The 114,982-nt window shown below is 59.8% G+C and carries 105 protein-coding genes and 1 pseudogene (1 of these 106 only partly in view); 56 read left to right on the forward strand and 50 right to left on the reverse strand.

Going from position 1 to position 114,982, the window contains the following annotated elements:
* Positions 1 to 38 precede the first annotated feature (38 nt).
* Entirely contained in the window at positions 39 to 653 is a 615-nt protein-coding gene (locus tag RHM62_RS09950; RefSeq protein WP_322121958.1) for an alternative oxidase, read from the reverse strand.
* Between the two features lie 212 nt (positions 654 to 865).
* On the opposite strand from RHM62_RS09950, the gene nadA reads away from it, so the two are divergent.
* Entirely contained in the window at positions 866 to 2,005 is a 1,140-nt protein-coding gene (gene nadA / locus RHM62_RS09955; protein ID WP_322121959.1) for a quinolinate synthase NadA, read from the forward strand.
* Entirely contained in the window at positions 2,002 to 2,871 is an 870-nt protein-coding gene (nadC, locus tag RHM62_RS09960; protein WP_322121960.1) for a carboxylating nicotinate-nucleotide diphosphorylase, read from the forward strand. The genes nadA and nadC overlap by 4 nt, the downstream gene beginning before the upstream one ends.
* A 95-nt stretch (positions 2,872 to 2,966) precedes the next feature.
* On the opposite strand, the gene RHM62_RS09965 is transcribed toward nadC, so the two are convergent.
* From RHM62_RS09965 to RHM62_RS09975, 3 genes are read right to left on the reverse strand one after another with little or no spacing between them, the layout of a single operon-like run.
* The gene (locus RHM62_RS09965) at positions 2,967 to 3,566 is read right to left on the reverse strand and encodes a DUF3299 domain-containing protein (RefSeq protein WP_322121961.1); all 600 of its coding nucleotides are present in this window, start codon (positions 3,564 to 3,566) and stop codon (positions 2,967 to 2,969) included.
* A 9-nt stretch (positions 3,567 to 3,575) separates the two neighbouring features.
* The gene (locus tag RHM62_RS09970; protein WP_322121962.1) at positions 3,576 to 4,838 is read right to left on the reverse strand and encodes an ABC transporter permease; all 1,263 of its coding nucleotides are present in this window, start codon (positions 4,836 to 4,838) and stop codon (positions 3,576 to 3,578) included.
* A complete protein-coding gene (locus RHM62_RS09975; protein ID WP_322121963.1) occupies positions 4,823 to 5,560 on the reverse strand; it encodes an ATP-binding cassette domain-containing protein in 738 nt (245 codons plus the stop codon). Before RHM62_RS09975 ends, RHM62_RS09970 begins: the two co-directional genes overlap by 16 nt.
* Before the next feature lie 377 nt (positions 5,561 to 5,937).
* Between RHM62_RS09975 and RHM62_RS09980 the strand changes: the two genes are divergently transcribed.
* The 3 genes from RHM62_RS09980 (at position 5,938) to RHM62_RS09990 (ending at position 9,836) form a co-directional block, all read left to right on the forward strand.
* Complete coding sequence (locus RHM62_RS09980) at positions 5,938 to 7,674, forward strand: methyl-accepting chemotaxis protein (RefSeq protein ID WP_322121964.1); 1,737 nt, start codon at positions 5,938 to 5,940, stop codon at positions 7,672 to 7,674.
* A 121-nt stretch (positions 7,675 to 7,795) separates the two neighbouring features.
* On the forward strand, positions 7,796 to 9,133 hold the full coding sequence (locus RHM62_RS09985) for a hypothetical protein (protein WP_322121965.1): 1,338 nt from the start codon (positions 7,796 to 7,798) through the stop codon (positions 9,131 to 9,133).
* A 202-nt stretch (positions 9,134 to 9,335) separates the two neighbouring features.
* Complete coding sequence (locus RHM62_RS09990) at positions 9,336 to 9,836, forward strand: hypothetical protein (protein WP_322121966.1); 501 nt, start codon at positions 9,336 to 9,338, stop codon at positions 9,834 to 9,836.
* Positions 9,837 to 9,874: 38 nt separating this feature from the next.
* Here the strand turns inward: RHM62_RS09990 and nadB are convergent, their stop codons facing one another.
* From nadB to RHM62_RS10005, 3 genes are all read right to left on the reverse strand, one after another.
* Positions 9,875 to 11,476: an L-aspartate oxidase gene (gene nadB / locus RHM62_RS09995; protein WP_322121967.1), complete on the reverse strand. Its 1,602-nt coding sequence runs from the start codon at positions 11,474 to 11,476 to the stop codon at positions 9,875 to 9,877.
* Positions 11,477 to 11,548: 72 nt separating this feature from the next.
* Positions 11,549 to 12,763, reverse strand: coding sequence for a formate-dependent phosphoribosylglycinamide formyltransferase (gene purT, locus RHM62_RS10000; protein WP_322121968.1), 1,215 nt, complete (start codon positions 12,761 to 12,763; stop codon positions 11,549 to 11,551).
* A gap of 305 nt (positions 12,764 to 13,068) precedes the next feature.
* Positions 13,069 to 14,742, reverse strand: coding sequence for an MFS transporter (locus tag RHM62_RS10005; RefSeq protein ID WP_322121969.1), 1,674 nt, complete (start codon positions 14,740 to 14,742; stop codon positions 13,069 to 13,071).
* Between the two features lie 254 nt (positions 14,743 to 14,996).
* On the opposite strand from RHM62_RS10005, the gene RHM62_RS10010 reads away from it, so the two are divergent.
* The 10 genes from RHM62_RS10010 (at position 14,997) to RHM62_RS10055 (ending at position 24,794) form a co-directional block, all read left to right on the forward strand.
* Entirely contained in the window at positions 14,997 to 16,175 is a 1,179-nt protein-coding gene (locus RHM62_RS10010; protein ID WP_322121970.1) for an acetyl-CoA C-acyltransferase, read from the forward strand.
* A gap of 79 nt (positions 16,176 to 16,254) precedes the next feature.
* A complete protein-coding gene (locus RHM62_RS10015; protein ID WP_322121971.1) occupies positions 16,255 to 18,069 on the forward strand; it encodes an acyl-CoA dehydrogenase in 1,815 nt (604 codons plus the stop codon).
* A gap of 11 nt (positions 18,070 to 18,080) precedes the next feature.
* Positions 18,081 to 18,407: a Dabb family protein gene (locus RHM62_RS10020; RefSeq protein WP_009667491.1), complete on the forward strand. Its 327-nt coding sequence runs from the start codon at positions 18,081 to 18,083 to the stop codon at positions 18,405 to 18,407.
* A 43-nt stretch (positions 18,408 to 18,450) separates the two neighbouring features.
* Complete coding sequence (locus RHM62_RS10025; protein ID WP_322121972.1) at positions 18,451 to 19,230, forward strand: SDR family oxidoreductase; 780 nt, start codon at positions 18,451 to 18,453, stop codon at positions 19,228 to 19,230.
* Entirely contained in the window at positions 19,230 to 19,673 is a 444-nt protein-coding gene (locus RHM62_RS10030) for a PaaI family thioesterase (protein WP_322121973.1), read from the forward strand. The genes RHM62_RS10025 and RHM62_RS10030 overlap by 1 nt, the downstream gene beginning before the upstream one ends.
* A 14-nt stretch (positions 19,674 to 19,687) precedes the next feature.
* Positions 19,688 to 20,683, forward strand: coding sequence for an NADP-dependent oxidoreductase (locus RHM62_RS10035; RefSeq protein WP_322121974.1), 996 nt, complete (start codon positions 19,688 to 19,690; stop codon positions 20,681 to 20,683).
* A 28-nt stretch (positions 20,684 to 20,711) separates the two neighbouring features.
* Positions 20,712 to 21,629, forward strand: coding sequence for a glutathione S-transferase family protein (locus tag RHM62_RS10040; protein ID WP_322121975.1), 918 nt, complete (start codon positions 20,712 to 20,714; stop codon positions 21,627 to 21,629).
* A gap of 31 nt (positions 21,630 to 21,660) precedes the next feature.
* Entirely contained in the window at positions 21,661 to 22,569 is a 909-nt protein-coding gene (locus tag RHM62_RS10045; RefSeq protein ID WP_322121976.1) for an SDR family oxidoreductase, read from the forward strand.
* 2 nt (positions 22,570 to 22,571) lie between these two features.
* On the forward strand, positions 22,572 to 23,480 hold the full coding sequence (locus RHM62_RS10050) for an alpha/beta hydrolase (protein ID WP_322121977.1): 909 nt from the start codon (positions 22,572 to 22,574) through the stop codon (positions 23,478 to 23,480).
* Positions 23,481 to 23,558: 78 nt separating this feature from the next.
* Positions 23,559 to 24,794, forward strand: a complete 1,236-nt coding sequence (locus RHM62_RS10055; RefSeq protein WP_322121978.1) for an HD-GYP domain-containing protein — start codon at positions 23,559 to 23,561, stop codon at positions 24,792 to 24,794.
* A gap of 4 nt (positions 24,795 to 24,798) precedes the next feature.
* Here RHM62_RS10055 and RHM62_RS10060 read toward each other — a convergent pair whose 3' ends face one another.
* The 9 genes from RHM62_RS10060 to RHM62_RS10100 all read right to left on the reverse strand — a co-directional run bounded on the left by RHM62_RS10060 (position 24,799) and on the right by RHM62_RS10100 (position 35,414).
* Positions 24,799 to 25,212 (reverse strand): hypothetical protein, encoded by a 414-nt coding sequence (locus tag RHM62_RS10060; RefSeq protein WP_322121979.1) that lies wholly within the window; start codon positions 25,210 to 25,212, stop codon positions 24,799 to 24,801.
* An 87-nt stretch (positions 25,213 to 25,299) separates the two neighbouring features.
* Positions 25,300 to 26,136 carry a hypothetical protein gene (locus tag RHM62_RS10065; RefSeq protein ID WP_322121980.1) on the reverse strand — a complete coding sequence of 279 codons (837 nt, stop codon included), beginning with the start codon at positions 26,134 to 26,136 and terminating at the stop codon, positions 25,300 to 25,302.
* A 148-nt stretch (positions 26,137 to 26,284) separates the two neighbouring features.
* A complete protein-coding gene (locus tag RHM62_RS10070) occupies positions 26,285 to 30,007 on the reverse strand; it encodes an AAA family ATPase (RefSeq protein WP_322121981.1) in 3,723 nt (1,240 codons plus the stop codon).
* The gene (locus RHM62_RS10075) at positions 30,004 to 31,248 is read right to left on the reverse strand and encodes an exonuclease SbcCD subunit D C-terminal domain-containing protein (protein ID WP_322121982.1); all 1,245 of its coding nucleotides are present in this window, start codon (positions 31,246 to 31,248) and stop codon (positions 30,004 to 30,006) included. Before RHM62_RS10075 ends, RHM62_RS10070 begins: the two co-directional genes overlap by 4 nt.
* 111 nt (positions 31,249 to 31,359) lie before the next feature.
* The gene (locus RHM62_RS10080) at positions 31,360 to 31,800 is read right to left on the reverse strand and encodes a hypothetical protein (protein ID WP_322121983.1); all 441 of its coding nucleotides are present in this window, start codon (positions 31,798 to 31,800) and stop codon (positions 31,360 to 31,362) included.
* Between the two features lie 756 nt (positions 31,801 to 32,556).
* Entirely contained in the window at positions 32,557 to 33,225 is a 669-nt protein-coding gene (locus RHM62_RS10085; RefSeq protein ID WP_322121984.1) for a hypothetical protein, read from the reverse strand.
* Between the two features lie 159 nt (positions 33,226 to 33,384).
* On the reverse strand, positions 33,385 to 34,110 hold the full coding sequence (locus RHM62_RS10090) for an NRDE family protein (protein WP_322121985.1): 726 nt from the start codon (positions 34,108 to 34,110) through the stop codon (positions 33,385 to 33,387).
* Complete coding sequence (locus tag RHM62_RS10095; protein WP_322121986.1) at positions 34,101 to 34,388, reverse strand: DUF4936 family protein; 288 nt, start codon at positions 34,386 to 34,388, stop codon at positions 34,101 to 34,103. The genes RHM62_RS10090 and RHM62_RS10095 overlap by 10 nt, the downstream gene beginning before the upstream one ends.
* A 21-nt stretch (positions 34,389 to 34,409) precedes the next feature.
* A complete protein-coding gene (locus RHM62_RS10100; protein ID WP_322121987.1) occupies positions 34,410 to 35,414 on the reverse strand; it encodes a folate-binding protein in 1,005 nt (334 codons plus the stop codon).
* Positions 35,415 to 35,513: 99 nt separating this feature from the next.
* Here RHM62_RS10100 and mltG point away from each other — a divergent pair, with 99 nt between their 5' ends.
* From mltG to RHM62_RS10135, 7 genes are read left to right on the forward strand one after another with little or no spacing between them, the layout of a single operon-like run.
* Positions 35,514 to 36,503: an endolytic transglycosylase MltG gene (gene mltG / locus RHM62_RS10105; RefSeq protein ID WP_416172250.1), complete on the forward strand. Its 990-nt coding sequence runs from the start codon at positions 35,514 to 35,516 to the stop codon at positions 36,501 to 36,503.
* A gap of 10 nt (positions 36,504 to 36,513) precedes the next feature.
* A complete protein-coding gene (tmk, locus tag RHM62_RS10110; protein ID WP_322121989.1) occupies positions 36,514 to 37,131 on the forward strand; it encodes a dTMP kinase in 618 nt (205 codons plus the stop codon).
* A gap of 54 nt (positions 37,132 to 37,185) precedes the next feature.
* Positions 37,186 to 38,226 carry a DNA polymerase III subunit delta' gene (locus RHM62_RS10115; RefSeq protein WP_322121990.1) on the forward strand — a complete coding sequence of 347 codons (1,041 nt, stop codon included), beginning with the start codon at positions 37,186 to 37,188 and terminating at the stop codon, positions 38,224 to 38,226.
* A gap of 12 nt (positions 38,227 to 38,238) precedes the next feature.
* Positions 38,239 to 38,616, forward strand: coding sequence for a PilZ domain-containing protein (locus RHM62_RS10120; RefSeq protein WP_322121991.1), 378 nt, complete (start codon positions 38,239 to 38,241; stop codon positions 38,614 to 38,616).
* 27 nt (positions 38,617 to 38,643) lie between these two features.
* The gene (locus RHM62_RS10125) at positions 38,644 to 39,144 is read left to right on the forward strand and encodes an N-acetyltransferase family protein (protein ID WP_322121992.1); all 501 of its coding nucleotides are present in this window, start codon (positions 38,644 to 38,646) and stop codon (positions 39,142 to 39,144) included.
* A 29-nt stretch (positions 39,145 to 39,173) separates the two neighbouring features.
* Positions 39,174 to 39,953, forward strand: a complete 780-nt coding sequence (locus RHM62_RS10130) for a TatD family hydrolase (protein ID WP_322121993.1) — start codon at positions 39,174 to 39,176, stop codon at positions 39,951 to 39,953.
* Complete coding sequence (locus tag RHM62_RS10135; RefSeq protein ID WP_322121994.1) at positions 39,950 to 40,606, forward strand: ankyrin repeat domain-containing protein; 657 nt, start codon at positions 39,950 to 39,952, stop codon at positions 40,604 to 40,606. Before RHM62_RS10130 ends, RHM62_RS10135 begins: the two co-directional genes overlap by 4 nt.
* Positions 40,607 to 40,625: 19 nt before the next feature.
* Here the strand turns inward: RHM62_RS10135 and RHM62_RS10140 are convergent, their stop codons facing one another.
* On the reverse strand, positions 40,626 to 42,233 hold the full coding sequence (locus tag RHM62_RS10140; RefSeq protein ID WP_322121995.1) for an NAD(P)/FAD-dependent oxidoreductase: 1,608 nt from the start codon (positions 42,231 to 42,233) through the stop codon (positions 40,626 to 40,628).
* 171 nt (positions 42,234 to 42,404) lie between these two features.
* Between RHM62_RS10140 and RHM62_RS10145 the strand changes: the two genes are divergently transcribed.
* Complete coding sequence (locus RHM62_RS10145) at positions 42,405 to 44,852, forward strand: ice-binding family protein (protein WP_322121996.1); 2,448 nt, start codon at positions 42,405 to 42,407, stop codon at positions 44,850 to 44,852.
* Positions 44,853 to 44,867: 15 nt separating this feature from the next.
* On the opposite strand, the gene RHM62_RS10150 is transcribed toward RHM62_RS10145, so the two are convergent.
* Together RHM62_RS10150 and RHM62_RS10155 are read right to left on the reverse strand one after the other, a co-directional pair.
* On the reverse strand, positions 44,868 to 46,103 hold the full coding sequence (locus RHM62_RS10150; protein WP_322121997.1) for a type II secretion system F family protein: 1,236 nt from the start codon (positions 46,101 to 46,103) through the stop codon (positions 44,868 to 44,870).
* Entirely contained in the window at positions 46,100 to 47,803 is a 1,704-nt protein-coding gene (locus tag RHM62_RS10155; protein ID WP_322121998.1) for a GspE/PulE family protein, read from the reverse strand. The genes RHM62_RS10150 and RHM62_RS10155 overlap by 4 nt, the downstream gene beginning before the upstream one ends.
* Before the next feature lie 415 nt (positions 47,804 to 48,218).
* Between RHM62_RS10155 and RHM62_RS10160 the strand changes: the two genes are divergently transcribed.
* From RHM62_RS10160 to RHM62_RS10225, 14 genes are all read left to right on the forward strand, one after another.
* Positions 48,219 to 48,665, forward strand: a complete 447-nt coding sequence (locus RHM62_RS10160) for a type II secretion system protein (RefSeq protein ID WP_322121999.1) — start codon at positions 48,219 to 48,221, stop codon at positions 48,663 to 48,665.
* A complete protein-coding gene (locus RHM62_RS10165) occupies positions 48,646 to 49,149 on the forward strand; it encodes a prepilin-type N-terminal cleavage/methylation domain-containing protein (RefSeq protein ID WP_322122000.1) in 504 nt (167 codons plus the stop codon). The genes RHM62_RS10160 and RHM62_RS10165 overlap by 20 nt, the downstream gene beginning before the upstream one ends.
* A complete protein-coding gene (locus tag RHM62_RS10170; RefSeq protein ID WP_322122001.1) occupies positions 49,139 to 49,720 on the forward strand; it encodes a prepilin-type N-terminal cleavage/methylation domain-containing protein in 582 nt (193 codons plus the stop codon). The genes RHM62_RS10165 and RHM62_RS10170 overlap by 11 nt, the downstream gene beginning before the upstream one ends.
* Entirely contained in the window at positions 49,720 to 50,541 is an 822-nt protein-coding gene (locus RHM62_RS10175) for a type II secretion system protein (protein WP_322122002.1), read from the forward strand. Before RHM62_RS10170 ends, RHM62_RS10175 begins: the two co-directional genes overlap by 1 nt.
* Positions 50,531 to 50,983, forward strand: a complete 453-nt coding sequence (locus RHM62_RS10180; RefSeq protein WP_322122003.1) for a pilus assembly PilX N-terminal domain-containing protein — start codon at positions 50,531 to 50,533, stop codon at positions 50,981 to 50,983. The genes RHM62_RS10175 and RHM62_RS10180 overlap by 11 nt, the downstream gene beginning before the upstream one ends.
* 91 nt (positions 50,984 to 51,074) lie before the next feature.
* The gene (gene pilM / locus RHM62_RS10185; RefSeq protein WP_322122004.1) at positions 51,075 to 52,034 is read left to right on the forward strand and encodes an agglutinin biogenesis protein MshI; all 960 of its coding nucleotides are present in this window, start codon (positions 51,075 to 51,077) and stop codon (positions 52,032 to 52,034) included.
* Positions 52,034 to 52,711 (forward strand): PilN domain-containing protein, encoded by a 678-nt coding sequence (locus RHM62_RS10190; RefSeq protein WP_322122005.1) that lies wholly within the window; start codon positions 52,034 to 52,036, stop codon positions 52,709 to 52,711. Before pilM ends, RHM62_RS10190 begins: the two co-directional genes overlap by 1 nt.
* Entirely contained in the window at positions 52,708 to 53,430 is a 723-nt protein-coding gene (locus RHM62_RS10195; protein WP_322122006.1) for a hypothetical protein, read from the forward strand. Before RHM62_RS10190 ends, RHM62_RS10195 begins: the two co-directional genes overlap by 4 nt.
* Positions 53,424 to 53,801 carry a hypothetical protein gene (locus RHM62_RS10200; RefSeq protein ID WP_322122007.1) on the forward strand — a complete coding sequence of 126 codons (378 nt, stop codon included), beginning with the start codon at positions 53,424 to 53,426 and terminating at the stop codon, positions 53,799 to 53,801. Before RHM62_RS10195 ends, RHM62_RS10200 begins: the two co-directional genes overlap by 7 nt.
* Entirely contained in the window at positions 53,801 to 55,528 is a 1,728-nt protein-coding gene (locus RHM62_RS10205) for a secretin N-terminal domain-containing protein (RefSeq protein WP_322122008.1), read from the forward strand. Before RHM62_RS10200 ends, RHM62_RS10205 begins: the two co-directional genes overlap by 1 nt.
* 95 nt (positions 55,529 to 55,623) lie before the next feature.
* A complete protein-coding gene (locus RHM62_RS10210) occupies positions 55,624 to 55,932 on the forward strand; it encodes a hypothetical protein (protein ID WP_322122009.1) in 309 nt (102 codons plus the stop codon).
* A 79-nt stretch (positions 55,933 to 56,011) separates the two neighbouring features.
* Positions 56,012 to 58,090, forward strand: coding sequence for a 3-hydroxyacyl-CoA dehydrogenase NAD-binding domain-containing protein (locus RHM62_RS10215; protein WP_322122010.1), 2,079 nt, complete (start codon positions 56,012 to 56,014; stop codon positions 58,088 to 58,090).
* Positions 58,091 to 58,245: 155 nt separating this feature from the next.
* Positions 58,246 to 58,446 carry a YjfB family protein gene (locus RHM62_RS10220; protein ID WP_322122011.1) on the forward strand — a complete coding sequence of 67 codons (201 nt, stop codon included), beginning with the start codon at positions 58,246 to 58,248 and terminating at the stop codon, positions 58,444 to 58,446.
* Positions 58,447 to 58,863: 417 nt separating this feature from the next.
* Entirely contained in the window at positions 58,864 to 61,242 is a 2,379-nt protein-coding gene (locus RHM62_RS10225) for a penicillin-binding protein 1A (RefSeq protein ID WP_416172326.1), read from the forward strand.
* Here the strand turns inward: RHM62_RS10225 and RHM62_RS10230 are convergent.
* The 4 genes from RHM62_RS10230 to RHM62_RS10245 form a co-directional block, all read right to left on the reverse strand.
* Positions 61,230 to 62,471: a TIGR03862 family flavoprotein gene (locus tag RHM62_RS10230; RefSeq protein ID WP_322122012.1), complete on the reverse strand. Its 1,242-nt coding sequence runs from the start codon at positions 62,469 to 62,471 to the stop codon at positions 61,230 to 61,232. The two genes, RHM62_RS10225 and RHM62_RS10230, sit on opposite strands and share 13 nt — an antisense overlap.
* A gap of 1 nt (position 62,472) precedes the next feature.
* Complete coding sequence (rarD, locus tag RHM62_RS10235) at positions 62,473 to 63,372, reverse strand: EamA family transporter RarD (protein WP_322122013.1); 900 nt, start codon at positions 63,370 to 63,372, stop codon at positions 62,473 to 62,475.
* A 104-nt stretch (positions 63,373 to 63,476) separates the two neighbouring features.
* Positions 63,477 to 65,147: a methyl-accepting chemotaxis protein gene (locus tag RHM62_RS10240; protein WP_322122014.1), complete on the reverse strand. Its 1,671-nt coding sequence runs from the start codon at positions 65,145 to 65,147 to the stop codon at positions 63,477 to 63,479.
* A 20-nt stretch (positions 65,148 to 65,167) separates the two neighbouring features.
* Complete coding sequence (locus RHM62_RS10245) at positions 65,168 to 65,977, reverse strand: transporter (RefSeq protein ID WP_322122015.1); 810 nt, start codon at positions 65,975 to 65,977, stop codon at positions 65,168 to 65,170.
* A 308-nt stretch (positions 65,978 to 66,285) separates the two neighbouring features.
* On the opposite strand from RHM62_RS10245, the gene RHM62_RS10250 reads away from it, so the two are divergent.
* A complete protein-coding gene (locus tag RHM62_RS10250) occupies positions 66,286 to 67,011 on the forward strand; it encodes an rRNA pseudouridine synthase (protein WP_322122016.1) in 726 nt (241 codons plus the stop codon).
* 43 nt (positions 67,012 to 67,054) lie between these two features.
* Here the strand turns inward: RHM62_RS10250 and RHM62_RS10255 are convergent, their stop codons facing one another.
* The 5 genes from RHM62_RS10255 to RHM62_RS10270 all read right to left on the reverse strand — a co-directional run bounded on the left by RHM62_RS10255 (position 67,055) and on the right by RHM62_RS10270 (position 70,835).
* Complete coding sequence (locus RHM62_RS10255; RefSeq protein ID WP_322122017.1) at positions 67,055 to 67,474, reverse strand: sterol desaturase family protein; 420 nt, start codon at positions 67,472 to 67,474, stop codon at positions 67,055 to 67,057.
* A 3-nt stretch (positions 67,475 to 67,477) separates the two neighbouring features.
* Positions 67,478 to 67,759, reverse strand: a complete 282-nt coding sequence (locus tag RHM62_RS10260) for a hypothetical protein (RefSeq protein ID WP_322122018.1) — start codon at positions 67,757 to 67,759, stop codon at positions 67,478 to 67,480.
* The gene (locus RHM62_RS19055) at positions 67,653 to 68,264 is read right to left on the reverse strand and encodes a diacylglycerol/lipid kinase family protein (protein WP_416172251.1); all 612 of its coding nucleotides are present in this window, start codon (positions 68,262 to 68,264) and stop codon (positions 67,653 to 67,655) included. Before RHM62_RS19055 ends, RHM62_RS10260 begins: the two co-directional genes overlap by 107 nt.
* 79 nt (positions 68,265 to 68,343) lie before the next feature.
* Positions 68,344 to 68,517: a hypothetical protein gene (locus tag RHM62_RS10265; RefSeq protein ID WP_322122019.1), complete on the reverse strand. Its 174-nt coding sequence runs from the start codon at positions 68,515 to 68,517 to the stop codon at positions 68,344 to 68,346.
* Positions 68,518 to 68,672: 155 nt separating this feature from the next.
* Entirely contained in the window at positions 68,673 to 70,835 is a 2,163-nt protein-coding gene (locus RHM62_RS10270) for a YgiQ family radical SAM protein (protein WP_322125381.1), read from the reverse strand.
* Positions 70,836 to 71,163: 328 nt separating this feature from the next.
* On the opposite strand from RHM62_RS10270, the gene RHM62_RS10275 reads away from it, so the two are divergent.
* On the forward strand, positions 71,164 to 72,213 hold the full coding sequence (locus tag RHM62_RS10275) for an ABC transporter substrate-binding protein (RefSeq protein WP_322122020.1): 1,050 nt from the start codon (positions 71,164 to 71,166) through the stop codon (positions 72,211 to 72,213).
* Between the two features lie 5 nt (positions 72,214 to 72,218).
* On the forward strand, positions 72,219 to 73,958 hold the full coding sequence (locus RHM62_RS10280) for a diguanylate cyclase domain-containing protein (protein WP_322122021.1): 1,740 nt from the start codon (positions 72,219 to 72,221) through the stop codon (positions 73,956 to 73,958).
* 47 nt (positions 73,959 to 74,005) lie between these two features.
* Here the strand turns inward: RHM62_RS10280 and RHM62_RS10285 are convergent, their stop codons facing one another.
* Entirely contained in the window at positions 74,006 to 74,908 is a 903-nt protein-coding gene (locus RHM62_RS10285) for a Tim44 domain-containing protein (protein ID WP_322122022.1), read from the reverse strand.
* Between the two features lie 362 nt (positions 74,909 to 75,270).
* Here RHM62_RS10285 and RHM62_RS10290 point away from each other — a divergent pair, with 362 nt between their 5' ends.
* Both RHM62_RS10290 and cynS read left to right on the forward strand, forming a co-directional pair.
* Positions 75,271 to 77,001 (forward strand): ArnT family glycosyltransferase, encoded by a 1,731-nt coding sequence (locus tag RHM62_RS10290; protein WP_322122023.1) that lies wholly within the window; start codon positions 75,271 to 75,273, stop codon positions 76,999 to 77,001.
* Between the two features lie 96 nt (positions 77,002 to 77,097).
* Positions 77,098 to 77,541, forward strand: coding sequence for a cyanase (cynS, locus tag RHM62_RS10295; protein WP_322125382.1), 444 nt, complete (start codon positions 77,098 to 77,100; stop codon positions 77,539 to 77,541).
* An 89-nt stretch (positions 77,542 to 77,630) separates the two neighbouring features.
* Here cynS and lexA read toward each other — a convergent pair whose 3' ends face one another.
* Positions 77,631 to 78,293 (reverse strand): transcriptional repressor LexA, encoded by a 663-nt coding sequence (lexA, locus tag RHM62_RS10300; RefSeq protein ID WP_322122024.1) that lies wholly within the window; start codon positions 78,291 to 78,293, stop codon positions 77,631 to 77,633.
* Between the two features lie 219 nt (positions 78,294 to 78,512).
* Between lexA and rpsF the strand changes: the two genes are divergently transcribed.
* The 7 genes from rpsF (at position 78,513) to RHM62_RS10335 (ending at position 83,268) form a co-directional block, all read left to right on the forward strand.
* Positions 78,513 to 78,881 carry a 30S ribosomal protein S6 gene (gene rpsF, locus RHM62_RS10305; RefSeq protein ID WP_009667710.1) on the forward strand — a complete coding sequence of 123 codons (369 nt, stop codon included), beginning with the start codon at positions 78,513 to 78,515 and terminating at the stop codon, positions 78,879 to 78,881.
* Between the two features lie 15 nt (positions 78,882 to 78,896).
* Entirely contained in the window at positions 78,897 to 79,217 is a 321-nt protein-coding gene (priB, locus tag RHM62_RS10310) for a primosomal replication protein N (protein WP_009667709.1), read from the forward strand.
* Positions 79,204 to 79,494 (forward strand): 30S ribosomal protein S18, encoded by a 291-nt coding sequence (rpsR, locus tag RHM62_RS10315; RefSeq protein WP_009667708.1) that lies wholly within the window; start codon positions 79,204 to 79,206, stop codon positions 79,492 to 79,494. The genes priB and rpsR overlap by 14 nt, the downstream gene beginning before the upstream one ends.
* A gap of 37 nt (positions 79,495 to 79,531) precedes the next feature.
* Positions 79,532 to 79,984, forward strand: a complete 453-nt coding sequence (rplI, locus tag RHM62_RS10320) for a 50S ribosomal protein L9 (RefSeq protein WP_322122025.1) — start codon at positions 79,532 to 79,534, stop codon at positions 79,982 to 79,984.
* Positions 79,985 to 80,116: 132 nt separating this feature from the next.
* Complete coding sequence (locus RHM62_RS10325) at positions 80,117 to 81,568, forward strand: replicative DNA helicase (protein WP_009667706.1); 1,452 nt, start codon at positions 80,117 to 80,119, stop codon at positions 81,566 to 81,568.
* Positions 81,569 to 81,589: 21 nt separating this feature from the next.
* On the forward strand, positions 81,590 to 82,216 hold the full coding sequence (locus RHM62_RS10330; protein WP_009667705.1) for a DUF47 domain-containing protein: 627 nt from the start codon (positions 81,590 to 81,592) through the stop codon (positions 82,214 to 82,216).
* 44 nt (positions 82,217 to 82,260) lie between these two features.
* The gene (locus tag RHM62_RS10335) at positions 82,261 to 83,268 is read left to right on the forward strand and encodes an inorganic phosphate transporter (protein WP_322122026.1); all 1,008 of its coding nucleotides are present in this window, start codon (positions 82,261 to 82,263) and stop codon (positions 83,266 to 83,268) included.
* Between the two features lie 72 nt (positions 83,269 to 83,340).
* Here RHM62_RS10335 and RHM62_RS10340 read toward each other — a convergent pair whose 3' ends face one another.
* From RHM62_RS10340 to RHM62_RS10385, 10 genes are all read right to left on the reverse strand, one after another.
* A complete protein-coding gene (locus RHM62_RS10340) occupies positions 83,341 to 85,014 on the reverse strand; it encodes a PhoH family protein (protein WP_322122027.1) in 1,674 nt (557 codons plus the stop codon).
* Positions 85,015 to 85,211: 197 nt separating this feature from the next.
* Positions 85,212 to 85,688, reverse strand: a complete 477-nt coding sequence (locus RHM62_RS10345; protein WP_322122028.1) for a peroxiredoxin — start codon at positions 85,686 to 85,688, stop codon at positions 85,212 to 85,214.
* A 55-nt stretch (positions 85,689 to 85,743) separates the two neighbouring features.
* Complete coding sequence (locus tag RHM62_RS10350; RefSeq protein WP_322122029.1) at positions 85,744 to 86,685, reverse strand: polysaccharide deacetylase family protein; 942 nt, start codon at positions 86,683 to 86,685, stop codon at positions 85,744 to 85,746.
* Positions 86,686 to 86,691: 6 nt separating this feature from the next.
* The gene (locus tag RHM62_RS10355) at positions 86,692 to 87,744 is read right to left on the reverse strand and encodes a bifunctional UDP-4-keto-pentose/UDP-xylose synthase (protein ID WP_322122030.1); all 1,053 of its coding nucleotides are present in this window, start codon (positions 87,742 to 87,744) and stop codon (positions 86,692 to 86,694) included.
* A gap of 22 nt (positions 87,745 to 87,766) precedes the next feature.
* Positions 87,767 to 88,675: a formyltransferase gene (locus RHM62_RS10360; protein WP_322122031.1), complete on the reverse strand. Its 909-nt coding sequence runs from the start codon at positions 88,673 to 88,675 to the stop codon at positions 87,767 to 87,769.
* Positions 88,675 to 89,625: a glycosyltransferase gene (locus tag RHM62_RS10365; protein ID WP_322122032.1), complete on the reverse strand. Its 951-nt coding sequence runs from the start codon at positions 89,623 to 89,625 to the stop codon at positions 88,675 to 88,677. Before RHM62_RS10365 ends, RHM62_RS10360 begins: the two co-directional genes overlap by 1 nt.
* A gap of 15 nt (positions 89,626 to 89,640) precedes the next feature.
* Positions 89,641 to 90,762 carry a DegT/DnrJ/EryC1/StrS aminotransferase family protein gene (locus RHM62_RS10370; protein ID WP_322122033.1) on the reverse strand — a complete coding sequence of 374 codons (1,122 nt, stop codon included), beginning with the start codon at positions 90,760 to 90,762 and terminating at the stop codon, positions 89,641 to 89,643.
* A 67-nt stretch (positions 90,763 to 90,829) separates the two neighbouring features.
* On the reverse strand, positions 90,830 to 91,201 hold the full coding sequence (locus tag RHM62_RS10375; RefSeq protein ID WP_040726860.1) for an EamA family transporter: 372 nt from the start codon (positions 91,199 to 91,201) through the stop codon (positions 90,830 to 90,832).
* Between the two features lie 12 nt (positions 91,202 to 91,213).
* On the reverse strand, positions 91,214 to 92,878 hold the full coding sequence (locus RHM62_RS10380) for a glycosyltransferase family 39 protein (protein ID WP_322122034.1): 1,665 nt from the start codon (positions 92,876 to 92,878) through the stop codon (positions 91,214 to 91,216).
* Entirely contained in the window at positions 92,878 to 93,261 is a 384-nt protein-coding gene (locus RHM62_RS10385) for an Mth938-like domain-containing protein (RefSeq protein WP_322122035.1), read from the reverse strand. Before RHM62_RS10385 ends, RHM62_RS10380 begins: the two co-directional genes overlap by 1 nt.
* 193 nt (positions 93,262 to 93,454) lie before the next feature.
* Between RHM62_RS10385 and RHM62_RS10390 the strand changes: the two genes are divergently transcribed.
* Together RHM62_RS10390 and RHM62_RS10395 are read left to right on the forward strand one after the other, a co-directional pair.
* Positions 93,455 to 94,684 carry a pyridoxal phosphate-dependent aminotransferase gene (locus tag RHM62_RS10390; RefSeq protein WP_322122036.1) on the forward strand — a complete coding sequence of 410 codons (1,230 nt, stop codon included), beginning with the start codon at positions 93,455 to 93,457 and terminating at the stop codon, positions 94,682 to 94,684.
* 45 nt (positions 94,685 to 94,729) lie between these two features.
* Positions 94,730 to 96,040 carry a homoserine dehydrogenase gene (locus tag RHM62_RS10395; protein ID WP_322122037.1) on the forward strand — a complete coding sequence of 437 codons (1,311 nt, stop codon included), beginning with the start codon at positions 94,730 to 94,732 and terminating at the stop codon, positions 96,038 to 96,040.
* Between the two features lie 224 nt (positions 96,041 to 96,264).
* Here RHM62_RS10395 and RHM62_RS10400 read toward each other — a convergent pair.
* Positions 96,265 to 96,570, reverse strand: a pseudogene (locus tag RHM62_RS10400) (acetone carboxylase subunit gamma); the annotation flags it as partial.
* Between RHM62_RS10400 and RHM62_RS10405 the strand changes: the two are divergent.
* Positions 96,535 to 96,861, forward strand: coding sequence for a hypothetical protein (locus RHM62_RS10405; RefSeq protein ID WP_322122038.1), 327 nt, complete (start codon positions 96,535 to 96,537; stop codon positions 96,859 to 96,861). The pseudogene RHM62_RS10400 and the gene RHM62_RS10405 sit on opposite strands and share 36 nt — an antisense overlap.
* 34 nt (positions 96,862 to 96,895) lie before the next feature.
* The gene (locus tag RHM62_RS10410) at positions 96,896 to 97,342 is read left to right on the forward strand and encodes a GFA family protein (RefSeq protein ID WP_322122039.1); all 447 of its coding nucleotides are present in this window, start codon (positions 96,896 to 96,898) and stop codon (positions 97,340 to 97,342) included.
* Between the two features lie 620 nt (positions 97,343 to 97,962).
* On the opposite strand, the gene RHM62_RS10415 is transcribed toward RHM62_RS10410, so the two are convergent.
* The 3 genes from RHM62_RS10415 to RHM62_RS10425 all read right to left on the reverse strand — a co-directional run bounded on the left by RHM62_RS10415 (position 97,963) and on the right by RHM62_RS10425 (position 103,029).
* Entirely contained in the window at positions 97,963 to 98,469 is a 507-nt protein-coding gene (locus tag RHM62_RS10415; protein ID WP_322122040.1) for an acetone carboxylase subunit gamma, read from the reverse strand.
* A gap of 76 nt (positions 98,470 to 98,545) precedes the next feature.
* A complete protein-coding gene (locus RHM62_RS10420; RefSeq protein WP_322122041.1) occupies positions 98,546 to 100,870 on the reverse strand; it encodes a hydantoinase B/oxoprolinase family protein in 2,325 nt (774 codons plus the stop codon).
* Positions 100,867 to 103,029, reverse strand: coding sequence for a hydantoinase/oxoprolinase family protein (locus tag RHM62_RS10425; RefSeq protein ID WP_322122042.1), 2,163 nt, complete (start codon positions 103,027 to 103,029; stop codon positions 100,867 to 100,869). Before RHM62_RS10425 ends, RHM62_RS10420 begins: the two co-directional genes overlap by 4 nt.
* Before the next feature lie 83 nt (positions 103,030 to 103,112).
* Here RHM62_RS10425 and RHM62_RS10430 point away from each other — a divergent pair, with 83 nt between their 5' ends.
* Together RHM62_RS10430 and RHM62_RS10435 are read left to right on the forward strand one after the other, a co-directional pair.
* The gene (locus tag RHM62_RS10430; protein ID WP_322122043.1) at positions 103,113 to 103,265 is read left to right on the forward strand and encodes a hypothetical protein; all 153 of its coding nucleotides are present in this window, start codon (positions 103,113 to 103,115) and stop codon (positions 103,263 to 103,265) included.
* Between the two features lie 134 nt (positions 103,266 to 103,399).
* Entirely contained in the window at positions 103,400 to 105,391 is a 1,992-nt protein-coding gene (locus tag RHM62_RS10435) for a sigma-54-dependent Fis family transcriptional regulator (protein WP_322122044.1), read from the forward strand.
* Here the strand turns inward: RHM62_RS10435 and ybaL are convergent.
* From ybaL to bioA, 4 genes are all read right to left on the reverse strand, one after another.
* On the reverse strand, positions 105,381 to 107,084 hold the full coding sequence (gene ybaL, locus RHM62_RS10440) for a YbaL family putative K(+) efflux transporter (RefSeq protein ID WP_322122045.1): 1,704 nt from the start codon (positions 107,082 to 107,084) through the stop codon (positions 105,381 to 105,383). The two genes, RHM62_RS10435 and ybaL, sit on opposite strands and share 11 nt — an antisense overlap.
* 147 nt (positions 107,085 to 107,231) lie before the next feature.
* Positions 107,232 to 107,951, reverse strand: coding sequence for a dethiobiotin synthase (bioD, locus tag RHM62_RS10445; protein ID WP_322122046.1), 720 nt, complete (start codon positions 107,949 to 107,951; stop codon positions 107,232 to 107,234).
* Positions 107,948 to 109,129, reverse strand: coding sequence for an 8-amino-7-oxononanoate synthase (gene bioF, locus RHM62_RS10450; RefSeq protein WP_322122047.1), 1,182 nt, complete (start codon positions 109,127 to 109,129; stop codon positions 107,948 to 107,950). The genes bioD and bioF overlap by 4 nt, the downstream gene beginning before the upstream one ends.
* Positions 109,126 to 110,481, reverse strand: coding sequence for an adenosylmethionine--8-amino-7-oxononanoate transaminase (bioA, locus tag RHM62_RS10455; protein WP_322122048.1), 1,356 nt, complete (start codon positions 110,479 to 110,481; stop codon positions 109,126 to 109,128). Before bioA ends, bioF begins: the two co-directional genes overlap by 4 nt.
* A gap of 261 nt (positions 110,482 to 110,742) precedes the next feature.
* Between bioA and RHM62_RS10460 the strand changes: the two genes are divergently transcribed.
* Positions 110,743 to 113,496, forward strand: a complete 2,754-nt coding sequence (locus RHM62_RS10460) for an EAL domain-containing protein (protein WP_322122049.1) — start codon at positions 110,743 to 110,745, stop codon at positions 113,494 to 113,496.
* A 320-nt stretch (positions 113,497 to 113,816) separates the two neighbouring features.
* Here the strand turns inward: RHM62_RS10460 and RHM62_RS10465 are convergent, their stop codons facing one another.
* Both RHM62_RS10465 and RHM62_RS10470 read right to left on the reverse strand, forming a co-directional pair.
* Positions 113,817 to 114,422, reverse strand: coding sequence for an FxDxF family PEP-CTERM protein (locus RHM62_RS10465; protein ID WP_322122050.1), 606 nt, complete (start codon positions 114,420 to 114,422; stop codon positions 113,817 to 113,819).
* Between the two features lie 317 nt (positions 114,423 to 114,739).
* Positions 114,740 to 114,982, reverse strand: the 3' portion of a protein-coding gene (locus RHM62_RS10470; RefSeq protein ID WP_009666822.1) for a hypothetical protein. It continues 6 nt past the right edge of the window; only the last 243 of its 249 coding nucleotides appear in the window; its start codon lies off the right edge, out of view; the stop codon is at positions 114,740 to 114,742.

The following is a 114,982-nucleotide window of genomic DNA, read 5'->3' on the forward strand; positions in this document are numbered from 1 at the left end:
GAAAAAAATAACGGAGCGCATGGCGCTCCGTTTTTACGTCAGCTCAGTGCGTCGGCATACGCATGATTGACATCGCGGTGACCGGCTTCGTCGGCACGCACGGCGATGACGACATCGCGCAAGCGGGCATCGGGATGCAGGTTCCAGTACTTGATGGCGATGTCGGGAGCGGCGATGTTCTCATGCTCGCCGTTGTCGATGCCGGCCAGGTATTCGGTATAGCTGTAATACGCTTCTTCTTCGAAGTAACCAACGATACGGTGTGCCGTTTTGGCCGAGAACAGGTAGATGAAAAAATACAGGTTGTAGAACACCAGTTGCGTCACAAAAATCACCAGTCGCTCGAAGCCGGACGGCTGGGCGATCTGGATGAAGGTCATCAAGTGCATCCGTTCGTTTTCGGCTTCGTCGAGCAGCGTGTGGACCCAGCCGTTATCGTCCTTGATGAGGCGCAAGGCCTTCAAATGTTGCAGCAAGCCGCCGACCATGCCGGGCACGGCGGCGACGGTTTCCAGTACGACGGCGCGATGGCCATATCGTTTGGCAAAAAAGACGTCTGCCAGAAAGCGCAGGAATTTAGTGAATCCAAGTGCAACGCGATCGGACAGATCGCGTGGTTCGTGATGGATGATGGTTTCTGAAGCGGCGCGCATAGGGCTTTCCTCGTGGGTGGGCTGATCAGGAGGGGGCGAATTGTGGTCGCCACCGGTCTGACCCGACTTGCAGGGTAGCATCGGTTGCGCGTGTCGGTTGCCGGTCCAGGTCACACAGCGCCGTCGATTTCCGCCAGCAGGCCAAAAGCCCATTAAAATGGCGGCCTGCGCCGAACGCGGCTCCCTCTCACTTTTTTTCTACCGTCGACACCATGCCCACGCCAGCCATCAAGACCATCGAATTTGAACGTCCGCAAATGCAAACCGGCACCAGTTGCAGTGCGCAAGCCTGGGCGCGCGTGCCGGTCACGCCAACACCGGCCGAAAAGACCGCCCTGAAAGAGCGCATCAAGCGCCTGCTCATCGAAAAACAGGCGGTCCTGGTGGCTCACTATTACGTCGACGCCGACTTGCAGGATCTGGCCGAAGAGACCGGCGGCTGTGTCTCTGATTCGCTCGAAATGGCCCGTTTCGGGCGCGATCATCCGGCCAAGACACTGGTCGTCGCCGGCGTGAAATTCATGGGTGAAACCGCCAAGATCCTCAGTCCCGAAAAAACCGTGCTGATGCCGGACCTCGACGCCACCTGCTCGCTCGACCTCGGTTGCCCGGCCGATGAATTTGCCGCTTTTTGCGATGCGCATCCGGACCGCACCGTGGTCGTTTATGCCAACACCAGCGCCGCCGTCAAGGCCCGTGCCGACTGGATGGTGACCTCGTCAATCGGTCTCGACATCGTCGCTCACTTGCATGCGCAGGGCAAAAAAATCCTGTGGGCACCGGACAAACATCTGGGCGATTACATCCAGAAAAAAACCGGCGCCGACATGTTGCTGTGGCAGGGTTCGTGCCTCGTGCATGACGAGTTCAAGGGCGTCGAACTGGAACTGCTGATCAACGAGCATCCGGACGCGATGGTGCTGGTGCATCCCGAGTCGCCGGCTGCCGTGGTGGCGCTTGCCGATGTGGTCGGCTCGACCTCGCAACTGATCGCCGCGACCCTCACGCCGGGTGTCGACGAATTTATCGTCGCCACCGATAACGGCATCCTGCACAAGATGCGCCTGGCTGCTCCCGGCAAGACCTTCATCGAAGCGCCGACTGCGGGCAACAGCGCGACCTGCAAGAGCTGTGCGCATTGTCCGTGGATGGCAATGAATGGCTTGCAGAATCTGGCTGACGTGCTTGAATCCGGCGCTAATGCGATCGATGTCGATCCAGCCACCAGCACCAAGGCGCGGGTCTGCATCGACCGCATGCTTGATTTTGCGGCGCAGAAAAAAACCAATGTGCGTCCGTCGTCCGACCTCGCGCAGGAACAAAAATTGTTTTCAGGGATAGGACCGGCATGAGCAATCTCGTCAATCCTTACGCGCCGTTCGAACCCGCGCTGGCCGCGGCTCTGGATGCCAATGTCGTGCTGGCGCTGGCCGAAGATGTCGGCAGCGGCGACGTTACCGGCTTGCTGGTGCCCGATGACGCCATCGTGTTGGCGCGTGTGATCGTGCGCGAAGCGGCGGTGCTATGCGGTGCACCGTGGTTCGAAGCGGTGATGACGCAACTCGATGCGCGCATCCGTATCGACTGGCATTACGGCGAAGGCGAATTGATGCGCGCCGACAGCGTTGTGTGCCAGATCGAAGCGCCGGCGCGTGCCTTGCTGACCGGCGAACGCAGCGCGCTGAATTTTTTGCAGATGATGTCCGGCGTGGCCAGCCAGACGCGGCGTTACGTCGAGCTGGTCGCCGGCACTGCCGCCGGCATTCTCGATACCCGCAAGACCTTGCCCGGCCTGCGGCTGGCGCAAAAATATGCGGTCCGCGTCGGCGGCGGCGCGAACCAGCGGCTGGCTTTGTATGACGGCATCCTGATCAAGGAAAACCATATTGCCGCGGCCGGCGGTGTGCGGCTGGCGATGGAAAAAGCCTTCGCGCTGAACGCCGGCGTGACGATACAGATCGAAGTCGAATCCATCGACCAGCTCAAGGAAGCGCTGGCTGCCGGTGCGCGCTCGGTGCTGCTGGATAATTTTTCGCTGGCGCAGATGCGTGAGGCGGTGACATTGACTTCGGGCGCGGCACTGCTGGAAGCCTCGGGCGGGATCAACTTCGATACCGTGCGTGCGATCAGCGAAACCGGCGTCGACCGGATTTCGATTGGCAGCCTGACCAAGGATGTGCGGGCGACAGATTATTCATTGCGGATCATCGAGCGGTAGCGGCAGGGGGCGCTATGCAGTGCATTCGGTGCAATGCTCTGCGGTTATTGCACCAGCCAGCTTTACAGAAAACCGCCGTCAGTGCCACCCCCGGCTCAAGGCCGCTTGAAAGCCGCCACCTGCTCAACCCGCATCCGGTAGCCCATGCTACCCGCCAGTCCCATCGCCTGCCCCGAAGCCGGCGAACTGACCGTCTGCAGCACGCCGCTGATCGACACCGCCGCCATCATGTAGACGTTGCTGGAAGGCTTGTCGGCAAACACGTGGATGATCTGGTTCGCCGGCGGTGGTGGCAGGTGGATGCAGGCACCGAAGTAGGGGGCCAGCAGGTATTCGCGCACATTGCCGTCGTCGCCATCAAGCGGTACCACGAAACCGGAGATACGCACGCGCTTGCCGTTCATGGCGGGCTCCACCGGTGCCTTGTCCCACTCCTTGCGCAGCTTGTCGAGCGCGGCGATGGCGCGCGGATCGGCATCGTTGAGCTGCGCCATGTTGTCGCGGAAAGCCGTCATCGCATCCCAATGCTGGGGCACCAGCGCCTCCCAGCCGATGTCGCGGTAATTACCCGCGGACTTGCCGCTCATCGCCGCATCCGGCAAGCGTTCGCCGACCCGGTAATCCTTGCTCTTCGGTGCCGCATGCGCCAGCGACCAGCCCGTGGCTACCAGCACCATCCATCCTCGTCTGTCCATCGGTTTGTCCTAGGTTCGCGGTGTCAATCCTTCGGCCAGAGCATGGCGATACGCGCGCAGGCCGGGCACCAGTCCGGCCAGCATGCCGACGCCGACCACCGCCATCAGCAAGCGCCATTCGCCGGGTACCGGCAGTGCCTGCTGCAGCGTCAGGCCAAATTGTTGCTGGACTAGCGGCGCGCCGATCACGCTGACCAATGCCAGCAGCGCAAGACCCGCCAGCGTGCCAACGACCGTCAGCCCGGTGCTTTCAATGAGCAGCATCAGGAACAGCTCGCGCGGCCGTGCGCCGACCGAGCGCAGGATCGCCAGTTCACGCCGTCGTTCATTGAGGCCGGCGAGGATCACGGCAACCATGCTGCACGATGCCGTTACCAGCACCAGTGCCGAGATCGCCAGCAAAACGGTTTCGACCACGCCGGTGAGTTGCCACAATTGCCCGAGTGCGACGCCCGGCAGTACCGCCTGCAGCGGTTCATCGCGAAACTCCCGGACGGCTTGCTGGAGACGGAATACGTCGGCGCGGTTGTGCAAGCCGATCAGGGCGGCACTGAGGTGTTTCGGTGCGAGGTCGAACTTGCGCACCTGGCCGGCCGGGATCGCCAGTCCCGGCAGGTGCGCGCCACCGTGCCAGTCAAGATGGATCGCCTCGATGGATTCGAGGCTCACATGCACGCTGCGGTCGACCGGCGTGCCGGTGCGCGCGAGGATGCCGACCACCGTGAACGGCTTGTCGGCATGTTCGGCCAGGTCGCTGTCGTCAAGGCCGTGGCTCAGCGTGATCTGGTCGCCCGGCCGGTAGCCCAGTTGATCGGCCACGTCGGCACCCGGCACGACCTCGAACAGATGATCGGGACGCCGTCCGCTGGCCAGTACCAGCGGCGATCCGCGGCCATACCGGAAGTGGTCGAAGTAAGCCGCCGTGGTGCCGATGACCGGAAAGCCGTGATGGGCATCGCCCAGCGACAGCGGGATGGCCCATGCCACTTCCGGACGGTCGGCCAGCTGGCGAAAGCTGTGCCAGCGGATGTTGCCGGTCGGCTCGCCAATCCGGAACACCGCATGCAGCATCAATTGCAACGGACTGCCGCGCGCGCCGATGAGCAGGTCGGTGCCCGAGACTGATTGCGCAAAGGTGCTGCGGACAGAATGGCGCATGCGTTCGACGCCAGCCAGCAGCGCCACCGATAGCGCGATGGCCAGCACTGTCAGGCCCAGCGTCAGGCGGCGGTTCCAGGCACTCCTGAAAGCAATCATCACCAGATAGCGCATCGCAGCGGTCCGTCATCGTGGTGCCCGGGTGCGGCACGGTTGATTTCCGGCAGCGCCAGCGTGTGGCTGAAATGGGTTGCCAGTCGCTGGTCATGGCTGACCACGACCAGCGTCGAGGAGGCCGCTGCGCACTCCTGCAGGAGTGCCAGAAAATCAAGCTGGCGCGCGGCGTCAAGCGATGAGGTCGGCTCGTCGGCGATGAGCAAGGCGGGCGTGCCCATCAGCGCGCGCGCCGCCGCAACGCGCTGTTGCTGCCCGACACTGAGCATCGCTGCAGGTCGTGCCAACAAGGCCTGACCCAGACCAAGACGGCTCAGCAGCCGATGCGCCTCGGCACCTACGCTGCCGCTGGTGACGATTGCCTGTGCGGCACGACGCCGCGAAAAACGGCACGGTAATACGGTGTTCTCAAGCACGCTCAGATAAGGCAGTACATTGAATTGCTGAAAAACAAACCCGATGTGATCGACCCGGAAACGGTCGCGCTCGCTGGCTGACAAGGATGCCAGCGGCTGGCCCAATACCGTGATGTCGCCCTGTTGCGGCACCAGCACGCCTGCCAGCAATGCCAGCAAGGTGCTCTTGCCGCAGCCGCTGGGACCGTGCAGAAACAGCCGCTCGCCCGCCATGATGTTGATGCCGGGGATATCGAGACAAGGCTGATCCGGCTTCCAGCGGAAGACCACGTCTTCGATGGCGATGGCAGGTGAATGGATTGTCATGCGGCTGTTTCGGAAAGAGGAGTAGTGGCCGGAAAGCCCAGCCAACGTGCATGGTAGCGCGCACGGTGACGGTGGATTCGGCATCGATCAAACTTTGTGCATTGCTTGCCCGGCGCGCAGTAGCGGCTTCAGTTCGGGAAAATTTGCGGAATTTGAGAGTCTAAAAAATATTGCTAGAAAATAATATTTATTCCACGGAACCAATCGAATATGTGAGAATGCTACCGGTACTACCGGTATTCATCAATTTCTATTGGTGGTAAGCGTGGCTCTAAATAACGGCGGCACCGGTTTTTCGCAACGTATCAAAATCCCGATTCACTGGCGCTCTCCGGCACCGGTTCCAACATCATTTTATTGGCTGAACAGGGGAAAGTATGGGCAATATGAAAGTGGCCAGCAAGATGGCCTGGGGTTTCGGGGTAGTCATCGCGTCGTTGATTCTGATTTCGACGATTAGCATTGTGCGACTGGCCAGCATCGGTGAGGCAATCAAGGTGTTGACACATGAACGTGTGCCAGTGCTGGGAGCGCTTCATGGCCTGGCCTCTGTCGCGGGAGATAATGCACAGATTATCCGCAACATCATCCTGCTCACTGATGAACAAAAAAAGACAGAGTACAAGGCCAAGTTTGACAAAAATATTCAGGATGCCTCGACGCATCAGGCGTTTTTGGAAAAAAATCTGGCCGTACAGCAAGAGCGGGAGTTGCTCGGTGTACTGGCCTCCAGTCAAATGGCTTACCGGGCCTACACCCGAGAAGTGATTCGTCTGGGTTTATCGAACAAGAACGACGACGCAACCGCACTGTTGTTCGGCGAAAACTACACGTTGCAGGCAGCGTATTTTGCGGCGATCAATAAGCTCATTGACTTTGAAGAAAAGCAGACCACAGTGGCAAGTGACGCGGCAGTGGATAGCTATCTTAGTGCGCGCAACCTGATTATTTTTCTTGGGCTGCTGGCGTCCGCGTTGGGTGTCATCGTCGCGGTATTTATTTCACGCGGTCTGGTCAGGCAACTGGGTGGCGAACCGGGTGAAGCAGCGAATGTGGCCCGTTCCGTTGCCCAGGGTGATCTGACCGGCGTGATCAACGTGTCGCGTGGCGATACGACCAGCCTGATGGCGCAATTGCTGGCGATGCAGACCAGCCTGATCGGCATGGTGGCCAGCGTGCGGCGGGGTGCCGATAGCGTGTCCGTCGCTTCGGCTGAAATTGCCGAAGGCAATATCGATCTGTCGAATCGCACCGAACAGCAAGCCGGCGCGCTCGAAGAAACCGCTTCCTCGATGGAGCAACTGGGGACCACCGTGAAGCAAAATGCCGACAACGCGCGTCAGGCTAATCAGCTGGCCCGGAACGCCAGTAATGTAGCCGTCGCTGGTGGCCAGGTGGTGTCGGAAGTAGTGGACACCATGAAAGGCATCAATGCCAGTTCGCGTCGTATCACCGACATCATCAGCGTGATCGACGGAATTGCTTTTCAGACCAATATCCTGGCCCTCAATGCCGCTGTCGAAGCCGCCCGCGCCGGCGAGCAGGGGCGCGGTTTCGCGGTAGTCGCCACTGAGGTCCGGAGCCTGGCGCGGCGCAGCGCCGATGCAGCCAAGGAAATCAAGGTCTTGATTAGCGATAGTGTCGATCGCGTCGGCAAAGGGACTTTGCTCGTCGATCGCGCCGGCAACACGATGCAGGAAATCGTCAGCAGCATCCGCCGCGTCACCGACATCATGGGAGAAATCAGCGCCGCCAGCGTCGAGCAGAACCAGGGCGTGGCGCAAGTGTGCGAGGCAATCCTCACGATGGACCAGTCAACGCAGCAAAACGCTGCCCTGGTCGAAGAGATGGCCGCAGGTGCGACCAGCTTGAGCGAGCAATCCGCCGAACTGGTGCAAGCGATGGCTGCGTTCAAGCTGGATGATCGCCAGTTGCCGCGTATCGCTGCGGTGGTGCCGCACGGTGCAGCGTCCCGTCTTGTGGCGGTGCCGAGAGTGAAAACGGCAAGCGCAAGCGCACCGAAGTCGCTGGGAAACCGTCCGGTGGCCGGCGCGGCATCGGCAAACCAGGCGCGACTGGCGAGCGGTGTCGATGAGCGCCGGGAAAGTTTCTGAGCGCCCCGTGACGGCACTTTGTTGATGCCGTCACGGGGCCGTGTCCGGCAGGAATGAATTAGTTACTTCTTCCGGTTACTCATTGAGATCTGTCGTTCTGTTTCATCCTCACGGAGATCTCATGAAACTCAAGCCAACGTTACCGCCGCTTCAGGTACGCCCTGACACTGCGCCATCGACCCCCGCCGGAACGACAAGCACTGATGCGGCAGTGCGCGTGCGGAGATTGTCGACCGGCACCTTGAACCGGCTGCAGGACAAGCTGCGACCGGTCACCGAGGATGCGATCGCCATCAGACAATTGCTGGACGCGCGGGCGGAATTGATCGGGCGCCAGGCGGGCTGTGGCAGTGCCGATGAATTGCTCAAGGCATTCGGCGACATCGCTTTCCTGAAAAAATTTTGCTTCAACACGGCACCGCTGGCCTTGGCTTTTTCTGAGAGCCGGCAAGCGTTTCTGTTGCGTACACTGACCCGGAAGAGCGCGCGTCATCCGGACGATCCGCAGTTTCCCGACTCGGGTACGCCAGGAAAAACCGAGCGCAACACGCTAAATAATCAGCTCCCCGAAAGGAATATCCAGCTGACGCCGGCAACGGCTATTTATCCCGATGTCGGGATCGCGACGATTTCCAGCCACCCGGATCGTCCGCGCTGGCACGGCATGCCATCGGTGATGTATGCCACGCCGTTAGAACAGGACGTTGGCACGATAGGAAAAGTCGACAACTACCGGAAAATGTTTGGCAATACCCTCAGCTTCGCGTCGAATGATGGTTTTACAAAAGAGTTCGTCCGAAAGGTCAAGTCACGCCGTTTTTCTCATGCAGAATTGATCGATGCTTTCAAGGCACAGCCGCCGATCAAAAAAAATCTGAAAACGCCATTGCCGTTCAACCAGTTACATGAATCTCTGTCGGCGTTGCGACAACAGATCCGGGGCTACAGAGCACATCGCCAGTCTGCTCTTTATCCGGATGGATCAGTTCCGCACAATGAGGTGATTGCGCGGCTTTGGTTATGGGATGCCACTGCCGTCGAGGTGGGCAAGGAAGTGGGCGAAGGCTTGTGCGCGGCCATCGAATTGCAGGTCGCCCGCTCGGCATTGGCGATCGGCTTGCAGAAGCAGGGCAGCGACCATCGACTGGTCAAAGACTTCCTGATGCAGCAATTGTCGGTAGGCGACAATAATGCGGCCTTAAAAAAGTCAGCGGCGAAGGAAAAATTCAATCGCCTGACCGGGGCCGACAAGCAGCTGGTCTGCGACACCTTGATCGCGAAACTGCTGGCACCGGTGACGCTATGCCATTACACCCCGGGGACGGCCGGCATGTCGCCGGTGTCGCTCGATACGCTGCCGGTGAGCGCAGTGGTGGCCGCGATGGACAAGGTGCTGGGTGCCAGGCTGGGGCCTAATGCGTTGGCCTTGCACACGCAGGCCGGGCAGACTGACCCGTAGTCAGGCTGCTAGCGCCAGTCCGGCGACCGCGCCTTCGATAACGTATCCGGATAATCCCGGCGCAGATGCAGGCCTCGACGCCTTATTCTTCAATCAGTTATTGCTGAGCGATCCGGCGAAAATCCTTGCGGTGCGATTCTTTTCCCGGAATTTGAGGGTGCCCGTCAATTAGCCATTTGCACATCTATGCCATGATGGCGCCATGAAAATACTCTTGCGCCTGTTCGGATTGGTTCACGGCTTGATGGCATGTCTGTTTGCCTGCGCGGCACTCATGCTGATTGTGATTGCCGCCCATATGGGATGGTTGGCCGTCATGGGCGCTTGGGACCGGGCTGCAGCGCAGGCAGTCATCGGGGCGATAGGAATATTGACAGTCGCCGTCGTCGCTCTGCAAATTGCCGAAACGATCATTGAAGAAGAGGTCATTCGTGACGCCGACATCAGCGCGCCGACCCGCGTTCGCCGGTTTTTGTCACGGTTCCTGGTAGTCATCGTGGTGGCGTTGTCCATTGAAGGCTTGGTCGCCACCTTCAAAGCGCAAGAAGATCCCATGCAACTTGTGTACGCCGCCAGCATATTGGTGGGAGTCGGCGTGCTGCTGGCTGCGTGGGGACTATTCATACACCTCAACCGCTCAGCCGAGGAACTGGAACCGGGGGCAATGGAAGATGCGAAGCGCGAAGATCACAAAGTCAGGTAGGGTTCCTGCGCCATTCGCCACGCAGAATCACATTGACCTTAGCGCCAGTCCGGTGACAGCACCGTCGGCAATGCCTTCGGCAAGGTATCCGGAAAATCCCGGCTGAAATGCAGGCCGCGACTTTCGCGCCGTGACAGCGCGCTATGCACGATCAGCGAAGCGACTTCGACCAGATTGCGCAATTCGAGCAAATCACGCGTGATGCGGAAGTGCGCGTAGTACTCGTCGATTTCTTCCTTGAGCAAACGGATCCGGTGCTGGGCGCGCTCGAGTCGTTTGGTGGTGCGCACGATGCCGACGTAATTCCACATGAAGCGACGCAGCTCGTCCCAGTTATGCGACAGCACGACTTCTTCGTCGGCATTGGTGACGCGGCTTTCATCCCAGGCGGGCAGGGCGATTTCCATGCGGGTCGGTTGCTGTTCGATGAATTGCGCGGCGGCGCGACCGAGCACGATGCATTCGAGCAGCGAATTGCTGGCCAGCCGGTTAGCGCCATGCAAACCGGTATAAGACGTCTCGCCGACCGCATACAGGCCCGGCAGGTCGGTGCGTCCCGCCAGGTCCGTGACTACGCCGCCGCAGGTGTAGTGCGCCGCCGGCACGACCGGAATCGGCTCTTTGGTGATATCGATGCCCAGCTCCAGGCAACGCGCCAGGATGGTCGGAAAATGCTCCAGCAAAAACTCCGGCGACTTGTGGCTGATGTCGAGGTCGACGTGATCGAGGCCGCGCTTTTTCATTTCGGCATCGATGGCCCGGGCGACGATATCGCGTGGTGCCAGTTCGGCGCGCTCGTCCTGGTCCAGCATGAAGCGCGTGCCGGCCGCCTCGCCGGCAGAGGCCGGCAACTTCAGCATGCCGCCTTCGCCGCGCACGGCTTCGGTGATCAGGAAGGACTTCGCATACGGGTGGTACAAGCAGGTCGGATGAAACTGGATGAACTCCATGTTGGCCACGCGGCAGCCGGCGCGCCAGGCCATCGCGATGCCGTCACCGGTCGCGGTGTCCGGGTTGGTGGTGTACAGATACACCTTGCCTGCGCCGCCGGTGGCCAGCACCGTGTGGTCGGCGGCGATCGTGCTGACCTTGCCGCTCTTGACGTCTTGCACATACAGGCCGAGGCAGTGCGGTTCTTCGCCGCCACCGGGCAGCTTGTTCGACTTGATCACGTCGATCGCGTAGTGGTGTTCGAGCAGCGTGATGTTGGGGTTGTTGCGTACGATCTGTTCCAGCGTGACCTGTACCGCATGGCCGGTGGCGTCGGCCGCGTGGATGATACGGCGCTGGCTGTGGCCGCCTTCGCGGGTCAGATGAAAACCCAGTTCGGCGGTGTCGTCACGGGTGAACGGCACGCCTTGTTCGATGAGCCACTCGATTGCTTCGCGGCCATGTTCGATGATGAAGCGGGTCGCGCTTTCATCGCATAAACCGGCACCGGCCACCAGCGTGTCGGCGACATGTTCGTCATAGCTGTCGCCGGAATCGAGCACCGCGGCGATGCCGCCCTGGGCCCAGTTGCTGGCGCCATCGAGCAGTTCACGCTTGGAGATGACGACGACCTTGCGGGTTTTTGCGAGGTGCAATGCAACGGACAATCCGGCCAGTCCGCTGCCGACGATGGCGACATCAAATTTCATGGTGGGTGTTCTTCATATTGGAAAAGAAGGTCGACTATAGGTCATTTTCGAGTTGCTGTTTGGCACTACCCATCAGGCCTCGGGCAAGACCGGAATCACCCGGGCGGCAGCGGCTTTGGCATTGCTGCGCGCGGTGTCAATATCGGCGGCAACGGCCAGCGCAACACCCATGCGCCGGTGCGCAAACGACTCCGGCTTGCCGAACAGGCGGATGTCGGTGCCGGGGATGCGCAAGGCATTGGCCACGCCATCGAAGGCGATGCCCTTGGCATCATGGCGACCATAAATGACGGCTGAGGCACCCGGTGCTTTCAGGGCGACATTGACCGGCAGGCCGAGGATGGCCTTGGCGTGGATCTCGAATTCGCTCTGGACCTGGCTGGCCATCGTCACCATGCCGGTGTCATGCGGACGCGGGCTGACTTCCGAGAACCACACTTTGTCACCCTTGACGAACAGCTCGACACCGAACAAGCCGCGACCGCCGAGGTTGTCGGTGACCGCCCTGGCAATGGCTTGTGCATTGACCAGTGCGGCCGATGGCATCGGATGCGGCTGCCAGCTTTCGACGTAATCGCCATTGACCTGGATATGGCCGATCGGCTCGCAAAAAGAGGTAATGATGCTGCCGTGCTCATCGAGCGAGCGCACGGTCAGCAGCGTGATTTCGTATTCGAAATCAATGAAGCCTTCGACGATCACCCGACCGGCATCGACGCGGCTGCCGGCGGCGGCGTAATCCCAGGCGGCAGCGACTTCATCGGGGCCGTCGAGCTTGGACTGGCCCTTGCCGGACGACGACATGACGGGCTTGATGATGCACGGGAAACCGATCTCGGCGCACGCCGCCTGCAGCTCGGCCTTGCTGTCGGCGAAGCGGTAAGGCGAGGTTGGTAATTGCAATTCTTCGGCGGCGAGGCGACGGATGCCTTCGCGGTTCATCGTCAGCCAGGCAGCGCGGGCGGTCGGGATCACGGTGACGTCGCCGGCCTGTTCGAGTTCCATCAAGCGGGTGGTGGCGATGGCTTCGATCTCGGGCACAACCAGGTCCGGTTTTTCAAGCGCGATCAGCGCGGCCAGCGCGTCGCCATCGGCCATGTTAATCACGTGCGCCCGGTGCGCAACTTGCTGTCCGGGTGCATCAGCATAACGGTCGACGGCGATGACTTCAACGCCCAGTCGCTGCAGCGCAATGATGACTTCCTTGCCCAGTTCGCCGGAGCCTAGCAGCATGACTTTAGTGGCGTTGGACGAGAGCGGAGTGCCGAAGCGGACAGGAGTTTTCATGGGTCGGTGCCAGTGTGGGAAAAGTGACCAGCATGATACCGCCTGCATGCGGGTGGATGGGCTTGATTAGCGTGGCGGGAAGGAAAAAAATCGCGTTATTCCAGCTGCCTGATTCGCTTGGTGCAATGCCCTTTGGTTATTGCACCCTACGATCTATTCGGCGTTGGGAAGCATGTTCGTGTGCTCATACAAAGCCGCGGCATTAATCAAAATATGCCGGGATTTTGTAATACCAGGTGAGTCGACGTCAAATAAAAAAAACCGCCGGACAAGGCCGGCGGCTTTCACGACACAACGCGGACCGGTCAGTGATCGGCAGCGTAGATGTCGTTGTCCTTGGTTTCTTTGACAAACAGCATGCCGATGACAAAACAGACGGCGGCGATGACGATCGGATACCAGAGGCCGTAGTAAATGTCGCCCTTGTAGGCGACCAGCGCGAACGCCGTGGTTGGCAGCAAACCACCAAACCAGCCGTTACCGATGTGATACGGCAGCGACATCGACGTGTAGCGGATGCGGGTCGGGAACATCTCGACGAGCATCGCGGCGATCGGGCCGTAGACCATCGTCACGTAGATCACCAGGATGGTCAGCAGCAACAGCACCATCGGTTTGTTGATCTGATCCGGATCGGCCTTGGTCGGATAACCGGCGGCCTTGATGGCGTCGCCCATTTCTTTCTTGAAGGCCTTGTCCTTGGCGGCAGCATCTTCTTTCGACAAGCCGACAGCGTCGTAACTCTGGATTACTTTATCGCCGATTTTTACCGAGGCCAGCGATCCGGCCGGTCCTTCCACATTGCTGTAGTTGACCGAAGCATTGGCCAGTACGGTGCGCGAAATATCGCACGATGAAGTGAACTTCTTGGTGCCGGTCGGGTTGAACAGGAATTGGCATGTCGATTGGTCGGCAGTAACAACCACCGGTGACTTGGTCAACGCCGCTTCGAGCGCCGGATTGGCGAAGTGAGTGAGGCCGCTAAACAAAGGAAAGTAAGTCAGCGCCGCAATCAGCATGCCGCCCATGATGATCGGCTTGCGGCCGATCTTGTCCGACAGCGAACCGAAGAGCAGGAAGAATGGCGTGCCGATCAGCAGCGAGGCGGCGATCAGGATGTTGGCGGTAGAGCCATCGACCTTCAGCGTTTGCGTCAGGAAGAACAGCGCATAGAACTGGCCGGTGTACCAGACCACGGCCTGGCCGGCGGTCAGGCCGATCAGCGCGAGGATCACGATCTTCAGGTTTTTCCATTGGCCGAAGGCTTCCGACAGCGGTGCCTTCGACGTCTTGCCCTCGGCTTTCATGCGGGCAAACGCCGGCGATTCACTCATTGACAAACGAATCCAGACCGACACTGCCAGCAGGAACACTGACAGCAGGAACGGAATGCGCCAGCCCCATTCGCCGAAGGCGGTTTCGCCCATCGCGGTACGGGTACCGAGGATCACCAGCAGTGACAGGAACAGGCCCAGCGTGGCAGTCGTCTGGATCCACGCAGTGAAGGCACCGCGCTTGTGGTCCGGTGCATGCTCGGCGACATAAGTCGCAGCACCGCCGTATTCGCCGCCGAGCGCAAGGCCCTGGACGATACGCAGCGTGACCAGAATGATTGGTGCAGCAATCCCGATCGAAGCATAGTTCGGCAGAATACCCACCAGGAAGGTCGATGCACCCATCAGTACGATGGTGACGAGGAAGGTGTACTTGCGGCCGATCATGTCACCGAGGCGACCGAACACGAGTGCGCCGAACGGCCGCACGATGAAACCGGCAGCAAAGGCCAGCAGCGCAAAAATGAAGGCGGTATTTGGATCGGTGCCGGCAAAGAATTGCTTGGCAATGATGGCGGCGAGTGAGCCGTACAAATAGAAGTCGTACCATTCGAAAACGGTGCCGAGCGACGAGGCAAAAATCACCTTGCGCTCCTCTGGAGTAATTTTGTGTGATGCCTGTGATGCCGGTGATGCTGTAGCCATGGTTGTCTCCATATGGTCTGTTTAGTATCGTTGTGCGCTTGGCGGCTGCGCACTGGGTGTGACGACTGCGATGCTGTTCTGGAGTGTGCAATGCAAAACTTACGGGATTCTTGCAGCACCATCACCACTGGCTTTTGGCGTTGGCGGCAGTGGAATAATTTTGCGAACGACCGTACTTAATCATGCTATTCTCGTTTCCCGTTGCAGTACCAGTCCGAGCGACAGCCCGCCCCAATCCCATTCAGGAGACCCAAATGACCGACGCAGTCATCGTATCTACCGCACGTACCGCACTCGCCAAATCCTGGAAAGGTGCTTTTAATATGACCCACGGCGCGACGCTGGGCGGTCATGCGCTCCAGCACGCGATCGCGCGCGCCGGCATTGACGCCGGCGAGATCGAAGACGTGATCATCGGTTGTGCGACGCCTGAAGGCGCCACCGGCAGCAATATCGCGCGTCAGATTGCCTTGCGTGCCGGCTGCCCGGTCACCACCGGCGGCATGACGATTAACCGCTTTTGCTCGTCGGGCCTGCAAACCATCGCCACCGCGGCCCAGCGCATCATTGCCGGCGAAGGCGATATCTACGCCGCCGGCGGAGTCGAGTCGATCTCGTGTGTCCAGCAGGAAGCCAATACCCACATGCTGCGCGAAGTCTGGCTGCAGCAAAACAAGCCGGAGGTGTACTGGCCGATGTTGCAAACCGCCGAGACCGTGGCCAAGCGCTACAACATCAGCCGCGAGCGCCAGGATGCCTACGGTGCGCAGAGCCAGCAGCGTGCCCATGCCGCCATGTTGGCCGGCAAGTTCGATACCGAAATCGCGCCGATGACGACGATCATGGGCGTCGCCGACAAGGCCACCGGCATGCTGGTCAGCCGCGAGGTGACGATCTCGGCCGACGAAGGCATCCGTGCCGACACGACCTACGAAGCCGTCTCGAAGATCCGCAGCGCAGTTCCCGGCGGCGTCATCTCGGCCGGTAATGCCAGCCAGTTTTCGGATGGCGCGTCGGTTGCCGTGGTCATGAACAGCAAGGTTGCCGAAGCGCGTGGCCTGACCCCGCTGGGCATTTATCGCGGCTTCGCCATCGCCGGTTGCGAGCCTGATGAAATGGGCATCGGCCCGGTTTATGCGATTCCAAAGCTGCTGAAAAAAGCCGGCCTGAAAGTCGAAGATATCGGCCTGTGGGAACTCAATGAAGCGTTTGCCGTGCAGGTGCTGTATTGCGCCGACACGCTGGGCATCCCGCTGGACCGCCTCAATGTCAACGGCGGCGCGATTGCCGTCGGCCATCCGTACGGCGTGTCGGGCGCACGCCTGACCGGCCATGCGCTGATCGAAGGCAAGCGCCGTGGCGTCAAGTATGTCGTCGTGACGATGTGCATCGGCGGCGGGCAGGGCGCAGCTGGCCTGTTCGAAGTGATCTGATCGAAGTAATCTGACTGTAAAACCGGTTCGGTTGTGCGCGATTCGATCGCGTGCAATCGATCCCTTGCCGGAGCTCCCGATGCAATCCAAGATTTTGTCCCGTCGCGATCTCGACTTCCTGCTCTACGAGTGGCTGCATGTCGAGAAGCTGGCCGAGCGCGCGCGCTTTGCCGATCATTCCGCCGATACTTTCAATGCCGCCATCGATACCTGCGAGCGCATCGCGGTCGACCTGTTCGCACCGCACAACAAAAAAAGCGACCAGAACGAACCGCACTTTGATGGCAGCGCCGTCCACATGATCGGCGATGTCAAGGTCGCGCTCGATGCCTTCAGCGCCGCCGGTCTGATGGCCGCCGGCCAGGACTTCGACAACGGCGGCATGCAGCTGCCGTGCGTGGTCGAGAAAGCCGGCTTCGCGTATTTCAAAGGTGCCAATGTCGGCACTTCGTCATACCCGTTCCTGACCATCGGCAATGCCAACACGCTGATGAAATGCGGCACGCCCGAGCAGATCGACACCTTCGTCAAGCCGATGCTGAGCGGCCGGTTTTTCGGCACGATGTGCCTGTCCGAACCGCAGGCCGGTTCCAGCCTGTCGGACATCGTCACCCGCGCCGAGCCGCAAGCCGATGGTACGTACCGGCTGACCGGCAACAAGATGTGGATCTCGGCCGGTGAACACGAACTGGCCGAGAACATCGTCCATCTGGTGCTGGCCAAAGTGCCGGGTCCGGATGGCAAGCTGATCCCCGGCGTGAAAGGCATCTCGCTGTTCATCGTCCCTAAAAAACTGGTGAACGCCGATGGCACGTCGGGCGAGCGCAACGATGTCGTGCTGGCCGGCCTGAACCACAAGATGGGCTATCGCGGTACCACCAATTGCCTGCTCAATTTTGGCGAAGGCAAGTTCACGCCGCAGGGCAAGGCCGGTGCAATCGGCTATCTGGTCGGCACGGTGCACAAGGGCCTGGCCAACATGTTCCACATGATGAACGAAGCCCGCATCGGCGTCGGCCTCGGCGCGGTGATGTTGGGGTACACCGGTTATCTGCATGCGCTCGATTACGCCCGCAACCGTCCGCAAGGCCGTGCGCCGCAAGCCAAAGATCCGGCCATGCCGCAGTTGCCTATCATCGAACACACCGACGTGCGGCGCATGCTGCTGGCCCAGAAATCGTATGTCGAAGGCGGGCTGGCGCTGGCGCTGTATTGCTCGAAACTGGTCGATGACGAGCGCACGGCCACCCCCGAAGAACGCAAGCGCGCCACGCTGCTGCTCGACATCCTCACGCCGATTGCCAAGTCGTGGCCGTCGCAGTGGTGCCTCGAAGCGAACAACCTGGCCATCCAGGTCCATGGCGGCTACGGTTACACGCGCGAGTACAACGTCGAACAGTTTTATCGCGACAACCGGCTCAACCCGATCCACGAGGGCACGCACGGCATTCAGGGACTCGACCTGCTCGGGCGCAAGGTGGCGATGCAGGATGGTGCGGCGCTGCATGCGCTGTGCGCTGAAATTCACCAGACCGTCGAACGCGCGATGGCCGTGCCATCGCTGGCCGTACATGCCAGCGCGCTGGATGCGGCATGGCAGCGCATCGTCGCCGTCACGCGCACGCTGCACGAAGCCGGTGACCTGAACCGGACACTGGCCAATGCCTCGCTGTATCTCGAAGCATTCGGTCATGCGGTGGTGGCGTGGATCTGGCTTGAACAGGCTTTGCTGGCCGTCGGCAAGGACAGTTCTCACGATGCTGATTTCTACAAGGGTAAACTGCAGGCCTGCCTGTACTTTTACCAATGGGAGCTGCCGAAGATTGATGCGCAACTCGATCTGCTGGCCAGCCTCGATACGACCACGCTCGACATGCAGGACGCTTGGTTCTAGTTAGGAAAAAAATGATCAAGCACATCGTCATGTGGACCCTCAAGGACGAGGCCGAAGGGGCCGACAAAGCCACCAACCTGCTCAAAATGCAGGCACTGCTGGAGAGCTGCAAGGACATCGTTCCCGGCATCCTGAAGTTCGAGGTCTCGCTGGCCCAGCCTGGTCTGGAATGCACCTGCGACATCGTGCTGTATTCCGAATTTGATACCGCTCACGCACTCGATGACTACCAGCACCACCCGCTGCATGTCGCCACCAAGCCCTTCATCGGCGCGGTGCGCGCCACGCGGCATTGCATGGACATGCTGGTGGAAGCGCCGGTGACGTCGTCCCTGTAATCGCAGATTTTTTAAACCACAACCATAACAATTCGGAGACCGCATGCGCACACCCCAGCAACTGTTCAACCTCGACGGCAAGACCGCACTGGTCACCGGCGGTTCCCGCGGCCTCGGCCTGCAAATTGCCGAAGCACTCGGCCAGCAGGGCGCACGCATCGTGCTGTCGGCCCGCAAGCAAACCGAACTTGATGAGGCCGTCGCGCATCTCAAAAGCCTGGGTATCGATGCCTCCGCTGTTGCCGCCGATCTATCGCAGGAAGCGGCTGTTGATGCGCTCGTCACCGAAACACTGAGCCGCCTCGGTCACATCGACATCCTCGTCAACAACGCCGGCGCGACCTGGGGCGCACCGGCCGAAGACCATCCGGTCGAGGCCTGGGACAAGGTCATGAACTTGAACATCCGCAGCATCTTCCTGATTTCGCAAGCCGTCGGCAAACGCTCGATGATCCCGCGCCAATACGGCCGCATCATCAACGTCGCGTCGATCGCCGGCTTGTCCGGTAATCCGCCGGGCATGCAGACCATCGCGTACAACACGTCCAAAGGTGCAGTGGTCAACTTCACCCGCACGCTGGCCGGTGAATGGGGTCAGTACGGCATCACCGTCAATGCACTGGCACCGGGATTTTTCCCGTCGAAGATGACCAAGGGTTTGCTGGCCACGTTGGGCAAGGACGAACTGGCCAGCCACGCGCCGCTGAACCGGCTTGGCGACGACGAAGATTTGAAAGGTGCGGCCGTGCTGTTTGCGTCCGACGCCAGCAAGCACATCACCGGCCAGATTCTGGCGGTCGATGGCGGCGTGTCGGCAGTCTGATGGACTGGACGGTCGCCAAGCCGTTTCCAAACACGATCCCGTTTCTGACTGAAATGGGCGTCGAGTTCCTCGGTGCGATCGATGGCGAGGCGCGCGTTGCGCTGACCCTCGGCACGCGTCACATGAACAGCTGGCAGGTCGGTCATGGCGGCGTCACGATGACCTTGCTCGATGTGGTCATGGCGCTGGCCGGACGTTCGCTCGATCCGGAAGCCAGCGGCGCTGTCACGGTCGACATGCACACCAGTTTTTTGCAACCGGCCGGTCATCCGGGCAGCCGCATCATTGCCATCGGCCGGGCCAGCCATCGCGCCACCACGCTGGTATTTTGCGAGGGCGAAGTGCGCAATGGCGACCTGCTGGTCGCGCGCGCGATGGGCACCTTCAAATTCCTCAAGCGGCGCGCCGCCGGCCGCAAGCTTGATCACACATCCATTCCCTGAACAAGGAGTCCAGCATGACTACTACCCGTCAGATCGTCCTCGCTTCCCGTCCATCCGGCCACGTCAGCGCCGATAATTTCCGGCTTGAAGAAGTCGCCGTGCCGGTCATCGTTGATGGCCAGGTACTGATCCGCAATCACTATCTGTCGCTCGATCCGTACATGCGCGGTCGCATGGAAGACAGCAAGAGCTACGCCGAACCGCAAGCCATCGGCACCGTCATGATAGGCGGCACCGTCGGCGAAATCGTCGAGAGCAGGAACCCGAAATTCGCGGTCGGCGATAAGGTCGTCGGCGGCTCCGGCTGGGCCGAGATGACGGTCTCCGATGGCCAGATGTTGCGCAAGGTTGATACCACCCACATCCCGCTGTCGGCGTATCTGGGTTCGGTCGGCATGCCCGGCATGACCGCCTGGTTCGGCCTGACACAAATCATGCAACCGAAGGCGGGTGAGACCATCGTGGTCTCGGCGGCCAGCGGTGCGGTCGGCAGCGTGGTCGGCCAGCTCGCCAAATTGCGTGGATGCCGCGCCGTCGGCATTGCCGGTGGCCCGGAAAAATGCGCGTATGTGGTCAAGGAACTCGGCTTCGATGCCTGCGTCGATTACAAGTCGCCGAGCTTTGTCGCGGACCTGGCTGCAGCGACGCCGGATGGCATCGATGCGATTTTCGAGAACGTCGGCGGCGTGGTCTTCGATACCGCACTGGCGCGCATGAATGCGTTTGGCCGGATCGCGGTCTGCGGTCTGATCGCCGGCTACAACGGCGAACCGATGGTGCTCAATAACGTGCGCATGATCCTGACGATGCGCCTGACGATACGCGGCTTCATCGTCTCCGAGCACATCGACCTGTGGCCTGAAGGCTTGAAAGAACTCGGCACGCTGGTCGCCACCGGCAAGCTGAAATTCCGTGAATCGGTGGCCCAGGGATTGGACGCCGCACCGGAAGCTTTCATGGGTCTGCTCAAGGGCAAGAACTTCGGCAAGCAGCTGGTCAAGCTGATCTGATCTTTTCCCTTAGCCTTTGGAGAACGCCATGTCCGACCTGATCCTGCACCACTATCCGACGTCCCCGTTTGCAGAAAAAATCCGCCTGATCCTGGGCCATAAACAGCTGGCCTGGAAATCGGTATTGATCCCGGTGATCATGCCCAAGCCCGATGTGGTGGCGCTGACCGGCGGCTATCGCCGCACGCCGCTGCTGCAGATCGGCGCTGACGTGTATTGCGACACCGCGCTGATCGCTGATGTGCTGGAGCGGCGCGCACCGACGCCGTCGCTGTTCCCGCACGAGCGCACCGGGCTGATCCGCACGGTGGCGCAATGGGCTGACAGCACGCTGTTCTGGACCGCGATCGCGTATGCGTTCCAGCCGGCCGGCATGCAGGCCATGTTCGGTAAGCTGCCGCCGGAGCACCTGCAAGCCTTCGGTGCCGACCGTGCCGCGATGCGCGGCAATGCGCCACGCATGCCGGTTGCGGAAGCCACGGCCAACCTGACCGAGTACATCGACCGGCTGGAGAACATGCTGGCCGATGGCAAGCCGTATCTGTTCGGTGCGCTGCCAGGGCTGGCCGATTTTTCGGTCTATCACCCGGTCTGGTATGTCAGCCGTGTGCAGGGTCTGTCGACCATCCTGGAGCGGGCGCCGAAGCTGCTGGCCTGGCTGGCACGGATGACGGCCATCGGTCATGGCACTGCTGAAAAAATCAGCAGCGCGGATGCGATCAATATCTGCCGCGACAGCACGCCGCTGGCGCTGGAGACGGCTGTCATTGACCTGCACGACATCGCCCTTGGCGAGCGCGTGACGATCACGCCGACCGACTATGCGCTCGATCCGGTCGAGGGCGAACTGGTGCTGGCCAGCGCCACCGAACTGGCGGTGCGCCGGCACGACGAGCGGGCCGGCACGGTCACCGTGCACTTCCCGCGCAATGGTTATCAACTGTAAAAAGTCGCATAAAAAAACCACCGGAGACAGCATGAAAAATTTTACTAACCGGATCGCCGTCATCACCGGCGGTGCCAGCGGCTTCGGCCGTGAATTCGCACTGATCGGTGCCCGCCTGGGCATGAAGCTGATGCTGGCCGATGTGCAGCAGGATGCCCTCGATAGTGTCAAGGCCGAACTCGAAGCACTCGGTGCCGAGGTGCTGGCCGTGCGTTGCGACGTGCGTCATGCCGACCAGATTCAGGCGTTGGCCGATGCGACGATGGCGCGCTTTGGCGCGGTCCATCTGCTGTTCAATAATGCCGGTGTCGGCTCGGGCGGACTGGTCTGGGAAAACACCCAGGCCGACTGGGAATGGGTGCTGGGCGTGAACCTGTGGGGTGTCATCCATGGCGTGCGCATCTTCACGCCACTGATGCTCGAATGCGCCAAGGCGGACCCCGAGTACGAAGGCCACATCGTCAATACCGCCTCGATGGCCGGCTTGCTCAATGCGCCGACGATGGGTGTGTATAACGTCTCCAAGCATGCGGTGGTATCGCTGACCGAGTCGTTGTATCAGGACTTGCGACTGGTCGACGCACCGATCAGCGCGTCGGTGCTGTGCCCGTATTTTGTGCCGACCGGGATTTCGCAATCGCATCGCAACCGGCCAGACGATGTCGCCAATGCGGCGCGCCCGACCATCAGCCAGCTGGCGGCACAAGCCATGTCGGACAAGGCGGTCAGTTCCGGTAAAGTCAGCGCGGCAGCAGTGGCCGAGATGACTTTTGCGGCAATCGGCAGCGACCAGTTCTATGTGTATTCGCATCCGCAAGCGCTCGGCCATGTGCAAAAACGCATGGAAGAAATCATCACGCAAACTAATCCGGGCGACCCGTATGCCGGTGCCGAACATGTGCGTGAGATGCTGCAGGCAAAGCTGAAAGCCGGCGCGTAATCATGACGGCCGCGATCCGCGACCAGCAATTCGCCACGCTGGCCAATGGCACGCGCCTGCATTACGCCAGCGCCGGCCAGCCGGGTCAGCCGCTGATCCTGTTCGTGCATGGCTTCCCGGAATTCTGGGGCGAATGGACAGCGCAGTTGCAGGAGTTCGACAGCACGCATTTTGCGGTCGCGCCGGATTTGCGCGGCTTTAACTTGTCGGACATGCCACCCGATCTATCGTCGTACAAGGCACGTCATATCGTCGACGACCTGCGTCTGCTGATCGGCCATCTCGGTTACGAGCAATGCATCCTGGTCGCGCATGACTGGGGCGGGGCGATTGCCTGGAACCTGGCGATCGCGCTGCCGCAGTTGCTGCATCAACTGGTGATCATCAATTCGCCGCATCCGTATCTGTTCATGCAGGCGCTGGCCAATGACGCACATCAGAAGGCTTCTAGCGATTACATGAATTGGCTGCGCGCCGAAGGCTCTGAAGCGGCGCTGGAGAAAAACGACTTCGCTTTGCTTGACGGTTTTTTTAATGGCATGGGCCAGCCACCGGCGTTGTGGTTCGACGAGGCAACGCGTGAGCGTTATCACGCGTGCTGGCGGCGCGGCTTGCGCGGCGGCGTCAATTATTACCGTGCCTCGCCGCTGCATCCGCCGACCGATGATCATCCGGGTCCGCTGAAACTGGCGCTCGATCCGGCTGCCTTCCGCATCACGGTGCCGACGCGCGTGATCTGGGGCGAGACCGATTTTGCGTTGCCGAAAACACTGCTGGATGGTCTGGACCAGTTTGTCGATGACTTGCAGATCGAACGGGTCGCTGATGCATCGCACTGGATCGTTCATGAGCAGCCGGTGCTGGTCAATCGCTTGCTGCGGCAGTTTGTGGCGGAGATATCGATGCGATGAAGCAGGGTACTGTGGGGCAGTGAAGGCCGATCTTGGTACTATTGCCCACCTCAATAGAATCCCGGCCGGCTGCAGAGCATGTTAAAAAAAATCCCCGTTGGCGAACTCCGGCCAGGCATGTATATCCACGAACTGTGCGTGTCGTGGCTGGACTCGCCGTTCTGGAAAAAATCATTCCTGCTGGAAGACGACGTGATGCTGGCGAAAGTGCACAAGAGCAGCATCGAGGAAGTCTGGATTGATACCGACAACGGCGATGACGTAGCGCTACCATTGCCAGTCGCCGCCGAAGCAATCGTTGCTCCACCCGTTCTGCCGATCAATGTCATGCCCGTTGCCTACCGCGACATCGAACGCGTGTCGATGGCCGATGAAGTCGACCGGGCGACCAGTATCGTCAACAAATCGCGCGAAGCCGTGGTGTCGATGTTCAGCGAAGCACGCATGGGCAAGGCCATCGACGCCAGCAATGCGATGCCGCTGGTTGAAGAAATCGCCGCATCGATCATGCGTAATCCCGGTGCACTGATCGGCCTGGCGCGACTCAAGACCGCCGATGATTACACCTACATGCATTCGGTCGCCGTCTGCGCGCTGATGATTGCGCTGGCCAGCCAGCTCAAGCTCGACGACGAGACCATCCGCGAACTCGGCCTGGCCGGCCTGCTGCACGACATCGGCAAGATGGCGGTGCCGATGACGATTTTGAACAAACCCGGCAAGCTCACCGATGATGAATTCGTCTCGGTCAAGCAGCATCCTGCGGCGGGTCACGCGATGCTGCTGGCGGCCACCGGCATCGGTGCCATCGCCCTCGATGTCTGCCTGCATCACCACGAAAAAATGAACGGCAGCGGTTATCCGCATCGACTGGCAGGTGAGCAGATCAGCCTGTATGCGCGCATGGGAGCGGTCTGCGATGTCTACGATGCGATCACTTCCAACCGGCCTTACAAGCAGGGCTGGTGCCCGTCGGAATCGCTGAGCAAGATGGCCGAATGGAGCGACGGGCATTTTGATCCGGTGGTGTTCCAGGCCTTCGTGCGCAGCATTGGTATTTACCCGGTCGGGACGCTGGTGCGGATGGAGTCGGGACGACTCGGCGTGGTGGTCGAACAGCAGGATGGCAAGTTGCTGTTACCGAAGGTGCGGGTGTTTTATTCGGCGACGACGATGGCCCACATTGCACCGGTGCTGCTGGACTTGGCCAGCGCTGACAGCAGCGACAAGATCGTCGCCCGTGAAGAAGCCGGCAAATGGGGCCTGACCGACATCAATCGCTACTGGCTGGGCGACGACGCGGCCAAAGCCTGAGTCGTCACAGCATCGGCATGCGCAGCAATGCCACGATCGGATCGCAGGTGGCGCTCTGGTAGGTCGACGCATCGGTCATGTCCCACTCGTCGTTCTTGCGATTCAACATTCCGGAAATAATCATGTCGCGCGCGAACTTGCGCCGGTCTGCCGCCGCCGAGGTCGACGAGCGTGACGCCGTCGCCAGCGCACGCACATCCATCACGCCGCTGGTTTTTCTCATTGTCTGCAGTGGTTCGGTCTGGCCGAGCGCAGCGATGAGGTTGTTGACTGCGTGCTCCAGCATGTCATGCGCTTCTTTCTGGATCGCGCGCAGGGCGGGGATTTTGGTGGGATCGGCGACCAGTTTGGCGAAGGCTTCGGGGTCGAAGGGGGCTTCGGCGGATGCTGGCTGGTCAGGGGCGTCGTCAGTGTCCATCGCGTGGTCCTTGGGGAATCAATTGGTTACGGGGGATGCTGTTGTGTTTTCGTTTGCGGGTGCGGCGATGATGGTGGTTGTAATTGGTCAGACCCTGGGTGGGTAGCCCTGTGGTGGTGGCCCGAATTCGGTCTCGGACTGTGCCGCTGGGTGTGCCTCGGGGCGTACCGGAAAACCGTTACCCGGATAATGGGGCTCAGGCTCACTGCCAACAGTGCTTCCGTGTTCAGCGTGATTCGATGGGTGGTTATTTCCCGCGTGTTGATCGTCTTCTTGATGCTCGACCTGGTTGCTGTGCTGGCTGCCTTTGCCACTCAACGCCTTGTGCATTCCCCAAGCTGCGGCTCCCGCTCCAAGTGCTCCTATTAGCAAAGGAGTATTCAATACCGCTCCAAGACAACCGATCGCGATGCCCATTACTGCAAGCGGATTCGTTGCGACGAAGAACCCCGCTGCGGCGGCTCCGCTGTAGAGGACTCCTTTTCCTATTGTTTTAAGCGGTACTTTTGCGAAAGCATTTCTTACTGCTAGTAGTCCTTTCTTCAATTTGCTTTGTGATGTTGGCGGGAGCCCGTCGACTGCGCTGGAAACTTGCTGCCCGGTGGAGGCTGGGGGGCTCATTGCTGCCATCTTTTCTTCCAGCTTGGTCAATCTTTCCTTCAACGCTGCATTTTCGTTGGATAGGGCGATATGCGATTCCGGCGTCATTGCAGCAGTCGCCTTAGCCGTAGGCTCCGCTGCGATCTGCGCTTCGGGTTCCGACTTCATCCCTGCAACTTTTGAAGCTACTGCGGAATCGAGTTTGAGATCTTCGCGAGTTAGTCGCACATCTTTTGGAGCCTCAAGCTCTTTAGGCTGTGGGCCTTTAAGTACCGCAAGATCACCTGCGAATCGGTTGTGACTTGTTGTGCTGTTAATTGGCATCGGATGCTCTCAAAAAATGTCGTCGGATTCGACAGTGGTTCTCCTTTTTTGAGTAGCCATCTGCACTTGCAAAGTTCCACTCACTTCATTTAGCAGCGTAGGGTGCAATGCCCTACGGTTATTCACCCTACGACTGCCGGCCTCCATCTCATCCCACCGCCACCCGACTGCTCCCGCCCGCGACCCGCTCCACCAGCACCCTGGTCGCAATCCGTTCCGTCATCTCCTGCACATGCGAAATCACGCCGACCTTGCGCCCCATCGCCTGCAAGCCATCAAGCGCATCCATTGCGACGCGTAGCGTGTCGGCGTCGAGGCTGCCGAAGCCTTCGTCGATGAACAGCGATTCGACCCGGACCCGGTTCGATGACAGCGACGCCAATCCGAGCGCCAGTGCCAGCGAGACGAGGAAGGATTCGCCACCCGACAGCGAGTGCACCGAGCGCATGTCGTTGCCCATGTCCTGGTCGATCACCATCAACGCCAGCGTGTCGCGGATGCGCTGCAGCCGGTAGCGTTTTGCGAGCGCGTGCAGGTGCCGATTTGCATAGCCGAGCAAGACATCGAGCGTGGTTTGCTGCGCATAGTTGCGCAGCTTCTTGCCATCGGCCGAACCGATCAGATCGCTTAACTGCGCCCATACGCGACAGGTGGCTTCCTGTCCGGCCAGCGCACCGAGCAGGTCGGCGGCTGTAAGCCGGCGTGCCTGATCCTGGCGCAGTGCGAGTTGCAGTTCGATGGCGCAGGCGTGGGACTGCTGGCGCTCGCCGGTGAGCGTTTGCAGCGCCAGTTGCACGCTGTCCGGCGATTCGCCGTCTTCGGCGGGCGGACGCTGCTGTGCGTGGGCCAGACCTTGTCCGGTCCGTTCGCGCAGCACGGCGGCGGTTTGCTGCACGGCGCTGTCGAGCGCATGCAGTGCGCTGCGCAGCCCGGCAATTTGCGCTGTCGATTGCGCCAGCAGGGTACGCAATTGAATTGCGTCCAATACGATCTTGTCATCGAGATTGGCAAGCCACGCATCAAGGCAGGTCGCGGCAGACTGCGCTTCGTGCTCGTGGGCGGCGAGTTGCCGGCTGGCTTGCACGAGCGCTTCGGTGTGGCGGGCCAGTGCATGCCGGACGCTGTTGCTGGCGTCGGAAGCTTGCAGTAGGGCTGACTTCGCCGCGGTGATCGCACCGGCGAGTCGTGATTCGATGTCGCGCACCGGCTGGCCATCGAACAGCAAGCGGCGCTCAGCCTGCAGCGCACTGATCGTTGCCGCACCGGTGTCGAAGACATTGCTGCAGCGTTGCTGCCCGGCGCAGGCGGTGCTCGCGGCAGTAGTCAGCGCTGCCAGTCCGGTTGTCAGTTCGGTGCACTGCGCGGCGAGCTGATCGCTGGCCGTGCGCCGGTCTTGCCACAATCGAACGGCGTCGCGGCAGCGGGCATGGAAGTCGTCCGGAGCGGCTTGCCATGCTGTGCGCCAGTCGGCTTGCGTGGCCGCGAGGACAGGTTCGAGCGGCGCTAACGCTTGATCCAGTCGATGCCGTGCGAGCGACAGTTGCGTGCCCGCGGTGTGCTGTCCGCCAACGGTGGCGGCCAGCCGGGTGCCGGCGGCTTGCGCAGCGTCGTTGCAGAGTGCATGGGCGGTGAGCGCTTGTTCGAGCGATGTTTGTGCGGCGTCGCGGGCTTGTAGTGCGCGCTGGCCGGCCGTGTCCTGCATGTTAAGTGCAGCCAGTTCGCTATCCAGACCGGCGCGTTCGGTGCTGAGCCAGGTCGCCGGCTCCGCGCCGTTCAGCGCCAGCGCCACCGGATGGACCGACCAGTCGCGTTGCAGCTGGTCGTGCAGTTGTTGCAGTTGCTGCTGTTGCGGCGCGATGCCGGCCAGCTGCTGGCGATGTCCGCCGGCTTGCGCGGCGAGCGTTGCCTGCGCGTGCCGGGCTTGCTGGTGCTGCTCGCGGCAGACCGCGACATCGTCCTGCAGTTTTTCCAGCAGGGCGTGCAGTGGTCCGTTCGCCTGCACATAGGGATGGTCGGCCGCGCCGCAGACCGGGCAGGGCGCGTCGTCGACCAGCGCGTCGCGCAGACTTTCGACGCTGGCCGTGCAGGCTGCTTCGGCGTGCTTGAGTGATTGTTCGGCTTGCGCCATCGCCGCTGCCAGCGGCGCGCTGCGTGCCTCGGCCTGCGCGGCAGCAGCCTCGGCATCGATGGCGGCTTGCAGGCTGGCGCGGCACTGGGCATCGAGCTGCTGCAGGCGCGTCTGCTGTTCGGTCAGCGTGCGCCAGAGTTGGTCGCCGTCATGCCAGCGTTCGCGGCGCAGTTCGAGCTGATCCTTGCGTGCTTTCAGCGCGACCAGGTCGATGGCCGCGAGCTGCTGAACGGCTTGCTGGCGCAGGTGTCCGGCGTCAGCAAGCACTTGCGCGGCCTGCGCGAGGGCCGCAGCGGTGCTCGCCTGCACGGTGGTTTGCTGCGCGTGATCGGCGGCCAGCGTGGCCAGCAACTGTGCATTGAGCTTTACCTCGGCGTCGCTGCGCGTGGCTTGGCCGAGCAGCAAATCGCCGCGCGACCAGTCTTGCGCCAGCGCCTGCCAGGCGGCGTTTTGCTCCAGCCACAGTGCATGCGCCTGCTGCGCTTGCCGCGCGAGGGCTAGCTCGCCTTGCCGGGTCAGCGCTTGCCGTCCAGCCTGTTCGGCCACGCGGGTCGCTTCGGCCTGGGCTTGTCGGGCCAGTTCGTGCGGAGGCAGCAGCGTGTCGATGCGGGTATCTAGCACCTTGGCCTGGTCGAGCGCCGGCGCGGCGGCCTGCTGTGCCTGCTCGGCCGAGGCGAGGCCGGCTTGCGCCAGCGCCAGCGACGCGTCGGCACCGAGTCGCGCGAGCTCGGCCTGCTCCATCGCCGCGCGGCTGGCCGCGATCGCCAGCCGGTCCTGTTCGAGCGTGCGCGTCAGGCGGTCGATGTCATCGACCAGCGCCCGCGCCGGCTGTATCGTCTCGAGCAAGTGCAGTTCGGCGCGACGCGATGCCACCGCTTGCTGCGCCTCGTGATCCTGCTGCCATTGCGCTTGCGCCTGCTGTTCGGCCAGACGCAAGCGGTCGTGGTCCTGATACCAGCGCAGGCGCGTGGTCACGCCGGCGAGCTGCAGGTCCAGCGCGGCCAGCGCGACATCGGCAGCGGCGCTGTCGCCATCGAGCTGGCTGCGCGCTTCTTCGGACAGCGGGCGCTGGTCGGTCAGCCGGTCGGCCAGACGCTGCATGGCGGCTTGCTCGTCACGGTGGCGACCGAAGGCGCGCTGCGACAGCGTGCTGTAGATCGCGCTGCCGGTCAGCGTTTCGAGCAGCTCGCCGCGTTCGTTGTCGTCGGCTTTCAGGAAGGCCGAGAATTCGTTTTGTGCCAGCAGCACGGCGCGCGTGAACTGCTCGAACGACAGGCCGATACGCACTGCGATTTCGGCCAGCACTTCCTTGTTGGTGCCGCCTAGCGGCTGCAGATCGGGCAGATGCAGCAGGGTCATCGTGGTTTTCTGCAGGCTGCCACTGGCCTTGCCGCGCGAGCGCCGCACGCTCCAGCGCGCGCGGTAGTGCTGGCCATCATTGCCAATGAAATCGACTTCGGCATGGCCTTCGGCACAGCCGCGCCGCAACAGATTGCGCGCATCCTGCTGCGTGACGGTGGCGTCGCCGACATCCGGCACGTTGCGGTTGCCGGCCTTGAACAGGCGTGGCGTGTCTTCGTACAGCGCCATGCACAAGGCATCGAGCAAGGTACTTTTGCCGGCGCCGGTCGGTCCCGAGATCGCAAACAGGCCGGCCGATTTCAGTGGCTCCTGCTCAAAATCAACTGCGAAGTCGCCAGCCAGCGAGGCCAGGTTGCGTCCGCGTATCGCGAGAATCTTCATGCGGCGTCTCCGGCGTTGTCGAGCAGCAGTTCGGCAAACGCGGCTTGCAGTTCGACGGGCGTGTCGGCGTCATATTTGTTGCGGTACAGACGATTGAAAATATCCTCGGGTTGCAGCCGGTCGAGCTCATCGACCGACAAGGCCGGCGCGCCCGCCGTGGCCGACGCCGACAGGCTGGTGTCGATTCTGGCCAGGCGCACCGGCTTGCCTTCAAGCGCGGCCTCGATGCACGCGCGCAAGCCCGGCTCGGGCGCATCAAGACGCACGCGCACTTCCAGATACGGCATGCGTTGCAAGTCGTCGGTGGCGGGCAGCTCGAGTGCAGCCAGCGCGACGAGGACGTCGGCCAGGGGTGCCGGTTGCTTCGGAATGCGCAGCAGCTCGACGGCACGCGGAATCAGTAAGGGCGTGATCGCGGCGACCGCTGCGCCATCGAGGTCTACCCGCAATACTTGATGCGGATAGCCGATCTCGGCAAAGGACATCGGCAGCGGACTGCCGCAATAGCGCAAGTGCTCCTGCTTGCCGACCCGCTGTGCCAGATGCAAATGCCCCAGTGCGGCATAGGCGATGGCCGGGTCGAAGATGCCGGCCGACAGCGCTTCGGCACCGCCGATGACGAGGCGGCGCTCGGAGTCTTCCGAGACTTCGCCGCCGACCATGTGACAGTGACCGAGCGCGATGATGGCCTGGCCGGGCTGGCGCAAAGTCAGTGCATGGTCGAGGACTTGCCGGTACAGCAGCGCGATGCCTGCCATGTAGGGGTCACCTTCGCCATCGCCGTCGATGCGCGGCACGTCGCCGGGACGCAGGAACGGAATCGCCAGGCACCATGCGGCGATGTCGCCGGCGCGGTTTTTCAGCGGCACGACGAGCTGCGCGATATCGATGCTGCCATCGGCATGGCGCGGTACGAAACCGGTGACGCTGGCGTCCAGACTGGCCAGCAGCGGGGCCGGCGCTTCGAGACGTCCCGGCGAATCATGGTTGCCGGCGATGAGGATGATGTTGAGGTGCGGGAGCCGGTGTTTGGCTTGCTGCAGGAAGCGGTATAGCTGCTTTTGCGAAGCGGCCGATGGGTTGGCGTTGTCGAAGATATCGCCGCAAATCAGCAAGCCGTCGGCTTGCTCGGTCTCCAGCGTGTCGATCAGCCAGTCGAGGAAATGCTGATGTTCGGTGCCGCGTTCGAACTGATGCAGGGTCTGGCCCAGATGCCAGTCCGAGGTGTGGATGAAGCGCAAGGTAAGTCCTTCTCGTCGCAAGCTCAACAGCGGCTGCGTCGGGGTGACTCAGCCGCGGCAGAGTATACCGGTCCTTGCTGCTTGTGGACTACCGGAAGGAAGGTGGGGGGATCAGACTAAAGGGAGTGGTTTCGCTTGCGTGCTTGCCGCCGGTTGGACGGCAGCGTCTGTTTGTGCCGGTACTGTGACGGGCGGCGTGATGCCCGCAGCGAGCGGTGGTGCGAGCGGCGTTGCCGTTTGCGGTCGCGGTGCCGCCGGAGGTTCTGCTGCCGCTGGCTGTTCTGCCTCGGCCTCGGGCTCTGCCTGTGCCTCCGCTTCTGCCTCCGCCTCCGCCTTCGCTTCTGCCTTCGCTTCTGCCTCCGCTTCTTTCTTCTTCAACGCCTCTGCGTCGCGCCGGTCCGCCATATCGGCCTGGAATTCCCTGACCGGTTTTGCCATTTCTACGGTGAAGGCAAGGCCGAGTAGCAGCACGAGCACGGGTAAAGGTGGTGCCGCGAACAATAACGCCAGTCCGCCGACTGCAGCCATGCCGAACAAGCCCGCCATCGCCAAGGTACCTGCCCTTCCTCCAAAACTAGTGCGGATGTTCTCGGCTCCTTTTGTCAGTTGTCCGGGGGGCGGCATCCTATCGACTGGCGGGTGTTGAGTGTTCGACTGTCGGGGCGATGTTGGATGCGCGGGAGCGTTTACTGGGGCGGATTCGTGGTTCTCCGGATGTGCCGCAGTGCTCGTGGCTCCTGGTTGTGCATTGAGGCGCTCATTTAATTCCTTCTGAAGTTCTTCCACCCGTGCGCATTGGGCATGGTGTTCATTCCCCTGAGTGGACGTGTTGCCGCCGTTCCGGCCGGGAGCGTTTGGTCCCGGTAGTAGGGCAGCGATAGCCTGATTGAGTTGTTGAATCAGTTGGGATGCCGTAACAAGCATGTCCGGAGAGGCTCTACGATTTTCCTCTGCCAAGGCATTGGTGTTTGGGCGCTGGAGTGGCGGCCGTTCCTGAGACTCGGTCTTTCGCTGTGTCGGAATCTCGACGGCTGCCGGTTCAATAAGCGTGGGCGTCGCCTCCCCAACTGGGATTGGTCCATTGGAGCATCCAGCTCTGACACCGCTTACTGCGCCATTGTTAGCCATTTTTCACGCCCTCCATCAGTCGATAACATCGTCCTGCTGTTTCCGGTGCCGGGTAGGTGGCACGTAATGGCCGTGTCATTGCGGCTTCAGTGCACCGGCTTCCATGCCCCGGTGAGCTGTCAGCGAGGGCACGGATGCTGAGGCATTGCGCAGTCGGTCGGGCTGCGGACAAGGCGGGAATCATAGAGGGCTGCTGTTGTCGCGAGCGAGATGGGGTGGTAAGCCAAGCGCTGACGGTCTTTGTGGAAGCACTGGTGCCGGCACCTCATTCGGGTAACTTGATTCCCATTCTGACGATTGACTTTGGTTCGGTTCTGAATTGATTAAGCACATCGATAAAAACGCCGCTGCGACACACATTCCCAGGGTTCCGACTACGAGTAGCCCAGGGGGGGTAATCATGGCTGCGGCGATACATACGCCAATAACGAACCCTGCCAGGGCCAAGCAGACTGGTGGAACATGTTTTGTTAATGACCTGAAACAACCACATACCGCGCCGGCGATTTTTTTCCATGCACCGGGAGATGAATCAGGTTTCTTTCGCACAGCGGGCGATAGCTGTTCTTTCAACCGGCTATTTTCATCTTGAAGGATATTGACCTGCTGCTCTAATTTGGCGAAAGGCTCTTTCATTTGTTCAAATATTTCCCGAGCCACATGCTGGTATTGCTCGTCCGATAAACGAACCTGTGCTGGAGGTTTGTAGCTGCCGTCAATCGGTGCGCGCTGCGTGCGGCGGAGTTCGCCGGAATTGCCCGGGCGGGGAGACTCCGGGGTACTGACATTGAATGGAGTTTGAGCAGCAGCACCGAAAGGGGACGGATTTTCGTTGGTTATCTTGGGCATGGCGAAGTGGCCGCATCGGCGGCAAAGGGCTGACGGAAGTGTCCACGTTGAGTAACCGCACCCTCCGACCAAGTTCCTTCCCGGACAAAAAAATCCGGCCGTGTCGCACGAGGCGAAACGGCCGGATTTTTTTGTCCGGGCGACGCTGGTATCAGCGCATCAGCAAATCACCCGCTCCCTGAGCGAGGCCCGGTCGGTCGTATCCAGCCGGGCAATGGTTGAGGCGCGCGTGCCGTAGTCCGGGGTGTCGATGCAGACCGCCGAGAGCGCGCGCTCGAGTTCAAGCGACAAGCCGGTTTTTGGCAAGCGGCAGTCGGTCGCACGGCGGGTGTCGGTCAGCATTTCGAAGAAGGCTTCGTCGGTGGCGTCCTGGCACAGCAGGCTGGCGAATTCGGCCTTAGTGCGGACCACTTTCGGCCAGGGCGTATCGAGACGGGCATTCGACAGGCCGTAGATGCCCGGCACGATCGCTTGGCCGTTGCGCACATCATCGGCTGCGCGGTTCGAATACCAGATCAGTTCGTGGCGGTCGCCGACCAGCAGATTAAAGCCGTTGTAGTCGTCGTCGTCCCGCGCCAGTTGCGCGACATAGGCTTTCGCTGTCATGGTTCCCGTCAGGAAGTCGGCAGCCAGTTCGCCGCGCGATCGGGCGTCGGCGCGTTGCTCGCCCGGTGCCCGCACATTGGTCAGCGCCGCAAAGCGCCCGGTCTGTGTCACGCCCATCCAGGTACCGCCGCCTTGCAGATCACGGCCGGCATACACCAGCGGACTGTCGCTCCACCAACCGGCAGCGGCAGCGGGGCGGGCATGAAATTCATCGCGGTTGCCGGTCGCAATCAGTGGCATGCCGGGGACAACATGCCAGGCAAAGGTAATCAGGCACATGGAGCGACCTCCACGAATTGTTCGACATGACGACGGCCCTGAGCCAGCGCGCTCACGCCTTCTTCGGCGGCGGCGCGTTCGATCACATCCTCGAAACCGGCCGGCACAGCCGGATAGATTTCCATCCAGGTTTGCAGGCCGTCCTTTTCTTCCGGTCGACGTCGCAAGCCGGCGCGAATGTCGTAGCCGGCATTGAGGCGCTGTTGCAAGGCGTCGACCCGTTGCCGGGCTAGTGCGGCATCCGCGGTGCGGATCGTGTAGTAGACGTAAATATCCATGACAGTGCGTGTCTCCATTGGTTAAACGGTGTCAGGCAGTGCGTAAGGCAAGGCAGTGAAGTGCAAAGCGGGGCCTTGCGCGCCGAGGTGGATCGTGCCGGCGTCGAGGGCGGCAGTCTTGATTTCAACCAGGCAGTGATGCAGGCCGGACGCGTCGCGGGCGGCATTGACGATCATGCCGCATGGTTGCTCCGGTTCGTTCGCGGCGAAGACTTCCATGCCGGCGGCGACCTCGGGCGCGCTGACCGAAGCCGGCAGCGTGCGGCGCTTGAGCTTGCCGAGGTACTGGCTGCGCGCCACGATTTCTTGGCCGGGGTAGCAACCCTTCCTGAAATTGACGCCGCCAATGGCTTCCAGATTGACCATCTGGGGCACGAATTTTTCTTGTGTTGCCAGCGTGATGTGCGGGATCGCGGCGAGGATCTCGGTCAGTCGCCAGTGTTCTGTGCCGGCTTGCTGCAGGGTCGTGCCAAGCATTGGCCAGGCGGCGATGGCGATTTCAGGGGTGGTAATCCATTGGTAGCGGGCCATCGTGCCGGCATCGGTCAGCCGGATCAAAGTGCCGGCGGCGTTTTCGACTTTGGCATACGGCGCGTCCGGCAACAGCGGGAACCAGCCTGCCAACGCCGCGCCGGCGGCGTCACCACCGAGACCGATGATGGCGCTTGAATCGGTCAGGTCGCTGCTTTTTGCCTTGGCGCGCATGACAAACATTTGCAGGCGTTTCTGGATGGCCGGCTGGATGTCGCGGGCGACTTCGAGCACGATGCTGCCGGCTGTTCGCCACATCAGGAAGGATGCCAGCAGACGACCCTTTGGCGTGCAATAGCCGGCCAGTTGAGCCTGCTCGATGCCGAGATGCTCGACATCATTGGTGAGTTGGTTGTGCAAAAAATTGGCGGCATCATCGCCTTCGAAGGCGATCAGGCCGAGGTCGGTGAGCGCAGAAAAGAAACTCCCGGACGTCGTTACCGGCGTGGCGGGAAGCGAATTTTCTTGCGCGGTGAAGTGGTGCCAGTTGGTCATGAGTGCCCTGATAAAGTCCGTCTGTTGGGGAATTATGCGTTTATCATTCCGGCTTGATTATAGATGCGGGCTACCGATCGTGTCGGAACCCTGAAACGAATGAAATTTTTGAAGACGCTATTTTGGCTGTTCGCGCTAGCCGCACTGGGTGCTGCCGGTGGTGGCGCGCACTGGGCCAGCCAACCGATCCTGGCACCTGGACAACCCGCTGTCGAGTTCGCCATTGCCCCCGGCAGCGGCTTGCGCAGCGTGGCCGAACAGATTGCCAGTCAGGATATTGCGCTACAGCCGTTATTGTTCGAGGCGCTGGTCCGGCTCACCGGCAAGGATGGTCAGATCAAGGCCGGTCACTATGCGCTCAAGCCCGGCACCACGCCGCAACGGCTGGTCGGCCAGCTGGTACGCGGCGAGTTTGCACAGGAAGCGCTGGTCATCATCGAAGGCTGGACCTTCCGCCAGATGCGCGAAGCGGTCGCCGCCAGTCCGGCCTTGAAGCACGACACGGTGGCGCTGAGCGACAAGGAATTGCTGGCCAAAGTCAGTACTGACTACGCGGTTCCGGAAGGGCTGTTTTTTCCGGACACCTATCTGTTCGCCAAAGGCGCGAGTGACCTGCAGGTGTACCGGCAGGCGCATGCCGCGATGCTCAAGCGCTTGCAGCAAGCCTGGGAACAGCGTGATTTGTCACTGCCGTACAAGAGCCCCTACGAAGCGCTGACGATGGCTTCGATCATCGAAAAAGAAACCGGCCAGAAAACCGAGCGCGGCATGATCGCCGGCGTGTTCGTCAATCGCCTGAAAATCGGCATGTTGCTGCAAACCGATCCGACGGTGATCTACGGCATGGGCGACAAATTCCAGGGCAATATCCGCAAGCGCGACCTGCTCGCCGATACGCCGTTCAATACCTACCGGCGGGCAGGTTTGCCGCCGTCGCCGATCTCGCTGCCGGGCAACGATGCGCTCAATGCGGCGCTGCGGCCGGATCGCACCGATGCGCTGTATTTTGTCGCGCGCGGCGATGGCACCAGTGTTTTTTCCAGCAACTTGCCCGACCATAATCGGGCAGTCAACCGTTACCAGCGCTAGGCGCCTTCCGATGTCGACTCCCAGTAAACCCAAATTCATTACATTCGAAGGCATCGATGGTGCCGGTAAATCCAGTCACCTCAGTTTCGTGGCGGACCTGCTGGCCGCGCGCGGCATTCGGGTGACCAGCACGCGCGAGCCGGGCGGCACGCCGCTCGGCGAGCAATTGCGCACTGTCCTGCTGCATCAAAAAATGCACCTCGAAACCGAAGCATTGCTGATGTTTGCCAGCCGTCGCGAGCATCTGGCGCAGGTCATCGAGCCGGCGCTGGCGCGGGGCGACTGGGTCATTTCGGATCGCTTTACCGACGCCACGTTTGCCTATCAGGGCGGCGGGCGGCAGTTGCCGGTGGCCAAGCTGGAACAGCTCGAACAATGGGTGCATCCGCACTTGCAGCCGGACCTGACCTTGCTGTTCGATGTGCCGCTCGATGTTGCGCGGGCCCGGCTGGATGCAACCCGCTCACTGGATAAGTTCGAGCAGGAACAGAATGATTTTTTTGCCGGCGTGCGCGGCGAATACCTGCGCCGGGCGGCGCAATTTCCGGCGCGCTTCCGGATTGTTGACTCGACGCAATCGATGGCGCAGGTGCGCGCGGCATTGACGGCTATCATGGCAAGCCTGTGAAACTGAACCTGAAGGATTGCGGTCAATGATGTATTTCAAGCGGACAAGCGACGTATGGCAGTGATGATTTATCCGTGGCAACAGGAGGCCTGGCAGCAGTTGCACGCAATGCGCGCGCGACTGCCGCACGCCATCCTGTTGCACGGCAATCCCGGCATCGGCAAGACGGATTTTGCCGAAGCGTTCGCCGCGTCGCTGCTGTGCGAACGCCCGCTCGATGATGGTCGCGCCTGTGGCACTTGCCTGTCCTGCGGCTGGTTCGGGCAATACGCGCATCCCGATTACCGCCGCGTGCGCCCCGAAGCGCTCGATGGTGCCGATGCGGCTGCTACTGCCGACGACGGCGATGCCGGCGACGACAAAAAAGCCGCCAAAGCCAGCAAGGTGCCCTCGAAGGAAATCCGCATCGACCAGATCCGCGCGCTGGCCGATCTGATGAATCTCTCGACCCATCGCAACGGCAAGCGCGTTGTGCTGCTGTATCCGGCCGAAGCACTGAACACGATCTCGGCCAATGCACTGCTCAAGTCGCTCGAAGAGCCGCCACCGGATACCGTGTTCCTGATGGTCTCGAACAGCCTGGACCGCTTGCTGCCGACCATCCTGTCGCGCTGTCGCCAGGTGGCGTTGCCGCTACCGACCACGCCGGTAGCGCTGGCCTGGCTGGAACAGCAGCAGGTCAGGGATGCCGACATGTGGCTGGCCGAGCAGGGCGGTGCGCCACTGGCGGCACTGGCACTGGCGCAGGCCGGCTCGCATGAAGCACAGGATGAATTGCTGGCGATGCTGGCACGCCCCTCGGTCGAGGCATCGCTGAAAACGGCGGACAAATTGCAGAAAGCGGTGGTGGTCGATCTGGTCGTCTGTCTGCAACGCTGGTTGCACGACTTGCTTTCAGTCAAGCTGAGCGGGAAACTCCGCTATTATCCGAGGAAGCAGGATGTGTTGACGGCGTTGGCGGCACGGGTCGCGGTGCCCGCGCTACTGAAAGCCGTCGATCAGGCTCGCGAGCGTCGCGCGATTGCCCGGCATCCGCTGGCCGCCAGATTGTTCATCGAGGACATGTTGCTTGATTACTCGCATCTCTTTTCTTAGGACGCATTGCTCATGGCAGAACACCTCTCAGCAAGTGCCAATGCCGGTATTGCCAGGCCTTCGGTGCTGTCATTGGCCATCAAGGAAAAATCCGCACTGTACGCGGCCTACATGCCCTTCCTGACCAATGCCGGAATCTTCGTGCCGACCAATAAAACCTACCGGCTCGGTGATGAAATTTACCTGATCCTCAGCCTGATGGATGACCAGAGCAAATACCCGATTGCCGGCAAGGTTGCCTGGATCACGCCGGCTGGTGCCAACAACAACAAGGCACAAGGCATAGGCGTGCATCTGCCTGCCGATGACAGCGGCATGCGCGTACGCATGCGCATCGAAGAATTGCTAGGCGCGGCACTCGGTTCGTCGCGCGCCACCCATACCCTGTAACTTCTGCTCCCACGGAATTGATTGACGATGTCACTGACCCACCGCCTTGCCCTGATCGCCGACCTGCCTGCCATCGTCGCCATTTACAACAGCACCGTCGCCTCGCGCGAAGTCACCGCCGATACCTATCCGATCACGGTCGAATCGCGCTTTGCGTGGTTCGCCGAACATGATCCGGCACGCCGCCCGCTGTGGGTCGTCGACGACGCGCGCGGCCATGTCATCGGCTGGTTGTCGTATTCGAACTTTTATGGTCGGCCGGCCTATTCCGGCACGGCCGAACTGTCGATCTACATCGACGAATCGGCGCGCGGCAAAGGTCTGGGCCGCTACCTGCTGACCGAAGCGATCGCGTTCGCACCACGCATTGCAGTGCATACCTTGCTGGGCTTTATCTTCGGTCACAACGTGGCCAGCCTGGCATTGTTCGACCGTTTCGGTTTTGCGCGCTGGGCCGAGATGCCCGGGGTGGCCACGCTCGACGGGATCGAACGCGACTTGATCATCCTCGGCAAGCGGGTCGGCTGACGCCGCGGCAGGACGGGTACAATCGCCGCATGTATATCGACTCCCACTGCCATATCAATTTCCCCGAACTCGCCGCGCGCCTGCCCGAGATTTTTGACAAGATGGCCGAAAACAAGGTCACGCATGCGCTGTGCGTCTCGGTTGACCTGCCGGACTTTCCGCAAGTGCTGGACCTGGCGCAGCGCTATGACCACATTTACGCATCGGTCGGCGTCCATCCCGATTACGTTGATACGCCGGAGCCTAGCGTCGCGCAGCTCGTGGCGTTGTCGGATCATCCGAAGATCGTCGCCATCGGTGAAACCGGACTGGATTACTTCCGGCTGACCGGTGACCTGGAATGGCAGCGCGAACGCTTCCGCGTCCACATCCGCGCCTCACGCGCGACCGGCAAGCCACTCATCATCCACACCCGTGCCTCGTCCGAAGACACCATCCGCATCATGCAGGAGGAGGGTGCCGGCACCAATGCGGGTGGGGCCGGCGGTGTCATGCACTGCTTCACCGAATCACTGGCCGTGGCCGAAGCGGCCATCGCAATGGGTTTTTATATCTCGTTTTCCGGCATCGTGACCTTCAAGAGCGCGAAAGAATTGCAGGCGGTCGCGTTGGCGGTGCCGCTGGAAAACATGCTGATCGAGACCGATTCGCCGTATCTGGCTCCGATGCCGCATCGCGGCAAGATGAACGAGCCGGGGCTGGTGCGCCATGTGGCTGAGTTCATTGCGAGCCTCAAAGGCGTGCCGGTCGAACGCGTCGCGCAACAGACCACCGATAATTTTTTCAAGCTGTTCGGGATGGCGCGATGAGTCTGCGGCGTCGGCGGCAGTTGCTTGGCTTGTTGCTGGCAGCGGCGGTGTTGCCGGCTGCGGCCGGCTCGTACGAGGAGTTTTTTTTCGCAGTGCGCAATGACAATGCCAGCAAGATACGGCAGTTGCTGCAGCGGGGTTTTGATCCAAATACGATCGACCCCGACCGTGGCGAGACCGGCCTGATGCTGGCCTTGCGCAGCGACAGTGTGCGGGTTGCCGATGTCCTAATGAACGCCCCCGGTGTGGATCTCGAAGCCCGCGCGCGCAATGGCGACACCGCATTGATGACCGCGGCGTACAAGGGAAGCATCGCTTCGGTGCAAGCGCTGCTGGACCGCAAGGCCGAAGTCAATCGCCCCGGCTGGACCGCGTTGCACTATGCCGCCACCATGGGGGCCAATGACATCGTGCAATTGCTGCTGGACCGGTATGCCTACATCGATGCCGAGTCACCGAACAAGACCACGCCGATCATGATGGCGGCGCGCGGCGGTCATATCCTCACCGTCAAGTTGCTGCTCGATGCGGGGGCCGATGCGACGCTCAAAAATGATGCCGGCATGACGGCCATTGATCTCGCCAGAAAATTCGAGCACGCCGATATCGCCGAGGGGCTCGACTGGCGGATCAGGCAGGCTACAAAGCGGTAAAGCGCCGCCCTGGCCATGCTTACTGTCGCGCCATGATACTCAGTGCCACCGCCTCGGCGACCTTGATCCCATCGACTGCTGCCGACAGGATACCGCCGGCATACCCAGCGCCTTCACCGGCCGGAAACAAACCGATCGTGTTGGTACTCTGGCAATCATGGTCATTGCGCTTGATGCGGATCGGTGACGAGGTGCGGGTCTCGACGCCGGTCAGCACCGCATCCTGCATCGCGAAGCCGTGAATCTGCTTGTCGAACTCGGGCAGGGCTTCGCGGATCGCATCGATCGCATAACGAGGCAACGCGGTATTGAGGTCGCCCAACTGCACGCCTGGCGTGTAGGACGGTGTCACTGTGCCCAATGCCACCGAGGGACGGTCGGCAATGAAGTCGCCAACCAGCTGGCCAGGCGCACTGTAATTGCGACCACCCAGCTCGTAAGCTTGCGATTCCCAGTGCCGCTGGAATTCCAGTCCGGCCAAAGGTCCGCCCGGATAATCGGCCGGCGTAATGCCGACCACGATGCCGCTGTTGGCGTTGCGCTCGTTGCGCGAATACTGGCTCATGCCGTTGGTGACGACCCGGCCCGGTTCGGACGCCGCCGCCACCACGGTGCCACCCGGGCACATGCAAAAGCTGTACACCGAGCGCCCGTTGCTGGCGTGATGCACCAGCTTGTAATCAGCCGCGCCCAGCACCGGATGGCCGGCATTCGGGCCGAGCCGGCTGCGGTCGATCACCGATTGCGGATGCTCGATCCGGAAGCCCACCGAAAATGCCTTGGCTTCAATGTAGACACCGCAGCGATCCAGCATTTCGAAGGTGTCGCGGGCGCTGTGGCCGATGGCCAGCACGACGTGGTCACTGAGCAGCGTGGTGCCGTCGGACAGTGTCAGACCGCGCATCTGGCCATTTTCGATGAGCAAGTCGTCGACCCGGCTCTCGAAACGGAATTCACCGCCCAGACCTTCGATCGTGGCGCGCATCTCTTCGACCATCTTGACCAGCCGGAAGGTACCGATGTGGGGCTTGCTGACGAAGACGATTTCCGGTGGCGCGCCGGCCTTGACGAATTCCATCAGAACCTTGCGACCGAAATGTTTTGAATCCTTGATCTGGCTATACAGCTTGCCATCCGAAAAAGTCCCGGCACCGCCTTCACCGAATTGCACGTTGGATTCCGGATGCAGTTCGCGCTTGCGCCACAAGGCGAAGGTGTCCTTGGTGCGCTCGCGGACCGACTTGCCGCGCTCGAGGATGATCGGCTTGAAGCCCATCTGCGCCAGGATCAAGCCGGCGAACAAACCGCACGGACCGGTGCCGATGACCAGCGGGCGCGAGCGCAAGTGCGCCGGTGCGGTGGCAACAAAATGGTAGCTGGTGTCGGGAGCCGGCATCACGAGCCGGTTGCCGCCGACGCGCTGTAGCACGGCTTCTTCGTCGCAGACTTCCACATCCAGCGAATAAATCATCAGGATGGCGTTTTTCTTGCGGGCGTCGTAGCTGCGTTTGAAGACGCTGATACGGATCAACTCTGAGGCGGCAATGCCCAGTCGCGCCAGCACGGCATCTTGCAGGGCGGTCTCGGGATGGTCGAGCGGGAGTTGGATTTCGTTCAGTCGCAGCATGGGGCAGGGTCTTCGTAGGTGTTCGCCAGGACGGCGTACGGGAATTCGGGACCGTATTTTACCGCAGGTGACGGGCACAGGGCGGTGCCGGCAACCAAGCGGGCAGTCCGTCTCGCCGCATTTTATGCAGTCGGCCATTGCTATTTCTGTTAAATTTCGGCAATGAAAATCATGAAAAAATTATTTATACTGCTTTGTGTATTTTTAGGAATGCGTTCACCAGTCGCTGCCGCGCCGCTCTTCGGTACCGAGCTCAGTGATTTTGCGGTACTCGGTGCTTCGACGGTGACCAGTACCGGGCTGACGACGCTGGCAGGTAACCTCGGTGTCAGTCCCGGCACGGCGATCACCGGCTTTGGACCGGGTACTTACAGCGGCACGATTTATCCCGGCGGGCCAGTCGCAGCCACCGCTCATGCGCAACTGGGTGCCGCGATGGCCAATCTGGCCAAGCTGGGCAGCGGCACACAGCTTGCCGGTAACCTCAATGGCCTGACACTGGCCCCCGGCGTGTACACCGTCGCAGCGCTGGCCAGTAATTTGTCGCAAGTGCTGACACTGGACGGCGGCGGTAACCCGAATGCGTATTGGGTGTTTCAGATGCCGAGCACGCTCATCACCTCACCCGGGGCCGTGGTCAATGTCATTAACACCGGGGCGGGTGCCGGCATCTACTGGGTGGTCGGCAGTTCGGCAACCATCGACAACAACACTATCTTCGCCGGCAATATCATGGCGTCGGCAAGCGTGACCCTCAACGGCGGTGCGGCGATCGTTTGTGGCCGGGCACTGGCGTATTCGGGGGCCGTGACGATGATCAATGTGCTGGTCAACGCAACGACCTGCGCCGGCACGAGCGGAGTGGGCAGTCACGGCTTCAATGGCGGCTTGGTGGTACCCGATGCAGGCGGACCGCTAACCCCCGCGCAGGGTAGTGGTAATTGCACGCTCAGTGCCGGCGAGACGGCGCTGCTGATGAAGATTCCGGATCATGTGGCCGAAACCAGTCAGACCGTCGACATCATCACTATCAGGAAATCCGATAACAGTCCGGGTTGCACTCCCGCACTGGTCGGCCTGGTGGCGCGACTCCGGTTTGCCTGTGCGTATCTCAATCCGGTTGGCGGGTCGCTGCCGGTCAGACTCAATGGCAATGTCGCTCTATCTGCCAACGCCACGTCGAGCTGCTCGTCCAGCGGTGTCGAGGTACCCGTTACGTTCGATGCGGCCGGGGTCGGACATACGACGCTGCTGTACGCCGATGCGGGGCAGGTCAGACTGGATGCCAGCTTCAGTGTGGGCGGCGCGGTGATCTCGGGTTCGGGTTCTTTCGTGGCAGCGCCGGCGGGCATTGTTTTCAGTCAGATTCGACAAACGGCGTCTCCGGGACTGACGAATCCGGTGGCGGGCAGTGCGGATGGTCCGGTGTTTCTGAAAGCAGGTAACCCGTTTTCTGCGACGATGACTGCGGTCAACCGCAGTGGTAATCCGACACCAGGTTTTGGTCAGGAAATAATCCCGGAAACGATTCTGCTGGCACCCGGCCTGAGCGTTCCGGCAGGCGGTGCGGCACCGCCGCTATCTGGAGGCCCCGGTCGATTTAATGCGGGTGTCGCCACGGCCGCCAATCTGACATGGTCCGAAGTCGGCATCATCACGCTGAATGCGAGCCTGGCCAATGCGCAAGGTTATTTGGGCGGTCGCGGGGCCACCGGCAACCTGCCCGTGACCGGCACAAGTGAGCAAATCGGGCGCTTTATCCCCGATCACTTCGATACCCTGGTTAATGCCGGCGTACCGATGCCGTGTCCGGCGGGACTGTCCTGTCCGGGCGCAGGGTTCGTCTACGCCGGTCAGGCATTTGGCATGACGGTGCAAGCGCGCAGCCTCACCGGTAGCATCACGACCAACTACCGGGATGCGCTGGCGCGCGCGGTGACGCTATCGGCCTGGGACGCGCCCGGTAGCAACGTGCTGCAGAACCCGCCGGCTGCACCGTCGGCAGGTGCGTTGCGCCAGACAGCATTGCTGGCAAATAATTTTTTGCTGGGGGCGGCGGACTTATCGAGCCAGGCTTACCGCTTTTCTGCGGTGTTTTCGGCGACCAATCCGACCACGGCGAGCTTGTCGGCACCAACGGCCATCTATCTGCGTGCGCTCGACAGCGACGGCGTCAGTTCGGCGCTTGGCACTGGTCCGGTCGAAGGTGGTGTCATGGTCGCCAGCGGCCGTCTGCTGCTGGTGAATAATTTTGGTTCCGAATTGCTTGCCTTGCCAGTCAATGCCAAGGCGCAGTACTGGAACGGACGTTACTTTGCTGACAGTGTTACCGACAACGCCAGTCGCTTTTTGCGCAGTGATGTCACGCTGGACAATTGCACCGGCAGCCTGCGGACCGGCACCGCCTGCAAGGCGACGGTGAGCCTGGTTGCTACGCCACTCTCGTTTGTCCTGGCAGGCGGTGCGACTCGCTTCGCCCTGGCCGCCACCGGCCCCGGCAATACCGGTAGTGCGGACTTGCGCATCACCTCGGTGGCGTGGCTGCCGTCGACGATGGCAAGGCTGCGTGTGGGCACGTACAAGGCCGGGCCAACCATTTATCTGCGCGAATTGTACTGACCGGGGCGGCGCGGCTTATTTTCTGAGCGCGACCCGGCTCAGGTCCCAGATCGGCAGAAAAATCCCGAGTGCCAGCACCAGCACCATGACTCCCAGCGCGACGATCAGGAGCGGTTCGATCTGCGCCGATAGCGTTTTTAGCTCGTCTTGCAGATCGCGTTCGTACATGCCGGCGATTTCATTAAGTAGCGCGTCAAGTTCGCCGGTCTCTTCGCCGATCGCAATCATCTGCAGCACCACGGGCGTAAAAACACCGGTCGCGCTCGCCGAGCGCAGAATGCTGTCGCCGCGCTCCACGCCTTCGCGCATCCGGTCGATATTGCCGGCGACATAGCTGTTGTCGACTGTGAGCGCGACGACGCCCAGTCCTTGCACAATGGGCACGCCACTCTGGTTGGACAGGGCCAGGCTACGGGCAAAACGGGCCAGCGTCCCCTTAAGCAGGATGTTGCCGATGACAGGCAAACGCAGCGTGTACTTGTCCCACAGATAGCGCCCACGGGTCGTTGAAAAAGCCATTCTTAATGCGAAAGTCGTCGCCGCGAGACCAATCAGGATCAACAGCCAATAATTGACCATGAACGTGGACACGCCGATCAGCATCCGCGTCATCAGCGGAAGTTCGGCACGGAAACCGGCATAGACGTTCGCAAAGACCGGGATCACGAACAGATTGATCGTGATCAGCGCCAGCCCCATGGCCAGCGCGACGAAGGACGGATAGCGCAGCGCGGCTTGCATCCGCTGGCGCATATCGCGTTCAAATTCCAGATGGTCGTACAGGCGCAGGAAAACTTCTTCGAGTCGTCCGGTCATTTCACCGACCCGCACCATGCTCAGGTAAAAACCGGAAAACAGGAGCGGATGCCGTTGCATCGCTGCCGACAGTTCGCGGCCTCCGTCGAGCGAGTTGCGGATATCCTGCAAGACTTGCCGGAAGGTCTTGTTAATCGCTGACTCCTGCAGGCTGGTGAGACTGCGCAGGATCGGTACACCGGCCTTGAGCAATGTGTAGAGCTGCCGGCTGAATAGCTGGATGTCGATGGGCTTGACTTTTTCAGCGGTCAGACGGGCCCACCAGCCGGATGGGTCGCCGCGCCGGTTGCGCGCGGCCAGCGTAATGCTGACCGGGATCAGGCCGGCGCTGGCGAGCTGGCCGGCGACCGCGCCGGCATCGGCTCCGTCGAGCACGCCGCTGCTGTACTGGCCGCGGGCGTCACGGGCCTTGTAGTCGAACGAACGCGGCGTCATTCGTCAAGCTGGTTGCTGATGCGTATGGCCTCGCTGACCGTGGTCTTGCCGCTAATAACCAGGCTCACGGCATGGCGGCGCAGTGTGGCACCGGCCATTTGCAACTGTGCGGCGCGTTTGAATTCGGCGGGATCGGCGCGGTGGGTTGCCGCGATGACTTCCGGCGTCATGTCGAGCATTTCATAGACGCCGGTGCGACCGTGAAAGCCCGTCCCGTTGCACTGCGGGCAACCGCGCCCTTGCATGTAGCGGTGTGCATCGACCAAGTCGCCCAGTTCATCCTCGAGCCAGACGCGTTCGCTGGCATGCAGTTCGGCCGCTTCGGTACAGCTTTCGCAAATCAGCCGGACCAGCCGCTGGGCAACCACTGCCTGCAGCGAACTGGCGACCACGTAACCGGGCACGCCCATGTCAAGCAAGCGCATCGGTGTGCTGATCGCATTGTTCGTATGCAAGGTCGAGAGCACAAGATGGCCGGTCATGGCGGCGCGCATGCCGATTTGCGCAGTTTCCTGATCGCGGATTTCACCTACCAGAACGACGTCCGGATCCTGGCGTAATGCCGCCCGCAAGACCTTGGCAAAGTCCAGATCAATCTTGTCGTTGACCTGGACCTGATTGACCCCGGACAAGCGGTATTCGATGGGATCTTCTACCGTGATCAGCTTTTTCTCGGTGGTATTTAACTCGGTCAGGGCAGCGTACAACGTCGTGGTCTTGCCGCTGCCGGTCGGACCGGTCACCAGTACCAGTCCATTCGGCCGCTGCATGATGACGCGAAAGCGGTCCAGGATAGTGGCCGGCATGCCGATCTTGTCCAGGCTCAGGACGCCGCCATGCTGGTGCAGCAGTCGCATGACGACCGATTCGCCGTACTGCGTCGGCATGCTGGAAAGCCGGATGTCGATCTGCTTCTGCTTGACCTGAATCGTAAAACGGCCATCTTGCGGCAGGCGTTTTTCGGCGATATCGAGGTTGGCCACGAGCTTCAGGCGCAACGCCAGCGAGGCGGCAATCTTGATGTCTGCTTTCGTTTGTAAATGCAATACGCCATCGATCCGGAAGCGGATGTGCACGCCGCGCTCCTGCGGTTCGATGTGGATGTCGGAGGCACCGACTTGCGCGGCGTCATTGAACACCGACTGCAGCAACTTCACGACCGGCGCATCTTCGGTGCCGGGCAGTACGCTGAGTGCGCCGAAATCAACCGCGCTATCGGTCAATTCCTGTTCGAGTTCGCGCGCCAGCCCGGAGATTTCATCGGTGCGGCGATACAGGCTGTCGATGGTGTGCAGCAGTTCGGTTTCATCGACGACCGCCAATTTGATTTCGCATTTGAGGAAGCGCTTGATCTCGTCGTAGGCAAACAGGTCGGTCGGGTTGGCCATGCCGATGAGCAGCGTACCGCCGTGCTCCTCCAGTGCAATCGCGCGAAAACGGCGGGCCTGCATTTCCGGCAAGCGGAAGACGGTTTGCGGTTTGATGTTGTAGCGCTTGAGCCGGATGTGCGGAATATTGAGTTGCCGCGCCAGCGCCCCGGAAAGAATTTCTTCGGTCACAAAGCCGCGATTGATCAGGATGCGGCCTAGCTTCACACCGGTCAGCTGTTGCTCATTGAGCGATAACTTTAACTGTTCACTGGTGAGCAGGTTCTGCTTGGTCAGGATTTCGCCCAATCGAATTTTTTCAAGCGAGTACATGGTGGTGGGCTCCCGTTACAGCGGCACAGGGGTGTGCAATAACAGCCGGTCAGGTTCGCCAGCCTGCAAGCTTGGACACGCGCGGATCAAGTTCCATTACGTGTTGGTTTAAATTAATGCCTTTAATTATAACGACATAAGTATTTATATCGAATTATTTAAATATTATTTAAAAATCAAGATACTATTTGTTATTTATTCGTTGTTACTAAAATAAAACAAATTCGTTAATTATTTTATGCGTTAGCGTATGCTTCGCGGTGGCAACTAGTTGCCTTGTTGCTTGCCGGCTTTGAAATGACGCTGTCATCGCGTTCCTCAGCACCGGCCAAAAATTTTCGCTCAGCGCAGCCGTACCCGGTCAATGCGGTGACCGGCACCTGCCCGATTTGCCTTTACAGATATTGGAAAAAAAATGAACCATCCACGCCAGCAGCACCAACACGCCGGTTTTACCCTGATTGAACTGGTCATGGTCGTCGTAATTCTGGGTATCCTGGCGGCTGTCGCCTTGCCAAAATTTGTCGATCTTGGCTCGGATGCCCGTGCCGGCGTCATCAAGGCGGCACAAGGTTCGATGCGTGCTGCCAACACGATGGTGTATGCCAAGGCAGCTGCCAATAATCAGCTCGGTGCGACCGGTACGGTCACGATCAATGGCGCCACCGTGTCCACCATTTACGGTTATGCATCGACTGCCGCCGTATTGGCGACAGTAATGGATTTGTCGCCGGCGTCGGATTTCACTGTGGCGGCAACAACGATCGGTCATGCGCATGCGACCACACCTGCTTCCTGCCTCGTCACGTACGCGATTCCGATAACCGGACCCACCTACGTGCTTGATTCGTCCGGTTGCTGACAAGACGACCGACAGGATGGTCGCCGGCCTGATGAACACCGGACATTCCCGCGGCTTTACTTTGCTGGAATTGATCCTGGTGCTCGTCATTACCGGCATTTTGTCGGCGGTCGTCGGACCGCGATTGATGGATAACACGAGCTTGTCGGCGCGCGGCTTTGCTGATCAGGTGCTGGCTTCGCTGCGTTATGCACAAAAAACCGCGATCGCGCAGCACCGCACGGTCTGCGTTGACTATGCGATCGACCGGATCATCCTCACTCAAACCACGCTCGCGGTTTGTCCTGGCGACGCGCTGGCGTCGCCCGACGGCAAGTCTGACTATGCCGTCGTGGCACCCTCCGGCATTGAGTTTTCGGTGCTTCCGGGTGCCTTGCGATTCGATGCATTGGGCCGTCCTGCACCGAATATCGGCCATAGCATCCAGGTTAGTGGTGTTGCCGACGGCATCACGGTGGAGGCTGAAACCGGTTATGCGCACTAATCCTTTCCATCTGGCGTCGCGACGCAACCATCAGCGCGGTATCACGCTCGTTGAACTCATCCTGTTTCTGGTTATCGTCGGTATCGGCCTGGCCGGGATCCTGTCGGTCATCAATCTGGCCACCCGCGCCAGCGCCGATCCAGTGATGCGCAAGCAGGCGCTGGCGTTGGCCGAATCCCTGCTGGCCGAAGTGCAATTGCAATCTTTCCTTTACTGCGATCCCTCCGATCCGGCTGCGGCCACTGCAACCTCGATTGCCGCGTGTACCGTCGCTGCCGTAACGAAAACCCGCTACAGCGCCAGCGCGCCATTCAACCGGGTAAGCGATTACGACGGCTTCGTGATGAACGATGCCACCGGCGGGATACGCGACATCACCAATACGCCGGTCGGTCTGGCGGGTTATGCCGCTCGTATTGTGGTGGCCGGGACCGCTCTGGCGGCAAGCGGCAGTTCGGCGGGCATCCCGTCGGCTGCCGCTGTGCTGATCAGCGTGACGGTGACCAGTCCGGACCAGAGCACGGTGAGCCTCGAAGGCATCCGTACCCGCTACGCACCGAACGGTTATTGATGAAGCCGTTCAACTTCCAGCGGCACCAGTACGGATTCACCTTAATCGAGGCGGTCATGGTGCTGACCATCACGGCCATCGTGGCGGGGGTTGTGGCCATTTTTTTGCGCACGCCGGTACAAAGTTATTTCGATGTCTCACGCCGGGTGACGGTCACCGATACGCTAGACACCGCGTTGCAGCGCATCGGCCGTGATGTCCGGCTGGCGTTGCCCAATAGCGTGCGCGTGTCGGCGGATGGCCAGTCGCTGGAATTTCTGCATACCCGCGCCGGCGGCCGGTATCGCAGCGAGACAGATCGGGCAGGTAACGGTGACGTCCTTGATTTTAATAATGTGGATCTGAGTTTCGATGTGCTCGGTGCACCGCTCGAGATGACCAGCGGTGACCAGATTGTGGTTTATAACCTTGGCGTGCCCGGTGCGGATGCCTATGAAACGACGATCTCCGCCCTGCCGCATGTGCGTAAGGCCTATACCGGGCCGTCCGGACTGGTCAGCCATATCACACTGGCGACCGATACCCGGTTTCCGTTCGATTCGCCCGGCCATCGTTTTCAGGTTGTCGATACGGCAGTAACTTATCGCTGTCGCGACGGTGTGCTGATGCGGTACTGGGGCTACGGCATCCAACCGGCGCAGCCCGATCCGCCGACGGACGGGCAAAGTGCGCTGCTGGCCACGCAAGTCAGCGCCTGCTATTTCGGCTATGCGCCAGGGGTGACTGAGCGCAGCGGTCTGGTCACATTGCAACTGGCGCTGACCAGTCAGGATGAAACCACGCGTCTCGCTTATCAGGTGCATGTCAGCAATGCGCCCTGACCGTCCTGCGCCAGCGGTTCCGTCCGGACGCGGCTTCGCTCTCATCTCTGCCATTTTTTTGTTGGTGGTCTTGTCAGGACTCGGCGTGTTCATCGTGACGCTATCGGGCGTCCAAAACGTGACATCGACTCAGGATCTGCAAGGAGCGCGGGCGTATCAGGCGGCGCGCGCCGGGTTCGAATGGAGCGCTTACCAAGTGTTGCAGAACACCCGTTGTGCCACCTCGAGCACGCTGGATTTACCGGGCATCACGCTGGCCGGATTGTCGGTCCTGGTGCAGTGCGCTGCGCGGACGTACGAAGAGGGGACTCGCGCAATCACGATTTATCAGATCACGTCGACAGCGACGTTCGGCGTGGCCGGCACAACCACGTATGTCGAGCGGCAACTTGCGGCGGCGATCGAGACATGTCTGCTGGACGGTATCCCATGCGTCAACTGATGACAGATTCACGCACAACCCACCAGAAAAGGAGGCGACAGATGCATCATCTTTGTCAGGCTGTTTCCGCGACCGCATCATGATCAGGGCAATGCAACGGCTGTTGCAGACAATGAATGCGAAGGTCAACAAAACCTCAGGCCGGGCCACGGTCAGCCTGCAGTCCAACGGTATTTTCGTGGCGCTCGTGAGCCGTTCAGCGGCAGGAAATCCCGTGATCGATCGCGTGTTCTCGCACGAGACTTTTACCGGGAATTCGCTGACCGTCCTTGAAACAATGGTGCAAGTCGAGCCGCTGAAAAAGTACCGTTGTTCGCATCTGTTGAACGCGGGGGAGTACCAACTGCTGACCGTCGATACGCCTGCCGTGCCGCAGAATGAACGCAAGGAAGCGATGCGCTGGATCGTCAAGGACATGCTGGATTTTCCGGCTGAAGACGCGACGATCGATATCCTTGCTATTCCACTGGATAAATCCGGGCCGATACGCAGCACATCGATGTTCGTCGTTGTCGCCCGCAACAGCATTATTTCGCAGCGACAAAAATTATTTGAAACAGCCGCTCTCGAATTAGCAGCAATCGATATTCCTGAAACTGCCCAACGCAATATATCTGCCTTACTCGAACCCGAGGGCAAGGCATTGGCATTACTGTCTCTCAATGCTGACGGTGGACTCATGACAATTACTTTTGCCGGTGAATTGTATTTGTCGCGCCGGATGGATATCACTCTGGTTCAGCTAAAACAGGCTGACCTGTTTCAGCAAGCGCAGTTGCATGAGCAAATCACGCTGGAACTCCAGCGTTCACTGGATCATTTTTATCGCCAGCATCACGAGATGCAATTATCCAAACTGGTATTGGCTCCGATGGGACAACCCGGCGCTGATTTACTGGTTTATCTCGATCGCAATTTAAATTCACCAGTCGAGTTGCTTGATATGGCCACCATCATGGATTGTTCGGCAACGCCTGAATTACTTGATGCTGATGTTCAGCAAAAATATTTTCTGACACTTGGTGCGGCATTACGAATCAGGAGTACCTGATGGCGATTCAGCAAATCAATTTAATTAATCCGTTATTCAAAAAAAAGACGGTTTATTTTTCGGCCGCGATGATCTTGAAAGCCACTATGCTATCGATCACCGCAGGATTAGCAGTAGTCATATTTTTGAATCATCAGCTCGGTGAAATAAAAAGCGCACTGACATTGGAAAAAAAAGCTTTATCCATGGCTGAGCTAGAGCTGGATAAGGCACGCTTGGCGTCGATGCTGCTGACAAAGAATAATGCGCTCCAAGAGAACTTGCGCGATGCTGAAGCACACGCTGCTTCACTGAAAAAAATTAAGGCAGTATTAAATCAGAGTGAAATCAATAACACGACCGGTTATTCGGCGATCTTGCAAGCATTGGCCAGGCAAATTGGCAGCGGTATCTGGCTGACCGGATTAACAATTGCCCACGCCGGCACCGACGTCAGTCTGCAAGGAAAAACCCTCTCGCCTGAGCTAATTCCAGCGTATCTCAATCGGCTGAAACAGGAATCTGCTTTTTCGGAACTGCAATTTTCCGTACTTGAAATGCATCTGCCGGAATCGACAGGCATCAAGAAAAGCGAGGCACCTTTGTCAACTTTGCCATCGGTGCTCGAATTCAAACTGCAATCGGTTGCGGTAGTTCCGCCGGTGGTGGATGTCATCCGCCCGGAGGTCGCTCGATGACCCTTTTAACTATTTTTAAAAAAAGAATAATTGATTTTTCTGCATCGATAAATAATCGGAGTATGCGCGAAAGAGTCCTTATTTTTTGTGCAGTACAACTATTTGTACTTGCTGTCATTGGATATGGATTACTACTCCCGCGATGGCAACTAAAAATAGAACTGGTTCGTAAAATTGAGATGCACAAGGCAACGCTAACGGCGACATTAGCAGAAACCGAAACTCGCAAGGCAGTGGGGCCGATCGACCCTGATAGTACGAATCGCGAATTATTAAAACAGATTAATTTGCAAGCCGATGAGTCGCGGGCTGATTTTATCAAACTTAATACCATCTTTATCGAGCCGGAAGATATGGTATCCCGGTTGCAAGGAATTGTTAAGTTGAACGGAAAATTAAAACTTGTTTCCTTGAATACACTTGCAGTCGATAATTTGATGTCGGGAAAATCAACGGTAGAAAACAATCCGGCAAGCCCCTCCGTCTCTCCAAATTTGATTGCCGATAAAAATAGTCCACTGGTAATAGACGGTGTATATCGACATGGTGTTGCGCTGGTTGTGCAGGGGAGTTATCTGGATATGGTTGATTATCTGATCAGGCTCGAATCTCATCCAACAGGATTTTATTGGGGAAATATGAAGATGCAGGTTGATGTGTATCCACTAGTGACGATGCATATCACCTTATTCACTTTAAGTCTGGATAAAAAATGGTGAAGTCGGTCATCCTGTTCATGATTTTATGGCACGCTATTCCGGGTGTACAAGCGCTATCCTTACCCGATCCGATGCGTCCGCCGGATGCGATGCGAATAGTGCCGAATGCAGAGTCGGTAGAATCTGCTACGAGCCCGGTATTGCAATCGGTATTAATTTCAGCAACGCGGAAAATCGCTGTTATTAGTGGACAAGTCGTTATCTTAAATGGCATTTTCGGTGAATATCGATTGGTCAGTATTACCCAATCCAGTGTTTTATTAAAAAACAGGACATCAGAAAAAAAGTTGTTTTTATTGTCGCCGGAAGAGCTGCAATTTGCCAACGCGCGCTTCATAAAGAAAATCCCTCAACAGGTGCAACACAAATAATGAAGACATTAATGTACGGATTCGTGATTGCCGGATTAACCGCTTGCGCTGCACCGGGGGCACAGCGTGATACCTACGACATGATTAATTTTCAATTAAAAAAAGCCACGGAGTTGAATGCGCAGTACGCACAACGTGATGAAGCAGCGCTGGCCCGGGCCAAGGTTCCCGCTATGGTTCCCGTCGCACGCGCGATTGCCGAGGAACGCTTCAATTTGTCGTTCAATGAAGCACCGGCCCAGCAATTTTTTCGCGCCATTGTCACCGGTACCCGCTACAGCATGCTGGTGCATCCGGGTGTGACTGGCACGATCTCTGCCCATCTCAAGGAGGTGACGCTTGTTGAAGTGATGGATTCGGTGCGGGAAATTTATGGTTACGACTACAAAATCGAAGGTAACCGGATTTATGTCAGACCGCTGAGCTTGCAAACCAGTATTTTTCAGGTGAACTATCTCAACAGCAATCGCAAGGGATCGTCCGACATCCGGGTGACCTCAGGTTCGGTCAGTGATGTGACCTCCAATGGAAGCGGACAGGCCAGCAGTAATTTTCTGCCGCAACAACGAGCGTCGTCGCATGGCATCGACAGTAGCAAGATCAGCACTTCATCAAACAATGATTTCTGGGCCGAATTGAAGGCATCGCTCGAGGCCATCATTGGCGGCAAGGAGGGACGCAGCGTGGTCATCAGTGCGCAATCCGGGGTAGTCGTGATCCGCGCGATGTCCGATGAGTTACGCAATGTCGCTGCCTTCCTGAAAGCGACGCAGTTGTCGGTCGACCGACAGGTCATCCTTGAAGCGAAGATCATGGAAGTTGAACTCAATGATAGTTTTCAGTCAGGCATTAACTGGGCAGCTTTTGCCGCACCGGGCAGCAGCAACCGGCGCGGAACGGTGGGGTTTGTCGCGCCGGGATCAACGCTCAATCCGGCACCACAAAATGGCGCCGCGCCGGCCAGCATGACCACTGGCGGCAATAATGCGCTGACGGCGATCAGTGGCAGCGCATTGTCGGCAGCCGGCACCGCGGCGGGCTCGTTGTTCGGGCTGGCATTTCAGACCAGTAATTTTTCTGCATTGATTTCTTTCCTTGAATCGCAGGGCACCGTGCATGTGTTGTCGAGCCCGCGCATCGCGACGCTGAACAACCAGAAAGCCGTGCTGAAAGTCGGCACCGATGAATTTTTCGTGACACGCCTGACCACTACGCCTGGCCTGAGCGCAGGCAATGTCACTACCGGTGCGACGACAACGGTCGAAGTCCAACCGTTCTTTTCTGGCGTATCGCTCGATGTGACGCCGCAAATCGACGATAGCGGCAACATTACGCTGCACGTTCATCCGTCCGTGAGCAAGGTGACGACGGTCGATAAGATCGTCAACCTCGGGGCCAATAACGGCACGTTGAGTCTGCCGCTGGCTTCGAGTGCGATTTCGGAAACCGATAGCGTGGTGCGCGGGCAGGATGGACGGGTCATCGCGATCGGTGGCCTGATGCGGCAGTCGTCCACCTCGGATAACTCCCAGGTGCCCGGTGCTGGCGATGTGCCCGTGTTGGGTAACTTGTTTCGTAGTACGGCGCGGATCGCGCAAAAGCGTGAACTGGTCATTTTGATTCGACCGACTGTCATTCAAAGCAATAGCGATTGGGCGCAGGACATGCTCGACAGCCAGCGTCGTGTCGAGGAATTGGCACCACGCGTGCGTCCGCTTTCAAACTGAGTCACGCAGTCCGTCAAGACGAAAAAATATGCCGGCCAGAGCGGATGCAAGGGTGCCTTGACACTCGTCGAACTTGCTACTGGCAACAGCGATCGATGGCTGAGGATGCTCCCGGGCAGGTGATTGCGTCATCTGTCGCCGGCCTTGATTGGACAGCCGGTTTCAGTCAGTCGGATTTTAAGAAGCACACGCGGCCACCTCCCGACACGACGACACCTGGCGTATTGACGTCCATGCTGGCAGAACTGAACAGGTGGCCGTTGTCGAAGATGGTCGCCGACGAGGCATTCAAAGAGCGATATTGTCTGAGCAAGGTGGTCGATGCGGCCAGCGATCCGGCAAACAAAAAATTCCTTGGTCAAAAAATAAGACGACCGTTCTTTTCAGGGTATAGTGCAAGTTGAAAAAGACAGGCTGTAGGAGCAAGCATTCCGGTATTCCTGCCAGGATTGCCCCAACGATACCCAACTACAAGGAAGAGACATGACAGCTCAATACCAGGTCAATGGCGCAGTTGCCATCATTACCCTCGATAATCGACCGGTCAACGGACTGGGGCTGTCGACCCGTACCGCCGTGGTCGAGGGCGTGCGCAAGGCACTCGCGGATGCGGCGGTCAAGGCCATCATCCTCACCGGCGCCGGCAAGGCCTTCTCCGGCGGTGCCGATATCAAGGAATTCAATTCCCCGAGCGCGTTCGCAGAACCGTCGCTGCACACCCTGATCAATGTAGTCGAGTCGGCCGGCAAGCCGGTCATCGCGGTCATCCATAGCGTGTGCATGGGCGGCGGGCTGGAACTGGCGCTGGGTTGTCACTACCGCGTGGCGAGTCCGGGTGCGCAAATTGCGCTGCCGGAAGTCAAGCTCGGGATTTTGCCTGGTGCCGGTGGCACACAGCGCCTGCCGCGCGTGGTTGGCCTGGAACTGGCGCTGAACATGATCGTGTCCGGCACGCCGGTCGCCTCCGAGAAACTCGCGAAAACCGCGTTGTTCAGCCAGTTGATCGAGGGTGATCTGATGGCAGGTGCACTGGCATTTGCCGCCGGCATCGCTGAGGTCCGGCCGCTGCCGAAAGTGCGCGACATCAAGGTTGATTATCCGAACTACGAAGCCTTCCTGCAGTTCTCCCGCAATACCGTCAAGGCCATGTCGGGTCCGTATCCGGCACCGCTGAAATGTGTCGAAGCCGTTGCCGCATCGGTGACGATGAAGTTCGACGATGGCATCAAGTTCGAGCGCGACCTGTTCATCGAACTGGTCCAGACCACCGAATCAAAAGCGCTGCGTCATGCGTTCTTTGGTGAACGTGCTGCCAGCAAGATTCCGGATGTGCCGGCCGATACGCCGGTGCGCGCTATCAAGTCGGCCGCCGTGATCGGGGCCGGCACGATGGGCGGCGGGATTGCGATGAACTTCGTCAATGCCGGCATCCCGGTGATGCTGCTGGAAACCAAGCAGGAAGCGCTCGACAAGGGCATCGCGACGATCCGCAAGAATTACGAAAACACGATGAAGAAGGGCAAGCTGACGCAAGAGAAATTTGATCAGCGCGTCGGCATGATCAGCGGCACGCTGAACTACGCCGATATCGGCCAGGCCGATATCGTCGTCGAAGCCGTCTTCGAAGACATGGGCGTCAAGGAAACCGTCTTCCGCAAGCTCGATGAAGTCATGAAACAAGGCGCGATTCTGGCCTCGAACACCTCAACGCTGGATGTCGACCAGATCGCTTCGTTCACGAAGCGCCCGCAAGACGTTATCGGCACCCACTTTTTCAGTCCGGCCAACGTGATGAAGCTGCTCGAAATCGTGCGCGGCAAGGCCACTGCCAAGGATGTGCTGGCGACCACGCTGGCGTTATCGAAAAAGATCAAGAAAACCGGTGTCGTGTCGGGTGTCTGCGACGGCTTCATCGGTAACCGGATGATCGAGCAATACAGTCGTCAGGCCGGATTCCTGATTGAAGAGGGTGCGTTGCCGGAGCAAGTTGATAAGGCCGTCGAGAAGTTCGGCTTTGCGATGGGACCGTTCCGTATGGGCGACCTGGCCGGCAACGATATCGGCTGGTATATCCGCAAGCGGCGTTACCTCGAAAAGCCAGAAATCACCTATTCGAAAACCGCCGACCTGTTGTGCGAACTCGGTCGCTACGGTCAGAAAACCGGTGCCGGCTGGTACGACTACAAGGCCGGCGATCGCAAGGCGTATGCCTCGTCGCTCGTCAACGACATGATCATCCAGCACTCAGCCGATATCGGTGTCGAGCGCCGCAAGATCAGCGATCAGGAAATCATCGAGCGGCTGGTGTATTCGCTGGTCAATGAGGCGGCACATATTCTCGAAGAAGGCATCGCGATGCGGGCCTCGGACATCGATATGGTCTATCTGACCGGATATGGCTTCCCGGTTTTCCGTGGTGGTCCGATGTTCTATGCCGATACGGTTGGTTTGCCGAACGTGCTGATGGCGATGGAGAAACTGGCCAAGGGGCGGCATGGCGATGCATGGAAGCCTGCGCCGCTGCTGGTGAAACTGGCGGCCGAAGGCAAGACCTTCAACTGATGCGCTTCTGACCAATAAAAAAAGCCTCGCGATTGCGAGGCTTTTTTATTGCAGCACGGCCATTGGAAAAGACTGAACATTTACCCGGTTCCCAGCTAAAGTCGGCGCGGCGGCGTGCCGATAACAAGACATTCATCAGTCAACCGGAGAGCTTCATGAACGCCAGTTCCATAGGCAGTTTGTCCACCAATTTGTCCTCGGCAAAAACCGATCAAGCCATCGGTATTGCCGTCCTGAAAAAAGCACTGGATAGCGAAAAATCCACCGCCAGCGCCTTGCTTGACGCCCTGCCTGCTGTACCCACTACCAGCAGTTTGCCGTCCAATCTGGGTCGCACAATCAATACCACTGCCTGACTTCGGGGCGGGGCGATGTCTGCGACTGGTTTGCGGCTGAACCGACGGTGGATTTTCACCCGGAATGTCTGATGTCCGTAGGCGGTACAGCCTGTACCCGTTGCATCAATCACCCCCGTCGCGCCAGTCGTCAAGCTTCTACACACCGGCTTCCGGTTCGGGTGTTAATCCGCCAACGTCTCTGTCCTCGATCAAGCCATCGTCACGGCTGGTGAGGTCGCTGACACGCCGCCCTCCTGCTGGGCGGGGAGGCGATCAATTGGCATAATTTTTTTGCCAGCCTGCCGGCAAGCGGTCGAAATGTAACGGCAGGGCACCGTGGAAGGTTGGCAAAAAAAACTGGTCTATACTTTCGGCATTCTCAAATTGCGCCGCCGTGCCGGCGCATCCGACCAATCGCCTGACAACCTGACCGGTATCACACCCGCGTCCTTCACCTTGACCCGATCTACTTCCCGCCCCCTGAAACGCCACCTCCTGATTGCCTTCCTTTGCCTCTGTGGTGTGGGGGCTTTTGGCGTCTCTCTGCTACTCGGCTATGCGTTCCTGATCGTCGGGCCGAACATGCCTTCGCTCGATACACTGGTCGACTACAAACCCAAAATTCCATTGCGTATATTCACAGCTGACAAGGTGCTGATCGGTGAGTTTGGTGAAGAGCATCGGAATTTCCTGCCGATCAAGCAGATTCCGGCCCAGATGAAAAACGCGGTGCTGGCGATCGAGGACAGCCGTTTTTACGAGCACGGCGGGGTTGATTTTATCGGGCTGATGCGTGCCATCGTGAAAGATCTTGGTGGCGGTTCGGCACAAGGGGCATCGACGATCACGATGCAGGTTGCCCGCAATTTTTTCCTGACCCGTGACAAGACGGTAGCCCGCAAGGTCAATGAAATCATGCTGTCCTACAAGATCGAGCGCACGCTGTCGAAAGACCAGATCTTCGAGCTGTACCTGAACCAGATTTACCTCGGACAGCGCGCCTACGGTTTCGGCAGTGCCGCGCAAACCTACTTTGGCAAACCACTGGCACAACTCAGCATCGCCCAGTTCGCGATGCTGGCCGGTTTGCCGAAAGCGCCGTCGGCATACAACCCGGTGGTCAATCCCAAGCGGGCGCACATTCGCCAGCAATACATCCTGCAACGCATGCGTGAGCTAAATTTCATCACCGCCGAGCAATATCAACAGGCGGTAGACGAAGACATCAAGGTTCGTCAAACCGGCAAGTCCTATGCGATCCACGCCGAGTACGCCGCCGAAATGGTGCGCAAGATCCTCTACGAGCAGTACAAGGACGAGATCTACACCAGCGGTTTTGACGTGATCACTACCCTGCGCTCCAAGGATCAGGAAGCCGCTTATCTGGCGCTACGGCGCGGCGTGATGGATTACGAGCGTCGCCATGGTTATCGTGGTCCCGAGGCGGTCATCACGCTACCGGCGGATGCCGAGGATCGCCAGGATGCGATAGACGATGTACTGGAAAAACATCCGGACAGTGATGAATTGCTGGCTGCCGTGGTCACTGATGCTTCACCGAAGCTGGTGCGGGCGACGCTGCTGTCGGGCGACAGCATCGAACTCAGTGGTGATGGTTTGCGCTTCGCCGCGGCCGGCTTGAACGTCAAATCGACCGCGTCGCTGCGCATCGTGCCGGGCGCGGTGATCCGTATTACCCGCGATGCCAAAGAGCGCTGGAGTATTGTCCAGTTGCCCAATGTGGCTGCGGCATTTGTCGCACTGGATCCGCAAAGCGGAGCCTATCGCGCGCTGGTGGGTGGCTTCGATTTCAATCTGAGCAAGTTCGATCACGTCACACAAGCATGGCGTCAGCCGGGCTCAAGTATCAAGCCCTTCATTTATTCGGCTGCGCTGGAAAAAGGCTACGGTCCGGGCACGCTGATCAATGATGCGCCGCTTTCCATTCCGGCCGAAGCAGGCGCACCGTTATGGGAGCCGAAAAATGACGACAACGTCTACGATGGCCCGGTCACGATGCGACTGGCGCTGGCCAAGTCGAAGAACGTCGTCTCGATCCGCGTGCTGCGCGCCATCACGGCGCAGGCCGCGCGGGACCACATGGGTCGCTTCGGCTTCGATGTGAACAAGCAGCCCAACAACCTGACCCTGGCACTGGGTACCGGGCTGGTTACGCCGGGCCAGATGGCCGGTGCGTACGCGGTGTTTGCCAATGGCGGCTACCAGGTTACGCCTTACTTGATCCAGAGCGTGACAGATGCGCGCGGCAAGCTGGTGTCGCAGGCCAAGCCGGTGCTGGTGGGCGAAGAGTCGGTGCGGGTGCTGGATTCGCGCAATGCCTTCATCATGGACAGCATGTTGCGTGACGTGGCCCGCTACGGCACCGCCGCAGCGGCGTCGCGACTGGGTCGTACCGATCTGGCCGGAAAAACCGGCACGACCAATGATTCGATTGACGGCTGGTTTGCCGGTTACGGCGGCGATGTGGTGGCGGTATCGTGGATGGGCTATGACGATCCGAAATCATTGGGCAACCGCGAGTTCGGTTCAACACTGGCACTGCCGGTCTGGATGAACTTCATGCAGTCGGCGTTACGTGGCAAACCGATGGCGCAGGCATCCGTGCCGGCCGGCCTGAATCGTGACTACGGCGATTGGGCCTATAACGAATATGCGCAAGGTGGCGGCGTGCGCTCGCTCGGACTCGATGAACCGGGGGCGATGCCACCACCGTTCGAAACCGGCATTTTCGGCGAGCGGGTGATTCCGCCCGATCCGTCAGCGACCCGCATGAAAGAGCTTTACGGTTTCTGATCCAGCCACTGCAACACACCGCGCGCCGCATGGCGTCCGGTGCCGAGGCAGGCAGTGAGCAGGTAGCCGCCGGTCGGCGCTTCCCAGTCGAGCATTTCGCCGGCACAAAACACGCCCGGCATCGCCTGCGTCATCAAGCCGGCATCGAGGGCTTCGAAGCGCACGCCACCGGCGCTGCTGATGGCTTCATCGATAGGACGGACTGCCGTCAGAGTTAGCGGCAAGGACTTGATGGCGGCCGCTAGACGGGCCGGATCATTGAAGGCTTCTTTGTCCAGCAGTTCGCGCAGCAAGCCCATCTTGACGCCCGCCAGGCCAACCCGGCTTTGCAGATGACTGGCCAGCGAGCGCGATCCGCGCGGATGGTCGACTTCCGCCAGCACCCGCGCCGCATCCTTGCCGGGTGCGAGGTCGAGCCGGATCGTGACCGATCCTGTGGCATTGATCTGGTCGCGCAAGGTCGCCGAGAGCGCATACACCAGACTCCCTTCGACGCCACCGGCACTGATCATGCATTCGCCGGCGCGCACCTGCGCGACACCGGCGGCATCGCTCCAGTGGATGTCGATGGATTTGAGCGGATGACCGGCGAATTTTTCAGCGAAATGCGGCGTCCAGCCGACATCGAAACCACAGTTGGCCGGCTGCAGCGGCGCGACATCTATCCCGTGCGCACCCAGCCAGGGCACCCAGGCACCGGTCGAACCGAGACGCGCCCAGCTGCCGCCGCCCAGCGCCAGCACCACCGCATCCGGCCGGCAGGTGACCGTGCCGTCAGGATGATCGAACACCAGCGCACCGTCGCCATCCCAGCCGCGCCACGCGTGGCGCATGTGAAAGCGCACGCCGGCACCGCGCAAGCGATGCAGCCAGGCGCGCAGCAATGGCGCCGCCTTCATGTCGACCGGGAAAACCCGTCCCGACGAACCGACAAACGTGTCGATCCCGAGCTTGCTGCACCAGTCGCGCAGGGCGCTGGCGTCGAAGGCGTCAATGACCGGCTGCAGGGCAGGGCGGCGTGCGGCATAGCGGGAATGGAATGCGTCGGCCGGTTCGGCGTGCGTCAGGTTCAGTCCGCCTTTACCGGCCAGCAGGAATTTGCGCCCGACCGAGGGCATCGCATCGTAGAGGTCGACGCGGACACCGGCCTCAATGAGAATTTCAGCGGCCATCAATCCGGCCGGACCGCCACCGATGATGACGGTATGGCGTGCTTCGGGATGCGTCATGTCAGCTTTCAGTCGTTGCAGGGGAGGCGCTACGGTTGCGCCAGGCGCGCCAGACGCTCTCGCCGGAATACACCACCAGCGCCGACCAGATCGCGGCAAAGCCGATCAGCCGGTCGCCGCTGAACGATTCGTTGTAGAGCAGGACACCGAGCGCCAGTTGCAGGCTGGGGCCGATGTATTGCAGCAGGCCCAGCGTCGCCATCGGGATCCGGCGTGCGCCGGCGGCAAACAGCAGCAGCGGCACCGCAGTGATCGGACCGGCCGCCATCAGCAGCCATTGCGATCGGGTAGGCGCATCGAGGAAGGCGTTTTGCTGATGCAGGGTCAGCCACACCAGCGCGGCCAGCGCGAATGGAAATAGCAGCAAGGTTTCCAGCGATAGCCCTTCGAGCGGCCCGAGTGTTGCGGTCTTGCGCATCAGGCCATAAAAACCGAAAGACAGCGCCAGCGTCAGCCCGATCCATGGCGGCTGGCCGGTGATCCAGGTCAGCCACGCGACGCCGGCAGCCGCCAGGGCGACTGCAAGCCACTGGACCCCGCGCAGGCGTTCACCCAGCACCACGTAACCAAGCAGGACATTGACCAGCGGGTTGATGAAGTAACCCAGGCTGGAATCGATGATGCGGCCATTGTTGACGGCCCAGATATAGGTGAACCAGTTGGTCGACAGCAGCACGGCGCTGAGCAAAAAAGTCGCCAGTACCTTGGGCTGGCGCACGGCATCGGCCAGCCATGACCATTGCTTGCGCCAGGCCAGCACGCACAGCAGGAACAGCAGCGACCAGACCATCCGGTGCAGCATGATTTGTGTCGGGGCAATACTTTGCAGGGCTTTGAAGTAAAGCGGGAGCAGGCCCCAGATCACGTAGGCGGTGGCGGCGAAGAGCATGCCTTTGCGCATGGAGGAGAGTCCCGGTAGTAGGAGCGCGCGGCAGTGCGGGCAGGGGCGCAATTATGCCACCGCAGAGGGCGCTCCGGTGGCTGTTGACCTGCTTATCTCCGGCGCTATTCGGGTGCCTGAAGCACTTGCCGGCGGGCAGTGCCGGCCGGGTTAGCTTTTCTTGCCATGGGCACCGCTTTCGGATTGTGCCGGTGCTGTCGTAGCGGGGTCGCCAAGATGGCCGGTTGTAGCGTTGCCTGCATCCCGTCGACCTGGAACACACTGATGGCATTGACCAGCTTATCGGCCTGTTCCTGCATCGACTCTGCGGCCGCAGTGGATTGTTCGACCAGGGCGGCATTTTGTTGCGTGCTCTGGTCCATATGCGTGATGGCCTGGCTGATGTGGTTGATACCCACGGTCTGCTCCACGCTGGCGGCGGCGATTTCGCTGATGATGCCGGTGACACGGGCGACGCTGGCAACGACTTCATCCATTGTTGCACCCGCCTGCTCGACCAGCCGTGCACCGGCATCGACCTTGTCGACCGAGTCGCCGATCAGACTCTTGATTTCCCTGGCGGCCGACGCGCTGCGCTGAGCCAGATTACGTACTTCGGCGGCTACCACGGCAAAACCACGCCCTTGTTCGCCGGCCCGGGCGGCTTCGACGGCGGCATTGAGCGCAAGAATATTTGTCTGGAAAGCAATGCCATTGATGACGCTGATGATGTCGACGATCTTCTTGGCGGAGGTGTTGATGGAATCCATGGTCTCGACGACCTGCGAGACGACCAATCCGCCTTTGCTCGCCACAGCCGATGCGGTGACCGCCAGATTGCTGGCTTCGCGCGCATTGTCGGCATTCTGCTTGACGGTCGCGGTCAGTTGCTCCATCGACGAGGCGGTTTCTTCGAGTGCACTGGCCTGCGATTCGGTGCGCTGTGACAGATCCCGGCTGCCCATCGAGATTTGCCGCGATCCGGTCGAGATCGCCCCCGACGACGCGCTGATCTCGCCGATAATCCTGGCGAGGTTGGCGATGAAGATATTGAGCGAATCGCCGAGCATGGCGAATTCGCCTTGCATGGCTGGAAGTCGCTGGTTCAGGTTGCTGTCGCCTGAATTGAGATTGTTTACTGCCAGCAAGACGCGACGGATATTGGCGGCAATTGTGCGGATGGTCACCAGCGCGAACAAGCCCAGGCAAATGCTGGATGCCAGCAACGCCATCAGGATGATCTGTTCGGAATGGGCTGCAGTGGCCTGCGACGCCGCGCTGGTCTCCGCGGTATTTTTTTCAATCAAGGCGGAAAGGGATGCCATTTCCCGCTCCAGTGCTTCGAAGGTCTTCATGAATTTGTCGAATTCGATGTCCATCGCTGCCGGCTGATCAAAGGCGACAGCCACCGCTAGCTGGCTCTCTTTCAGATAGGTATCGACCAGCGGACGTACCTTGGCGATCGATGCGGTAATGTCTGCCGGCAGCGGCAAGGCTTCATTGTTTTTCAGTGCGTCAGTGAAGGAGGACATGTGTCCGGCCAGCGCTTGCTCGACGTCCTTGCGCTGATCCATCTTCTTTTTGCTGCCGGTCGACATTGCCAGCAGCACGTCGCCGCGCAAGGCGTCGTGCATCATGTCGGCCTGCATGTGGTTGCGTAATGCCGCACTGACTGTCGCATTGTCCTGCAATGCCCCGGAAACGGTCCGTTCTGCCCAGATGCCGGAACCGCCCACCAGAGCAGTGAACAGGAGGCTGATTGCCGTCATTAAAATCAAGCGCCATGTAATGGTCATTGTCAGCTCCTGTCCGGTGACTAGAATTTGCTGGAAAGCCCGACGGTCCATGTCAGGTTCGCGGTGTTTTTGTTGAGCCCTTTGTAGAGCGCCGTATCGATTTGCCATGTTGGCGAAAGCAGATACGCCATGCCGACATCAAGGGTGGCGACCGTGCCGCCATGCCGGGAGCGGGCAATTTGCGGCAAGGCAATTTCGACGAAAACACGGGTTTGCTCGCTCAGTGATTTGCCGAGGACGGCGGCGAAAATGCCGTTCCAGCTGCGTTCTCCGTTCTGGTCCTTGTCGAAGGTCAGGCCGGGCATGACACCCAGCGACAATCCTGCAGGTAAGTCCCATTCGGCAACCGCGCGCAACGAAGGGCGCAAGCCGCTGCCGCGGAATGCTGCCGAGCCGCTGTCGAGATCGACATGGGCCAGTACGCCGACCGACGGGCTGGTGCCACTTTCATCCATCACGTGCCACTTTGCGCCTATCGATGTATCGGCATACCCGCGGTCGGTGGTGCGCGTTCCTTGGGTCAGGTCATCGGTGCGCTGGACGATACGGCCATCGGTTTCCACGCGCAGTTCCCATGTCGCACCGGTACCGATGCGCAGCAGAATCGGGGTGGTCATGACGCGTGTTTTATTGGTATCGCGCCGGGTCCGTTCGAGGGCGACGCCGGTCTCTGCCTGAAACCGCCCCTTGCCGACAACATCGCTCGATTCGACGAAGTCAGGACGGTCTGTGACGATGACATCTTTTTCTTCGGCAATGGCGATGCTGGCGAGCATCATCAGCAAACCGCTGAATAAGGCATTACACGACGAGCAAGTTTTTTTTTGCATTGTGAATTCCCTTTTAAAGGTCAATTTTTGCTGAAAAAAATCGCGGAAATATCGGGCTGGTGCTTTCCGGTAAGTCCTTGCAGAAATGTACTTTAAAGAAATAGTGACTGATAACAATAGTGCTTATTTGAGATGCTACTTTTAGATTTTGTTGTTTTTAAAATTGCTTCTCCAGTAAAAATTCACCTCTGCAGACGCGTGATTGCTGAGTTGGAATGACGCAGAAGACGCGACCGTCGGCGTCCTATCGCGGCACAGGCTAGCCCGTTACAATGCGGCTTCATTTTTAACGCTGAACTGAGCTTTCCATGACTGACACCATCCGCCTGGCCAAACGCGTCGCCGAAGAACTGGCTTGCTCCCGCACTGAAGCCGAACAGTTCATCGAAGGTGGCTGGATTACGGTCGATGGCGTCCTGACCGAAGAAGCCGGCGCGCGGGTCACGGCGGAGCAGGCGATCGTGCTGTTACCCGATGCGGTGCCGGCACCGCTGGACCCGGTGACTATCCTGCTGCACAAGCCGGCCGGCATGCGCACCATAGACGCGATCGATCCCGAACAAGGCTGGATCACGCCCGCAACACTCGGCCCGGACGACCGCTCCGGCCTGCGTTTTTTGCGTCGCCATACCAAGGCATTGACGTTGACGAGTCCGCTCGAAGACAGCGCCAGCGGTTTGCTGGTGCTCACGCAGGATTGGCGCATCGAGCGCGCGCTGGTGCAGGAAGCCAGTCGCATCGAGCAGGAATTCGTCGTCGAAGTCACCGGCTCGCTGGACGCCGCCGGTCTGGAATTGCTGCAGAAGGGCTTGAAGTGGAATGGCAAGCCGATTGCCTCAATGAAGGTCAGCTGGCAAAGCGAGCACAAGTTACGCTTCGCGATCAAGGCTGCCGAGCGCGGCCAGATTCCTTATTTGTGCGAGAAGGTCGGCTTGCAGGTGGTGTCGATCAAGCGGATCCGCATCGGACGGATGTCGATGGCGGCGTTGCCGGTGGGGCAGTGGCGGTATTTGTTGGGGTATGAACGGTTTTGAGGACGCTTGCGCGGGCACAGGATGATCGTGGCCGTGTGCATGGTCAGTCCTGCGGCGGAGTGCTCCCCGGTGACCGGAACGGATATACGAGCTGCCCCAGATACGTTTCCGGTGGCTGGAAATGCGCCACCCAGTAATGCTTCGGCCAGCCTTGCGGCAGATGCACAGTACCGAACAGGACATCCCATACCGGAAGAAACTGCGCAAAATTCTTGTCGATGCCGTCGGCGTCAGTGGCATGGTGCCAATGATGGTACTGGGGCGTCGATATCGCCCGGTGCAGGCCCGGAAAACGCCATCGCAAGTTTGCATGAATGAACACCGCATGGAAGCGCCAGAGCCAGGGAAGCTGGTGAAACGCACGGTGGATCCAGTACGTGGCAAGGTCGACCACGGCGATCATTTCGACGAATTGGAGCCAGAGCGGTTGGGCTGCGATGGCTTTCTGGAAATTCAGTTGCACGACTCACAAAAACAGCATCTGCGCCGGAAGCAAGGCAGCCAACGACAGCAACTGGACACCGGCAAGGCGCACAAAAAAATGTTTCAGGTCGGTCTGCCCTCTCTGGCGCAAGACCTTTTGCCGTTGTAGCCAGAACAGCGCCTCGGCCGGAATGAAGATCAGCCCCAGTACCAGCAGCTCAAGGACAAAGTAGTCCAGACCAGCGGCCCAGGAGCGCATGCCGCCGACGTTGATTGCGGTAGCCTGCGCGCCACCCATCAGCATCGCCACGATGCCAAAGCCCATACCTGTCAAGCCATAGCGACTGCTTCGGGCACACACTGCGCCTAGCGCCCCTGGTGCAAGCGTCGCAAAAATACTCGCCTGCAGGATGCCGCGGCATAACATAAATCCTCGGCAACCACGCCAGCAGGAGCGCTTTGGAAGTGGCTTCGACGACGCTGATGTCGGCCAGGCCATCAGCGGCACTGGCCGAAGGCGCAATGCGCATGCCTTTTGCAAAATGCGTGCCGTTGGCCACGACCACCATGGTGAAAAATCCCTCGCGCCAGCGCTGGCCGTCGAGGCTCACCCCGGCCCGTTGGAGTGTGTAATTCACGAGTTCGCGCAGTGCTGCGCCGAGAAAGGTACCTACGTTCCGGTGGCGCCACGCATTGACACGCGCCGCCACCATCGCCGTGATGCCGGGTGATGTCCCGTTGATGAAATAGCGTGAATGGGCACCGGATTGCAGGTGCAGTACGTCCAGAGGAGTAGGGCGATCGTCGAGTGCCTGCGTCAATGCGGGCATCGGTCGGGTGTCGAACCCGAGTCCGCGTGCCCGGGACACCGTGAAGCGTTGCGCGCGCCGGCCAGCATCACGTTCAAGGTCAGGTGCAGCGTTCCATCGCCCCCAGTACCACCACGCGGCGAATGGCCGGTGTCAGGGCGGCATGGATGGCATTGCACGGCAGACCCGGCATGCGGTCGCACAACAACGACCAGACGCGGTTGGTGCGCCCTGACCCTGCATGGGGATCGACGATGAACAGAACATATTCCATTGTCGCAACGGTCTGCCTGCCCGGCTCAGGCCACTAGCGCCTGCGAATGGTTCCGGAGTCGCTCTGCGTGAGAAGCGAAGAGACTCCTTCACCTGCGATACCTACCTGAAGTCGACCATGGTGACCGGGAATGAAGGACGCGCCAATCGCCGGATTTATTTGCGACCGGTACGAACAACGGCGCCCGTCGCCTTGCTTACCGGCCGCGCCAGTGCGCTCGGGGTGCGCGTTACGGCACCGCCGTCGCGTGGCTTGTTCTGGCCGAACTTCTTCGCCAGCTTTTCCGGGCTCGGGGTTTCGCGCCGGCGCTCGATCGCCATCAGGCCGGGTGTCGGTGCCGAATAGCGCGGTACCAGATGCTTCTCGCCACTGCCGATCAGGTCGGATCGGCCCATACGTTGCAAGGCCTCACGGATGATTTCCCAGTTATCGGGATCGTGATAGCGCAGGAAGGCCTTGTGCAATTTGCGGACTTTGCCGGTGCGGACCGTCTCGACGGTTTCCGAATCGGCAGTGACCTTGCGCAGCGGATTTTTTCGGGTGTGGTACATCGTCGTGGCCAGCGCCATCGGCGTTGGCATGAACGATTGCACCTTGTCCAGGCGGAAGTTATTTTTCTTCAGCCAGAGTGACAGGTTCAGCATGTCTTCATCGGTGGTGCCGGGATGGGCGGCGATGAAGTACGGGATCAGGTATTGCTCCTTACCGGCTTCCTTCGAATACTTCTCGAACAATTCCTTGAACTTGTCATAGGCACCCATGCCCGGCTTCATCATCTTCGACAGCGGGCCTTCTTCGGAGTGCTCGGGCGCGATCTTCAGCAAGCCGCCGACGTGGTGGGTCACCAGTTCCTTTACGTATTCGGGCGAGCGCACGGCGAGGTCATAGCGGACGCCGGAGCTGATCAGGATTTTCTTGATGCCGGGAATCGCGCGGGCCTTGCGATACAGCTGGATCAGCTTGCTGTGGTCGGTGCCGAGGTTCGAGCAGATGGTCGGGTAGACACACGACAGGCGCCGGCAGGATTCCTCGATGCTTTTTTCCTTGCAGGCCAGCCGGTACATATTGGCGGTCGGTCCACCCATGTCGGAAATATTACCGGTGAAACCTTGGGTCTTGTCGCGGATCAGTTCGATTTCGCGCAGGATCGATGGCTCGGAGCGGCTCTGGATGATGCGACCCTCGTGTTCGGTGATCGAGCAGAAGGTGCAGCCGCCGAAGCAGCCGCGCATGATATTGACCGAAAACCGGATCATGTCCCAGGCCGGAATCTTGGCCTTGCCGTAGCTCGGATGCGGCGCACGGGCGTAGTTCATGTCGTAGACACCGTCCATTTCGTCCATGGCCAATGGCAGCGGTGGCGGATTGAGCCAGACATCGCGCTCGCCGTGTGCCTGCACCATCGCGCGGGCATTGCCGGGATTCGATTCAAGATGGAATACCCGCGACGCATGGGCATACAGCACCGGGTCATCCTTGATGGCGTCGTAGCCGGGCAGGCGGATGACGGTTTTGTTGCGGATTTCTTTCTGGGCCGCCTGGCGCTCTTCGCGGCTCAGGATCAGGATTGGCTTGGCCACCACAGTCGGCTCGGCGTTGGCGGTGCCGCAGCTGGTCGGCTCTTTGGTTTTCATTTCGTACGGATCAGGATGAGCTTCGACGCGGCCGGGCGTATCGACACGGGTCGAGTTGGCCTCGGTCCAATCGTGGGCCGGCAACCAGCCGCGCGAGACCATGAAGGCCGTGCCGCGCAGGTCGCGGATCGCCTTGATCGGTTCGCCGGCGGCGAGGCGATGCGTCAGGTCGACGAGGGCTCGCTCGGCATTGCCGAACAGCAGGATGTCGGCTTTCGAATCCGGCAGCACCGAGCGGCGCACCTTGTCCGACCAGTAATCGTAATGGGCGATGCGGCGCAGGCTGGCTTCGATACTGCCGATGACGACGTTGACCTCGGGATACGCTTCGCGCACGCGCTGGGCGTACACCACCAGAGCGCGGTCAGGCCGCTTGTTGGCTTCGCCATGCGGCGTGTAGGCGTCATCGGTGCGGATCTTGCGATCCGACGTGTACCGGTTGACCATCGAATCCATGTTGCCGGCCGTGACGCCGAAATACAGGTTGGGCTTGCCCAGTGCACGGAAGGCGTCGACGGAGAGCCAGTCGGGCTGCGCGATGATGCCGACGCGAAAGCCCTGGGCTTCCAGCAAGCGGCCGATCAATGCCATACCGAAGCTTGGATGATCGATGTAGGCATCGCCGGTAACCAGAATCACATCGCAAGTGTCCCATCCCAGGACATCCATTTCTGCACGCGACATTGGCAGGAAAGGGGCGGGTTTGCCAGGCGCAGGGCGGTTGGCAACATGGTGAGCGGGATAGGCGAAGAGGTTTTTCGGGGATTCCATAAGCGATGCGTCCGCGCACGAGGCGGTACTGGGGTCCAGGTTGGGAAGCGCGCAGTATGACAGCTTTACTCCGGCGCGCGTTGGCGGTTTTGAGCAAGGTAGTCAATCCGCGGCTTTGTTGCTTGACGATAAGGTAATGTTAGGTTCTACTGCGCCCACGCACGGCGTATGCCTCTGGATGAGGCAGTTGATTACGCGGCATCGCCAGGTCACAACCACCTTCCGCCCGAGGCACGCCCGCATGACGTTCTCTAATTTCCTCGTAGGCTGTTTGCGTACGGCGCTCATGACCAGCGCGCTATTGTGGGCGGGCTGGGTGCATGCCGAAACCGTATTGCGTGTGCTTACCTGGCCGGGTTATGCCGATCCGGATGTGGTGTCAGCATTTGAAAAGAAAACCGGTGCGCGTCTGGAGGTCACTTTCGTCAATACTGACGACGAACTGTGGAGCCGGTTGTCAACAAATAACGGCGGCGACTTCGACGTGTTTGCGGTCAATACGGCGGAACTGCAGCGTTATATCGACAAGGGCCTGAGTGCGCCGCTAGACCTGGCTAGCATCCCTAATCAGGCCCGCCAGCTGCCGCGTTTTCGCGATATCGCCGCGATTCCCGGCCTGATGCGCGGCAAACGCTTGTACGCCATCCCATTTACGTATGCCGAGATGGGGCTGATCTACAACCGCAAACTCGTCAAGCAAGAGCCGGCGTCCATGGAGGCCATGTGGGATCCGCAATATCGTGGCAAGGTGCTTGCCTACAGTGGCAGCGTGCACAATTTTTCCGTCGCTGCGATGCTCGACGGCAGTAAAAATCCTTTTCGGCTGAGCGCTGATGAGCTCCGCGCCGCCAGCCGGCGGCTGGTAGGCTTGCGCCGCAACGTGCTGGCGTTCTATTCCTCGCCTGAGGAGGCGGTCCAGTTGTACCTCGGGAATGACGTCGCGCTGGTCTTTGCCAACTTTGGTACTCAGCAGTTGCAGGCGCTGCGGGCAGCGGGTGCGGATGTCGGTTACGTGGTGCCGAAGCAGGGCGTTCTGGCATGGCTGGATTGCTGGTCCGTCACCGGACGGGCCCGTTCGCCCCAACTGGCGGCGCAATGGATCGATATGACCTTGCAAGCCGATGTCAGTGCCCGTTTCAGCGAGCGGCACGGGCTCGCCAATACGGTCACGGCGACGTCACTGAGCAATGCCAGCGATAAACTGACCTGGCTGGAGCCAGCCGAAGATGCGGATAAGCGTCATGCGCTATGGACAAGAATATTGTCCGGCGATGTGTTGCAGAAATTTTAACCATCATGCGCCTCGGAGTCGGACTCAAATTAGGTATCTGGTTAGCACTGTTCGGTATTTTGTCGACCGCATTGACCGGTTACTACGCCTATTCGCAAAGCCGGAAATTGCTGATCTCTGCAGCGGAAGACAAGCTGCTGACAGCCACCGAGGTGCTTGGACAGCGCTTTGTCGATAAACTCATTCCCGTTACTGAAGACCTCGGCATGCTCGCCGCGTTGTCTGCGATGGTGGCGTTGACCGATGGGGTTGGTGGTGCAGACGCGGCAATACGCCACGAGGCCAAGTTGCAGGAGGTGTTTGCGAGCATGCTCAAGTCGCGTATCGATTACGTGCAGATACGTCTTATCGGTGTCGCCGGGTTCGGTCGTGAGGTGATTCGTGTCGACCGTACCGGAGCAGGTATTGAACTGATCGGCAATGACGATCTGCAAGAAAAAGGGCATCTTCCGTATTTTTTTGAGGCCGCCAAAGTCGCTGCGGGGGAGTTCTACTTTTCGAAGATTAGTCTCAATCGTGAACGCCACTGGCAAGCCGGCGTCGACATGCCGACCTTGCGGATCGCCAGCCCGGTGCGCGGTAGCGACGGCAAGGTATTCGGCATCGTGATTGTCAACGTGGATCTTGATCGCCTGTTTAAGCGGATACGCAGCAACCTGCCGCGCAATATCGACCTTGTCCTGACCAATGATGAGGGGGACTACCTGATCCATCCTGATCAGCGCAAGACCTTCGGTTTTGAACGCGGGCGACGCATCCTGATCCAGAACGATATCGGGGCCATCAAGGTCCTGCTCAAACCGGGACCCGTCAGGCATTTGCTGACCAGGACCAACAGTGCCAACAGCGATGAGGTCAATGCCGGTGCTTTCATCCGCATGCCTTATGGCAGTGCCGAGCAGCATCATTTTGTTTTGCTGGGATTGCAGATTCCGCTTGATGTGGTTCTGCACGATAGCGAATTGCTCGGTATGACGATCATCCAGATTACGGTGTTATGTAGTCTGGCGGCGGTCTGTCTGTCTTTCCTGCTGTCCTTCGTGCTGGCCAAACCGTTCAATGCGATCGCTGCTGCGGTCAAGCAATTTGAGGCCGGCAACGTAATCGTTAATTTACCCACCGGGCGCGCCGATGAAATTGGCTATCTGGCCCGCAGCTTTTTGCAAATGAGTAAGCGGCTCAGCAGCCAGGTCGGTGACTTGCAGGCTCGCGAGCAGCATTTGCAGCATCTGGCCCATCACGATTTATTGACTGGCCTGCCCAATCGCGCGATGTTCCAGCACGTGCTGGCCACGATGATCGACAAGGCGCGAGGCGAGGATAGCCGCTTTTGCTTGATGTTTATTGACCTTGACAAGTTCAAGCAAGTCAACGACCAGCTGGGCCACGTGGTCGGTGACCAGGCCCTGCAGCTAGCGGCATTACGGATGGGGGCCTCGGTGCGCGGCGACGATCTCGTGGCGCGGCTGGGCGGGGATGAATTCACAATTCTGGTGAGGAACTTCCGGCACGAATCCGATGTGACTGCCATGGCGCAAAAGTTGATCCATGTCTTTGATCAGCCGTTTGCGGTCGATGGTCACGAATTCGAGATGACTTGCAGTATTGGTATCAGCATGTTCCCGCAGGACGGAAAAGACGGCGACCAGTTGCTCAATGCGGCCGACGCTGCAATGTACCGTGCCAAACTGGGGACGCGCAGCCGGGTCGAATGGTTCAGTGATCTGTCGCGCGGCGCCCCATAAAAAAGCCGCCCGGCAGAGCGGGCGGCTTCTGGATCAGCGCAGCAAGGTCAGTTCAGTTGCTGTATGCCTGCCAGCACCCAACCACCCTGGCCATTGCGCGGCTTCGACAAGTTCCAGACTTCGCTGAATGGCTCGGCCGGCATCGTCTCGGATTCCTTGATCATCCCGGAAAACTTAACGCTGGCCAGATGGTCGTCGTCGATGATTTCCATGCCCAGCAATTCTGCATCGAGCTGAACCACATCGGTGTGACCTGCCGACGGGCCGCGTTCCTGGATTTGCAAACGCAGTTCGGCAAACATTTCGGGCGTCGTAAATTCACGGATGTCGTTGATGTTGGCGCTGTCCCACGCTGCCTGCAAGCGCACGAAATAGGTTTTCGTGTGGCGCACGAAGCCGGTCGTATCGAAGTCTGCCGGTACACCCCATGGCGCTTGTGCGCTGTTGCTTGTTGCACTGCCAGCACTGTTGCCACCGAAACGATTGTCGGCAACAGGATCGATGCGCGAACCGATATCGGGAGTAAATCCGGTTTTAGCGGCGCCGGCGTAGGCTGGCTGCGAACCGCTCTGTTCGGATTTACGCTTGAACATCCGGTAGATGAAGAAGCCGGCGGCTGCCAGCAAGCCCACCATTAACATCGTGCTGATCATGCTGGCCATCGCGCCACCCAGGCCCATACTCGACAACAGTGCTCCCAGTCCCAGTCCAAGCAGGGCCCCGCCCAACATGCCACGCCATGGGCTGGCTGGCTTTGGCGGAACGGCTGCCGGTGATCCCGGGCGGGCAGTGCTGTTGGCGGCCGACTGCGACGGCGCTTGCCGGCTGACCCCTTGTGATTGCTTGCCGAACGATCCGCCGCCACCCATGCGCTTTTGCGCTTCGGCTTCGGTCGCAGTGACGGCCAGTGATGTCATGACAATCATCATGGCAACAAAAAATTTCTTCATGATTCCTCCGGAAAAATAATGTGCTGTGAGAGGCGGTCACAGCAGCCGTGTTTGAACTCCGGCGCAGTGTAAGGTCCGGAAAATAATTGGAAAAGCGAAAATAAAAGAACTATTTGTTCTGAAAAACAATGTTGAAGACGGTTGGACTAACAGTCGGGAAGACAGCTGCCGCATGGTGTCTTCACGACACCAGTTTTTGATGCTCGTCAGTACGGGTTTCGCTGTGACGATTTGTCTGGCTGAGAGGATGCAAACTTGGTAAAGTCCCGCGTGTTTTTACGCGGCAACATATTATTTTCATCATTGCGAAATTCCCGATGCCTTTCACTTTTCTTCGCCGATCCATTCCGCCTTTGTTGCCCATGGATACCCGTGCCACTACCGGGGCGTATCCGGGAGTAGCTGATCTGGAGCTCGCCGGTGTGCTGCCCTACGCGTTGCTGATCATCGTGTTCATTTTTTTCGGACTGACCGGTCACGATCCCTGGAAGGCCGACGAAGCCTATGTCTTTGGTGTGATCCACACGATGCTGGAAACCGGTAACTGGCTCATCCCCACTATTGCCGGTGAACCGTTCATGGAAAAGCCGCCCTTGTATTACTGGGTCGCTGGTGCGTGCGTGTATATATTCGGCGGCTGGATGGATCAACCGGATGCCGCGCGCATGGCCTCCGGACTGTTCATGGCGATTACCGCCTGGTCCATTGCGGCGGCAACCCGCGCATGGTGGGGTAGCGGAAGCGGGCGCTATGCTCCCTTGCTGTTGCTCGGCTGCCTGGGCACCCTGACGCAAACGCACATGATGATGCCCGACGTTCCGTTGCTGGCCGGATTTGCGCTGTCGGCCTGGGGATTTTCGCGGGTATTGACGACGATGAGGGCGGGGGGGTTGCTGCTTGGCGTTGGTGTCGGGATCAGTTTTCTGTCGAAAGGGGTGATCGGGCCTGCCGTCATTGGCATCACCGCATTGATGTTGCCGGTATGTTTTGCCGAGTGGCGCACGTGGCCTTATTTTCGCGGACTGATAATTGCGCTGGCGACATCCTTGCCGATGCTGCTGGTCTGGCCGTTCCTGCTGTATCTCCGTTCGCCCGCCATGTTCATGGTCTGGTTCTGGGAAAACAACTTCGGGCGTTTTTTCGGATTCTCGGTGGTGCATATGGGAACAGAACATCCAAAGGGATTTTGGCTGCAGACGCTGCCCTGGTTTGCGTTTCCCTCATTGCCATTGGCGCTGTATGCGCTTTGGCGGCAGAGGCAGATTGCGTTGATTCATCCGGCGATGCAATACGGATTGGTCGCTACACTGGTGATGATGTTGGTGCTGTCGGTGTCGGAGTCAGTGCGTGCAGTGTATGCATTGCCGCTGCTGGTTCCGCTGTCCATTCTGGCAGCGCCATCGGTGTCGTTCGTCCCCCATCTACTGGAACGGCTCTGGGTAAAAAGTAGCCAGTGGCTGTTCGCGCTGCTTGCCGGCGTGATCTGGCTGGGCTGGGTCATCATGATGATGACCGGCGCGCCGCCGTCCTGGCCTTGGCTGCTGCGGGTCTTGCCAGCAGATTTTATTCCAGAGTTTGACCTGCCGACGTTTGCACTGGCTCTGTCTCTGACGGGCGCGGCCTGGTATGCACAACGCCTGTTCGCCCGGCACCCGGCCAAGGGCCTGACCAGTTGGCTCACCGGACTGACGCTGACATGGGCGCTGCTGACTACGCTATGGATGCCGTGGCTGGACTACGGGAAAAGTTATCAGCAAGTGTTTTCGGCTATTCCGTGGCCATCATCGACCGGGTGTGTGGCCAGCGTCGGCATGGGAGAAAGCGAGCGGGCCATGCTCGACTATGTCGCCCATCGCATCACGATACGGCGTGAAATTCTTCCCGGTGCCACGTGCGATGTCTTACTGATGCAAGGGTATGCGACCAGTGGCAGCAAGGAGGTCGACCCGTCGCTCTGGGAGCCGATCTGGGACGGTGCCCGCCCTGGCGATGACTGGCAACACTTCTGGCTGTTTCGTGCCCGGCAGAGCGCACCAATATCGGCCGTTGCGAGCATCAAGGTTGACGAAAAGCGGCGTCTCGCCGGTTTCTGATAACGATAATGGGGCGATCCATGAGCAACTGGTGTTCGTTTGGATGGCATGGTGCTTGCTCGGTGGAGCTGGTCATTTCACCCCGGAGAACACCTAATGGATCGTCACCAAGTCACCCTGAAAATTTTATCTGCCAAAGTGCGTCAGCACATGACCTGGAGCGGCATCGCAGAAAAAGTCGGCAATAGCAAGGAATGGACGACCGCGGCCATGCTTGGCCAGATGACTTTCAGTGCTGCGCAGGCGGCCATCGCAAAAGACCTGTTTGATCTGACCGACGAAGAAACCGCCTGGTTGCAGATCGTGCCTTACAAAGGATCACTGCCTACCGCCGTTCCGACCGATCCGCTGATTTATCGCTGGTACGAGATCGTCAGCATTTACGGCAGCACCATTAAAGAATTAATCCATGAAGAGTTCGGCGACGGCATCATGAGCGCGATCGATTTCAAGATGGATATTCAGCGTGAAGCCGACCCCAAAGGAGATCGCGTCAATGTCGTGTTGAGCGGCAAGTTTCTGCCGTACAAAGAATATTGATCACGCTATCGCTGCCGGGGCACCACCGTTATCTACCTAAGGTGGATGCCTAGCATTGATCCGCGCACGAACGAGATGCGCAGCCGGCTTCAGTTCCAACTGCGCAGCAGGCCGACAGCCAATCCCTCCAGTGAAAAATCATCCCGCTCTGGATCGATGCGTATCGGTTTGAAGTCAGCGTTCTCGGGCAACAGTTCGATCAGGTCATCCGACTTGTGATACCGCTTGACCGTCACGTCGTCGCCAAGGCGCGCAACGACGATCTGGCCGTTGCGGGCATTGTCGGATTTTTTGACGGCAAGCAGGTCGCCATCGATGATGCCGGCGTCCCGCATCGACATGCCGCGCACCTTGAGCAGGTAATCCGGTTTGGCACTGAACAAGGACGGATCAACCTGATAAGTCGCTTCAACGTGCTCCAGCGCCAGGATGGGCGACCCTGCGGCAACCCTGCCTATCAGTGGCAAGCTCAATTGCATCAACGCAGGGTGGGGCAGCACCAACTGCCGGCTGTCCCGTTCGTTCGCGAGTTCGGTGGCGGACTTGATCAGCCGGATGCCGCGCGACGTGCCGGGGGAGATTTCGATGGCGCCTTTGCGGGCCAGTGCCTGCAGATGTTCTTCAGCGGCATTGACCGAGCGAAAGCCCAGTTCCCTGGCGATTTCGGCCCGCGTCGGCGGAAAACCGGTATTGATGATCGCGTCGCGAATGAGATTCAGGATTTGTTCCTGCCGCGCGGTAAGTTTGATCATGGTGTTGGCGCTTTGCTGTGTGAATGAACAGGCTGTAGTTTTATACAGTGAGCCGTCAAATGCAAGCCATTACAGGGCTTGCAGGAGCCATTCGACAGCAAAGGTGGGCAATCATTGAGTTTTATCAGCTTTGCGGGTATCCTTGCCGACTTTCCTCTTCCCACACTCGTCTTGACGCCGGGGTGGGCGTTATTTTCAATCCGTCCAACAGGAGATTGCATGCGTCATTATGAAATAGTATTTATCGTCCATCCGGATCAGAGCGAGCAAGTGCCCGCCATGATCGAACGTTACAAGGCTGTCGTTGCAGCCCACAGTGGCGTTGTCCACCGCGTTGAAGATTGGGGTCGTCGTCAGATGGCTTACCTGATCCAGAAGCTCGCCAAAGCACACTATGTTTGCATGAACATCGAATGCGACAACGAGACCCTGGTCGAAATCGAAACCGGTTTCAAATTCAATGATGCAGTCCTGCGTCACCTGACCGTCAAGTTGAAGAAAGCCGAAACCGCTCCTTCGCCAATGATGAAGGCAGTACAAAAGGAAGATGCGGCCAAGAGCCATCGTTCCGAGGCACCTGCAGCGTAATTGTTACCAGGAAGAGTGAACCAGCTTCAGTTTGTTGCCAGCATTGCCGAGCGTGAACTCATGCGCTACACACCGGCTGGCATCCCGATCGTGTCCGCAAAATTGCAGCACGCATCGACGCAAACCGAAGCCCGGGTAGAACGACAAGTCGAGTTCGAGATTTCTGCCATTGCAGCAGGCGAAATTTCAGGCCGCTTTGATCAAGCCCGATTGGGCGCGATGTTCCGCTTCACCGGTTTCCTGGCACGCAAGAACCGCAACAGTAAAAGTCTCGTGTTTCACATCATTGATTTCGAACCAACCTCAGATACAGGAGCCTCAAATGGCATTCGGTAAAAAATTCGACAAGAACAAGCTCAAGCTTAAAGAAAAACGCAAACAACAGAATCCATTGTTCAAGCGTAAGAAATTCTGCCGCTTCACCGCTGCACACGTGGAACAGGTCGACTACAAAGACGTCGATACGCTCAAGGATTTCGTCCAGGAAAACGGCAAGATCATGCCAGCCCGCCTGACCGGTACCCGTGCTCACTATCAACGCCAGGTCGACACTGCAATCAAGCGCGCACGTTTCCTCGCGCTGCTGCCGTACACCGACCTGCACCACGCGTAATTGACGCAAACGTCAATTACCCAATTCGGAGAAAAATATGCAAATCATTTTGTTAGAAAAAGTCGTTAACCTTGGCAATCTTGGCGAAGTCGTCAAGGTCAAGGACGGTTATGCCCGTAACTTCCTGATCCCGCAGCGCATGGCGCGTCGTGCGACCACCAGCGCTGTCGCTGAATTCGAAGTCAAGCGCGCGGAACTGGAAAAAATCGCTGCCGAGAAATTGGCCGAAGCCCAAGCGCATGGCGAAAAGCTGGCCGGCATGACCGTCCAAATTTCGCAAAAGTCGGGTGTTGATGGTCGTCTGTTTGGTTCAGTTACCAATGCAGACATCGCCGATGCGTTGACCAAGCAGGGTTTCGCTGTCGAGAAAGCGCAAGTGCGCCTGCCAACAGGCCCATTGAAGACCACTGGCGATCACCCGATCCTGGTTGCCTTGCATACCGATGTGCTGGTCGAAGTTACTGTCGCCGTACTGGGTCAGCACGCTTAATTATTGAGCGCTCTGCCTTAAAAAAAGCCGGATTCGTCCGGCTTTTTTTACGTCCGTCGCACTCGTTTTTTCAGGGAGAAATTGCATGATTGCATTCTGGGAACGCGCATCCCAGCGGGTATAATCCGGTCCATGAACAAACGTGAACGCTCCGACTCCAATTCCGAATCCCGGTCTGACTCCCGACCTGATTTTCGCTCCGACTCGCGTCCTGACATCCAGCTTGATGCATTACGTGTTCCCCCCCATTCGATCGAGGCCGAGCAGTCCGTGCTCGGCGGCCTGCTGCTCGATAATGCGGCCTGGGACCGGATTGCCGACTTCGTCCATCAGGACGATTTCTATCGCTATGACCACCGGCTGATCTTCCAGCACATCGTCAAGCTGATCAACGGCTCAAAACCGGCCGACGTGATCACGGTATTCGAATCGCTCACCAGCACCGGCAAGGCAGAAGAAGTCGGTGGTCTGTCGTATCTGAATGCGCTGGCGCAGAACACGCCGTCGGCAGCCAATATCCGGCGCTACGCCGAGATCGTGCGTGATCGCGGCGTGCTGCGCAAGCTGATCACCGTGGCCGATGAAATCTCCGGCCAGGCCTTCAATCCGCAAGGCAAGGAAGTCAAGCAGATGCTCGACGAAGCCGAGTCCAAGATTTTTGCGATTGCCGAAGAAGGCTCGCGCGGCGCACAGGGTTTCCAGGAAATCCAGCCGCTGCTCACGCAGGTCGTCGAGCGCATCGACGAGCTCTACAACCGCGACAATCAAAGCGACATCACCGGCGTACCGACCGGCTTTGCCGACCTCGACAAGATGACCTCCGGCCTGCAACCCGGCGACCTGATCATCGTCGCCGGTCGCCCGTCGATGGGCAAGACCGCGTTCTCGATCAACATCGGTGAGAACGTCGCGATCGATACCGGCTTGCCGGTGGCGGTATTCTCGATGGAGATGGGGGGCACCCAGCTGGCAATGCGGATGCTGGGTTCGGTCGGGCGCCTCGACCAGCATCGTTTGCGCACCGGCAAACTGGCCGATGAAGACTGGCCGCGCCTGACCCATGCGATCCAGAAAATGAACGATGCCCAGCTCTACATCGACGAAACGCCGGCCTTGAATTCGATCGAACTGCGCGCCCGTTCGCGGCGGTTGTCACGCCAGTGCGGCAAGCTCGGCCTGATCATCATCGATTACCTGCAACTGATGTCGGGCAATAGTGCCGGTGAAAACCGCGCCACCGAAATTTCGGAGATTTCACGGAGCCTGAAAGGCCTGGCCAAGGAATTGAATTGCCCGGTGATTGCACTCTCGCAGCTCAACCGTTCGCTCGAACAGCGCCCCAACAAACGGCCGGTGATGTCCGACCTGCGCGAATCCGGCGCCATCGAGCAGGACGCCGACGTGATCCTGTTTATTTATCGCGACGAAGTCTACAATCCCGATTCTCCCGATAAGGGCACCGCCGAAATCATCATCGGCAAGCAGCGTAACGGGCCGATCGGCAGCATCCGCCTGACCTTCCAGGGGCAGTACACCAAGTTCGACAATTACACCGGCAACGCGCCGCTGTACGGTGGCGACTAATCCCATTTTGAGAGACAGACCATGTTCGGACGACTGATGCCCACGGAGGGCAAGTTCTTTGAGTTGTTCAACCAGCACGCGGATTTGTGCGTCAAGGGGGCGCGCGAAATGGTCGGCCTGATGACCAACTTTGATGACCTCGACATTCGCGTGCATGCGATCGAGGCAATCGAAAAAGAGGCGGACAAGGTCACGCACAACACGATCGAAATGCTGCACATGACCTTCATCACGCCGATCGATCGCGATGATATCCACCAGCTGATCACGCGCATGGATGACATCCTCGACCTGCTCGAAGACGCTGCCCAGACCATCTCGTTGTATGACATCAAGGCCATCACGCCGGAAGCCAAACGGCTTGCCGAACTGTGCCTGACCTGCGCCGAAAAAGTCCAGGCTGCGGTGGCCATGCTGTCCAATATGGATAACTCGCGACAGATCATGGACCTGTGTACCGAGATCGACCGGCTCGAATCGGATGCCGATCATGTCATGCGCGCGGCCATGTCGAAATTGTTCCGCGACGAACCGGACGTGCGCAATCTGATCAAGCTCAAAGCGATCTACGAGATCCTCGAGACCGTCACCGACCGATGCGAAGACGTCGCCAATATCATCGAAGGTATCGTCCTCGAAAACGCCTGACCGGGCCCGCGCTCCGGTGAGGATTCGCTTCTAGAAAAGGCTGCATGCACACTCTCCAGATCAGTCTCTATACGCTTGTCTTCCTGATCGTACTGGCCTTGCTGTTCGGCTTCATGAACGGCTTCAATGACGCCGCCAATGCGATTGCGACCGTGGTGTCAACCGGCGTGCTGAAGCCGCAGCAAGCCGTGGCCATGGCGGCGATGTTCAATTTTGTTGCGATACTGGTGTTCCAGTTACAAGTGGCAAGTACGGTGGGAAAAGACATTATCGACCCCGCGGTGGTTGACCATTACGTGGTTTTTGGTGCGCTGGTTGGTGCGATCGCCTGGAGCCTGGTGACTTCATATCAAGGCATTCCGTCCTCGTCATCGCATGCGCTGATTGGCGGGCTCATCGGTGCCGCAGTAGCCAAGGATGGCATCGGGTCGCTGATCGGTTCCGGGCTGGTCAACTTCATTGCCTTCGTCGTGCTGTCTCCGTTGCTGGGTTTACTTGTCGGTTCCCTCATGATGTTGCTGGTGTCGTGGGTGTGCGTGCGCTCGACGCCGCGCAGGGCGGACAAATGGTTTCGTCGTTTGCAACTCGGCTCGGCGGCGATGTACAGCCTCGGCCATGGCGGCAACGACGCACAGAAAACCATGGGCATCATCTGGATGCTGTTGATCACGTCCGGCTATTCCGGCAGCAACGAGACATTGCCGGCGTGGGCGGTCATCAGTTGCTACTGCGCGATCAGTTTCGGCACGCTGTTCGGTGGCTGGCGCATCGTCAAGACCATGGGGCAGCGCATCACCAAGCTCAAGCCGGTTGGCGGTTTTTGTGCCGAAAGCGGCGGGGCGATCATGTTGTTCGTTACCACCGCAATGGGTATTCCGATTTCAACCACGCATACGATTACCGGCGCGATTGTCGGTGTCGGGTCCGTCAAGAAAATGTCGGCAGTGCGTTGGGGAGTGGCCGGCAACATTGTCTGGACCTGGGTGCTGACGATACCGGCGTCGGCGTTCATGGCGGCGATGGCGTGGTGGATAGGAACCAGATTGCTGTAGGTTTTGCGGCCCGCAAAAAAACGGCATCCGAACTTCGGATGCCGTTTTGCTATGCAGAGCTTGTTTGCTGTCTTACAGCACTTCGCTCGCATGGTCAGCCAGCCGTGAGCGCTCGCCGCGCGCCAGCGTCACATGCCCGCTGTGCGCCCAGCCCTTGAAGCGATCGACCACATAGGTCAGGCCGCTCGAGCCTTCGGTCAGGTACGGCGTGTCGATCTGCGCGATGTTGCCAAGGCAGATGATCTTGGTGCCCGGACCGGCGCGGGTGACCAGGGTTTTCATTTGCTTGGGCGTCAGGTTTTGCGCTTCGTCGATGATCAGGAACTTGTTGACGAAGGTGCGGCCGCGCATGAAGTTCAGTGACTTGATCTTGATGCGTGAACGGATCAGGTCCTGCGTGGCGGCACGGCCCCATTCACCGGCATCGGAATCGGACTTGTTGAGCACTTCGAGGTTGTCGTCGAAAGCGCCCATCCATGGCGACATTTTCTCTTCTTCGGTACCCGGCAGAAAACCGATGTCTTCACCGACCGGCACCGTCACGCGGGTGACGATGATTTCGTTGTAGAGCTTGGTTTCGAGTACTTGCGCCAGACCGGCTGCGAGTGCCAGCAAGGTCTTGCCGGTACCGGCCTGGCCCAGCAGCGTGACGAAATCGCACTCCGGATTCATCAGCAAATTGAGCGCGAAATTCTGCTCGCGGTTGCGGGCGGTGACACCCCACACATTGTTCTTGGTGTGGGCATAGTCGCGCAGCGTTTGCAGCACGGCGGTCTTGCCGTTGATCTCGCGCACCTTGCCATAGAACGCCGGTTCGCCATTCATCGGCTCCATGTACACGAACTGGTTCATCAGCATCGCCGGCACCAGCGGGCCGGTCAGCCGGTAAAACGTCGTGCCGGTGCCGTTCTTGTTTTCCTGCCAGGACTCGATGCCCTTGCCGTGCTTGTTCCAGAAATCATCCGGCAAATGCAGGATGCCCGAGTACAGCAGATCGGTGTCTTCCAGCACATGGTCATTGAAATATTCTTCGGCCGGCAAACCGAGCGCGCAGGCCTTGATGCGCATGTTGATGTCTTTCGACACCAGCACGATCGCGCGACCGGGAAATTGCGCTTCGAGGGCACGCACGACGCCGAGGATCTGGTTGTCCGCCTTGCCGACCGGCAGGCCTTCAGGCAGCACGATATTTTGCAATTTGGTCTGGAAGAACAGGCGACCCTTGGCATCCTTGTTGCCGAGCTTGGACAAAGGAATGCCGTCCTCGATGCTGGCCCCATCCATGTTGCCGACCAGCGCATCAAGCGAGCGCGATACCTGGCGCGCATTGCGCGCCACTTCGGTCATGCCCTTCTTGTGATCGTCGAGTTCTTCCAGCGTCATCATCGGCAGGTAGACATCGTGTTCCTCGAAGCGGAACAGCGAGCTCGGATCGTGCATCAGTACATTTGTGTCGAGCACGAACAGCTTCGAGATGCCACTCTTGCCGGCACGGCGGCTGACCGGCGGCTTGGCCTTGGTGATCACTGTTTTGGCCGGCTTGAGGGGGCTGATCTTGGCTTTTGCCGCCGGTGTCGCCGGCGCTTGCGGTGCACGCGCGGTCGGTCGTGTCAGTGCTTCGATTTTTCGTGGAGTCGAGACAGCCGGCAGCGTGAACGGCTTAACGATCTTGGATTTGTCGGCCTTTGGATAATCGACAGGCGACAGCAACGCAGCAGGTTTGGTCGGAAGTTTGGGCAGTGGCATCAGGACCTCGATCTAAATACGGTTGAGCGATACCATGTTTCACGGCATGGCGAACGGGGTCTAACGGGTAGCACGTCAGCACACAACATACTGACAAAGTACAAAAAGCCGTTTGAGGCCGGGACGTTGGTCCTGGTCTCAAACGGCTTTCGAAAAGCGGATTCTCTGGATGAATTCAATGGTTGTCGGTTCTCGGTCTAGGCCAGGGCCTTCACAAATTCCAGTACATCGTCTACGTGTCCGGGGACCTTTACTCCACGCCATTCTTTCACTAATTCGCCGGCACCGTCAATGACAAATGTGCTGCGTTCGACGCCACGCACGGTCTTGCCGTACATGCTTTTCGATTTCATCACGTCGAACTGCAGGCACGCTGCCTCGTCCGGATCGGAGATCAATTCGAACGGCATGCCGAGCTTGGCCTTGAAGCCTTCATGCGAGCGCAGACTATCCCGGCTGATGCCGAACACGATCGCATTCGCGGCTTCGAATTCCGGATACAGATCGCGAAAGCGCATGCTCTCGGCGGTACATCCCGGCGTATTGTCCTTCGGGTAAAAAAACAGGACGACTGTTTTACCGGCATGGTCGGACAGCTTGAACGGCTGCGTACCGGTCACCAGTGCAGAAAAGTCATCAACGATCTTGGTTGCTACAGAGGGGCTATCAGCCATGTGATTCTCCTGGTCGTTTCATGTTCGGTATTGATACATTCCAGCACGGTGGCAGTCAGGCCGCTTGCAGAAGCAAGTCACCGGAGCGGCCGGGCAGCGTGCCCCAGTCGATCGGATTGACTGGCAATTCACGCTGGCCGATGGCCTGGTGGTAGTCCGCCATCGACGCCAGATCATAGCCCTGGGCGCGCCACCCGCTAAGCAACTGATCGAAGATGGGGGCAAGTTTTTGCCCTTCAAGCTCGGCATGCAAGGTATAGACATGATCCCGCGGTGAGGCCGTCAGCCGCAACAGCAGCGCGGCAATATTGGCCGTCGTGACCAGTTCGCCATCGATGGTCCGGCCGAGCAATTCATCGAGCGTCGGCAAGGTGGTCGGCATCTGGATGCAGGACAGGGTCTTGCCATCGACACTGAGCCGGTGCGGGCCGGCGTCGGCATGCAGCAGGCTGCCGTCGTCGTTGAGTTGCGCGCGTTCGTCGGAGGCATAGGCAATGCCGAATGCATCAAGCTGCCGGAACGCATGTGGATTCATTTGCCACCCGGCCGCGCCGTGGGTCTGCGGCACCTGGCCGAAGATCGCCACGAAGCGCTCATGCGAGCGCTGCATCAGATCCTGTGTCCAGGCTGCATCCTGCTGGCGCACATGGTCTTGCCAGACCACATGGTCCCAGGTGTGGATGCCGCATTCGAAACCGGCCTGTTGCACTGCACGCAATTGAGTTGCACACAATTGACCGATATCGGGTGCCGGCAGTAAGACACCGTACATCAGGGTTTTCAGGCCGTAATGTTCGAGCACCGACGTGCGCGACACCTTCTGGAAAAAGCCCGGCCGGAACGCGCGACGCAAGGCCCAGCCGGTGTGATCCGGACCGAGCGAAAACAGGAAGGTGGCATGGGCATCGTGCTTCTGCAACATGCGCACCAGGTTCGGCACGCCTTCGCGGGTACCGCGAAAGGTGTCGACATCAATCTTCAGTGTAATCAGCGGCAAGGGATATCAATCCATCAGTGCGCGGGCAGCGGCGACCTGGCCGCGATACGCGTCAAAAATATTACGCAGCGTGTCTGCCATCGTGGTGGTCGGATTCCAGTCCAGTTCTTCGCAGGTGTTGGTGATTTTCGGCACACGGTTTTGCACGTCCTGGTAACCCTTGCCGTAGTAGGCCGCCGAGGTGGTCTCGATCAGTTCGACTTTCTTGGCCGAATCGGCGTATTCCGGATAGTCGGCAGCCAGCGTCAGCATCATCGCCGCGAGGTCGCGGATCGAGTAGTTGTTGACCGGGTTGCCGATGTTGTAGATCTTGCCGGTGGCGATGCCATCCTTGTTGGCGATGATTTTGATCAGCGCATCGATGCCGTCATCGATATACGTGAACGCGCGCTTCTGTTCGCCGCCGTCGACCAGCGAAATATTTTCGCCACGCACGATGTGACCGAAGAATTGCGTGACCACGCGTGAGCTGCCTTCTTTCGGCGTGTGAATCGAATCGAGTCCGGCACCGATCCAGTTGAACGGACGGAACAGCGTGAAGTTCAAGCCTTCCATGCCATAGCCCCAGATGACGCGGTCCATCAGCTGCTTCGAGCACGAATAAATCCAGCGTGGCTTGTTGATCGGACCGCAGATCAGTTCGGATTCTTCGGGATCGAATTCATCGTCGTGGCACATGCCATAGACTTCCGAGGTCGACGGGAACACCAGGTGCTTGCCGTATTTGGCGGCCGAACGAACGATGGGCAGGTTGGCTTCGAAGTCGAGTTCGAACACGCGCAGCGGTTGCTTGACATAGGTCGATGGCGTGGCAATCGCCACCAGCGGCAGGATCACGTCGCATTTCTTGACGTGGTACTCGACCCATTCCTTGTTGATCGTGATGTCGCCTTCAAAGAAATGCATGCGTGACTTGAAGTCCGGATTGTCCAGCAAGTCGGTGATGCGATCGCTCATCATGTCCATGCCATAGACATGCCAGTCGGTGGTCTCGAGGATGCGCTTGGACAGGTGATGGCCAATGAAACCATTGACGCCGAGGATGAGGACTTTTTTCATGGAGATGCTTTCGTAGATGTTTTCAGTTCGTTTTGCCGGACATGTTTTGCTGTAATTGCGCCGGCGTGAGCGGGACGCCGTCGACCAGCAATGTCGAGATTGCCAGTGCGCGAGCGTCGCCGCAAATTCCCAGGACGCGATTATCCACTACCGCAAGGCCAGGTGCCAAGTCGGGAAAAGTCTGCGCCGACAGTCGCGCCTTGCCGATCACGTAGGTCACACCATCGAGTATGGTCCAGGCCCCCGGATACGGCGGTGCCACCGCGCGGTGCAGGTTGTAGACCTGCTGCGCCGGTTGCTGCCAGTCGATCTGGCCATCGGCGGGTGTGCGGCCACCGAAATAGCTGCCCTGGCTGATGTCGTTGGGCAGGCGCGGAATGCGACCGGCGAGCATGTCCGGCAGCACGTCCCACAGTGTTTTTTCAGCGGCGACGACGACCTTGCCGAAGACTTCATAGGCGGTATCGTCCGGCAGGATCGGCACGCTGGTTTGCGCGACGATGGCACCGGCGTCGGGCTTGGCGGCCATCTCGTGCAGCGTGGCGCCGGTGCTCTGTTCGCCATGCAGCACGGCCCAGTTGATCGGTACGCGGCCACGGTATTTAGGCAGCAGCGAACCATGCAGGTTGAAGGCACCCAGCCGCGCCAGCGCCAGCAAGGGCACCGGCAACATGTGACGGTAATAAAAACTGAAGATGACATCCGGTGCGATCGCGCGCACTTGGTCAAGCAGGGCAGGGCTGGCCGGATCATCCGGCGTGGTCACAGGGATGCCGTGTTCGGCGCACAGCGCAGCGACCGATTCGAACCAGATGGTTTCGGCCGGATTGTCCTGGTGCGTGACGACCAGCGCGATCTCGACACCGCGCGCCAGCAAGACCTGCAGGCAGCGCACGCCGACATTGTGATAGGCAAAGACGACGGCGCGCATCAATGCTCCCGATGCTCGACGGTATCCTGCAAGACCGCCTGGATCACATAGCGCGGACGGCCGCGTACTTGCTGGTAGATACGGCCGACATATTCGCCGACCAGTCCGATGCCGAACAGCACCACGCCGATCATGAAGAACACTATGGCGAACAGCGTGAACACGCCTTCGACCTCGGCCCCGAGCGCGAAGCGACGCACCAGCAATATCACGAACAGCAAGGCCGACATCAACGACAGGCCGATCCCAAAGATGGAAAAAAACTGCAACGGTATCAGCGAAAATCCAGTGATCAGATCGAAGTTCAGGCGGATCAGGCTGTAGAGCGAATATTTCGATTCGCCGGCCGAGCGCTCCTCGTGTTCGACCGTGATTTCAGTCGGATGGCGGGCAAACGTGTAGGCCAGCGCGGGCACGAAGGTGTTGACTTCGCTGCACTGGTTGATCAGGTCGATGACGTTGCGACCGTAGGCGCGCAGCATGTTGCCCTGGTCGGTCATCTGGATATGCGTGAGTTTTTCGCGCAGCCGGTTCATCGCCTGCGAGGCATAGGTGCGGAATGCCGAGTCCTGCCGCTCGCGCCGGATCGAGCCGACATAATCGAAGCCTTCGCGCATCTTGTTGACCAGGTTGGCGATTTCTTCGGGCGGGTTTTGCAGGTCGGCATCGAGCGTGACGGTGATCTCGCCGCGGGTGGCCTGGAAGCCGGCCAGAATGGCCATATGCTGGCCGTAATTTCCATTGAACAGCACCACGCGGGTAACGTCCGGACGCAGGCGGAACTGGTCGGCCAGCAGTGCGGCGGAGGTGTCGCGGCTGCCATCGTTGACGAAGATGACTTCGTAGCTGTAGCCCAGTGCATCGAGCGCCGGATAGAGGCGCGCAAACAGTTTGGCGAGGCCGGCTTCTTCGTTGTAGATCGGGATGACGACGGACAGTTGTGGTTTCATCAGTGATGGAAAATATTATTGAAGGACGGAGAGTACCGCAGCGACAGCGCGTTCGACATCGCTCTCTGTCATCGTGGCAAACATCGGCAGCGAGACGATGCGCTGGCCGACCCGCTCGGCAACCGGGAACATGCCATCGGTGAAGCCGCGCGCACGGTATAGCGACAGCAGGTGGATGGCCGGATAGTGGTAGCCGATGCCGATCTGCAGCGCCATCATCCGCTCCATGAAATCGGCGCGGGTGATGCGTTGCGGTAGCACCAGCTGGAACATGTGCCAGTTCGATTGTTCGAAGTCGGCCACCGGCAACTGCGCGCCGGTGCGGGCTTCGAAGTCGCTACCGAACAGCGCGAAGTAATGCTGCGCCAGCCGGCGACGGGTGGCGGTGACGGCGTCGATATGCGCGAACTGGCCGAGGCCGATCGCGGCGGCGATATCGGTCATGTTGAATTTTCCGCCCAGCACATCGACATCAAGCCCATCGAAGCCGGTACGGGTGACGCCTTGTAGCCGGTACTTTTCGGCCAGCCGTGCTTCGGCAGCATCGTTCAAGACCAGGCAGCCGCCTTCGGAGGTGGTGATGTTCTTGTTGGCCTGGAAGCTGAACGACACGAAGTCGCCGATGGCGCCGATGCGCTGGCCTTTCCAGCTCGATGCAATTGCTTGCGCGGCATCTTCGATCACCCGCAGATTATGTTTTTTGGCGATCGCATACAGGCGGTCCATGTCGACCGGCAAGCCGGACAAAAACACCGGGATGATCGCGCGGGTGCGCGGTGTGATGGCCGCCTCGACCAGGTCGAGGTCGATGTTGCGGGTGACCGGATCGATATCGGCAAACACCGGCGTGGCACCGACTTCGATGATCACGTTGGCGGTGGCGACCCATGAAATCGGCGTCGTGATGACTTCATCGCCGGGGCCGATGCCGGCGATGCGCAGCGCGATTTCCATCGTGCAGGTGCCGGAGTTGAAGGTCCTGACCGGCCGGCCACCGAAGTATGCCGACAGCTGCGCCTCGAACGCTTGCACCTTCGGACCGCTGGTCAGCCAGCCCGAGCGCAGCACGTCGCCGACGGCGGCGATGGTGGCTTCATCAATGGTGGGTTTGGAAAACGGCAGGAAGGGCTGTGTCATGGCATCGGGTCTGAGTGAAAGCAGGAGGGCGCGGACGCGCAGCGTGTCCGCGAACAAGGAGTAAGGATTACGAACGCGCCAGCAGGATCACGCCGACAATGATCACGCCGATGCCGAGGATGCGCTGCATCGACACCATCTCGCCAAGGAAATACCATGCACCGACGGCGTTGATGATGTAGCCCAGCGAGAGCATCGGATAGGCAATCGTCACATCGACGCGCGACAGCCCGATGATCCAGACCAGCACCGACACGACATAGCAGGTCAGGCCGCCGAGGATGGGCAATTGCGTGGCCAGCTTGATGCCGGTGGAGAACCAGTTTTCGGCGGTCAGATGAATCGCGCCGACAGCGTTCGTGCCGGCTTTGAGCAGCAGCTGCGCGATCGCATTGAGGCAGATGCCGGTCAGGATAAAACCGAAGGTAGGGAGATTCATCATGCGTGGCGATCAGGACAGAGGCTGCGGTTGGTTGGAAACAATGACCCGGCGCGGATCGCTGGCAATGACGCGCATCGGGATATTGCGTTGCTTCAGGTCGCGATAGGTATCGGGATGCATGATGGCGATTTCGCGCGCGCCGGTGCCGTAGCGGGCCGACCATTGCGCGACGAAGACGTTGAGGTCCGGGATCCATAGCTCGGGTTGCCGGCCCAGGCCGAATTCCATCTCGTCGGCATGGGCCACCAGCGTCATCGTGCGTTCGAGATAAAACGGTAAGGCCTGCTCGTAGCGATTGACGAGGTACATATGGGTCTGCGGTGTCATCTCGGCTTGCACGGCCGGCACCAACTCGTAGCCGGCAGCAAAGCGTCCGAGCGGATCATGGCCGAGCATCAGGCACTGGCTGGCCAGAAAGCCGGCGACGGCGATCAGCACGACCGAGCGTTCGGTATGCCGGCGCGCCAGAAAAGCCAGCACGCCGCCACAAGCTGCGATCGCCGCGGCAGCGGCAACCCACGGCATATAGGCGGTGTAGAGCGGTAGCTCGAAATCCGATTTGGCCAGCGGCGGGATGCGATTGACCAGAGCCAGGCCGGCCAGCCCGATGGCCACCAGCACGCCGGCATTGATGGCGATCGCGCGTTGCGTGACATGGCGCAGATAGCAGGCGATCAGCAAGGCCATCGCCGGGAAGATCGGCAGGATGTAGGACGGCAGCTTCGAGCTCGAGATACTGAAAAAGAAAAAGATGAACGCCGCCCAGACCAGCAGCATTTTTTCGGGCTGGAAGCCATTGCCGCGATTGCGCACGCCCTGCCAGAACCCCTGTGCCAGCACACCCAGCCACGGCACCATGCCGAGTAACAGCAGCGGCACAAAATAATAGATCGGGCCGGCGCGGTGATGGATCTTGCTGGTGAAGCGCTGGAAGTGTTCGTGAATAAAAAAGAACTGCGGGAATTCCGGATTGTCGATCGACACCAGCACGAACCAGGGCGTCGTGATGACGAAAAAAACCACCAGGCCCCAGCCCGCATGCAGGCGTTTCCAGATCATCCAGTCGCGCGCCACGAAGGTATAAACGAATAGCACCGCACCTGGCAGCAAGACGCCGATCAAGCCCTTCGACATCACCGCCAGTGCCATGCCGGCCCAGCACAGCAGCATGCCGTTGCGGCGCTCGGTGGCGGTGGCGTCATTGCGTTGCGCCACCAGCAAGCCGCACAGCGCCAGCGTCATCATCGCCGACAAGCCCATGTCAAGCGTGTTGATGTGGCCCAGCATGGCCCACAGCAGACTCGAGCCGAGGACCAGCGCGGCATCAAAACCGACCCGCCCGCCAAACACCTTGCGGCCGGTGTAGCCGACCGCAGCGATACCGATCAAGCCGCACAGGCCGGTCCAGAAACGCGCCTGCCATTCGCCCAGGCCGAACAGCTCGAAGGTGATGGCCGTCATCCAGACTTGCAGCGGTGGCTTTTCGAAATACTTGATGCCATTCAGGCGGGTGGTGATCCAGTCGCCGGTGGCGACCATCTCGCGCGCGATTTCGGCGTAGCGGCCTTCATCGGTCGGCACCAAGATGCGGGCATCGAGTGCGTAGAACCAGATGACACAAAAGAAGAAAGCCAGGGTCCAGACGAAAGCGCGGGATTTATGGAGATCGGCCATCAGGTCGGCGGTGCCTCGAAGATCAGCGCCAGTGCCACTTTACGGCCCTCGGCCATCAGGATGTTGTAGGTGCGGCAGGCGGCCTGGTTATCCATGCACTCGACGCCGATGCGGCGATCTGTCAGCGAAGCACAGAGGCGCGGATGGATGAAGCGCTGGCGCACGCCGGTGCCGAGGATGACTACATCGGGTTGCAGCGAGTTGATGTGATCAAAGTGCTCGGTAGTGAGCGTCTCGAATCCCGTTACCGGCCAGTCAATCGGCGCCATTTCGGGCAGCACCAGCAAGCTCGTTGTGTAATGACGCAGGTTGATATCGACGCCATCGGCATCGTAGGAAGTGACGGTCTGGTATTGCTGGGTAGTGGTGTGATGCAGCTTCATGCGATGCAAGCCAATCAGAAGGTTAGAATCCGGAGGGTGCATTGTAGCGGCAGTCGAGCCCTTCATGGTGTGATCACCATGGTGAATGTCCGTTTATGCCGGCGTTACCGATTGATAAATGCCCGCGCATTCGGCAAAATAGCCCCTTTTCGCAATGCAACAAACACTGTCACCCGTTGAAGGAACCGTTACCGTGCGACCGATTCAAAAATCCAGAAAACTGGCAGACGTCTGTTACGACATCCGTGGTCCCGTGCTGGAAAAAGCCAAGCAGATGGAAGACGAGGGCCACAAGATTATCAAGCTCAACATCGGCAACCTGGCCGTGTTCGGTTTCGATGCCCCCGATGAAATCGTGCAGGACATGATCCGCAACATGCAGAACGCGTCGGGCTATACCGATTCCAAAGGCTTGTTCGCGCCGCGCAAGGCGATCATGCACTACACGCAGGAAAAGAATATCGCCGGTGTCACGATCGATGATGTCTACCTCGGCAACGGCGCCTCCGAGCTGATCGTCATGAGCATGAACGCGCTGCTCAATACCGGCGACGAGGTGCTGGTGCCGGCACCCGATTACCCGCTCTGGACCGCCGCGGTTAGCCTGTCGGGTGGCAATCCGGTGCATTACGTTTGTGACGAGCAGGCCGGCTGGTTTCCCGATATCGAGGATATCAAGCGCAAGATCAACGCCAACACACGCGCCATCGTCGTCATCAATCCGAACAATCCGACCGGCGCGCTGTATCCCGATGCGCTGCTGCTGCAGATCGTCGAACTGGCACGCCAGCACCAGCTGATCATCTTCGCCGACGAGATCTACGACAAGGTGCTGTACGACGGCGTCACGCATACCTCAATGGCGTCGCTGGCCGATGACGTGCTGTTCATTACCTTCAACGGCCTGTCGAAGAACTATCGCTCGTGCGGTTACCGCGCCGGTTGGATGGTGGTCTCGGGCCAGAAAAAACATGCGCGCGATTACATCGAGGGCCTCAACATGCTGACCTCGATGCGCCTGTGCGCCAATGCGCCCGGGCAGTACGCAATCCAGACCGCGCTCGGCGGTTACCAGAGCATCAATGACCTGGTCGGTCCGGGCGGTCGTTTGCTGCGCCAGCGCGACCTCGCGCACAAGTTGCTCACGGCGATCCCGGGCGTGACCTGTGTCAAGCCGAAGTCGGCGCTGTACATGTTCCCGCGGCTTGATCCGGCGATGTACCCGATTGCCAATGACCAGGATTTTGCGTACCAGTTGCTGGCCGAGGAGCGCGTGCTGATCGTGCAGGGCACCGGTTTCAATTGCCCGACGCCCGACCACTTCCGGGTGGTTTTCCTGCCCAACACCGATGACCTGACCGACGCGATGGGACGCATTGCGCGCTTCCTCGAGGGCTACCGCAAAAGCCACGGCACTTCCTAATCCACCCAGGCCGGCGATGACGCCGGCAGCACCAAGAGCACAATTATGAAACCCATCAAAGTAGGCCTGTTAGGCATCGGCACCGTTGGTGCCGGCACATTCAATGTCCTTAAGCGCAATGCCGAAGAAATCACCCGGCGCGCCGGTCGCCGGATCGAAATCGCGATGGTCGCCGACCTCAATGTCGAACGCGCCCGCGCGCTGACCAACAACGAATGCGAAGTCGTCGACGATGCCAATCTGGTCGTCAACCATCCCGACATCGACATCGTCATCGAACTGATAGGCGGCTACGGCATCGCCAAAAGCCTGGTCCTGCAAGCCATCACTAATGGCAAGCATGTGGTCACCGCCAACAAGGCCTTGCTGGCCCTGCATGGCAACGAGATCTTCAAGGCAGCGCAAGAAAAAGGCGTCATCGTCGCCTTCGAAGCAGCGGTGGCCGGTGGCATCCCGATCATCAAGTCGCTGCGTGAAGGCCTCACGGCCAACCGCATTGAATGGATCGCCGGCATCATCAACGGCACCACCAATTTCATCCTCTCCGAGATGCGCGACAGGGGGCTCGACTTTAATACCGCGCTGCTCGAAGCCCAGCAGCTCGGTTATGCCGAAGCCGATCCGACCTTCGATATCGAAGGCATCGACGCCGCCCACAAGGTAACGCTGATGGCATCGATCGCGTTCGGCATTCCGGTCCAGTTCGACAAGGCCCACGTTGAAGGCATCACACAGTTGCAGGCGATCGACATCGGCTATGCCGAACAGCTCGGTTACCGGATCAAACTGCTGGGCATCACCAGGCGCACGCCGCTGGGCATCGAGTTGCGCGTCCACCCGACGCTGATCCCGGCCAGGCAATTGATCGCCAATGTCGAGGGCGCGATGAATGCGGTGGTGGTGCAGGGTGATGCGGTCGGTGCGACGCTGTATTACGGCAAGGGTGCCGGCGCCGAGCCAACCGCGTCAGCCGTCATCGCCGACCTGGTCGACATCACGCGCCTGTTCACGGCCGAGCCGGGTCACCGCGTACCGCATCTGGCATTCCAGCCGGATGCGATGACCGACACGCCTATCCTGCCGATGTCCGAAATCACCACCAGCTACTACCTGCGCCTGCATGTGGCCGACCAGCTCGGCGTGCTCGCGGCTGTCACGCGCATCCTGGCGGATTCGGATATCTCGATCGACGCGATGCTGCAAAAGGAACCGGCCGATGGCGAGACCCAGACCGACATCATCATGCTGACGCATCAGACTCAAGAGAAGCGTGTCGATGTCGCGATTGCGCGCATCGAGGCGCTGGCGACGGTGATCGGGAAGGTGACGCGGATTCGGTTGGAAGAACTGGAGTAGGGGGAAGTTGCCGGTTTGCTGCTGGCTCGTTGATGACGGCTATATCTGATGAGTCAGCGAACCCGCAAACCGTTCATCCTGAGCTTGTCGAAGGAAGCTTGTCGAAGGACACTTTTCGAAGGCGCTGCGGACGGTGCGCCTTCGACAGGGTCAGGCCGAACGGTAAATAGTGGGATCGCGGTAAGCACTCCACGAACGGTAGACGGTGAATTCGAAGTAAAAGCTCAGTTCGCCTTCTCCGGCAACGGCAAATGTACCCACTCCTTGTAAAAAGCCTCGATGTCCGGCTCGAATTCATGGATCACCGGATACCACGGTGTCGGTGCTTCGACATCGTGCATCGTCCCGCATTGGGGGCAGTAGTATTCGCGGTAGACCTGCCAGGTGGTGTCGGGTGCCATCAAGGCCGGATAGACCTGTTCCATCGCTTCCGGCGTATCGCGGACATACACCAGCGCGTCAATTTTCCAGTTGTTGCGGTAGTCGCCGAATTCGTGGCCGCAACTGCATTTGGTGACCCACTGTTTGGTGGTCTCGCACTTGTCTATTCTTCAGTTGGCGCCGATAGTGACCTTTGTATGGTGACAGCCGGGCTCGACTCAGCAGCTGATGAGGCGTACACGATGAGAGGTACTGATGCGATGCTGACCGACCAGCGAACAAAGAATGTGCGGGCGGTCCGGCGGCTGTTGGGGCATGCAAAATTGCAAAGTACGACACACCAAGTCGGCATTGAGGTCGATGACGCGTTTGAAATCGCCGAACAGATGAAATATCACCGTCGACCGGCAAGCGCGTCGCCGAAGTTAAGAGACATTTAGCGGCCAATTGCCGTCATTCAAAAAAAGGAAAAGTATGGAGAAGAACGTCCGTCAAATGCCAGGTTCATGCCACTGCGGAACAGTAAAATTCCAAGTCCGGCTCACCGACGGGCTCAACACTGCGCGGCGTTGCAATTGCTCGTATTGCCGAATGCGCGGAGCGATTGCAGTCTCGGCAGCGCTGAAGGATATCGAATTCATTACCGGCGAGGAGACGCTGACTCTTTACCAGTTCAACACGATGCAGGCAAAACACTATTTTTGCTCGAGGTGCGGAATTTACACGCACCATCAACGCCGGTCAAATCCGGATCAATACGGAATCAATGCAGCCTGCCTGGAAGGAATCAGTCCATTTGACTTTGAAGAAGTACCAGTGAATGAAGGAGGCATTCATCCCAACGATAACGTTGCCAAGAGCGGTCCCAGCGTCGCAGGGTACCTACGATTCTTGCCCAAAAAGAATGACCAAGATAAGTGAGCGGCCGTCCCGATGGTGACGGGTAAGGACAGGTCAACTTCAATTTCAACTTCAACTTCAACTTCAACTACGGCGTCAGTCCTTCCCGTCAAATTTCGGGGGGCGCGGTTTCGCTAACCGTCGCAAACCACATTGGCAGCAACCAGGGTCAGAGTTTTTTTTCGCAAGGGTATCGCGAAAATTACTCTGACCCTGCTTGCGGATTCGGAGCGCTTGCCATCCAATTTCCTTACTGGGGTTACTTGCGGGGCTGTTTCTCCGTCATGACCTAGCCGGGGGCGGCCCGGCTGTCGGACCGGCAGGCGGTCCCTTCTTTTTGCTTCGCTGTATGGACCGGGTACATACACTTCGCCAAAAAGAAGTACCCCAAAAAAAAGGCGACCGCGAGGAGGCTGCCCTTCGGGTTCCCAAAAGGCGGGACAGGTCAAAGTCAACTGCCAGGTCAACATCAACATCAACCTCAAAACCACAACACAAGGGTGCAATAACCGAAGACCGTTGCGCCGATTGGTCCGTGCGCGGTGCAATGCCCTGCGGTTATTGCACCCTACGACATGAGGCGGGCGGGTAGGGTGTTTTGCGCCCGCGCGAAGCAGTTATCGCACGAGCAGCCAATCAGCTCAGTTCGCCTTCTCCGGCAACGGCAAATGCACCCACTCCTTATAAAAAGCCTCGATGTCCGGCTCGAATTCATGGATCACCGGATACCACGGCGTCGGTGCTTCGACATCGTGCATGGTCCCGCATTGGGGGCAGTAGTATTCGCGGTAGACCTGCCAGGTGGTGTCGGGTGCCATCAAGGCCGGATAGACCTGTTCCATCGCTGCCGGCGTGTCGCGGACATACACCAGCGCGTCAAGTTTCCAGTTGTTGCGGTAGTCGCCGAATTCATGGCCGCAACTGCATTTGGTGACCCACTGTTTGGTGGTCTTGTTCTGGGCGATATACAGGTGCAGGCTGATCGGCAGGATGATCTTGTCATCCCACGGCAGCTTCGCTTGCAGCGTATTCAAATACATGCGGAAGCGGTCGTCGTCCTTGGGCATCGACAGCATGCGCATCGTGGTGTCCCAGTCCAGTTTGCCTTCGACCAGGTAGTTCACTTGCTCTTGTGTGTAGACAGACATGGTTCATCTCCAGTTATTGTGGTTGGCCGGACCGGTATGGTCCGGCTTGCAAGCATTCCTGCACAGCGTCACACCCTCATTCTTCGACCAGCACCACCGTGCGCACGTCCGGCAATTTGGACAGGTCCATCCGGTGCTTGGAACCGAACGAGGGCACACCCAGCTCGGACTCGGGCAAGTCCCAATCGGCCGGCAAATTCCAGAAGGTCTTGAACTCCTGCTTGAACTTGGCGCTCAGATCAAAACTGGTCGCAAACATGTGCCGCACCTGGACCGAGGCTGTCTTGGTGACGATGCGCTCGCGCTCCTGTTTCATCCAGTCTCTGGTCGGCATCGCCCGGGCGATGCGTTCCTTGCGCACTTGCTGGCGACGGGCGGCCGTGCCGGCGACGTCGACGCTCCAGATACCGTCGGCATCCTGTGCTATCACCACGCCGTAGACTTTCTCGGCGAACTCGGGCAGCACGAAGCGGCTGTTGAGATCGGTTGCCACGTTGGCGCAATCGCGATCGAGCGGATCGCCAAAGCCCGGGCCGCCGCGCAGATAGTTCAGGTACAGATCATGGTTCTCGAAGATCGCTTCGGTGGTGGTGCATTGCTTGTCGCGCTTGACCTTGGCATCGGCACCGATGTGCTTCTCGTAGTGCGCGTCGGCCGGATTGCGGTCGGCACCCAGCGGCAGTGACAGGCCGTCGCGGATGCGGGCTTCGAGGTCGGTCTTGTGGGCCTGGAAACGATAGCCGGTGGCGGACGGATAGCCCCCCATCAAGCCCCAGTCGCTGTTCATGTAGCCATTGCCCGAGAAAAACATGGTCCAGTCCTGCGCCTTCCAGACCATGCGCAGGGTCTCAAAGCCGCACCCGCCGCGAAACTTGCCGTAACCGCCGGAGTTGGATTTGACATTGCGTCCCAGGTACAGCATCGGCTCGGCCAGTTCCCAGATCTCAATGTCGCCCATGTCGCCTTCGGGATTCCACACCGCCGCATTGTGATTCAAGCCATCCTTGACGGCGCAGGCACCGGTGCCGCAGGCGGCAGTCTCGAAGCTGTTGACCGCATGCACTTCGCCGTCCTGATTGATACCGCCGCCTTGCAGCCAGTTGCAGGCATTGGCATTGCCGGCATTGACCTCTTCCAGATAGCCGCGCGCAAAGTAGGATTGGCTCATGCCGCGCCAGACGCCGCTCCAGGCCGAGACCAGGAAATGCCAGGCATTGGCATGCGCGGTACGGCGGTCATCCGGATTCATCCAGGTGCCTTTGGGGATCTTGAATTCGGTCGCGTAGTAGGCACCGTCATTGATGCGCGCAGTCGGCACCAGCGTCTGCGTGAGCATGACCCAGATGCCGCTGGTGAAGGCGACATGGTTGGCATTGTAGGCATGCCAGCCCCAGCGACTCGCGCCTTCAAAATTGAGCTTCCAGCTGGCGTCGGGGCGGATCGTCATTTCGCACGGCGCGTGCATGATGCTGTTGAGCTTGCCGAACTCGGACGCCAGGCTCATGTCCGGATGGTCATACGGCACATCAACAAAAGATACCCGGCGGTAGACGCCGGGAACCGTCATCGCTTTGAGCCGCAACTGCAAACCGCGCCGGCCTTCTTCGATGATTTCATCGGCAAACTTGAGGTAGTTGTCGACACCTTCGGCGGCGAGCACTTCTTCGACCAGCTTGCGCACCATATGGCAACCGGCGATACGGGTGCGTTCGTCCAGAATCCAGTACTTGGGAGTGCGCACGTTGCGCTGGCTTTCGTGCAGCCAATCCCGTAGCGGTACATCGTTGGCACCGGTCTTGCGGCAGGTGATCTGCAAGCCGTCACCGAAGCGCGAGACCTGCCCGCTCGACATCGATCCCGGTGTCATGGCACCCAGATCGATCACATGCGTGACGCCGCCGACCCAGCCGACCAGATTACCTTCCCAGAAAATCGGCACGATGGTGGCGATGTCACACGGATGCACATTCCCGATCGAGCAATCGTTGTTGGTGAACATGTCGCCGGGGTTGATGCCGGGATTAACTTCCCAGGCATTCTCGATCATGTACTTGATCGCCGCGCCCATGGTGCCGACGTGGATGATGATGCCGGTCGAGGTCAGGATGCAATCGCCGGCGGCATTGTAGAGCGTGAAGCAGAGCTCGCCTTCCTGCTCGACGATCGGCGAGGCGGCGATTTTCTTGGCGGTTTCGCGGGCATGCACCAGGCCGCCACGGATACGCGAAAACAGTTTTTCATAAATGATCGGTTCGGCTTCCTTGAAGGCCAGGGTTTCCAGCCCGTTGTAAAAGCCGGTTTCTTTGGTACGTGCGAGCATCGCATCGCGGTGCTGCTTGAGGGTTTTGCCATTGCCCAGCAGATCGGGCAGGCCCATTTCTTTGGCGGACATCTTGTTCATGAACGGTCTCCTTGTTTGACTTCCTTGAGGTGAAACAGGCGGTGCGTGTCGCACCAGGTTTCAAAACCCAGCGGCACAATAAATGTCGTCGACGGGGACTCGACGATGGCCGGACCGACCACGCGGTTGCCGGCCTTGAGTGCTTCCATCGACCAGATCTGCGCGTCTTCCCATTTCTTGTGGCGATAGAAAGGGCGGCTGCCGATGCGCGCCTCGGGCGCTGGCACCGGACCTGCATCGGCTTCTTCCGGCAGTTCCGGCTTCGACGACACCACGCTGCCACGCATGATCGCGCCGGTCACACCGAAGCCGAGTTCCGGCGAACTGGCCGAGGCTGCATAAGTGCGGGCATAGGTATCGTCGAATACCTGGATCATTTTTTCCCAGTCGGCGACAGTGGTGGCGCTGGTGACCGGCGAATTGATTTCAAGGTCGTTCAACTGGCCCATGAACTGCATCCGGTAACCGGGCAGCAGCAGCACCTCTTCCGGCTTGAAGCCGTTGAGGACGAATTGCTCGACGACCTTGCTGGCCAGCTCGCCCCAGGCCTCGGTCAGTGTTTGGCACGCCTGTATTTTGTCGGCATCGCTGGCCTTCGGGCCGATGCTGATATCGACGCTCTTGTCGTAGCGGTATTCGTATTCGGCGCAGGCGCAACCGAAGGCAGAAAACCCGGCTGCCCAGGCCGGCACGATGACATCCTTGAAGCCCAGTCCTTCGGTGTAGCCGTAGGTATGCACCGGACCGGCACCCCCGTACGAAAAGCAGACAAAGTCCTGCGGGCTGTAGCCCTTGGCACTGATCACCGAGCGCATGTATTCGCGCAAATTCAGGTCCAGCAATTCGATGACGCCGGCAGCCGCATCCTCGACCGACAGTCCGAGCGGATCCGCCACCTGCAGCTTCAGATATTTGCGGGCACGCTCGACATCGAGCTTGATCGCACCACCCAAAAAATTATCCGGATTCAGGTAGCCCAGCACGACATGACAATCCGACACCGAGACGGTATCAAGACCGCTTTCGGGCCAGCACATGCCGACGCGGTAACCCGCGCTGTCGGGACCGAGCTTGATGGCTTTGCTGTACGGATCGATACGAATGAAACTGCCGGCACCGGCGCCGACCGAATCCATCGCCACCAGCGGCAAGGACAGCAGCAGGCGCGCCATGTCCGGATCCGACTGGATCGCGAAATTGCCTTTGGTGATGATGGCCATGTCAAAGCTGGTGCCGCCGATATCGCTGCAGGCGATATTGTCGTAGCCCAGTTTCTGGCCGAGGAACTTGGAACCGACCACGCCGCCTATCGGACCCGAGACGATGGTGCGGGCCAGTTCCTTGGCACGCCAGCCGATGGTGCCGCCATGGGTTGCCATGACGCGCAGATCGAATTTGGCACCGTGCTTCTTGAAGCGATCGCTGACTTTCTTGAGAGTCTCGCGCGATGGCTCGGCCGCATACGCTTCGAGGATGGTGGTGTTGGTGCGATGACTTTCCTTGCGCGACGGGTAGTAGTCCGCAGTCGCAAAGACCGGGATATTGACGCCCATCTTGGTCAATTCTTCACGGCAGATATCGCGTGCCCGCAATTCACTCTGCGGATTTTTATGCGATTGCAGCAGGCTGATGACGATCGCTTTCGCGCCGCGCGCCACCAGTTCGCGACTGGCTACGCGCACCTCTTCTTCGCGCAACGCAATGACCACCTGTCCCTGCACATCGGTGCGTTCGGTCACGCCACGGGTGCGCGACAGCGGTACCAGCGGTTCGTCGTAATGGTGGCAATTCAAGTGGATGCGTTCTTCCAGCGCATAGCCTAGATAACTCTGCGCGGCCCGTCCCATCGAATGCACGTCTTCAAAACCGCGGTTGCACATCAGCCCGACATCGAGTCCTTTGCGCTGCACAACGCGGTTCAACATCGCGGTGCCGGAATAGACGCACGTGAGTAACTCCGGGAAGACATCGTCGACCTGGCGCTGCCATTCGGCCAGTGCATCAATCGATGATTCGTAGATCGCCTGGGATTCGTCGCCGGGATTGCTTTGCGCCTTGCCGACCACGAACGAGCCATCTTCTCTGACAAAAAAAGTGTCGGTCATCGTGCCGCCGGCATCGATGCCCATCACCTGAACCGGTGAATGTTGCGTTTGCATGTGCGTCTCCTCTATGGGTTGATATCAAGTCGCTGCGACCAGCGCCGGTGCAGCGTAGGCAATGCACCGCAAGGACCATGCCCATGACAGGAAAGCGCTTGAAAAAACCGGCGGCGCTGCTATGGCGCGAAGGCAAAAATGCGCGATGGCGCAGCGTGATTGGCGGACCGTTCGACCGTCCGTTTTCCGGCCGGCCGGTCTCCCGGTGTCCGGTTTCCGGACGATGGCAGGCGTGATGAACATTCCGGTAGCACAGTGGTGCCGGAAATAGGCGTGTATGCTAAAAAAGCATTTAAAACGAGATCGATGCAGCGACCGGTTCGATGAGCACAGCACCGGCGCAGCAATCACCCAAGCTGGAGACAAGATCATGCCGAACAAGCAGCGCCTGTTCAATCCGCCTAACGACCGCAGCATCATGGAAGCGTGGAATGGTTTTCTGACCGGACGAGTGCCGCCGGCCAATGCATTGCGCCGCCTGATTGATGACTCCTGGCGTCGCTGTCTCGATGTCAAGGTTGATCCCTCGCGGGTGCAAGCACCGGTCGCGTTGTCGGAGGAGGCACTCGCGGGTTTGCAGCAGCAGCATCGCGCTTTACTCGATGCCGGCCAACAAGTCATGGCGACGGCCCGCGATCTGCTGGCAGAAACCGGGACCATCATGATCCTGACTGATCCACAAGGAATGATCCTGAGCGTTGAAGGCGACCCGCGTGCACTGAGCGCGGCAGAAGATATTCGCCTGAGCGCCGGCAGCAGCTGGAACGAACGCATTTGCGGCACCAATGCCATCGGCACCGCCTTGTCGATCGGCCAGCCGGTGCAGATTCATGCGTCCGAACATTTTTGCGCCGGCATCAAGGACTGGACGTGTTCGGCGACCGTGATCCGCGATCCCTACGACGGCCGCATCCTGGGCGCAATCGATGTGTCCGGATTGGGCAAGACCTTCAGTCCGCATTGCCTGGCGCTGGCAGTGACTACCGCCGGCCGGATTGAAAGCCAGCTGGCCAGACAGGAGATGGACGTGCGCTACCATCTGCTCGAGCGCAGCATGGCGAAGATGTCCAGCCTGCATGACGGCGTCATCATCTGTGACCGTCGCGGTTATCCGATCAAGGCCAACGGCTGTGCGGCCGACGCCTTGCTGGCACGCGGTATCGCGTTCGACCTGAACAGCCCCGGCCCGATCGCGACACTCAACCTGGGCATGTTTTCATCGACGGCAGGCGCGGTCGCACCGGCATGGCTGCGCGCGGATTGGCTGGAAGCGGTGGTCGTCGGCGGCGAGCGGATTGGGACCTTGCTGACGATACCGGCGCTGCCGGCCCGACCGGTATCGCCGTCGGTTTCCAGGGTCGCCGCCGCCGACCATCCTCATCAGGATTTTGCCGGCATCGTTGGCGAAAGCGCGTCCTTGTCGCACGCGATTAGCAAAGCCCGCTTGCTGGCCAGGACCAATGTGCCGGTGCTGCTGCTGGGAGAGACCGGCGTCGGCAAGGAAAATTTTTCGCAAGGCATACACCGCGCCGGCCATCCCGGCACGCAGCCCTTTGTCGCGCTCAATTGCGGCGGCTTGTCCAAGGACTTGCTGGCCAGCGAACTGTTTGGCCATGCCGAAGGCGCGTTCACCGGATCGCGCCGCGGCGGCATGGCCGGCAAGATCGAAGCGGCCAATGGCGGCACGCTATTTCTGGATGAAATCGGCGAGATGCCACTCGAGCTGCAGCCGCATTTTTTGCGCGTGCTCGAAGAAGGCGAGATTTATCGCATCGGCGAGACAGTGCCGAGAAAAATCAGCTTCAAGCTGATCTCGGCCACCAACCGGGATTTGCACGAGGAAGTCACGCAAGGCCGTTTTCGGATGGATCTTTTTTATCGGGTCTCGGTGACCAGCATCCGCATTCCGCCGCTGCGCGAACGGCGTGGCGACATCGCGGCACTGGCGGCGCATTTTCTGCGGCAGTTCGCCGAACGCTATGGCATGGCCGGCAAGGAGATCGGGCCGGACGTCCTCGCTGCGCTCGGGCAGCATCCGTGGCCGGGCAATGTACGTGAACTGCGCAATGCCATCGAAAGCATGTTCCTGATGGCGGGTACCGCACCGGTGCTGCAACTCGATGTACTGCCCGAGGCGATCGCACCGGCGCTGGCCGCGGGTCCGCTACCGGCTGATGCGACGCGGGGCAAGCTCGAAGGTGTCGAACTTGCGTCGATTCGCGCCACGCTGGCGGCGGACCACGGCAACCTGACGCAGGTGGCCAGGCATCTGGGGATTGCGAAGAGCACGCTGTACGTCAAGCTCAAAAAATACGGACTGGATCAGGATGTGGACGGGGCGAGGGGCGCTGTCAGTCCTTGACCGGGTCCGGCTTTCCCATCCCTGCCAGCACACAGCGCATCATCCCCAGCGCCAGTTCCTCTTCGCCTATCAGGACTTTTCCGACCTGTTCCTTGCGCAGCAGCTCGGCTTCCTCGACGTTGTGGGTGCGCACCACGCATTCGATGGCCGGGTTGAGCATGCGGGCGGTTTCTATCATCTTGCGGACATGGAAGGTGTCCGGCGTGGCGATGACCAGAAAGCGGGCGCGGGCGATGTGGGCCTGGATCAGTACGGCGGGTTCGCCCGCATTGCCGGCTACCGCGGCGATGCCGTCTTCACGCAATTGCTCGACGATGTCGCGGTTCTGCTCTGCCACGACGAAGGCGATGCGCTGTTCGGTCAGCTGCGCGGCAATATGCCGTCCGACCCGGCCATAGCCGACCAGCACGACCTGACCGGTCAGCCGGTGGTGCTCGGTGGTGGTTGGCAATTCGGCCAGCGGATCCATCTTGCGTTCGAGCTTGCGTGCCAGCGCCGAGCGCTTGCGTATCCATGCCTGGGCCGGCTCGATGGTGGTGAACAGCAGCGGATTGAGCGCAATCGAAATGATCGCGCCGGCCAGAATCAGGCTCTGGCCTTCCTGCGGCAGCAAGCCCAGCGAGACGCCCAGCGCGACCAGGATGAACGAGAATTCCCCGATCTGGGCCAGGCTGGCCGAGACCGTCAGCGCGGTATTGAGCGGATAGCGCATCGCCAGTACCAGCGCCAGCGCCACGATGGATTTGCCGAACATGATGATGGCCACCGCGATCGCGACATGCCACGGACTGTTGACCAGCACCATCGGATCGAACAGCATGCCGACCGACACAAAGAACAGCACCGAAAACGCATCGCGCAGCGGCAGGGTTTCGGTGGCGGCGCGATGGCTTAGTTCGGATTCGCGCAGCACCATGCCCGCAAAAAACGCGCCCAGCGCGAACGACACGCCGAACAGCTTGGTCGCACCGAAGGCGATGCCGACGGCCGCCGCGATCACGCACAAGGTGAACAATTCGCGCGAGCCGGTCTTGGCCACTTGCCACAGGATCCACGGAAACACCCGCCGTCCGACCACCAGCATGAAGATCAGGAAGGCCGCGACCAGACCGAGCGTCTTGGCCAGCGTCGGCCACAGGGCGCCGGCATCCGGCGCGACATGTCCGCCGAGTGCGCCGGACAGCGCCGGCAGCAGCACCAGCGCCAGCACCATCACCAGATCTTCGACGACCAGCCAGCCGACCGCGATACGGCCATTGAAGGATTCGAGCACGCCGCGATCTTCCAGCGCACGCAGCAGCACCACGGTGCTGGCCACCGATAGCGCCAGGCCGAACACCAGCCCGGCACCGAGGCTCCAGCCCCACAGATGCGCCACGCCCATGCCCATCAGCGTAGCTACGGCGATCTGCAGGATCGCCCCGGGGATGGCAATGCCGCGCACCTCGAGCAGATCGTTCATCGAAAAATGCAGGCCGACGCCGAACATCAGCAGCATCACGCCGATCTCGGCCAGCTGGCCGGCCAGCGCGACATCGGCCACGAAGCCCGGTGTCGCCGGTCCGATCAGCATGCCGGCGACCAGGTAGCCGATCAGTGCGGGTAATTTGAGGCGGACAGCGATCATGCCGAAGACCAGTCCGAGGACCAGCGCATAGGCAATGGTGGAGATGAGCGCGGTATCGTGGGGCATGAGCGGGGTTTTTTCCTGTGATCCGGTAAAAACCGTGGTGTGTGGCAATGAAGGCACCCTTCGCCGCGTGTGCCGTGGCGAAGGAGGTCTGGTGTGCCGACAGTATCGCATTGCGAACCACCACAACAGGTATGAGGATTGAAAAAACTACTTGTCGGTATGGGCCGATGCCGACGGCCATCCAGCCATTAATTCGGCTTCCAGAAAACGCGACGCGTCAATGAACGAAGCCTGCCCGCCCAACGCCGGTATCACGCCAAGCAGCGGCGCCTCCAGTCTAGCCACTAGCGCGGCAATATTGTCCGGTAAATAGCCCATCTCCGGATCGATAAGGTTCGCAACCCAGCCGGCCAGCCGCAAGCCGCGCGCGCGTATCGCTTCAGCGGTGAGTAACGCGTGACTGATGCAGCCCAGCCGCATGCCGACCACCAGCACCACCGGCAAACCCAGTTGCTGCGCCAGGTCGGCGGTATCGGCGTCATCCGACAGCGGCACGCTAAATCCGCCTACGCCTTCCACCACGACCGCGTCGGCACCGGCCGCCAGCTGGCGGTAACAATCGAGCAAATGGTCCAGTGAAATCGACACGCCTTCGCGCGCTGCCGCGATGTGCGGTGCGGCGGCCGCATGCAGGATGTAGGGCGCGCACCATGCAGATGGCAGCGCCAGATTGCCGGCGGCAGCGAGCTGGTCGACATCCTCGTTGGCGAGCCGGCCATCGATGATCGTCGCGCCGGCGGCGACTGGTTTCATGCCGACCGTCCCAAGTCCGGCTTCGGCTAGCAGGTGCACCAGCGCCGCACTGACTAGCGTTTTGCCCACGCCGGTATCGGTGCCGGTCACGAAGCACGCAAAGCGCGCGCTCATGCCTGCAAGCCGTTGAATGCACCGACCAGCTGGGCGACTTCGTCACGCGAATGCGCGGCTGATAGCGTGATGCGCAGCCGGCCGGTGCCGACCGGCACGGTGGGGGGCCGGATCGCACCGACCCAGTAGCCCCGTTCGTACAGGCTGGCGGCAGCGGCCATCGTCTCGTCATTGCCACCGATGATGACCGGTTGTATCGGGGTTTCCGAGAGCAGGCAATGCCAGTGCTGCAATTGCAGGCCGCTGCGGAATTCGCCGATCAGGTTGCGCAGATGCGTGCGCCTGTGCACGCCCTCGGTGCCGGCGATCAGGTCGATGCTGGTCAGCAGCGCATGGGCCAGCGCCGGCGGCGTTGCGGTGCTGTAGATGTAGGGGCGGGCGCGTTGCAGCAGCCACTCGATGACGCTTTCGTGCGCCGCGACGAACGCACCGCCGACACCGGCCGCCTTGCCCAGCGTGCCCATGTAGATCAGCCGTTGCGAGCGGATACCGGCGTGTTCGAGCGCGCCGCGGCCATGCTGGCCGAGTACGCCGAAGCCGTGCGCGTCATCGACCAGCAGCCACGCATCATGCTGTTCGCACAGTGCCAGCAAGGCAGCCAGCGGGGCCAGATCGCCATCCATGCTAAAGACGCTGTCGGTCACCACCATCTTGCCGGGACTGCGGCTGGCCGCCAGCATGACGGCCAGCTGGTCCACCGCACCGTGCGGATACACCTGCACGCTGGCCCGCGAAAGCCGTGCGCCATCGATCAATGACGCGTGATTTAATTGTTCGCAAAACAAATCAGTATCGCGGTCGGTCAGTGCCGACAGGATGGCCAGGTTGGCCAGATAGCCGGTGCAAAACGTCAGTGTGCGCGCCGCCTCGATGTCGGGTGCCATGAATTCGGCCAGCCGTTCTTCGAGCAACGCGTGGGCGCGCGAGTGCCCGCTGATCAGATGTGAGGCGCCACTGCCGGCACCGTAGCGGCTGGCACCTTCGCGTAACGCCGCAATGACTTGCGGATGGGCGGCCAGGCCGAGGTAATCATTGCTGCAAAACGCCAGCTTGGTATGGCCGTCTACTTGCACTTGCGGTGCGCAGGGCGAGTCGGTGGTGCGCCGGCGACGGCGCAGGCCGCGTACCTCGAGTTGATGTAGACGCTGTTGTAGCGACGTGATCAGGCGGGTCGTCATGCGCCCACCACATGGTCGAACACGGCGCGCGTGCGGCTGGCGAGGAGATCGGTTTCGGCATCGTCGAGGATATAGGGCGGCATCAGGTAGACGGTCTTGCCGATCGGGCGCAGCAGCAGTTCGTGTTCCAGCGCAGTGCTGAAAAACCGCCGCGAAAAATCGCCCGCCGACAAATCGGTGACGGCATCGAAGGCCCAGATCATGCCGCGTTGCCGGAAGTGACTGACCTGCGGATGCGCTGCCAGCGGGGCCAGTGCGGCAGTCAGGCGGGCCGCACGCCGACGGTTCGCCAGCAGCACATGGTCATCGGCAAAAATCGCCAGCGTGGCCAGCGCCGCACGGCACGCCAGCGGATTGCCGGTGTACGAATGCGAATGCAGAAAGCCGCGTGCCATCGCCGGATCGTAGAACTGCTCGAAGATGGCGTCGCGTGTCATTACCACCGACAAGGGCAGATAGCCACCGCTGATGCCTTTTGACAGACACAGGAAGTCGGGCCAGATGCCGGCTTGTTCGCAGGCAAAGAAGGTACCGGTGCGACCGCAGCCGACCGCGATTTCATCGGCGATCAGGTGGACGTCGTAGCGCTCGCACAGCGCCCGCACCGTGCGCAGGTAGACCGGATCGTGCATCGCCATGCCGGTGGCGCATTGCACCAGCGGTTCGACAATCAACGCGCAGATGTGCTCGCCGCGCTGCTCCAGCAAGTGCTCCAGCGCGGCGGCTGCCGCCAGAGCAACATCGGCGGCGCTCTGGCCGGGTTCGGCCTTGCGCGCATCGGGGCTGGGTACGACGTGGACTTGCTGCAGCATCGGGCCGTAGGCGGTCCGGAATAGCGGCACGTCGGTGACAGCCAGCGCACCGATGGTTTCGCCGTGATAGCTGCCGGCCAGGCAAACGAATTCGCGCTTGTCGGTGCGACCACGGTTCTGCCAGTAATGGAAAGACATCTTGAGCGCGATCTCGACTGCCGAGGCACCATCGGAGGCATAGAAACAATGGCCCAGCCGTTCGCCGGTCAGCGCCGATAATTGTTCCGACAGCGCTACCACCGGCTCGTGCGTGAAGCCGGCCAGCATCACGTGTTCGAGTTCATCGAGCTGCAACTTGAGGGCGCTGTTAATGCGCGGATTAGCGTGGCCAAACAGGTTGACCCACCAGGAACTGATGCCGTCCAGATAGCGTTTGCCTTCCATGTCGATGAGCCAGGCACCACGCCCACGGCTGATCGGTATCAACGGCATCGCATCGAGATGCTGCATCTGCGTACAGGGATGCCAGACGCTCTGGCGACTGCGGCTGACCCAGTCGGTGATCGGAAAAGAAAGAGACGATGCTGCGGAAGTGGTCAAAGAGAGTGCTCCATGCGTTACTCCGTAATGCGAAAAGTGTCGAAGTGTACGTTCACGGCGTCGCCGGAAGTGCCTGATGTGGCGATTGTTTGAGGAAAATCAACCCTCAGTTTTAATCAATTGTTAGACGGCTTCGTTTTCAGCGCGATGCTGCGTTTCTGTTGGTCATTGCTACGAAGATGTAAATAAAACAATGCTTTATCAGACAAAAAAGCCGTGCCACAATGCAGCGCCAACAATGGCCGGCTAGGGAAAGACAGGATGGAGACTCCGGGGAATCAGGTGGATGTGCATGCGGGCGACGACCTGCAGCCGCGCGCGTTGCAGATGCTGTCGTCCTGTGCCGACCTGATCGCGCTGGCGTCGAGCGAGCATCTGCTGCTCAATGGGTTCAGCGCCTTGATGACAGCGGCCGGCGGCTACCGTTTTTGCTGGATCGGTCAGGCGCTTGAAGATGATTCCCTGACCATCCGGCCAATTGCTCAGTCGGGCGGCGAACATTATCTCGAAGGCATAGAAACCAGCTGGTCGCTGCAATCGAAATTCGGCAGCGGTCCGACCGGTGAAGCGGTGCGTACCGGACAGATCGTCGAGTGTGCCGAGATGCGCACCGACGAGCGGCTGCTGGCCTGGCGCGATGCCATCATCGGCAATGGCCTGAGGTCGATGATTTGCCTGCCATTGAGTGATACCGGACACACCTTCGGCGTTCTCGCGCTGTATCGCGACACGTCCGGCCAGTTGCCGGATGCCGAAGTCCATCTGCTGGTCCGGTTGACGCGATTGATGGCAGTGGCCTTGCTCGGATTGCGGTCGCGCGCCGATCACAGCGATACCGCGTCGGTGATGCTGAAAACCGCCACCGCGCTGTCCTCGAGCCATGGTGCCGAATTTCTCTGGCGGCTGGTCGTCAGCGTCACCGATGCTCTGGGTGCCGATGCCGGATTCATTGCGCGTCATTTATCGGGCGATGGCGGCAGGATGCATTTGCTGGCCGGCGTTGCGGATGGCCAGCGGGTTTCCCCGTTCGATGTTGTGCTGGCCGGCTCGCCCTGCGAAAACCTGCTGACGCAGCGCGCCTGGATGATTTGCGACCGCGTCGCCAGCCGCTATCCGGCCGACGCGCTGCTCACCGAACTGGGTGCGCAGGGCTATGCCGCGGCACGGCTCGATGATTTCGATGGCCAGCCACTCGGTGTGCTCTACGTGTTGTTCCGGCAGCCGCTGTTGCGCACGACAGTGATCCGCTCGACGCTACAGATTTTTGCCATCCGCGCCGCCGGTGAAATAGAACGGCAGGAAGCCGACAGCAAGCTGGCCGATCATGTTTCGCTGCTCGACAAGGCGCATGACGCGATCATCGTGCGCGACACCGACCAGCGCGTGCAGTTCTGGAATGCCGGCGCGCAGCGCTTGTATGGCTGGAGTGCGGCCGAAGCGCGCGGCAAGGTCTTGCCCGAATCGCTGCTGGCGCCGTCCGACATCGAACGTATCCAGTCCCAGCTGCGCGACAGCGGCGAATGGATAGGCACGCTGCATCAGCGCCGCAAGGATGGCAGCGTGGTGCTGGTGGAAGGGCACTGGTCGATGGCGCGCGATAGCAATAAGCAGCCGAAGTCGCTGCTGGCGATCGACACCGACATCACCGAACGCACGGCCAACGAGGCCGAAATCCAGCACCTGGCGTTTTACGACAGCCTGACCGGCCTGCCCAACCGGCTGTTGCTACTCGATCGCTTGCAACAGGTGCAGGGCAACCGGTTGCGGTCGCAGCATGCGGGCGCGCTGCTATTCATTGATCTCGATAATTTCAAGACGCTCAACGACACGCTCGGGCATGACATGGGTGACCTGTTGCTGCAGCAGGTCGCGCGGCGTCTGAGCAGTTGCGTGCGCACTGAAGATACCGTGGGCCGGCTGGGGGGCGACGAATTCGTGGTGATGCTGGTCGATCTCGACGAGGGGCCTGATTCCGCCGCCAGCCACGCCGCTGTGGTCAGCGATAAAATCCTGCAGTTGCTGCGCCAGCCCTATCAGATCGCCGGCTGCAACTACCACTCGACGGCCAGTATTGGTGTCACGCTGTTTGGTCCTGACGATACGGTCGTCACCGATCTGCTCAAGCGTGCCGACATGGCGATGTATCAGGCCAAGGCGGCCGGGCGCGACACGCAGCGCTTTTTTGCGCCCTCGATGCAAATTGCCGTCTCGGCCCGCGCATTACTGGAAAGCCAGTTGCGCATGGCGGTGTCCAATCAGGAATTCGAACTGCATTTTCAGGCCCAGGTGCGTGGTGACGGCAAACTGTCCGGCGTCGAGGCACTGATCCGCTGGAAGCACCCGACCCGCGGCTTGTTGTGGCCGGTGGACTTCATCGGACTGGCCGAAGAGAGTGGCCTGATTTTGCCGCTCGGTCGATGGGTACTTTCCGCCGGTTGCGTTCAGCTCGCCAGATGGCAGGCCCACGCCGACACGGCCGATCTGCAGTTGGCCATCAATGTCAGCGCGCGTCAGTTCCGTCATCCACAATTTGTCGCTGACGTGGTCGCGGCGATCGCGCAATCCGGCGTCGATCCGTGCCACCTGAAGCTCGAAATGACCGAGAGCGTGCTGTTCGACGACATCGAGGAAAGTAGTGCCAGGATGACCGAGCTACGCAAGCTGGGTATTGGATTTTCGCTCGATGATTTTGGTACCGGTTATTCGTCGCTGTCGTATCTCAAGATTCTGCCGATCAACCAGCTCAAGATCGATCAGTCCTTCGTGCGCGATATCCAGACCAGCAAGGGTGATGCGGCGATCGCCCGCACCATCGTCAGTCTGGCAGACAGTTTCGGGCTCGAAGTCATTGCGGAGGGTGTCGAAAACGCCGGTCAGCGCGCCTGTCTGGCCACGCTGGGCTGCCACTCCTGCCAGGGATATTTGTTCAACCGGCCGATGCCTGCTGTCGAATTCGAAGCCTTGTTGACGCAGGCGTTTCCGTTTGCGCGGGTGGCTGCCGCCGGAGCTGATTGACCCGGCCCTTTTCGCCGTGATCAATCCACGCATAGCGCAGCCAGCGTCGTAGATACTACGGCTTGGCGATGCGGAGTGGGATCCGCATCCGGTTAGGCAACCGCACCGCGTGGGCACGGTGAAGCCTTGCCCACGCTACGATACTGCGCTAACGCAGTCCGTCAGACGATGGATTGTGTGTGATTGAATTGTGCATCGATGTGATTCGGTGCCGGTGCATTTGCCGGCGTTGACTGCGGGCACGTCATAAAAAAAAGCCGCCCGACACGATATCGAGCAGCTTCCGGGATGACCGTAGCAGCAGTGCATGCCGCCAATTTTCAGACCGGTTTGCGCCGCCGTGCCATAAAACCCAGCAAGCCCAGACCGGCGAGCATCATGCCGTAGGTTTCCGGTTCCGGGACTGCCGAGACAGGTGGTAGCTGATCGATGGCCGAGCTGTAGGCGTGGTAGACAGCAGCGCCGTTACCCAGTCCGCCAAGCGACAGAACGGTGTTCGCGATGATCGGTTGAGCCCAGTGAAACAGCAGTTCGCCCTTGTTGTATTTGACTGCGAGGTAGTCGAAACTGTTTGCAATGCTGAACGACCCTGAGCTGGAGAAACTGAGTCCGCCGGTTTTAACAAATCTCAATGTGCTGTTAGTACCTGTTGGCAGGTTGAACTGATCTTCCAGCAGGCTTTTGATAGCGCTGGCGCTTTGGGCTCCAACGTGAGCACCGTCGTACACCCAGACGGTTTGTGCCGCTACCGGGCCGTAGGTGACGGTCTTTGTACCGGCGCTGAAACCTGTTGTGAGGGGGTTGGATGTTTCTACCCAAGTTGGCGTAGCAGGAGGAGGAGGAGGTATTGCCTGCGCTGTCGACATCATCACCGACGAAGCTGCTATCAAGGAAACGGCGAGTGTAATGTTACGTAATTGGGCCATGATTATTTTCTTGATGGTGATGAGGGTTGAGTGACAGTGTTGCGGTTTGTCTTCTAACGTTACGGACTATCTGCCCTTCTTGTCGTTATGTAAATAAAATATTTAAAAATTAACTTTTATTTGCAATTGCATTGGATTTGCGAGGAGTGCCGGCAGGCTCGATGAGAGGTCGCAGCACCTCGGGGGACCGTGCCTGCGTATTGTCTGCTCCAGCCCGGTTCCGTTTATCGAGCAGCTTTCGGAATTGCGGTCGCGGCAATTGTAAGGTGCAATGCCCTCCGGTTATTGCACCCTACGAATTGCGCGGCCAGTGGGCTTTACTGACCCTTGCAAATGATGGTGGTGACGTATTCGCCGGCGCGGGTCTTGCGCGCTTCGGTCCAGTCGATGACTTGCTGCGCGAGCGCCATCGTCATCACCGATGCCTTGTCCTTGTTGCGGATGAACGAGACGCCTTCGAACGCGCCGGTCTTGCCTATCATTGCCTTGGCGTAAACTGGGACATCCTTCTCGTCGGGGTTGGCCTTGCGCTGGCGGACTTGGTAACGCTGGTCGAGATC

This window comes from Actimicrobium sp. CCC2.4 (genome assembly GCF_034347385.1).
In the GTDB taxonomy this organism is placed as follows: domain Bacteria; phylum Pseudomonadota; class Gammaproteobacteria; order Burkholderiales; family Burkholderiaceae_D; genus Actimicrobium.

Coding starts and splice junctions, on each gene's coding strand:
- RHM62_RS09950 (WP_322121958.1), bottom strand. CDS start 653: ATGCGCGCCGCTTCAGAAACCATCATCCATCACGAACCACGCGATCTG.
- nadA (WP_322121959.1), top strand. CDS start 866: ATGCCCACGCCAGCCATCAAGACCATCGAATTTGAACGTCCGCAAATG.
- nadC (WP_322121960.1), top strand. CDS start 2,002: ATGAGCAATCTCGTCAATCCTTACGCGCCGTTCGAACCCGCGCTGGCC.
- RHM62_RS09965 (WP_322121961.1), bottom strand. CDS start 3,566: ATGGACAGACGAGGATGGATGGTGCTGGTAGCCACGGGCTGGTCGCTG.
- RHM62_RS09970 (WP_322121962.1), bottom strand. CDS start 4,838: ATGCGCTATCTGGTGATGATTGCTTTCAGGAGTGCCTGGAACCGCCGC.
- RHM62_RS09975 (WP_322121963.1), bottom strand. CDS start 5,560: ATGACAATCCATTCACCTGCCATCGCCATCGAAGACGTGGTCTTCCGC.
- RHM62_RS09980 (WP_322121964.1), top strand. CDS start 5,938: ATGGGCAATATGAAAGTGGCCAGCAAGATGGCCTGGGGTTTCGGGGTA.
- RHM62_RS09985 (WP_322121965.1), top strand. CDS start 7,796: ATGAAACTCAAGCCAACGTTACCGCCGCTTCAGGTACGCCCTGACACT.
- RHM62_RS09990 (WP_322121966.1), top strand. CDS start 9,336: ATGAAAATACTCTTGCGCCTGTTCGGATTGGTTCACGGCTTGATGGCA.
- nadB (WP_322121967.1), bottom strand. CDS start 11,476: ATGAAATTTGATGTCGCCATCGTCGGCAGCGGACTGGCCGGATTGTCC.
- purT (WP_322121968.1), bottom strand. CDS start 12,763: ATGAAAACTCCTGTCCGCTTCGGCACTCCGCTCTCGTCCAACGCCACT.
- RHM62_RS10005 (WP_322121969.1), bottom strand. CDS start 14,742: ATGGCTACAGCATCACCGGCATCACAGGCATCACACAAAATTACTCCA.
- RHM62_RS10010 (WP_322121970.1), top strand. CDS start 14,997: ATGACCGACGCAGTCATCGTATCTACCGCACGTACCGCACTCGCCAAA.
- RHM62_RS10015 (WP_322121971.1), top strand. CDS start 16,255: ATGCAATCCAAGATTTTGTCCCGTCGCGATCTCGACTTCCTGCTCTAC.
- RHM62_RS10020 (WP_009667491.1), top strand. CDS start 18,081: ATGATCAAGCACATCGTCATGTGGACCCTCAAGGACGAGGCCGAAGGG.
- RHM62_RS10025 (WP_322121972.1), top strand. CDS start 18,451: ATGCGCACACCCCAGCAACTGTTCAACCTCGACGGCAAGACCGCACTG.
- RHM62_RS10030 (WP_322121973.1), top strand. CDS start 19,230: ATGGACTGGACGGTCGCCAAGCCGTTTCCAAACACGATCCCGTTTCTG.
- RHM62_RS10035 (WP_322121974.1), top strand. CDS start 19,688: ATGACTACTACCCGTCAGATCGTCCTCGCTTCCCGTCCATCCGGCCAC.
- RHM62_RS10040 (WP_322121975.1), top strand. CDS start 20,712: ATGTCCGACCTGATCCTGCACCACTATCCGACGTCCCCGTTTGCAGAA.
- RHM62_RS10045 (WP_322121976.1), top strand. CDS start 21,661: ATGAAAAATTTTACTAACCGGATCGCCGTCATCACCGGCGGTGCCAGC.
- RHM62_RS10050 (WP_322121977.1), top strand. CDS start 22,572: ATGACGGCCGCGATCCGCGACCAGCAATTCGCCACGCTGGCCAATGGC.
- RHM62_RS10055 (WP_322121978.1), top strand. CDS start 23,559: ATGTTAAAAAAAATCCCCGTTGGCGAACTCCGGCCAGGCATGTATATC.
- RHM62_RS10060 (WP_322121979.1), bottom strand. CDS start 25,212: ATGGACACTGACGACGCCCCTGACCAGCCAGCATCCGCCGAAGCCCCC.
- RHM62_RS10065 (WP_322121980.1), bottom strand. CDS start 26,136: ATGCCAATTAACAGCACAACAAGTCACAACCGATTCGCAGGTGATCTT.
- RHM62_RS10070 (WP_322121981.1), bottom strand. CDS start 30,007: ATGAAGATTCTCGCGATACGCGGACGCAACCTGGCCTCGCTGGCTGGC.
- RHM62_RS10085 (WP_322121984.1), bottom strand. CDS start 33,225: ATGCCCAAGATAACCAACGAAAATCCGTCCCCTTTCGGTGCTGCTGCT.
- RHM62_RS10090 (WP_322121985.1), bottom strand. CDS start 34,110: ATGTGCCTGATTACCTTTGCCTGGCATGTTGTCCCCGGCATGCCACTG.
- RHM62_RS10095 (WP_322121986.1), bottom strand. CDS start 34,388: ATGGATATTTACGTCTACTACACGATCCGCACCGCGGATGCCGCACTA.
- RHM62_RS10100 (WP_322121987.1), bottom strand. CDS start 35,414: ATGACCAACTGGCACCACTTCACCGCGCAAGAAAATTCGCTTCCCGCC.
- mltG (WP_416172250.1), top strand. CDS start 35,514: ATGAAATTTTTGAAGACGCTATTTTGGCTGTTCGCGCTAGCCGCACTG.
- tmk (WP_322121989.1), top strand. CDS start 36,514: ATGTCGACTCCCAGTAAACCCAAATTCATTACATTCGAAGGCATCGAT.
- RHM62_RS10115 (WP_322121990.1), top strand. CDS start 37,186: ATGGCAGTGATGATTTATCCGTGGCAACAGGAGGCCTGGCAGCAGTTG.
- RHM62_RS10120 (WP_322121991.1), top strand. CDS start 38,239: ATGGCAGAACACCTCTCAGCAAGTGCCAATGCCGGTATTGCCAGGCCT.
- RHM62_RS10125 (WP_322121992.1), top strand. CDS start 38,644: ATGTCACTGACCCACCGCCTTGCCCTGATCGCCGACCTGCCTGCCATC.
- RHM62_RS10130 (WP_322121993.1), top strand. CDS start 39,174: ATGTATATCGACTCCCACTGCCATATCAATTTCCCCGAACTCGCCGCG.
- RHM62_RS10135 (WP_322121994.1), top strand. CDS start 39,950: ATGAGTCTGCGGCGTCGGCGGCAGTTGCTTGGCTTGTTGCTGGCAGCG.
- RHM62_RS10140 (WP_322121995.1), bottom strand. CDS start 42,233: ATGCTGCGACTGAACGAAATCCAACTCCCGCTCGACCATCCCGAGACC.
- RHM62_RS10145 (WP_322121996.1), top strand. CDS start 42,405: ATGAAAAAATTATTTATACTGCTTTGTGTATTTTTAGGAATGCGTTCA.
- RHM62_RS10150 (WP_322121997.1), bottom strand. CDS start 46,103: ATGACGCCGCGTTCGTTCGACTACAAGGCCCGTGACGCCCGCGGCCAG.
- RHM62_RS10155 (WP_322121998.1), bottom strand. CDS start 47,803: ATGTACTCGCTTGAAAAAATTCGATTGGGCGAAATCCTGACCAAGCAG.
- RHM62_RS10160 (WP_322121999.1), top strand. CDS start 48,219: ATGAACCATCCACGCCAGCAGCACCAACACGCCGGTTTTACCCTGATT.
- RHM62_RS10170 (WP_322122001.1), top strand. CDS start 49,139: ATGCGCACTAATCCTTTCCATCTGGCGTCGCGACGCAACCATCAGCGC.
- RHM62_RS10175 (WP_322122002.1), top strand. CDS start 49,720: ATGAAGCCGTTCAACTTCCAGCGGCACCAGTACGGATTCACCTTAATC.
- RHM62_RS10180 (WP_322122003.1), top strand. CDS start 50,531: ATGCGCCCTGACCGTCCTGCGCCAGCGGTTCCGTCCGGACGCGGCTTC.
- pilM (WP_322122004.1), top strand. CDS start 51,075: ATGCAACGGCTGTTGCAGACAATGAATGCGAAGGTCAACAAAACCTCA.
- RHM62_RS10190 (WP_322122005.1), top strand. CDS start 52,034: ATGGCGATTCAGCAAATCAATTTAATTAATCCGTTATTCAAAAAAAAG.
- RHM62_RS10195 (WP_322122006.1), top strand. CDS start 52,708: ATGACCCTTTTAACTATTTTTAAAAAAAGAATAATTGATTTTTCTGCA.
- RHM62_RS10200 (WP_322122007.1), top strand. CDS start 53,424: ATGGTGAAGTCGGTCATCCTGTTCATGATTTTATGGCACGCTATTCCG.
- RHM62_RS10205 (WP_322122008.1), top strand. CDS start 53,801: ATGAAGACATTAATGTACGGATTCGTGATTGCCGGATTAACCGCTTGC.
- RHM62_RS10210 (WP_322122009.1), top strand. CDS start 55,624: ATGGCTGAGGATGCTCCCGGGCAGGTGATTGCGTCATCTGTCGCCGGC.
- RHM62_RS10215 (WP_322122010.1), top strand. CDS start 56,012: ATGACAGCTCAATACCAGGTCAATGGCGCAGTTGCCATCATTACCCTC.
- RHM62_RS10220 (WP_322122011.1), top strand. CDS start 58,246: ATGAACGCCAGTTCCATAGGCAGTTTGTCCACCAATTTGTCCTCGGCA.
- RHM62_RS10230 (WP_322122012.1), bottom strand. CDS start 62,471: ATGACGCATCCCGAAGCACGCCATACCGTCATCATCGGTGGCGGTCCG.
- rarD (WP_322122013.1), bottom strand. CDS start 63,372: ATGCGCAAAGGCATGCTCTTCGCCGCCACCGCCTACGTGATCTGGGGC.
- RHM62_RS10240 (WP_322122014.1), bottom strand. CDS start 65,147: ATGACCATTACATGGCGCTTGATTTTAATGACGGCAATCAGCCTCCTG.
- RHM62_RS10245 (WP_322122015.1), bottom strand. CDS start 65,977: ATGCAAAAAAAAACTTGCTCGTCGTGTAATGCCTTATTCAGCGGTTTG.
- RHM62_RS10250 (WP_322122016.1), top strand. CDS start 66,286: ATGACTGACACCATCCGCCTGGCCAAACGCGTCGCCGAAGAACTGGCT.
- RHM62_RS10260 (WP_322122018.1), bottom strand. CDS start 67,759: ATGGGCTTTGGCATCGTGGCGATGCTGATGGGTGGCGCGCAGGCTACC.
- RHM62_RS19055 (WP_416172251.1), bottom strand. CDS start 68,264: ATGCCCGCATTGACGCAGGCACTCGACGATCGCCCTACTCCTCTGGAC.
- RHM62_RS10265 (WP_322122019.1), bottom strand. CDS start 68,517: ATGGAATATGTTCTGTTCATCGTCGATCCCCATGCAGGGTCAGGGCGC.
- RHM62_RS10270 (WP_322125381.1), bottom strand. CDS start 70,835: ATGTCGCGTGCAGAAATGGATGTCCTGGGATGGGACACTTGCGATGTG.
- RHM62_RS10275 (WP_322122020.1), top strand. CDS start 71,164: ATGACGTTCTCTAATTTCCTCGTAGGCTGTTTGCGTACGGCGCTCATG.
- RHM62_RS10280 (WP_322122021.1), top strand. CDS start 72,219: ATGCGCCTCGGAGTCGGACTCAAATTAGGTATCTGGTTAGCACTGTTC.
- RHM62_RS10285 (WP_322122022.1), bottom strand. CDS start 74,908: ATGAAGAAATTTTTTGTTGCCATGATGATTGTCATGACATCACTGGCC.
- RHM62_RS10290 (WP_322122023.1), top strand. CDS start 75,271: ATGGATACCCGTGCCACTACCGGGGCGTATCCGGGAGTAGCTGATCTG.
- cynS (WP_322125382.1), top strand. CDS start 77,098: ATGGATCGTCACCAAGTCACCCTGAAAATTTTATCTGCCAAAGTGCGT.
- lexA (WP_322122024.1), bottom strand. CDS start 78,293: ATGATCAAACTTACCGCGCGGCAGGAACAAATCCTGAATCTCATTCGC.
- rpsF (WP_009667710.1), top strand. CDS start 78,513: ATGCGTCATTATGAAATAGTATTTATCGTCCATCCGGATCAGAGCGAG.
- rpsR (WP_009667708.1), top strand. CDS start 79,204: ATGGCATTCGGTAAAAAATTCGACAAGAACAAGCTCAAGCTTAAAGAA.
- rplI (WP_322122025.1), top strand. CDS start 79,532: ATGCAAATCATTTTGTTAGAAAAAGTCGTTAACCTTGGCAATCTTGGC.
- RHM62_RS10325 (WP_009667706.1), top strand. CDS start 80,117: ATGAACAAACGTGAACGCTCCGACTCCAATTCCGAATCCCGGTCTGAC.
- RHM62_RS10330 (WP_009667705.1), top strand. CDS start 81,590: ATGTTCGGACGACTGATGCCCACGGAGGGCAAGTTCTTTGAGTTGTTC.
- RHM62_RS10335 (WP_322122026.1), top strand. CDS start 82,261: ATGCACACTCTCCAGATCAGTCTCTATACGCTTGTCTTCCTGATCGTA.
- RHM62_RS10340 (WP_322122027.1), bottom strand. CDS start 85,014: ATGCCACTGCCCAAACTTCCGACCAAACCTGCTGCGTTGCTGTCGCCT.
- RHM62_RS10345 (WP_322122028.1), bottom strand. CDS start 85,688: ATGGCTGATAGCCCCTCTGTAGCAACCAAGATCGTTGATGACTTTTCT.
- RHM62_RS10355 (WP_322122030.1), bottom strand. CDS start 87,744: ATGAAAAAAGTCCTCATCCTCGGCGTCAATGGTTTCATTGGCCATCAC.
- RHM62_RS10360 (WP_322122031.1), bottom strand. CDS start 88,675: ATGCGCGCCGTCGTCTTTGCCTATCACAATGTCGGCGTGCGCTGCCTG.
- RHM62_RS10365 (WP_322122032.1), bottom strand. CDS start 89,625: ATGAAACCACAACTGTCCGTCGTCATCCCGATCTACAACGAAGAAGCC.
- RHM62_RS10370 (WP_322122033.1), bottom strand. CDS start 90,762: ATGACACAGCCCTTCCTGCCGTTTTCCAAACCCACCATTGATGAAGCC.
- RHM62_RS10375 (WP_040726860.1), bottom strand. CDS start 91,201: ATGAATCTCCCTACCTTCGGTTTTATCCTGACCGGCATCTGCCTCAAT.
- RHM62_RS10380 (WP_322122034.1), bottom strand. CDS start 92,878: ATGGCCGATCTCCATAAATCCCGCGCTTTCGTCTGGACCCTGGCTTTC.
- RHM62_RS10385 (WP_322122035.1), bottom strand. CDS start 93,261: ATGAAGCTGCATCACACCACTACCCAGCAATACCAGACCGTCACTTCC.
- RHM62_RS10395 (WP_322122037.1), top strand. CDS start 94,730: ATGAAACCCATCAAAGTAGGCCTGTTAGGCATCGGCACCGTTGGTGCC.
- RHM62_RS10410 (WP_322122039.1), top strand. CDS start 96,896: ATGGAGAAGAACGTCCGTCAAATGCCAGGTTCATGCCACTGCGGAACA.
- RHM62_RS10415 (WP_322122040.1), bottom strand. CDS start 98,469: ATGTCTGTCTACACACAAGAGCAAGTGAACTACCTGGTCGAAGGCAAA.
- RHM62_RS10420 (WP_322122041.1), bottom strand. CDS start 100,870: ATGAACAAGATGTCCGCCAAAGAAATGGGCCTGCCCGATCTGCTGGGC.
- RHM62_RS10425 (WP_322122042.1), bottom strand. CDS start 103,029: ATGCAAACGCAACATTCACCGGTTCAGGTGATGGGCATCGATGCCGGC.
- RHM62_RS10430 (WP_322122043.1), top strand. CDS start 103,113: ATGACAGGAAAGCGCTTGAAAAAACCGGCGGCGCTGCTATGGCGCGAA.
- RHM62_RS10435 (WP_322122044.1), top strand. CDS start 103,400: ATGCCGAACAAGCAGCGCCTGTTCAATCCGCCTAACGACCGCAGCATC.
- ybaL (WP_322122045.1), bottom strand. CDS start 107,084: ATGCCCCACGATACCGCGCTCATCTCCACCATTGCCTATGCGCTGGTC.
- bioD (WP_322122046.1), bottom strand. CDS start 107,951: ATGAGCGCGCGCTTTGCGTGCTTCGTGACCGGCACCGATACCGGCGTG.
- bioF (WP_322122047.1), bottom strand. CDS start 109,129: ATGACGACCCGCCTGATCACGTCGCTACAACAGCGTCTACATCAACTC.
- RHM62_RS10460 (WP_322122049.1), top strand. CDS start 110,743: ATGGAGACTCCGGGGAATCAGGTGGATGTGCATGCGGGCGACGACCTG.
- RHM62_RS10465 (WP_322122050.1), bottom strand. CDS start 114,422: ATGGCCCAATTACGTAACATTACACTCGCCGTTTCCTTGATAGCAGCT.